89 protein-coding genes and 2 pseudogenes are annotated in these 104635 nt (G+C 68.7%); 41 read left to right on the top strand and 50 right to left on the bottom strand.

What is annotated here, in order from left to right; all coding sequences use genetic code 11:
• The 6 genes and pseudogenes from ACGFZ2_RS30715 to ACGFZ2_RS30740 all read right to left on the bottom strand — a co-directional run.
• Positions 1-884 (bottom strand): annotated as a pseudogene (locus ACGFZ2_RS30715) (hypothetical protein); the annotation flags it as partial.
• Positions 885-1360: 476 nt separating this feature from the next.
• The gene (locus ACGFZ2_RS30720) at positions 1361-3166 is read right to left on the bottom strand and encodes a proline-rich domain-containing protein (RefSeq protein WP_393459628.1); all 1806 of its coding nucleotides are present in this window, start codon (positions 3164-3166) and stop codon (positions 1361-1363) included.
• A complete protein-coding gene (locus ACGFZ2_RS30725; RefSeq protein ID WP_393459631.1) occupies positions 3156-3893 on the bottom strand; it encodes a hypothetical protein in 738 nt (245 codons plus the stop codon). The genes ACGFZ2_RS30720 and ACGFZ2_RS30725 overlap by 11 nt, the downstream gene beginning before the upstream one ends.
• Positions 3894-3903: 10 nt before the next feature.
• A complete protein-coding gene (locus tag ACGFZ2_RS30730) occupies positions 3904-4497 on the bottom strand; it encodes a hypothetical protein (RefSeq protein ID WP_393459876.1) in 594 nt (197 codons plus the stop codon).
• A gap of 174 nt (positions 4498-4671) precedes the next feature.
• Entirely contained in the window at positions 4672-4920 is a 249-nt protein-coding gene (locus ACGFZ2_RS30735) for a hypothetical protein (RefSeq protein ID WP_393459634.1), read from the bottom strand.
• Positions 4921-5024: 104 nt separating this feature from the next.
• Complete coding sequence (locus ACGFZ2_RS30740) at positions 5025-5834, bottom strand: MinD/ParA family protein (RefSeq protein WP_393459637.1); 810 nt, start codon at positions 5832-5834, stop codon at positions 5025-5027.
• Between the two features lie 598 nt (positions 5835-6432).
• Here ACGFZ2_RS30740 and ACGFZ2_RS30745 point away from each other — a divergent pair.
• The 6 genes from ACGFZ2_RS30745 (at position 6433) to ACGFZ2_RS30770 (ending at position 12689) form a co-directional block, all read left to right on the top strand.
• Positions 6433-7410: a hypothetical protein gene (locus ACGFZ2_RS30745; RefSeq protein WP_393459640.1), complete on the top strand. Its 978-nt coding sequence runs from the start codon at positions 6433-6435 to the stop codon at positions 7408-7410.
• A 109-nt stretch (positions 7411-7519) separates the two neighbouring features.
• Positions 7520-7801 carry a hypothetical protein gene (locus ACGFZ2_RS30750; protein WP_393459643.1) on the top strand — a complete coding sequence of 94 codons (282 nt, stop codon included), beginning with the start codon at positions 7520-7522 and terminating at the stop codon, positions 7799-7801.
• Positions 7802-8239: 438 nt separating this feature from the next.
• Entirely contained in the window at positions 8240-10075 is a 1836-nt protein-coding gene (locus ACGFZ2_RS30755; protein WP_393459646.1) for a helix-turn-helix domain-containing protein, read from the top strand.
• A gap of 233 nt (positions 10076-10308) precedes the next feature.
• The gene (locus ACGFZ2_RS30760; RefSeq protein WP_393459649.1) at positions 10309-11637 is read left to right on the top strand and encodes a hypothetical protein; all 1329 of its coding nucleotides are present in this window, start codon (positions 10309-10311) and stop codon (positions 11635-11637) included.
• Between the two features lie 126 nt (positions 11638-11763).
• Entirely contained in the window at positions 11764-12150 is a 387-nt protein-coding gene (locus ACGFZ2_RS30765) for a hypothetical protein (protein ID WP_393459652.1), read from the top strand.
• A gap of 317 nt (positions 12151-12467) precedes the next feature.
• Positions 12468-12689 (top strand): hypothetical protein, encoded by a 222-nt coding sequence (locus ACGFZ2_RS30770; RefSeq protein WP_393459655.1) that lies wholly within the window; start codon positions 12468-12470, stop codon positions 12687-12689.
• 426 nt (positions 12690-13115) lie between these two features.
• On the opposite strand, the gene ACGFZ2_RS30775 is transcribed toward ACGFZ2_RS30770, so the two are convergent.
• Positions 13116-13532, bottom strand: a complete 417-nt coding sequence (locus ACGFZ2_RS30775; RefSeq protein ID WP_393459658.1) for a helix-turn-helix domain-containing protein — start codon at positions 13530-13532, stop codon at positions 13116-13118.
• 452 nt (positions 13533-13984) lie between these two features.
• Here ACGFZ2_RS30775 and ACGFZ2_RS30780 point away from each other — a divergent pair, with 452 nt between their 5' ends.
• Entirely contained in the window at positions 13985-14479 is a 495-nt protein-coding gene (locus tag ACGFZ2_RS30780) for a hypothetical protein (RefSeq protein ID WP_393459661.1), read from the top strand.
• Between the two features lie 154 nt (positions 14480-14633).
• Positions 14634-15431 carry a hypothetical protein gene (locus ACGFZ2_RS30785; RefSeq protein WP_393459664.1) on the top strand — a complete coding sequence of 266 codons (798 nt, stop codon included), beginning with the start codon at positions 14634-14636 and terminating at the stop codon, positions 15429-15431.
• 128 nt (positions 15432-15559) lie between these two features.
• Here ACGFZ2_RS30785 and ACGFZ2_RS30790 read toward each other — a convergent pair whose 3' ends face one another.
• From ACGFZ2_RS30790 to ACGFZ2_RS30805, 4 genes are all read right to left on the bottom strand, one after another.
• Positions 15560-16750: an ImmA/IrrE family metallo-endopeptidase gene (locus ACGFZ2_RS30790; RefSeq protein WP_393459667.1), complete on the bottom strand. Its 1191-nt coding sequence runs from the start codon at positions 16748-16750 to the stop codon at positions 15560-15562.
• Positions 16734-17600 (bottom strand): hypothetical protein, encoded by an 867-nt coding sequence (locus ACGFZ2_RS30795; RefSeq protein WP_393459670.1) that lies wholly within the window; start codon positions 17598-17600, stop codon positions 16734-16736. Before ACGFZ2_RS30795 ends, ACGFZ2_RS30790 begins: the two co-directional genes overlap by 17 nt.
• 1137 nt (positions 17601-18737) lie before the next feature.
• A complete protein-coding gene (locus tag ACGFZ2_RS30800; protein WP_393459673.1) occupies positions 18738-19406 on the bottom strand; it encodes a hypothetical protein in 669 nt (222 codons plus the stop codon).
• 48 nt (positions 19407-19454) lie between these two features.
• Positions 19455-20303, bottom strand: a complete 849-nt coding sequence (locus ACGFZ2_RS30805; protein WP_393459676.1) for a hypothetical protein — start codon at positions 20301-20303, stop codon at positions 19455-19457.
• A gap of 562 nt (positions 20304-20865) precedes the next feature.
• On the opposite strand from ACGFZ2_RS30805, the gene ACGFZ2_RS30810 reads away from it, so the two are divergent.
• From ACGFZ2_RS30810 to ACGFZ2_RS30880, 15 genes are all read left to right on the top strand, one after another.
• Positions 20866-21258, top strand: a complete 393-nt coding sequence (locus ACGFZ2_RS30810) for a hypothetical protein (RefSeq protein ID WP_393459679.1) — start codon at positions 20866-20868, stop codon at positions 21256-21258.
• 205 nt (positions 21259-21463) lie between these two features.
• Complete coding sequence (locus ACGFZ2_RS30815) at positions 21464-22105, top strand: GGDEF domain-containing protein (protein WP_393459681.1); 642 nt, start codon at positions 21464-21466, stop codon at positions 22103-22105.
• A gap of 133 nt (positions 22106-22238) precedes the next feature.
• On the top strand, positions 22239-22703 hold the full coding sequence (locus ACGFZ2_RS30820) for a hypothetical protein (RefSeq protein WP_393459684.1): 465 nt from the start codon (positions 22239-22241) through the stop codon (positions 22701-22703).
• 139 nt (positions 22704-22842) lie between these two features.
• Positions 22843-23361, top strand: a complete 519-nt coding sequence (locus tag ACGFZ2_RS30825) for a hypothetical protein (RefSeq protein WP_393459687.1) — start codon at positions 22843-22845, stop codon at positions 23359-23361.
• A gap of 74 nt (positions 23362-23435) precedes the next feature.
• Positions 23436-24341, top strand: a complete 906-nt coding sequence (locus ACGFZ2_RS30830; RefSeq protein ID WP_393459690.1) for an ArdC family protein — start codon at positions 23436-23438, stop codon at positions 24339-24341.
• Between the two features lie 63 nt (positions 24342-24404).
• Positions 24405-25133 (top strand): DUF2786 domain-containing protein, encoded by a 729-nt coding sequence (locus tag ACGFZ2_RS30835; protein ID WP_393459692.1) that lies wholly within the window; start codon positions 24405-24407, stop codon positions 25131-25133.
• 143 nt (positions 25134-25276) lie between these two features.
• Positions 25277-25966 (top strand): hypothetical protein, encoded by a 690-nt coding sequence (locus ACGFZ2_RS30840; protein ID WP_393459694.1) that lies wholly within the window; start codon positions 25277-25279, stop codon positions 25964-25966.
• A gap of 69 nt (positions 25967-26035) precedes the next feature.
• Positions 26036-26842 carry a hypothetical protein gene (locus ACGFZ2_RS30845; RefSeq protein ID WP_393459697.1) on the top strand — a complete coding sequence of 269 codons (807 nt, stop codon included), beginning with the start codon at positions 26036-26038 and terminating at the stop codon, positions 26840-26842.
• 299 nt (positions 26843-27141) lie between these two features.
• Entirely contained in the window at positions 27142-27585 is a 444-nt protein-coding gene (locus tag ACGFZ2_RS30850) for a hypothetical protein (protein ID WP_393459700.1), read from the top strand.
• A 52-nt stretch (positions 27586-27637) separates the two neighbouring features.
• Positions 27638-28285 (top strand): hypothetical protein, encoded by a 648-nt coding sequence (locus ACGFZ2_RS30855; protein ID WP_393459703.1) that lies wholly within the window; start codon positions 27638-27640, stop codon positions 28283-28285.
• Positions 28282-29034 carry a hypothetical protein gene (locus ACGFZ2_RS30860; protein WP_393459706.1) on the top strand — a complete coding sequence of 251 codons (753 nt, stop codon included), beginning with the start codon at positions 28282-28284 and terminating at the stop codon, positions 29032-29034. Before ACGFZ2_RS30855 ends, ACGFZ2_RS30860 begins: the two co-directional genes overlap by 4 nt.
• Positions 29035-29807: 773 nt before the next feature.
• Positions 29808-31355: a hypothetical protein gene (locus tag ACGFZ2_RS30865; protein WP_393459709.1), complete on the top strand. Its 1548-nt coding sequence runs from the start codon at positions 29808-29810 to the stop codon at positions 31353-31355.
• A 443-nt stretch (positions 31356-31798) separates the two neighbouring features.
• Positions 31799-33439 (top strand): ParB/RepB/Spo0J family partition protein, encoded by a 1641-nt coding sequence (locus ACGFZ2_RS30870; RefSeq protein WP_393459712.1) that lies wholly within the window; start codon positions 31799-31801, stop codon positions 33437-33439.
• A gap of 89 nt (positions 33440-33528) precedes the next feature.
• Entirely contained in the window at positions 33529-34449 is a 921-nt protein-coding gene (locus ACGFZ2_RS30875; protein WP_393459715.1) for a ParA family protein, read from the top strand.
• Positions 34442-34768, top strand: coding sequence for a hypothetical protein (locus ACGFZ2_RS30880; protein ID WP_393459718.1), 327 nt, complete (start codon positions 34442-34444; stop codon positions 34766-34768). Before ACGFZ2_RS30875 ends, ACGFZ2_RS30880 begins: the two co-directional genes overlap by 8 nt.
• 762 nt (positions 34769-35530) lie before the next feature.
• Here ACGFZ2_RS30880 and ACGFZ2_RS30885 read toward each other — a convergent pair.
• Positions 35531-35794, bottom strand: coding sequence for a hypothetical protein (locus ACGFZ2_RS30885; RefSeq protein ID WP_393459721.1), 264 nt, complete (start codon positions 35792-35794; stop codon positions 35531-35533).
• 390 nt (positions 35795-36184) lie between these two features.
• Here ACGFZ2_RS30885 and mobF point away from each other — a divergent pair, with 390 nt between their 5' ends.
• The 3 genes from mobF to ACGFZ2_RS30900 all read left to right on the top strand — a co-directional run bounded on the left by mobF (position 36185) and on the right by ACGFZ2_RS30900 (position 43177).
• Positions 36185-40699 carry a MobF family relaxase gene (mobF, locus tag ACGFZ2_RS30890; protein WP_393459879.1) on the top strand — a complete coding sequence of 1505 codons (4515 nt, stop codon included), beginning with the start codon at positions 36185-36187 and terminating at the stop codon, positions 40697-40699.
• A 535-nt stretch (positions 40700-41234) separates the two neighbouring features.
• On the top strand, positions 41235-41639 hold the full coding sequence (locus ACGFZ2_RS30895) for a hypothetical protein (RefSeq protein ID WP_393459724.1): 405 nt from the start codon (positions 41235-41237) through the stop codon (positions 41637-41639).
• Positions 41636-43177: a hypothetical protein gene (locus ACGFZ2_RS30900; RefSeq protein ID WP_393459727.1), complete on the top strand. Its 1542-nt coding sequence runs from the start codon at positions 41636-41638 to the stop codon at positions 43175-43177. Before ACGFZ2_RS30895 ends, ACGFZ2_RS30900 begins: the two co-directional genes overlap by 4 nt.
• Positions 43178-43204: 27 nt before the next feature.
• Here ACGFZ2_RS30900 and ACGFZ2_RS30905 read toward each other — a convergent pair whose 3' ends face one another.
• The 5 genes from ACGFZ2_RS30905 to ACGFZ2_RS30925 form a co-directional block, all read right to left on the bottom strand.
• Entirely contained in the window at positions 43205-43525 is a 321-nt protein-coding gene (locus tag ACGFZ2_RS30905; protein WP_393459730.1) for a hypothetical protein, read from the bottom strand.
• Positions 43526-43599: 74 nt separating this feature from the next.
• Positions 43600-43791, bottom strand: a complete 192-nt coding sequence (locus ACGFZ2_RS30910) for a hypothetical protein (protein ID WP_393459733.1) — start codon at positions 43789-43791, stop codon at positions 43600-43602.
• A gap of 235 nt (positions 43792-44026) precedes the next feature.
• Positions 44027-45271, bottom strand: a complete 1245-nt coding sequence (locus tag ACGFZ2_RS30915) for a tyrosine-type recombinase/integrase (protein ID WP_393459736.1) — start codon at positions 45269-45271, stop codon at positions 44027-44029.
• Entirely contained in the window at positions 45268-46032 is a 765-nt protein-coding gene (locus ACGFZ2_RS30920; protein WP_393459739.1) for a hypothetical protein, read from the bottom strand. The genes ACGFZ2_RS30915 and ACGFZ2_RS30920 overlap by 4 nt, the downstream gene beginning before the upstream one ends.
• Positions 46022-46426: a DUF6283 family protein gene (locus tag ACGFZ2_RS30925; protein ID WP_393459742.1), complete on the bottom strand. Its 405-nt coding sequence runs from the start codon at positions 46424-46426 to the stop codon at positions 46022-46024. The genes ACGFZ2_RS30920 and ACGFZ2_RS30925 overlap by 11 nt, the downstream gene beginning before the upstream one ends.
• A gap of 495 nt (positions 46427-46921) precedes the next feature.
• Between ACGFZ2_RS30925 and ACGFZ2_RS30930 the strand changes: the two genes are divergently transcribed.
• From ACGFZ2_RS30930 to ACGFZ2_RS30940, 3 genes are all read left to right on the top strand, one after another.
• Positions 46922-48790 carry a hypothetical protein gene (locus ACGFZ2_RS30930; protein WP_393459745.1) on the top strand — a complete coding sequence of 623 codons (1869 nt, stop codon included), beginning with the start codon at positions 46922-46924 and terminating at the stop codon, positions 48788-48790.
• A gap of 524 nt (positions 48791-49314) precedes the next feature.
• Positions 49315-49866, top strand: a complete 552-nt coding sequence (locus ACGFZ2_RS30935) for an RNA polymerase sigma factor (protein WP_393459748.1) — start codon at positions 49315-49317, stop codon at positions 49864-49866.
• 1 nt (position 49867) lies between these two features.
• Entirely contained in the window at positions 49868-50902 is a 1035-nt protein-coding gene (locus ACGFZ2_RS30940) for a CU044_5270 family protein (RefSeq protein WP_393459750.1), read from the top strand.
• A gap of 75 nt (positions 50903-50977) precedes the next feature.
• On the opposite strand, the gene ACGFZ2_RS30945 is transcribed toward ACGFZ2_RS30940, so the two are convergent.
• Positions 50978-51571, bottom strand: coding sequence for a peptidase inhibitor family I36 protein (locus tag ACGFZ2_RS30945; protein WP_393459753.1), 594 nt, complete (start codon positions 51569-51571; stop codon positions 50978-50980).
• A gap of 771 nt (positions 51572-52342) precedes the next feature.
• Here ACGFZ2_RS30945 and ACGFZ2_RS30950 point away from each other — a divergent pair.
• Positions 52343-53218 carry a DUF6545 domain-containing protein gene (locus ACGFZ2_RS30950; protein WP_393459756.1) on the top strand — a complete coding sequence of 292 codons (876 nt, stop codon included), beginning with the start codon at positions 52343-52345 and terminating at the stop codon, positions 53216-53218.
• Here the strand turns inward: ACGFZ2_RS30950 and ACGFZ2_RS30955 are convergent.
• From ACGFZ2_RS30955 to ACGFZ2_RS30970, 4 genes are all read right to left on the bottom strand, one after another.
• Positions 53201-55498: an EAL domain-containing protein gene (locus ACGFZ2_RS30955; protein ID WP_393459759.1), complete on the bottom strand. Its 2298-nt coding sequence runs from the start codon at positions 55496-55498 to the stop codon at positions 53201-53203. The two genes, ACGFZ2_RS30950 and ACGFZ2_RS30955, sit on opposite strands and share 18 nt — an antisense overlap.
• Before the next feature lie 559 nt (positions 55499-56057).
• On the bottom strand, positions 56058-56885 hold the full coding sequence (locus ACGFZ2_RS30960) for an SAM-dependent methyltransferase (protein ID WP_393459762.1): 828 nt from the start codon (positions 56883-56885) through the stop codon (positions 56058-56060).
• Between the two features lie 353 nt (positions 56886-57238).
• On the bottom strand, positions 57239-58534 hold the full coding sequence (locus tag ACGFZ2_RS30965; protein ID WP_393459765.1) for a helix-turn-helix domain-containing protein: 1296 nt from the start codon (positions 58532-58534) through the stop codon (positions 57239-57241).
• A 46-nt stretch (positions 58535-58580) separates the two neighbouring features.
• Positions 58581-58853, bottom strand: a complete 273-nt coding sequence (locus ACGFZ2_RS30970) for a hypothetical protein (RefSeq protein ID WP_393459768.1) — start codon at positions 58851-58853, stop codon at positions 58581-58583.
• Positions 58854-59138: 285 nt separating this feature from the next.
• Between ACGFZ2_RS30970 and ACGFZ2_RS30975 the strand changes: the two genes are divergently transcribed.
• Positions 59139-59801, top strand: a complete 663-nt coding sequence (locus ACGFZ2_RS30975; RefSeq protein ID WP_393459771.1) for a hypothetical protein — start codon at positions 59139-59141, stop codon at positions 59799-59801.
• Between the two features lie 319 nt (positions 59802-60120).
• Here the strand turns inward: ACGFZ2_RS30975 and ACGFZ2_RS30980 are convergent, their stop codons facing one another.
• The 5 genes from ACGFZ2_RS30980 to fxlA form a co-directional block, all read right to left on the bottom strand.
• The gene (locus ACGFZ2_RS30980) at positions 60121-61212 is read right to left on the bottom strand and encodes a hypothetical protein (RefSeq protein ID WP_393459774.1); all 1092 of its coding nucleotides are present in this window, start codon (positions 61210-61212) and stop codon (positions 60121-60123) included.
• 57 nt (positions 61213-61269) lie between these two features.
• A complete protein-coding gene (gene fxlM, locus ACGFZ2_RS30985; protein WP_393459777.1) occupies positions 61270-63363 on the bottom strand; it encodes a methyltransferase, FxLD system in 2094 nt (697 codons plus the stop codon).
• Between the two features lie 33 nt (positions 63364-63396).
• Entirely contained in the window at positions 63397-64674 is a 1278-nt protein-coding gene (locus ACGFZ2_RS30990; RefSeq protein ID WP_393459780.1) for a lanthionine synthetase C family protein, read from the bottom strand.
• Positions 64671-67799 carry a lantibiotic dehydratase gene (locus tag ACGFZ2_RS30995; RefSeq protein ID WP_393459882.1) on the bottom strand — a complete coding sequence of 1043 codons (3129 nt, stop codon included), beginning with the start codon at positions 67797-67799 and terminating at the stop codon, positions 64671-64673. The genes ACGFZ2_RS30990 and ACGFZ2_RS30995 overlap by 4 nt, the downstream gene beginning before the upstream one ends.
• A 183-nt stretch (positions 67800-67982) precedes the next feature.
• Positions 67983-68162, bottom strand: a complete 180-nt coding sequence (gene fxlA, locus ACGFZ2_RS31000) for an FxLD family lanthipeptide (protein ID WP_393459787.1) — start codon at positions 68160-68162, stop codon at positions 67983-67985.
• 272 nt (positions 68163-68434) lie between these two features.
• Between fxlA and ACGFZ2_RS31005 the strand changes: the two genes are divergently transcribed.
• Positions 68435-69853, top strand: coding sequence for a hypothetical protein (locus ACGFZ2_RS31005; RefSeq protein ID WP_393459790.1), 1419 nt, complete (start codon positions 68435-68437; stop codon positions 69851-69853).
• 7 nt (positions 69854-69860) lie between these two features.
• Here the strand turns inward: ACGFZ2_RS31005 and ACGFZ2_RS31010 are convergent, their stop codons facing one another.
• Positions 69861-70802 carry a phosphotransferase family protein gene (locus ACGFZ2_RS31010; RefSeq protein ID WP_393459793.1) on the bottom strand — a complete coding sequence of 314 codons (942 nt, stop codon included), beginning with the start codon at positions 70800-70802 and terminating at the stop codon, positions 69861-69863.
• Between the two features lie 492 nt (positions 70803-71294).
• On the opposite strand from ACGFZ2_RS31010, the pseudogene thyX reads away from it, so the two are divergent.
• Positions 71295-71384 (top strand): annotated as a pseudogene (thyX, locus tag ACGFZ2_RS31015) (FAD-dependent thymidylate synthase); the annotation flags it as partial.
• A gap of 128 nt (positions 71385-71512) precedes the next feature.
• Complete coding sequence (locus ACGFZ2_RS31020; RefSeq protein WP_393459796.1) at positions 71513-71728, top strand: hypothetical protein; 216 nt, start codon at positions 71513-71515, stop codon at positions 71726-71728.
• Between the two features lie 543 nt (positions 71729-72271).
• On the opposite strand, the gene ACGFZ2_RS31025 is transcribed toward ACGFZ2_RS31020, so the two are convergent.
• The 3 genes from ACGFZ2_RS31025 to ACGFZ2_RS31035 are packed head-to-tail and all read right to left on the bottom strand — an operon-like array spanning position 72272 to position 75464.
• Positions 72272-72724: an NUDIX domain-containing protein gene (locus ACGFZ2_RS31025; protein ID WP_393459799.1), complete on the bottom strand. Its 453-nt coding sequence runs from the start codon at positions 72722-72724 to the stop codon at positions 72272-72274.
• Positions 72721-73812 (bottom strand): aldo/keto reductase, encoded by a 1092-nt coding sequence (locus tag ACGFZ2_RS31030; protein WP_393459802.1) that lies wholly within the window; start codon positions 73810-73812, stop codon positions 72721-72723. The genes ACGFZ2_RS31025 and ACGFZ2_RS31030 overlap by 4 nt, the downstream gene beginning before the upstream one ends.
• Complete coding sequence (locus ACGFZ2_RS31035) at positions 73809-75464, bottom strand: radical SAM protein (protein ID WP_393459885.1); 1656 nt, start codon at positions 75462-75464, stop codon at positions 73809-73811. The genes ACGFZ2_RS31030 and ACGFZ2_RS31035 overlap by 4 nt, the downstream gene beginning before the upstream one ends.
• A gap of 635 nt (positions 75465-76099) precedes the next feature.
• Between ACGFZ2_RS31035 and ACGFZ2_RS31040 the strand changes: the two genes are divergently transcribed.
• Complete coding sequence (locus tag ACGFZ2_RS31040) at positions 76100-77350, top strand: multiprotein-bridging factor 1 family protein (RefSeq protein ID WP_393459805.1); 1251 nt, start codon at positions 76100-76102, stop codon at positions 77348-77350.
• 217 nt (positions 77351-77567) lie between these two features.
• Here ACGFZ2_RS31040 and ACGFZ2_RS31045 read toward each other — a convergent pair whose 3' ends face one another.
• Positions 77568-78230: a DUF981 family protein gene (locus ACGFZ2_RS31045; protein ID WP_393459808.1), complete on the bottom strand. Its 663-nt coding sequence runs from the start codon at positions 78228-78230 to the stop codon at positions 77568-77570.
• 763 nt (positions 78231-78993) lie between these two features.
• Between ACGFZ2_RS31045 and ACGFZ2_RS31050 the strand changes: the two genes are divergently transcribed.
• The gene (locus tag ACGFZ2_RS31050; RefSeq protein WP_393459811.1) at positions 78994-80475 is read left to right on the top strand and encodes a hypothetical protein; all 1482 of its coding nucleotides are present in this window, start codon (positions 78994-78996) and stop codon (positions 80473-80475) included.
• Positions 80476-80626: 151 nt separating this feature from the next.
• Positions 80627-81091 (top strand): GNAT family N-acetyltransferase, encoded by a 465-nt coding sequence (locus ACGFZ2_RS31055; protein WP_393459814.1) that lies wholly within the window; start codon positions 80627-80629, stop codon positions 81089-81091.
• 1150 nt (positions 81092-82241) lie between these two features.
• Here the strand turns inward: ACGFZ2_RS31055 and ACGFZ2_RS31060 are convergent.
• The 7 genes from ACGFZ2_RS31060 to ACGFZ2_RS31090 form a co-directional block, all read right to left on the bottom strand.
• Positions 82242-83054 carry a class I SAM-dependent methyltransferase gene (locus tag ACGFZ2_RS31060; protein ID WP_393459817.1) on the bottom strand — a complete coding sequence of 271 codons (813 nt, stop codon included), beginning with the start codon at positions 83052-83054 and terminating at the stop codon, positions 82242-82244.
• A gap of 458 nt (positions 83055-83512) precedes the next feature.
• Entirely contained in the window at positions 83513-84715 is a 1203-nt protein-coding gene (locus tag ACGFZ2_RS31065; protein ID WP_393459819.1) for a histidine decarboxylase, read from the bottom strand.
• Positions 84712-85401 carry a hypothetical protein gene (locus tag ACGFZ2_RS31070; RefSeq protein WP_393459822.1) on the bottom strand — a complete coding sequence of 230 codons (690 nt, stop codon included), beginning with the start codon at positions 85399-85401 and terminating at the stop codon, positions 84712-84714. Before ACGFZ2_RS31070 ends, ACGFZ2_RS31065 begins: the two co-directional genes overlap by 4 nt.
• A gap of 319 nt (positions 85402-85720) precedes the next feature.
• On the bottom strand, positions 85721-87166 hold the full coding sequence (locus ACGFZ2_RS31075) for an APC family permease (protein WP_393459888.1): 1446 nt from the start codon (positions 87164-87166) through the stop codon (positions 85721-85723).
• 11 nt (positions 87167-87177) lie between these two features.
• Positions 87178-87489 (bottom strand): hypothetical protein, encoded by a 312-nt coding sequence (locus ACGFZ2_RS31080; RefSeq protein WP_393459825.1) that lies wholly within the window; start codon positions 87487-87489, stop codon positions 87178-87180.
• Between the two features lie 167 nt (positions 87490-87656).
• Complete coding sequence (locus ACGFZ2_RS31085; RefSeq protein ID WP_393459828.1) at positions 87657-88325, bottom strand: N-acetyltransferase; 669 nt, start codon at positions 88323-88325, stop codon at positions 87657-87659.
• 2 nt (positions 88326-88327) lie between these two features.
• Positions 88328-89482, bottom strand: coding sequence for an FAD-binding oxidoreductase (locus ACGFZ2_RS31090; protein ID WP_393459831.1), 1155 nt, complete (start codon positions 89480-89482; stop codon positions 88328-88330).
• A gap of 545 nt (positions 89483-90027) precedes the next feature.
• Between ACGFZ2_RS31090 and ACGFZ2_RS31095 the strand changes: the two genes are divergently transcribed.
• The 3 genes from ACGFZ2_RS31095 (at position 90028) to ACGFZ2_RS31105 (ending at position 91793) form a co-directional block, all read left to right on the top strand.
• Positions 90028-90918 carry a helix-turn-helix domain-containing protein gene (locus ACGFZ2_RS31095; RefSeq protein WP_393459891.1) on the top strand — a complete coding sequence of 297 codons (891 nt, stop codon included), beginning with the start codon at positions 90028-90030 and terminating at the stop codon, positions 90916-90918.
• Positions 90911-91096 carry a DUF397 domain-containing protein gene (locus tag ACGFZ2_RS31100; protein WP_393459834.1) on the top strand — a complete coding sequence of 62 codons (186 nt, stop codon included), beginning with the start codon at positions 90911-90913 and terminating at the stop codon, positions 91094-91096. Before ACGFZ2_RS31095 ends, ACGFZ2_RS31100 begins: the two co-directional genes overlap by 8 nt.
• 433 nt (positions 91097-91529) lie before the next feature.
• The gene (locus ACGFZ2_RS31105) at positions 91530-91793 is read left to right on the top strand and encodes a helix-turn-helix domain-containing protein (RefSeq protein WP_393459837.1); all 264 of its coding nucleotides are present in this window, start codon (positions 91530-91532) and stop codon (positions 91791-91793) included.
• On the opposite strand, the gene ACGFZ2_RS31110 is transcribed toward ACGFZ2_RS31105, so the two are convergent.
• Both ACGFZ2_RS31110 and ACGFZ2_RS31115 read right to left on the bottom strand, forming a co-directional pair.
• A complete protein-coding gene (locus tag ACGFZ2_RS31110) occupies positions 91771-92154 on the bottom strand; it encodes a hypothetical protein (protein ID WP_393459840.1) in 384 nt (127 codons plus the stop codon). The genes ACGFZ2_RS31105 and ACGFZ2_RS31110 overlap by 23 nt on opposite strands.
• A gap of 443 nt (positions 92155-92597) precedes the next feature.
• Positions 92598-93896 carry an IS110 family transposase gene (locus ACGFZ2_RS31115; protein WP_393459843.1) on the bottom strand — a complete coding sequence of 433 codons (1299 nt, stop codon included), beginning with the start codon at positions 93894-93896 and terminating at the stop codon, positions 92598-92600.
• Between the two features lie 225 nt (positions 93897-94121).
• Between ACGFZ2_RS31115 and ACGFZ2_RS31120 the strand changes: the two genes are divergently transcribed.
• Positions 94122-94439 carry a helix-turn-helix domain-containing protein gene (locus ACGFZ2_RS31120; RefSeq protein ID WP_393459846.1) on the top strand — a complete coding sequence of 106 codons (318 nt, stop codon included), beginning with the start codon at positions 94122-94124 and terminating at the stop codon, positions 94437-94439.
• A 215-nt stretch (positions 94440-94654) separates the two neighbouring features.
• On the opposite strand, the gene ACGFZ2_RS31125 is transcribed toward ACGFZ2_RS31120, so the two are convergent.
• The 9 genes from ACGFZ2_RS31125 to ACGFZ2_RS31165 form a co-directional block, all read right to left on the bottom strand.
• Positions 94655-95563 carry a helix-turn-helix transcriptional regulator gene (locus tag ACGFZ2_RS31125; protein ID WP_393459849.1) on the bottom strand — a complete coding sequence of 303 codons (909 nt, stop codon included), beginning with the start codon at positions 95561-95563 and terminating at the stop codon, positions 94655-94657.
• A gap of 423 nt (positions 95564-95986) precedes the next feature.
• Complete coding sequence (locus tag ACGFZ2_RS31130; protein ID WP_393459852.1) at positions 95987-97234, bottom strand: hypothetical protein; 1248 nt, start codon at positions 97232-97234, stop codon at positions 95987-95989.
• 248 nt (positions 97235-97482) lie between these two features.
• A complete protein-coding gene (locus ACGFZ2_RS31135) occupies positions 97483-97818 on the bottom strand; it encodes a hypothetical protein (RefSeq protein WP_393459855.1) in 336 nt (111 codons plus the stop codon).
• A gap of 412 nt (positions 97819-98230) precedes the next feature.
• Positions 98231-99412 (bottom strand): restriction endonuclease, encoded by a 1182-nt coding sequence (locus ACGFZ2_RS31140; RefSeq protein ID WP_393459858.1) that lies wholly within the window; start codon positions 99410-99412, stop codon positions 98231-98233.
• 286 nt (positions 99413-99698) lie between these two features.
• Positions 99699-100328, bottom strand: coding sequence for a hypothetical protein (locus tag ACGFZ2_RS31145; protein ID WP_393459861.1), 630 nt, complete (start codon positions 100326-100328; stop codon positions 99699-99701).
• Complete coding sequence (locus ACGFZ2_RS31150) at positions 100276-100959, bottom strand: hypothetical protein (protein ID WP_393459864.1); 684 nt, start codon at positions 100957-100959, stop codon at positions 100276-100278. Before ACGFZ2_RS31150 ends, ACGFZ2_RS31145 begins: the two co-directional genes overlap by 53 nt.
• Positions 100956-102551, bottom strand: coding sequence for a type IV secretory system conjugative DNA transfer family protein (locus tag ACGFZ2_RS31155; RefSeq protein WP_393459867.1), 1596 nt, complete (start codon positions 102549-102551; stop codon positions 100956-100958). Before ACGFZ2_RS31155 ends, ACGFZ2_RS31150 begins: the two co-directional genes overlap by 4 nt.
• 146 nt (positions 102552-102697) lie before the next feature.
• Positions 102698-103825 (bottom strand): hypothetical protein, encoded by a 1128-nt coding sequence (locus ACGFZ2_RS31160; RefSeq protein ID WP_393459870.1) that lies wholly within the window; start codon positions 103823-103825, stop codon positions 102698-102700.
• A gap of 443 nt (positions 103826-104268) precedes the next feature.
• Positions 104269-104430: a hypothetical protein gene (locus ACGFZ2_RS31165; RefSeq protein ID WP_393459873.1), complete on the bottom strand. Its 162-nt coding sequence runs from the start codon at positions 104428-104430 to the stop codon at positions 104269-104271.
• Between the last annotated feature and the right edge of the window lie 205 nt (positions 104431-104635).

Raw genomic sequence — 104635 nt, forward strand, 5'->3', positions numbered from 1 at the left:
GCCCACCGCGCGCCGTTTTTTCGGGCGCGGGGTTGCAGGTCTGATAGGCGCGGCGCCGAGGGGGATAGCTGCCGGGCGGTGGTGCCGTCGTCGACGGCACCACGGCGGAGCGCCGCGTCGCGTAGTCCGCGGTCGACGGTGACATCAGCGCGGGCGCGCTTGCGGGCCTGCGCCGCCGGCTGGACCTCCACCTGAAGACTGATGGTGCGGATCACCGGTTGGGTGATGCCGTGCAGCAGCGGTGCGATCCACCGCGTGTGCACTGGCTCGGGGGTGACCGCCGACGGCGGGATGGCGGCGACTCGATGCCACCACGAGTCATCCACGACCGTCGAGTGGCGGACTGCGCGCTGATGCCGCAGCCACGTCTCGGTCGTGACGTCGACCGTTTGGTCGAGCGGATACTCGGGCGACTGCATGTGACGCAGCACGGCCGCGAGCCGGTGTGTGGTGAGAAGCCGGGGGTTGCGTAGGTCCGCGCGCCGGGCGAGGGTGGCCACCCACTGCGCCTGGGCCGCCGCCAACCGCGCCCATCCTTGCTCACCGTCGCCGTGCGCCTCGGCGGCCCGCGCGAACGTCGCGGTCACCGGCAGACGCAGGACCAGGTAGTGCCGCACCATCTCCGTGGCACCTGCGGTCATCCGGACCAGCTCCGCGTACGACCGCGTCAGCGCCTCTGGCGCGCTGGGATCGACGTGGTCGGCCGCCCACCGTTCGTGGGCCGCCGAGTCCGTCGGCATGATGCGGGTGATGGACTGAATGCCAGTGACTAGGCCGTCGTCGCGGGCCAGGCGTGCCAGCAGGTGACCGTACGCCGCCGCCGCGCGATCGTAGTCGCCTGGGGCACGCAGACCGGGTGGCTGGCCGTCCACTTCCATCGCCACCGACAGGTAGGACTGTTCACCCGGACATTGATGTAGCAGGACCGCCGTCTCCCCCGGCGCTGACAACCACCGGATCCCCTCCAGACCCGGCGCCTCGTCTCGAACGCTGCGCGCCCAGCGTCCCGCAGCCTTCCGACTCGCCCGATCCGTCGGTGCGGGGAATGGGGTGGCCAGGTGCAGCGGGACGAGAGTCGTCTCACCACGTCGACGTCGCCGCGCCCACCAGCCCCGAATGATTAGCTCAGCACCCGGCGACCTGCCGGTTACCTGGCTCTGCCTGGTGAGCAAGTAGCCGGCCGCGAAGACGGCGCCACCGGTAAACAGCCCACCAAGACCCCCCATAGCGACCGCCAACAGTAGGCCCATGCCCAGGCACACAGTCACCACGATGTTGCCGGCGCGGCTGCGGCTGCCGCCGAGCAACCCTCGCGGCCGGATCTCCCCGCCGATGCGTGCGGTCCGGCCCGCAGTCTCGCTCACCCGCTGCCCTCCACCATGTCACCTGCCCGATGAGCGGACTCGTCGACCTTCTGCTTTGCTGCGGCCGCAGCCTGCGCTCCGATCACCGCCACGGCGGCGACACCGCCGGTGGCCGCCGTCGCGCCGGCACCCGCCGCCGCCCCAGCTCCACCGGCAGCCGTGCCCGCGCCGCCGGCCGAACCGCCTGCGCCGGCGCCCGCCGCCGCCCCGCCGGCCGAACCGCCAGCGGTGCCCCCCGACCCCGCGCCTGCCGGGTTGGTGCTTGCTGCCGACGCAGTAGTGCTCGGAGAGCCCGGTTGTGGGCTCCCTGACCCGTCGGGTGCCGGCGTCTCCTGCGACCTGCCGGCGTCGTGCTGGGGATCGTCGCCTCCGCGCTCCGGAGCACCTTCTGGGTTTGCAGACGCGTCGCGGGCGGCAGTTGGCGCGGCGTCGCCTTGCGGCTGGCCGCCGGCAGGAGGAGACCTGTCAGCGTCGGAGCTCGCTGCGCCCGACGACATCCGTCGATAGGCGAGGTGCGTCATCAGTGAGCCGGCCGTTCCCCCGAATGCCCCGCCGCTGGACTTCTGTGAGCGGGCAATCCGCTCCGCGCCGCCGGCCGGCAGCACTGGCGCGAACCGCAGCACCGCCCACGGCGCGATTCCCACAAAGAGCAGCATCAGCGCGGCCACTAGCGCGGACACCAGCGCGCGGAACCCCTCGTCTTGCACCGCCGAGACGCTGAACGAGCTGTCGCCGTACTTCGCCGTCACGCCGAGCATGAAGAAGACCAGCGGCCTACCGCCCAGCAGCGCCAGCCACAGCAGCGGCAGCTTCATCGCTTGCTGCCGCGTCGAGGGGTCGACTATGAGCACGAAGGCCACGGCCATCACTGCCCCGGTGAGATAGAGAGTCAGCAGCTGCATGAGCAGGCCCACCAGCAGGGCGAACGCACCCATCATCGCGACGAGGACGATGAGGATTGACACCAGCGGACCGCCAGGAATCATGCCCATGTTCGCGGGGACCGCCATCGCGTTCAGTTTCGAGGCCAGCGAAGCGACGTCGGTAGCGAAGTAGCGCATGATGCTCGCCGTAGCGCCGTTGGACAGCTCCACGAGCAGGTACCCGATCCCAGGCCCGAACAACACCAGGACCATCGCCCACGGCAACCGCCGGAACACCGAGTCGGCCAGCTCCTCACCGGTAATGTCGCCGCTGCCCGCTTTGTAGAAGGCTCTGGCGAGCGCGGCCACCAGTACGAACATGGCGATGCCTGCCCCGGCTGCGTAGGACTGGAGGAACGCCTGCGAGTCAACATCCGGAGAACTCAGGTGGGCGAGATGCGTCACCACCCTGGTCAACAGGTCATTCAGCGAGCCTCCCAGGCTGTCCGCCACCTTTGACAGCGTTTGTCCCCAGGGATCCTTGGCGAAATCCACTGCTCCTCGCAGCGCCGCCAAGCGCTGTTGATACTCCTGGGCGATGCCCGCCATCAGCCGCCGGACCCGGTCGCAGACATCGCCGACCAACGGCAGGTCGGGTAGCCACTCGCATACCCGCTCCACCTCCTCGGCGGTTGCTTCCGCGCCTTTTTGCAGCGCGTCGACAAGGCGGGACTCGCACACCTGGCCAAACGGGCGGGGGATCTTCAAATCCGCCCGTACCTTCGCGCACCGCGATGCTGCAACCTCGGAGGCCGCCTGATTCTGCGCCGCGTCCGCTGCGGCGGGTGATGCCGCCGGCATCACCGTCAGGAACGCGAGCACCACCAGGACGAGGCGCAGGGGCCACCGTCCGGCTGTACGCTGAATTTCAGCAGTCATCGGCGTACCTGCGGAAGGCGTTGGCGGTCAGCGCCGCACCGTACATCGAGAGATCCTGGCCAGTCACCGTCTTTCCTTGTAGTGCTCTGACCGGATCCGGCAGGCCGTTGCTGCTGCCTGCGGACACCACCGCCCAGCGGTCAGACAGCCGGTTGAGCCGCACGTCGATAGCCCGCCACTCATCGTGCACGGCCTCGCCCGTGGACCAGGTCACCGGCAACAGCACCGTCACCACGGTCGCCCCCGACTCCGACATCACCCTGAACAGCCCGTCGGACGGCCGCGGCTGGCTTACCGACATCCGCGCCAGGTACGGCGCCTGCCCCTGCTGAAGCTCGGCCAGCTCCGGGGAACCACTGTTGTCGGCAACCTGCCGCACCACTTCCGAGGCTGTCTCCAGACTGAACGACTTGCTCTCGGTCCAGCGCACAACCGCTGCCGCCGTCTCGGCGGCCCCCTCCGCCGTGTCCGGTGTGGTTAGGGTTGCCACCACCGCCAGCGCCGCGTCGGGCCCACCCGAGCAGGCGGGCACTCCCGAGCCGATTCCTGCATCGTCGGCCGACGACGACACTCCTGTCGTCGGCATGGACCGATCGCCGGCGTTCCGTGCGAGCGTTACGGCCGTAACGGCTCCGACGCCAGCGGTGACCGCGACCACCACCAGCGTCCGCCACCAGGACGACGGCTTGCCTCGGGATGCCTCTCCCAGACCGGGGTTGGTCGACACGCGCTCCTCCTCAGTCCTGCGCCGTGGCATAGAGCAGCCACTCCTTCCCCGTACCGGCGAGCGCGTCGGCCTTGTCTATCTGAGAGGGATCAGCAACCTGCGGATCCGGGCCATCCGCGAACGCGAAGTCCGATGGCAGCCTCCAGTCGCCCGCACGGCTGTCCCACCTCAGCTCCACGGTCGCCCGCCGCCAGCGCACACCGATGGGGCCGTCACCGCGTCCGCGCACCCCCAACACGTACGGGTACCACACCTCGACCGTCGCCGATGTCCCCGCGAACCGCGCCACCCGATACGCGCCCCTATCAACCTGCGCTACAGCCATCACGGTGCCCTGCGGCGACAGCCCAATGCTGTCCAGGCCGAGCACGAGCGCCCGAGCGGCGAGCCGCGTTTCGGCCGCCCGAACGAAGCCCGGGTCACCGACGGCGGTCAACAACGCAGCCCTGCGCGAGGAGTCCAGGACGGCCGTACCCTCGACCATCACTAACCAGGCAGTTGCCGCCGCAGCCGCACCGTCCTGCGACGGCGCGAACCCGGCAGGAACGGTTCCTGCCAGAGCGCGTGTGCCGCCGGCTCCGGGAGTCACCGTCGATCGGTGCATGACCTCCACTGGGGGATGCTCCACGCTGAGGCCCGGCGCCGACCCACGGGGCGACTCTGGAAGTGATGCCGCCGGCATCACCTCACCGGGCACCTGCACGCGCCACACCAGCAACCCGGCGGCGGCCGCGACCGCGACCATGACCGCAGCCGTTCGTCTACGTCCCACGGGGGCCTACCCGACGGCCGCGATTACGGCGCCCACGATCAGGGGCAGCAGCACCACGCCGGCCAAGGCCGCGAGCCGTAGCTTCACCGCCGACGTGGCCTCGCTCATCATGTGGTGGTTGTTCAGCTGCCGCGCCTGCGCCATCGAAACGAACGCCGCCCCCACGTACAGCGCGACGGCGGCCAGCATCAGCGCCCAGATGGCGCCGGCGACGCGGAGCCACGTTGCCTGAAACGGCCCGCCCAGGACACCCATGTCCGGGGTGACACCATCCAGCGGGTTCTTGATCCCTCCGCCACCTGACGTAGGCGACGGCTCCGGTGCCGCCAAGACAGCCTCTACTGCCGCACGTACCGCACTCATGACCGTCGCACTCCCTCATCTGTCCGCTGCGCCAACGACTCCACGACCGCCACGGCTGCCGCCAACAGCGACCGTCGAAGCGCCGGCCCTAGGTCCCGGTACGACACCCGATCGCCGGCGCTGAGCCGGTAGTCGAACGGGATCACCACCACCTCCCGCACGACCTCGCGGTACCGGTCGACGATTGCGGCGAGCAGGCCGGCGTCCACCTTCGGATCCGCGCAAGTCACTACCGCCACGGCGTTGCGCACCAGATCACCGCGCCCCAGTCGTGCGAGATGGTGCAGCATCCACAGCCCTGTCTCCGCCACGTCGGCGCGAACCGTCGTCGGTATCACCAAGCAGTCGGCCGCCGATGTCGCCGCCCACCAGCCCGGGGCCCGCACGTTGTTTCCTGTGTCGATAACAATGAGGCGGTAGAAGCGGCCGAGAACGTCAGCGAGTTTGTAGAAACTGTTCCCGTCGATAACGTCCATACGGCCCGGAACATCGTCACTGGCGAGAACGTCGAAATGGGCGCTCTGCGGGCGAACGAATCCGCCGAGACCCCCGACGCTCGCCCGGGCGCCGAGGAAAGCGTCAATCGAGGCGAGTAGATCGACCACGTTGCGATCGTGCGCCGCCTCCTCCGCACGCAACCCCAGCGTCCCGCGGGTCTCGTTGTTGTCCCATGCAAGCGTGTAGCCGCCCCGGTACCAGCCCAAGCTCGCGGCTAGGCCGAGCGTCATCGGTGTCTTGCCGGCCCCACCCTTCGGGTTGGCCACCACGACCCGCTGAGGCGCGTCGAACGTCCGCAGCACACGCACCCGCCCAGCCCGGTACCGCTGCTCCTCAGCAGTCGCTGGAAGGCGAGCAAGCTGCCGTGTCCACCGGTTGACCTGGCCTCGCCAACCCCATGTTGCTGGAGCGGCCCCGCCAGCCGGCACGTCAACGAGCCGGCCCCGCTCCCCGTCGCGCGTGCTCTGTCCAGCCTGGACGCCCTGTCTTTCCGTTGCTGACGGCACTGCGGGAGCAGGGACCACCGGGGGCGGCGGCAACGGTTTGGTGACGGCCGGAGCCCGGTCCGCAGGGGTAGGCGGAGGTTGCTCCGAAGGGGCAGGCGGCGGCCGCTCCTCCCCATAGGAGCGGGCTCGCTGTGCTCCAGGGAACAGCGAATCTCTGATCTGATCATCCGACAAGGTGTCTTCTCCCCGTTCAACATGGAGTACGGTACCAACTTATGCGGGGAACGACACGGGGTGATCTGAAGGCGGCTGGTACCGCGAGCCGTCTGCGCCGTTCACGGCCAAGGCTGAACGCCGGCGGGCTGGCTTCCACCATGGTGAGCCTGAGTCAACTTGACAAAACCGCCGGAACCTGCTATCTGGAACGGGCGGCACGTCCGTCGTCGTCGGAGTGCGCCCGGTGAGCCGGGTTGCCGTGGCTGGCGGCGCGCTGGTCATGCTGCTGCTCGGCGGCATCATCGCCGCCACTACCCTCGCCGTGCCCCGCGAAGCCGCAGCGGTCAGCGCCACCGACTGCCTGACCTCCACGGGCACCGCATGGCAGCTCGACGCCGAACAGCAGCGGCACGCCCGGCTCATCGTCACCATCGGGCAGCAACGCGAGTTGCCCCCTCGCGCATGGGCCGTCGCCGTCGCCACCGCTGCCCAGGAATCAAGCCTGCGCCTGGACCCCATCCCAGATGCCCATGGCAGCAGCGGCCTGTTCCAGCAGACGCCGCCTTGGTGGGGCACCCGCGAGCAGGTCAACGACCCGACCTACGCCACCACGGCGTTCTACGCAACCTTGGTCAAGGTTCCCGACTGGAGGACACTGCCGCTGACCGTCGCTGCCCAGGCAGTACAGCGCAGCGCCTTTCCCGACGCCTACGCCAAACACACGGCGACCGCCCTTACCGCCGTGCGCGAGTATGGCGGTATCGAACTCGATTGCGACCGCGCCACAGTCGCAGGCGCGGAGCCCGCGCCCCGCAACAATGACGGCACCTGGCCGCGCGAGGGGTGCACCGTCCGACCCGACCCCACTACCGGCAGAGGGTGCCTGACACCCCGCACTGCGCACGTGATCGCCCAAGCCAAACAGGCCGGCTACGGCAACCCCGGTTGCTACCGCCCGGCAGGCCCAGGCGAGCACCCGAAGGGCCGGGCCTGCGACTGGATGATGACCAGCGGCGGCCCGGCCACCGGCGCCCAGCGTCAGCGAGGCGACGCCATGGCGGCATGGGCCGTCGCCAACGCCGACCGCCTCGGGATCATGTACGTCATCTGGTACCGGCAGGTGTGGTCGCCCGCTCGTGGCTGGCGCCCCTACCGCAACCCGTTCGGCCAAACCGGACCCGGCGGTGAGCACACCAACCACGTCCACATTTCCGTCTACTAAGCACAGTCAGCCGACCACGAAAAGCGACCGAAACGAGCGAAGGAAAACGCCGAAAACACGCCGGGAGGAATTGTGGTACGTACCGCCTCAGGCATGGTTGGATCATCACATGCACGCACGACGAGGAGCCAAACTCGGCGTCCCTCAACGGGGCAACCCGCCCAGGTACGAGGTCTCGTCCGAGCGGCCGTGGCGACCCAACCCGACCTTGGAGCCGGCACAGGCCGCCAAGCTGTACCGCGCAATGGAGGCGATGGGAACCAGCGCCTCCGCCGTCATCAACGCACTGCTCGCCCGCATGCCCGTCGACGAGACCGGCCGGCCCACCTGGGCCACCGGGACCGACGAACAGGGCACCCTGCTCGACCTGTCGACCTCCAGCGCCGCCTGACCAGCAGCGCCGAGGCCCCCCGCGAGAGGAGCCCCACCCCTGACATGACGAACGCCCCGGTACGAGACCGGGGCGAACCAGCGAGGTAAGGCCGAGGGACCAGCTCGACCGCAACCTCATCAACTGAAGACCAGCACTCAGCCCGAGATCCGTGTGGTTGCCTGCCGCCGGTGGTCCCGAGCCGAGTTGCGCTATGCCTGTGGAGGCGTCGCTGCCATGACGGTAGCACCTGCCCCGCCGGCACGCACCAGCCTGTCCGAAATCGGCCCGGCGTGTCACAGCGTGCCCGCGGTCCAGACCCCTCTCCCCGGCCTCGCGCCGGCGGAAGCCGACCACGCGGCGATGCCCTCGGCATCATCGCCCCCGACCATTCCTCCTAGCATGCTAGGAAGCCCTCCCGGGAGTGACCCGCGCAAGATCGCGGAAGTCACCTGGCAAGTGATCACGCCCTACCTCACCCGCAGCCCCTACATGCGGTTGCGCCGCTACTCCCGCACGCAGCGCCGCCACATCTATCCCCATAACCAACGCCTCACCAGGGAACTGCCCGACCGGCCCGCCGCGCTGAGGCTCTACAGCGGGGGAGTGGCCTGGGTCCTCGGCCTCGACTTCGACCCCAAAGGTCGCCTGCACGACGCCGCCACCGTTGCCGCACACGCCGCCGACGCCGCACAGTTCTTCAAGCAACTCGGCGGCCGGCCCATCTGCGACGTCGCCGCCAGCGGCGGCCGCCACGTCTGGATTCCCCTCGCCGTTCCCATCACCCTCGACCAGGCTCGCCGGCTCGCCCACGCCTGCCGCCGCCTCTGGCCCACACTCGACATCAGTCCCACCGTCAACCCCGACGAAGGCTGCCTCACCGCCCCCGGATCCCGCTGCAAGGACGGCGGGTTCCGCCAGCTGACAACACCTCTGCCCGAGGCGTACCAGGCCGTCACCAGGCGATCAGCGGCCGACCTAGTCACCCGCGCCTTGGCCCGTCTTGCCGACTTGGCCCCCGATGACCAGCCCACCACCACGGCGCACGTTCTGCAGAGCGGTCGACCTCGGCCGCTGAGCCCTCTGCACACTCAAATCGCCGAGCACGGTGTGTGGCCCGCCATTCACACCACGCATGATGGCCGTCCATGGACCCGCTCAGAGGCCTGCTACGCCGTTCTCTGCGCCGCCGCCGCACGAGGCCACTCTCACGCCGACGTCCTCCACCAGATCGAAACTGGCCGGTGGTCCGGTCTTCTCACCCTCTACACCGGACGCTACGGCCACCGCTGGCGCCGCCGCCTGACAGCTGAGTGGCGCAAGGCGCAGCAGGCCGCCCTCGCGTCCACACATGCCCCACAAGCAACCCAAAACACCGGGGGGGGAGGGGGAGGGGTTACCGATGGTGATTTCGCCCGCCGTTGGCTTGCGGTGATCCTTGCGGTGGTCGACCAGCTGGTCACCGGGAAACAGAGGCACAACGCACGTGCTCTCCTATGGGGTATGGCCTGGCTGGGGTGGCGGTCAGGCCGTCGCTACGTTGAAGCGGGAACCCGGTCCTACTCCAGAGCCTGCGCCGGAATCATCGACCACACCACCGCAGCGGCCATTCTCCGCGAGCTACGCGACCAACCGCCAGAGCAGGCCGTGGTACGGCGAATCTCGGCCGGACGAGGGACACACGGAGACCTGTACGAGCTGGTCATCCCGAGCGCCTTTCGGCACCTGGCCACAGACCCCGAGACGTGGCCGCACCCCCGACCGATTTCCGCGGCCTTCGGAGTCCGCGACAGCGCACGGCGATCTCGACCGCTGCTCGGCGCAACTGGCTGGCGTATCCACCAGGCCCTCACCACCGGAGCGACCGGCACGGCGGCGCAAATCGCACAGGCGGCCGGCGTCAGCCGGTCCGAGACCTACAACATGCTGTCCAAACTCGTTCGACTTGGACTTGCGCGGACGCTGCCGGGAACCGCTAGCTCCGCTGCCCAGTGGGGGGCGGGGAGGTCCACGACCCGGCAGGCAGGAGACGCTCTCGACGCCACGGCGCACCTCGCGCGGCTGGACGCGCGGCACCGCCGCGAGCGCCAACTCTGGCGTGCGGCTCTGGACCGCTTCGCCGACCTGCGCCGAGCAGCGACGCCGACGCCGGACGAGCCCCTCTGGTGGCCACCCGACTGGGCCACGGAACCGCCGGGTGCTAGCGCCCTCACCGACTCCCACGCTGAGGCGAACGCACTAGCGGTTCTCACCACAGCTTTCGACATCGCCCTCATCTACCGCAGTAACGTTTAAGCGTTTGGGCGTTGCAACGACAGAACGTTTGGTAGAATAGGATTGTGAGCGAGGACAATGTGACAGCATCTGCCCCAGCACGGACATGTCGGGCTCCCGGATGCACCGACGAAGCCCAGGACGACGGGTTTTGCGCCAATCCGGACCACGCACCATGCCTCTTCCCAAACTGCGGAGATCCCGTCAAGCCTCGCGAGCCGGGGCAGTCGCGACCCAACAGCTACTGCTTTGAGGTGAAGACCGACAGCAGGGGAGAGCAGGTACAGCACAACCGCAATACCGCGTATGCGGAGCGCAACCGGCTAGCTCGTCGGGGGGATGCCGCCGGCATCACGGGCGACGCCACGGCCCGCCCGTTCAGCACGGCTACCGAGCGGGCCGACATGGTCCGGGAGCAGATGGCCAAGACCCTTGCGGACCTGCACTCTCAGGTCGCACGAGCGATCGCCGAACTGTCCACACTCGCCAACCCCAGCACCGCAGCCGAAGAGATCGCCGCCGTCCGCAGCGAAGCAGCCGAACTCATCGCGAGTGCCGAGCGACGAGCTGTCGACGCGGAGCGGGCCGCCCGCAAGGCCGACAGCCTCCGTGAGGAGGCAGACGGGGTCGCTGCCGATCTCCAAGCCGAGCGGGATGCCGCGTTGCGTCAGGCCGAGGACCAGCGGGTAATCGCGGAGGAGGCCACTGAACGCGCGGCACAGCAGGTTGCGGCGGCCGAGGAACAGCGCACAGCGGCCTTGCGACGAGCCGACGACAGCGACCAGCGCGCTGCGCGGGAGGAAGCAGCGCGGATAGCTGCCGAGACCGAACGGGACGAGGCCGTTACCGATGCGGGCAAGGCCCGCGCGGCGCGAGATGAGGCCCTAGAAGCAAAAAGGGCCGCCGAGGCTGGACGCAAGCAGGCAGAGCGCACCGCCGAGGACGCCAACCGACAGGCTGATGCTGCGAACTCCGCCAGGACCGTTGCTGAAGCCGCCAGGGACGCGGCGCTCGCGGCGCAGCGGGAAGCAGACACCGCCGCCGCCCGAGCCACGGAACGGGCCGAGCGGGCCCAGGCGGACCTGGCGGTCGCGGAACGGGCCCGAGACGAACGAGCCACCGAGGCAGCCCAACTCCGCGACCAGGTCGATGCTCTGCGCCGGGACCTCGCCGCCATGACAGCGACACGCGACGCCGCAGTCGAGGCACGGGATAGTGCCACCCGGAGGGCCGACGACCTCGCCGGCCGCCTCAATACGACCGAGACACGCCTCGCAACGGCTGAAGCCGATCGGGCCGCGGCTGACCAAGCCCGTACCTCAGCCGAACAGGCACTGGCCGACCTGCGCGCCGAATACGACCAGCTCACCCAGCAGCACAACACCACGATGCAGCAGCTCGCCACGGCCAACGCCAACCTCACCGCCGCCCAGGAACAACTCACCGCCGAACGTGCACACGGCGAACAGCGCATCCGTGACCTGCGCAGCCTGTACGACCAGCGGCTTGCCGAGCTGCGGGCTGAGCAGCCTCAAGGCCGGCGCCCACGAAAGAAGGCAGGCGGCACGGCCAGCACGGAGTAGCGCTTTAAGACGGAACAAGGCGCTGCCCGCACGGGGGAACGGGCAGCGCCTTGCCCGGCAACGATAACGCAAACCGCACGACAGGCTCGCCCGCGAACGCGACGCCGCACAACGACGGGAGGACATGTGACGCAGCCGGCACCGGTCAGGCTCACGGTGCAACTCGACCGACAAAGTCTTGCCCGGGTCCTGTTCATCAGCGACGTCATTGAACTGCGGCCTACCGTCTATCAGGTGCGTGCGGCGGTACGCGATGTTCTCAGCGAGCACGGCGTCCGCGGCTGCCGTCGCCGCTTCATGCTCGCCGAGCGGGACGCGTACCAACTCGACGAGATCGAGCCGAAAATGCGTCACCGCCATGTCCACGCCGAACGGCTGGGGTGGTGCCTGGAGCAGATCGACCGCGCATACCGACCTCGCGCACCGCGACCGCGCAAGGTCGAAGGGAAACCGTTGATCGAGGCTCTACAGGGTGAGCCCTTGATCGACGTGCTCACCGGCTCCGATGCCTGAATGCGAAGTGCGTTCGTTTTCTCGCGCGAGCTGACCCTGCGACAGGCAATGCGGGGGAGGGGGGTGATGCCGGCGGCATCACCCATGACGAGCCGTCCGTCGACACCGCCATGCACTCCGACGTCCGCCCGGCCACCCAGGCCGACGTCGACCGATTCGCGGCGGTGACTATTCGGCAACGCTCCGACCAAGTCGGACCCGCTAACCGTGCCGCTGACACGACTTTCCACGGCGTTAGGGTTTTCCACCGCTCCCAGCCGATAGGTAAAGAGGCGGCCAGGCAACGGGCCCGGCCGCCTCGAACAAGGAGGCTCAGGATGGAAAACGAAGACGACATCAAGGCGCACGCTGACGAGCTGATCGGTGAGCTGTCCCAGAGCCGGGAGGGACGCGACAAGCAGTACCGGCGCGCACGCAACATCGCCCTCGGCATGGCGCAGCCGAACCGGCCGCACCATGAAGCGCATACATTCGCGGAAACGCCGCTGCTCCGCGAGATCGACCGCCGATGGAACGAAGACCTGCGTGACGGCGAGTAGCTTGTTGACGAGCTTTCCGCAACTGGCCTGTCGGTAGCTTTCGGACCCAGAAACAACTCCAGCACTGGTAAAACGGGATGACGATCCCGGGCTCCAGGCGTTCGCAGGGCGCAATGACCAGCGCTGGGGTTGTTTCTTCGTTGGAAACTTCGGCGAGGCCTTCCGCAGCACGCGGCCCTGTTGGCGCTGTCTTACAGCAACCAGGCCGGGGTGGTGGTAAGAACCACGCCACCAGGTGCCAAAAGAGCGCCGTCCCGGCCACCCGCGCCTACGACTTGGCCGGGTAGTCACCTCGGGTGCCGGCAGGGTCTTCCAACCAGAGCCGGGGGCGTAGCACTTCCCCCGTCAACGCACAGCACGCCGATCGCCGTGGGCCTGCTCGTCGCGATCCCGGCGTTCGTTCTGCTGCGATGAGTCGGCCTGGCCCTACCCGTCCGCCCGGCCGCGGCGTCCCGCCTTGCTCTGCGCCTCTAACGCGGCCACCTGCTCGACGATCGCACGTAGGCTCGCCCGGGGCGCCCCCGCAGGCATCCGCCGTGCAAGCACCGTGATGGTTTCCAGGTCCGGGTCGACCTCCGCACCGACGGCGTTGGTCTCGGCAACCGGGTCAAAGAAGAAGTTCGGCTGGACCCGGAAGAAGTTCGCTAGCTGTTGGATCGCCGAACGCGAAGGGTTGTCCCTCTCACCGCTGAGCAGATAGTTGACGTAGCTGGTCGACAGCCCGGTCGCCTTGGCGACCTCGTCCGGCGAGTAGGGCTTATCCGTGCCGGGCTTGCGATGCGTGTCGAACAGGTGCCGCAACCGGGCGGCGAACGACGCAGCAGCGCTGCCAGAGTCGGCCATGACCACCCCCTCCTGATCAAACCAAGTCTGCCACCATTGTGGTGAACCAAATTGCCGCAGCCACAATAGTTGCAGAACGTGGCGGGGACGTGCTTGACTAGCTACACCCGACCACTGTTGTGGCAGTGACACCGTAGCCGACAACCATTGTGACGCAACAGGTGCACCCGACATCAACGCGTGTGTCGATGCCATAACGGCTGGTCGGGCGGCGACCGCCGGTCGCGGCAAGAGGGACGGAACGGGGGGATGTGCGGCCCGCCCAGAGCGAGCGTCACAGCCGCTACGGCAACCGGCACGAGGGGGCCCAGACAAGCCGGTACCGCGCATCAGGGGGGCCGTACCCGACGCGATTCGGTCCGGTGGCCCCGGGCATTCACGCCCGGGGCCACCGCAAACCAGCTCCAGCCCAGTGCCCAAGCCACAAGCCGATAACCACGGGGAGAACGGGGATGCCAACCGGCACAGAAACGCAGGCCCCGACCACAACAGGCCGCTACACATTCACCTGCCTAGACTGTCCGCACAACGCCGGCGAACACCGGTGGGACACCCTCGAAGACGCCACGGTCGCTGCTACTCTCGCTGGCCCGAGCCATCAGGCTGAATGCCGAGGACAAGGACGACTCCTAGCAATCAGTCTCAGTCCCGCCCCCCAGGAGGCACACCGCGCCGGCGGCATTGCCCCCTACAACCCCGACCAGCTCATCGCAGTGCCGGCCTGGACACTACTCATCGCCCGCGGCCTCGCCGCCACGGTGGCTCACCGTGCCAAACAACAGCGCAGCATCGACTTTGGACAGCAGGACCATGCGGCCCTCGTCGCTGAGGCCGCACTCGCCTTCGACCCGATCCCCGGCCAAGCCATCCCGGAAACCGCTGACGCACTCGCTGAAATCCTCTGGGAGACCGCGGACGTCCTTACCTCCTCGCTACAAAACCCCTGATCACCGATGCCGGCGGCATCACTCCTGTCGACAGCCGTGGTGAGGCTCGGCGAAGCCGGCCAGGACGACCGTCCGGCATCGCCAAGAAACGAGCCATTGGCAGAGCGGTGTGGCGTCGCCGGCTAGGTAGACGTGGTGGCTCACGCTGATGACCATGAGCGTCGTCACCACCCTCATCTCCGCCCTAACCCCCGCCGTGCCGCAGATCATCACTGGCGTGTTCACCGTGACCGGCGCCTTCGGCGCGGCGGCGCTGACCCAGCGCTTCAACCAGCGGCAACGCGCCCGTGAACGCGCCTCGGCGGCGAACGCGAAGATCGAGGAAGTGACGCAGGAGCTGTTCGAGGCGGTAGGCGCCCTGCACCTGAGCCTGAGCACGCATCAGCCCGCGCACAACGCATGGCAGCCGCGGCTGATGATGCTGGGGTCGGCGCTCCTGGAATTCATGGCGGCTAAGGACAGCGACGGTTTTGCTCTCGGTGCGGCCCGGGCAGGCCGTATCGCCGTCGAGGCGAACCAGCGCGAGCTCCTGGCGGCAGAGACGTTACGGGCCCCGCTGAACCGCGTCCTAGCGGCGGCGTCCCGGGCCGCGCTGCTGCCCGACGGGGCCGTCCGGGCTGCCGCGCTACATCTCGGCGAAGTCGCGGCCGAGTCCGCAACGGCGTACGGCCAGGACAACCTGTGGCAGCGCAAGAAGGCGACCGCCGCACGGGAAGAGGCCGACGCTGCCTTGTTCGCCGCCTTGCGCGGGCTCATCGACGCGGCAAGCGCGCATCTGTACCCGCAAGAGCAGCCACGCCGGTTGTGGCGGAGCAGGATCCTCCGCCGCCGAGACACCGGGGCCGCCAATGCAGTGATCGAGACGTCGGCGCCTGGCGACGGCCGAGACGAAGCCAGACCGGCCTCCATCGTGCCGCCATTGCCGCCCGGCCAGCCAAAGGTATCCCGGTAGTAAGCAGCGACGAACCAACGACAACGCTGGTCAAAGCCCGGTATCACGGAGCATCTGTGCCGCTCGTGCCGCCAACCGGTTGACCAGCGTTGTCGTTGATTCGGGCTGAGAACTACGGCTGGGCCTTGCTACGGCACCAGCCGCAGCACCGGACGTCGGTGTACCAGGCCCAGCAACTCCTCGGTTCGCGGCACCGACCAGCCCAGCTCGTGAGCCAGAGTCGGCACCGTCAGCCCGGTCTCCTTCGCAGCGAGCTCGAACGCCTGCCGCAGCATCACCGGCTGTTCGCCGGGGTACCGGCTCACTGACTCGGTGGCGAAGCCCGGCTGATGGCGCAGCTCGGCCAGCCGCCGCCAGGCACGCCCAGCAGCCTGGTCCGACAGCAGCCCGATCTCCCGACACCGGTACAGCAGCGAGTCCACCGAGACGCCCCAGACCTGTTGCAGCTCGGCCAACCGACGCAGGTCCACCCGGCCCGGCAGCTCCGGCAAGATGCTGTCGCGTGGCGTCAGGAACTCCGCAGCGAAGGCGTCGGCCTCGCGTTCGTGCTGAGTGTCGCCAGGAGCCGTGTCGCCGTGCAGGACCAGGTGGCCTAGCTCGTGCGCCGCAGTGAACCGGTACCGATACACGTCGTCGGTGCGGTTCGCGGTCAACACCATGATCGGGCGCAGGTGCGCGATGGAGAACGCGTCGACCTCCCGGTCGGCGCGGCTCGGCGGCGGTGCGTCGACCACGATGCCACGCGCCTCTAGGTGCCGCACCAGGTGCGGAATAGGCCCGGCACCCAACTGCCAGCACGCGCGCAGAGCACAGGCGGCTTCCACCGGCGAGCGCGGCAACTCCACCCCTGAATGCACCTCCCCGCCGGCGAAGCCGGGCAGGTCGACCGGCGGCAGCTGCACCCGCTTTTCGAGCGCTAACGTCAGCTCCCACACCTGCTTGACGTACGCGATCGCCTTGTCGCGCTGCCACGCGCGCGCCGAGCGCAGGCTGCGGAAGTGCGCCCCCGACGCGTCGAGGCGGGCGTGCGGGCGCCCGTACACGAAGAACGTCACCGGCACCCCGAGGACTTCGGCCAGCCGCGGAACCAGTTCCGGCCGCGGCTTGGTCACCCCAGACTCGTACTGTCCCACCGCCGCCGCTGTCACCCCGACGGCCGTCGCTAAGTCCTTCTTCGTCTTGCCCGCCAAGTGCCGCGCCTGCGTCAGCCTGGCTGCGTCGAAAGCCCGCGCCACAGCGCCCGGGGTGGGCGCCGTGTCCGCCGGGTCCGCGCCGACGGCTCCGGGCAGCAGCGACAGTTGGTTACCGGTCCTGGTCATCGGCGTTCGGCTCCTGCGGTGCCCGCTCCGTCTGCGGCGGGAATTGGTCGGTGTTCGCGCGCTCGACCGGCGCCCGCGCCGTCAGCGGGACCGTCGGCATGGCCCCGTCATCGAAGCGCGGCCCGGCGGCCGCCGACCCGGCGGGGCCGGTCGGGCCGCTGAGGCGGGGCCCAGGAACCGGGCCGAGCGGACCGGACGGGCCGTGGCCACGGCCCTCATCGCTGCGCGAGTCGGGCGCGGTGAGCGACAGTTGCTCAACCCGCAGCCACTGCACACGCCCCCGGTGGCCTAGTTCGCCCTCGCCCAGCCAGGCGTTGAGCACCCCGGACCGGTCGTCGCTTGCGTAGGCAAGTAGAGCCAGGCGGGTGCCCTGGGGCAGCCTGGTCAGCACCGGCGTGCGCTCCTCGGCGGCGTCGCCTTCGGCGTCGTCGTCGGTCGGGTCGAACAGCGACGCCTGCTGCGGTTCCGGCCCGTAGAACGTGAACAGCTCCGCGATCAGCCCACTGACCTTCTTCTCGGTCACGCGGGCGCGTTGGATCGGCCTGCTGCTGTCCGTGGCGTACCGGAACGGGTAGATCAGGTTGCCGTCGAGCACCACCAGCTCGTGCGGCGAACCCTTGGGCTTGATGGTCTGGACCCCGTCCATCTCTTTGAGCGCCTCCACGATGCACTCATAGCGGCGCGTCGCCTGCGCGCTGCCGAAGGTGAACAGCTTCTTGCTCTTGCCCTCTTTGTGCGCGTTCTGCGCATCCGTCAGTGCCTGTTGCAGCGCGCCCACCAAGGCCGCGCACACATGCCCCGCCCGCTCGCCGAACCGTTCGCGGGCCCAGGGGCCGACCGGATACTCCACGGTGCACTCCCTTAGTGCAGCTTGTTCGAGGAGCGCCATGGTAGCACTAGAACTTTAGTTGATCTTGAATTCTGTTCGCAGGCGTGTCGTCCGTGTCGCCACCCGGAACGAGCGGTGCGGTGCGGGTTTTCTGCCCGCCCCGCCGCTTCCCCCCACCCGCTTCCCTCAGTCGCTCCCCTTCCGCCACCCAGCCGTCGTACGCCGCTGAATCTCCCTAGATAAAGCGCCAGCGGCGCCAGCCGCCCGGCGGAGGATGTCCCCCGTCGTCAGAATCCGCCGCCGCAACTCCTCAGCCTTCCCCTGAGCGACCACGTAGCCGACCACCCACACAGGGCGGCGGCCCAGGGTTAGGAGCCGGATCGTGAGCGCTAACCGGTTGTCCGTGCTGAACCGTGCCGCAGTAGCGGCCCTGCTTGGGGCCTCAAACCGAAGACGATCTCCCAGTACCTGACCGAATCCCAGCCGGGCGGTCGGTACCAACAGCATCGCTTCCCCGCACCAGACGGGCACATCGGACCGGCGCCCTGAGGGCTGCCGGAACTCGCAAACGAGATCCGAGACTGGGCGGTGCAAAGCCCGAACCAGGCGCCGACGGAGGACGACCACCCGCTGACCCGCCGGCCTGATACCGGCGGCATCAGTGGCCGTATGCAAGGCTCGCCGTAGCTTTCAGACCGAACAACATCAGGTCAGGAGCTTCCAGCTGCGGCTGCCCGCTAGCGGTCACCGGCTAACGTAGTCCTCGGCGCCGGTCAACCGCAGGGCCCGCTTGTCATGCTCCCGGCACAAGTCGACGTCCTCGCCAGCGATCCATCGGTCGCCGAAGATGATCCCAGAGCGCGCCACCTGCCAAGTCACGACGGCGAGACAGATGCACCCGGCAACGTCGCAGACGGCTTCCGGGCCGGGCTCGCGGCTAGTGGCGGCAATGATGACCGGAACGGGTGGCATAGCGGGCGGAGCCTCCAGCACTCGATGATCCACGAACCACGACGATACGAGCCAGACTCGTGATCGCCCAGCTCGCCCTTTTCGCTGCTCAGGATCGGTATCGACCGCCCGCGATCGGCAGCCGCTCATGCCTGCCGCCCGAACGGCCAGGGCAGCACCGCTGATGAGTGCGCCGTCACCATCCCGCTAAATCTCCCTAGATAAAACGCCCCCCGCCGCACGGGCGGCACAGCGGAGAATGTCGCCCGTCGTCAACACACGACGCCTCAACTCCTCGCGGCGCCGCAACGCCTCCGCAGACGGGCCCATCCCCATCGCCTGCCGCATCTCCGCGACGAAGCCCTCAGCACCCCCGGCCGCTGGACCCCGTCCATACCGGTCCGCCCACGCCAGCAACTCTCGCACCGCCTCCGCCGACTCCCAGTACGCCGCCCGCCTCACCTGCTCGCCCACATCGCCCGGCAACTCCACATACATCCGCTCGGTCAACCCGACACCAGCCGCCAGGTCACTCAACGGCGACCGCCCCAACGGCCTACCCGGCATCCCCCGCTCCCCCACCGGAACCGGGCCGTACGCCCTGTCCCAGCCCCGATCCGTCAGCGTCCGGCGAACGAAGAACGTCAACAGATGCCGCTGAGTAGGCAGACACTCCCCCGCCTCGCGTCGACGCCATCGTTCCCGCCGCAACTCCGCCAACGCCTCCCTCCGGCGCGACCCACGCAACCACTGCACCCCGAGCTCACCCCGCCGCTGCCGCCACCACTCCTGCTCCAGCTCAACCTCCTGAGCCACCCGCGCACGAACAGCCAGCAGCACCTCCTCCTCCACTGCCACGACAAACTGCTGAGCCATCAAATCTCCCTAGATAAGACGCGCTGGCCGGCTGGCCGACCGAGCGACTCAGAACAGGCCGCGCGAAGTCTTCGCCGCCTTCACCACATCCTGTGCCCGCGCGACCAACTCGTCTCGCACCGTCGCCGGCGGACTGAAACCGTCCGCCTTGCTAACCAGGAACCGCTCCGCCACTTGCTTCCGCGCCCCCGACGTCCGAGCCTGCTGGTACTCCGGCACCGTCACCAACTCGGCGGCCAAGTCCCCCAGCCGCTCAGTGATCGGCTCATACGTCGTCTTGGTCAACTCATCCGCCCGGCTCACCGCCTCCCTAATCGCGTCCCACCGCACCCAGCGATGGGTATCGACGGGAATCGACTGATCGGCCAACCGCTGCCGCACACCGCCGGTCGGCTTCGCCGCCCGGAACTCCGGCATTGCCAGCAGCTTCCGCGCCAATTCGTCAGTCAACCTGACGCGCTCTTCGTCGCTCAGCCGCTCCGACTCCTCACCATCATCGTCACGCGGCAGCGGCACACCCGACGACGCCTGCTCCACCTGCTCCACCAGCGTCAACCACTCCGCGAACCACGACGCGGTGGCCTCCCAGAAGTGCACCACCCCATTGACAGCGAACGCGACGCTCAACCGACCGGCCTGGCCCCGCCACTGAACCAGGTGCGACGGCACCTCGTCGACCGCGCCGTCCGCGCCAGGGTCGAACCTCTCCGTCTCCAGATACAGCACCCCGCCGCCCAGCTTGTCCGCGAGGTCCAGGAAGCCAGGCAACCCCACCACCTCGGGCGTGAGGTTCACCTCCGGCCCGTAGCCCCGCTCCGGAACAACCGGCACGACCGTCACCGCGGCGCCGGCCGCGAACTTCTCGACGACCTCCACCAGATGCCCGACACTGTCCACCCAGGAACCGTACCCGGCGCCTACGACACCCTGTGCCCTACACGCCAGTGCCACGAAATGATGTCGTGGCGCCGTCGTGGTGTGGACCGTTGCTCCCGCCGTCACCGGGCGGGGGCCCACCAGTGGGCCCCCTCGCCCTGCCATCTGCGTGTGCAGTCACTACCGCGGGCCGCGGCCTCGCCGACGCCGGCGGGTCGTGGGGTGATGCCGCCGGCATCACTTGGGGTCCGGGCCGCCGGGCGCTCCCCGCCGCGGTGTCCGGGGCTATCGGCCCTGCGGGCCGATGGCCTTCAGCCGGACCAGCGTCCCGCCGCTGGACCGCGTCCCCTCGCCGGGGAGGCAGGCTCCAGGATGGCCCCTCCCCGATCCATCCCACCGGCCTGCCACAAGGGCAACCATGGCCGGGGCCGGGGCCGCAACCACACCCCGGTTGCACCCCCGACCCCGACCATGGTCGATCACAGATCAGGCCGCCGGGATGGATCTCCCCTCCGAACCTCACGCGCGAAAAAAGCCCAGGTCAGCACCCTTCCAACCCGGCATGTGTGCTAGAATTTTAAGTGTGAGGGAGGGGGACGGCGAACCCCCCGACCGCACAGAACACCAGACCAACGGCGGCCGTCGCGACGACGCCGCCACCAGCCGAAGGAGCAACATGCACATCTTCGACGCCGCGCGGGGTACCGACGCCGAGCGGGAGCGCTACGTGAAGCGCGAGGCGCTGCTGTACGCCCTGAACCTGCTCCCCGTCTGCACCTTCACTGGAACCCCGGTCCGACCGGACAACGCCGTCGTGATGATCCTCGCGGTCGACTCGTCCGCCGACGCCGTCAGCGTCTTCCACGCCTCCGTATGGGACCTCATCGCCACCCACGCCCAGGAGGTCGCCGCCCGGACCGGTGCGAAGGCCCTCATCCTCGACGGCCGCCAGCTTCGCACCCCCGCAACCAGCTAGCGCCGACAGGTGACGGGACCGCCGCTACCCGCCGGTCCCGTCACCTGCTCCGATGCCGCCGGCATCGCCCGAGTTCGGACCGCAGACACGAAAAGAGCAGGTCAGCCCACCGAAAACGCGTCAAGTGTGCTAGAATTTTAGGTATCGGCGGGGACGGCGAACCCCCACCGATCGACACACCAGACCAACCACTGAGGAGTGCCCAGTGCCCGGACTCACGGAAATCCTGCTCGGGACCACGTCCGCATCATGCTTCGCGCTGATCTGGGGGTACGTGCGCCTCCGCGCCGACCTGGCGACGGCGCAGCACGACGCGAACCACGACCCCCTGACCGGTTTGCCCAACCGTCGCGCCCTGCTCGCCCACCTCCGAGCCCTGCTGGCCGACCGCACCCGCCCCGTGACCGTCGCCCTGCTCGACCTCAACCGGTTCAAGGACATCAACGACGATCGCGGGCACGCCGCAGGCGACGCCGTACTACGGCGAGTCGCCGCCGCCCTCAAGGCGCTGGATCTCCCCGCAGCCTACGTAGGCCGACTCAGCGGCGATGAGTTCCTGATCATCACGGACGGCGGGTTTCTCCAAGGCGACGCCAACGCCCACGCCGCCGCCCGAGCGTTGGCCGCAGCCACAGTGACGCTCGACGGGACCGCCGTCGGATGCACCGCCAGCGTCGGTTTTGCCACCGCCGAGAACAACGACACCGCCGCCGAGCAGCTTCTATACCGCGCCGACGCCGCCATGTACTACGCGAAGCGCATGGGCGTCGATGTCATGCCGTACTTCCCCTACATGGAGGCCGCAGCCCTGACCGCCAGCGGATCCCAGCGCCGCCGCTACCGATAGCACGGCCGGTCGGGGGCGACCTGAGCAGGCCGCCCCCGACCACCGCACAGACCGAGAGGACCGGCGAACCCCTCTCGGCACCCACCAAACCCCAACCCCAGGAGAACCAGTGTCAATCTCCACTGTCCCCACGATGACCCTGCCGACCGTGCCCACCGACCGCCGCGCCCGACAGGTCTGCGAACTGCTCGACGCGACCCGTCACCGCATGATCCAGGTGAGGAGCTACCTGCACCTGTGCGAGCACGCCCCCGCATGGCCCACCGCAACCATCAGCGACACCAAGGCCGCCCTTGCCTTCCGCGCCGCCACCGTCGAACTGATCAAGTACGCCCGCCGCCACCACTGCCCCGCCACCAACCCCGGCCGAATGCGCGCCCTGCTCCGCCTCGCCGTGACGTGCCTGGACCTGTGGCAGACGGGCAAGCACTACGTCGAAAACCCCGACGTTTACCCCCTCGCCCTCGCCCGCCGCACCGAACGCCTGTTGCACGACACGGCGGGATGGGTCCTCACCGGCGACGCCCGATACCTGCTCGGTCTCCGTGGCCACGGTCCACACCAGGTAGAGCGCGCCGACGACCAGCAAACGGCCTAACCGCCCGTTGCCCGGCCGCCACCAGCGGCCGGGCAACACGGAGGGCAAACGTCGTCGACGCGCATCGAGCGCGCCGACGCCGGCTGCCGCTCCCGTCACTCACGCCCCCACCGCACATCAGCCGATCAGGAGAACGACTGTGGACAGCATCACCGACCTGTCTCCCGCAGACCGCGACCGCTACACCCGCATGGACACGCTCACCATCACCCCGTACCCCACCGGTCCGGAGTACGGCTGCGAGACCGCCGCCCGCCAGGTCGCCGAAGCGGTCTGCCGCCTGTACGGAGGCGACGCGTGGCGAGCCGAGCACAGGTCGCCCGCATGGCCGCACCCCGAAAACGAGCTCCACAGCGAGCTGACCATCACGGTCAACAACGTGCGGACCATCGTGCACCGGCACACCGTTCCCGCTCGCACGGGGCGCGACCTGTTCACCCTCACCGTGGACGGCCGCCCCGTACCCGCTCACCTACCGCCCCACGCACTGCCCCACCAGCCGGCCACCATCGTTGCCAACCTCTGGCGCGACCTGCACCGGGTCTCCCCCACCGACTGTGACAGCCTCGGATGCCTGACCGTGCCCACGGTCCTCACGTACGGGGCCGCCCTCTGCCCCACCCATGCCCAGCGGTACGCGGAAACCGGTCTGATCTGATTACCGCCAGACCAGCAAGTGTGCTAGAATTTTATATATCGGGCCGGATGGCCCACAGGACAGGAGTTCCCCCCATGCCCCGTAAGTCGACCGCCCGAAGCGCCGCCTCTCGCAAGGGCGCAACCCGCAGCCGGTACAGCGACGAGCAGATCAAGGAATTCCGTCAGCGTGACCGGCAGGTCATGAACCGCTCCACCGAGCACCTCGAAGACGCCGAAGGAATCCGCCGCTTCGCGCAACACGCCGCGACTGGCGGGGTGTCCCTGCGGATCCTCGCCTACAGCCTGCGAAACCAAGCCCTGCTCGCGCAGCAGGCCGACGAACGCGGCTTCGTCCTGTCCGACGTCGACAGCGTCAAGGGATGGCGGCAGCGCGGACGGTTCGTCAAGAAGGGCGAAACCGGGCTGCGCCTGATCAAGCCGGTCGGCAAGGACAAGAAGGACACCGACGCCGACGAGCCCGAGGCCTCAGGCGAGCACGAGGACGAGGACACCGGCGACGCTGACGAGACGGGAGAGGACACCGGCAAGCCCAAATTCCGCACCGGCGTTGTCTTCGACATCGCCCAGACCGCCGAGATCCCTCCCGAGGAACGCGGCCAGTGCGCCGCCTGCAACGCCGAAGCGGGCGAGCCGTGCAACCCCGGGTGCCTGTGCCCCACCTGCACCGACTATGAGCCGGTGGGCGACGCCGCAGAGATCCTGTGGAACAACCTTCTCGACCAGCTCACCGCGGCCGGGTACGCCCTGGACTGGCCCGCCCCGGCAGACGCCCTGCACGGCCACCGCGTGCACGTCGACCACGACGGCCGCACCGTCGCCGCCGCATTCGAGGTCACCGCCGAGCACCCCGCCGCCGTGGCCGACCTCGCCGCCGCAGTAGCGCAGATTATCGCCCGTAGCGACCGGGAGCGGGAGACCCGCCGGGAACAGCGCCGCACCGCCCGCGCCGCTCTCACCGCAACGCCCGCCACCGCATAGCGTGCTAGAATTTTAGGCACGGGGAGGGTGCTCCCCTCCCCGTGCCTCCCACCAGGAGGCACCATGACCAACCCCACCGACCGCCGCACGAAGATCGCCGCGCGCATCGCCGCCTGCCTCGCCCTCGCCCAAGACGAAGCAGCGCCACTCGGCGAACGCGAGGCCGCCGCCGCCAAGGCCGCCGAACTCATCGCACGACACGGCATCACCGCCGACCAAGCCGCCGCCGCCCGAGGCGACGCGCCCGAAGGCATCACCTGCGCACCCGTCGCCCTGCTCAACACCGATGGACACGGCGAAGCCCGCGCCGGCTTAGCCGCCGACATCGCCCGCGCCATGGGCTGCCGCGCCATCTTGAAGCCCACCCGCGCCCCACGCCCCTACACCGTGATTGTGGTCGGTGCGACGTCCGACGTTCACCACCTGCGGCAACTCCTCCCGCTGATCCTCGCCCAGGCCCAGACCGCCGCCGCGAACACCGACCCCGAGAAGCGCCGCGCCCGAGACTTCCTCTCCTCGTTCCTGTCCGGCTACGGCGACATCGTCGCAGCGCGGATCACCGCGCGCCGCCGCCCGCTGACCGACCCCGCCACCAACCCCGGCGCAGCGCTCATCCTCGCCGACCGCGCCAAGCGGATTGACGACTTCATCGCCGAGCGATTCGGCGAGCTCAACGAGCGCACCCACCAGGCCAGCCAGGACGGAAAGACCGCAGGCCGCGCCGCCGCCCGCCGCGCCGACATCGGAGACCCCGGCGTCAAGGCCACCAGCCGCCGCGCCCTGCCGACCTAACCGCCGGCCACGGGGGCGGGCGCATCGAGCGCCCGACCCCGCGCGGGGCGCTCACGCGCCGCCCCCTGCACCCCCGGCTACGCCGCCCCACTCCCCCCGCCAACCCGATGCCGCCGGCATCACCCCGAAAGGCAGACCCAACGATGACCACACCCACCCCCAATGCCATCGACTACGTCGCCGCACACCTCACCGTCGCAACGGACCCAACCGCCCCCACCGAACTACGCGAGACTGCACGCCGCGCCGCGGCTGACCTAATGTCCCGCCACGACATCGACCCCGCCGCAGCCCGCGCAGCCTGCGGCACCGGCCACTCACGACTCGCCATCGACACGCACCCCGTATCCGGCACCGGCGGTCACGGCCAGGCCCGCGCCAGCTTCCTCATCGGCATCGCCACCGCCCTGGGATGCAGGGGCGTCCACCAGCCTGCCCCCGCACCAAAGCCCTACGGCGTGGTGCTGCTCGGCCGCGTCGCGGAGGTCCGCGCCGCCCGCCGGCTCACCCAAGGGATCTTCGCAAGGATCCACAGCGCCATCGCACCCGACGACCCGAAGCTTCCCGAGCTCATCGGTGGCTACGGCCGCGAAGTCGCCGCAGCAATCGCCCGCCACTACGAATCCACCGAGCCGGACGCCGGCCACCACGCCCGACTTGACGCGCTGCTCACCGCCCGATTCCCACACCTCGAAACCCTCACCGTCGAGCCCTGCGGGTACGGCCCGATCGCCAGCCTGGCTGCCGCCCGCGACGTGGTCCACGAGCTGATCGACGCAAGCCACACCCCCACCAGCGCAGAACACGGCGACTCGGCAACCGACAACCGGTGAACCGGCGCCCGGCACCGCGCCAACCCCGCCGGCCGGGCAGCAGGCCTGATCAAACTATGGAGACGAACGATGCACGACGCCCCCACTGACAACGACTACCTCTCTTGGCGAGAGCACGACGAGCACGCAGGCGACGCCGCCGAGATCGACGCCGAGTACCGCGCCGAGGCACGCCAGGAGGCAGAGCAGCGCCACGCCACCGCCACCACGAGTTGCCCCACCTGCGCCGCCCCGCCCGGCCAGGAGTGCAACCACGACACCACCCACCCGGCCCGCATGCACGCCGCTAGCCTGCCCTGCGGCACCGACTGCCCAGCCTGCCCGATCACGCTGCGACTCAGCCCCGCCCGCAGCGACCGCGACGACACGCCCGGCCACTGGGTGAGTCACCACAAGATCCGCATGGGCGACAAGGTGTATCGGGTCGGATACGCCGACCACCTCGCGGTCGAGACTGCCGACCTACTCGCGGCCACCGGACCCTACGTGTGGTCCGACCTTGGACGGAGCCGCTACGAGCCAGACCACCTGATCACGGCCGCCGGGGCAACCCTGCTGATCAATGGCACCGCCTACACGATCACCACCCAGGATGGCAACGGCAGGCTCCGTCTACCCAAGGCCTCCACTCAGCCGCCCCGGCCGCACACGCTCACCAGCACCGCCGAGGAAATCGCGGCCGCCATCGACAAGGCCCTCGACCGCATCGACACCGCCACCAGCGCACTGGCCGATCTGACCAGCAGCGCCCCGGAGCCCGGCACCCCAATCGCCACCCTCGCCACCATGCGCCAGCGCCTGCGCGCCGCCATCGACGACCTGCGCGCCGTCCACCAGTGCGCCGAAGACCTCACCGATCCCCAGCCCCGAACCTGACCGCCGGCACCAGGGCCGGGCGCATCGAGCGCCCGGCCCTGGGCGGGGCGCTCACGCGCCGCCCCCGCACCCCCGGCTACGCCGCCCCACTCACCCACCGACGGACGCCGCCGGCATCACCAACACGAACGGACCCAGCCGTGACCACCTCGACCCGCACTCAGTGGAACCAGCACACCACCGCCACCGGCACCCCATGCCCATGGTCACAGTCACCCACCGACGTAGACCCCGTCACCGCCCCACGCTGCCCCGCCCGGTGCCTGACGAGCATCGTTGAGCAGCCCGGCCATGCCCACATGGACGCCGCCGGCACGATGGCCCTCGCAGTGCTCATCCACGCCGGCGAGACCCACCACATCATCCGCGGCGCCGACATCCCCACCGAGGTCCGCGACAGGCTCATCCGAACCAGGCACCTCACCCCCGATCCCGGTAACCCCGGCACCTACCGCGCCGCACTTCCGTGCAAGTGCCCTCCCGGAGAGCCCATCGCCGGCCAGCACCGGCGAGACTGCGCCGTCACCAGGACCTACGACCACCTCGCCGACGCCCTCGACGAACTGACCCACAAGGCCGCCCAGGCCAGCGAGGCGTACGACGACCTCGCCGTCCTGCTCTCCCCGGCCGACACCGCCCACCTGGCCGACCAGCTCGCCCTCCTCGACAAGGCCACCACCGCCCTGACCCAGCTGCGCGACCACGCCGACCGCATGACGAACCCCGCCACCGCACCCCGCTGACAGCCCGGGGCGCGGCCGGCGACGGCCGCGCCCCCAACCCGGAGCACACACCATGACCGACCGCCGCACCCTCGCCCTACCCAGCCCCTACACCGACCTCAACACCGCCGAACTCCTCGACACCCACACCGGTCGAGTCACCTACCGATTCCGCGCACCCCGCGCCGCCGGAACGATCGTCATCGGACCCGAGTTCCGAGGCGAAGACTCCCCCATCCCCACCCTCATCTACGTCCAATTCGGCGACGACGCCTACAACGACAACGACCGCGCCGAACGGCCCGTCATCAACGGCGTGACCATCACCGGCGGCGTCACCCTCAACCCCGCCGAGTACCTCGCACGCCCCGACGGCAGCTACCTCGGACTCCGCCGCAGCATCGACCGCTGGACAAACACCAGCGCACCCACCGCCACCAGCCGCTACGGATCCGCCATCATCCGCGCCCTGGTCACCGCCTGGCACGAACGCACTGACCGCGACGACCTCATCCAGGCCGCCGCCCGACATGCCGCGCCCCGACGCCTCGCCGAACTCCGCCGACACAAGATCGACCCGATCAAGGCGCAGATCGACAAGCTCTCGGAGCAGCTCGTCGACCACTACGCTCTCGCCGGCCAGCTGAGCCGCCTCGCCGCTGAATACGAAGCCACCCGCACCAACCCCGAGCACCCCGACGCGAAGCAGGCACCATCATGACGCCGTCCGACGCCCCCACCACCACCACCGCGCCCACCCGATACCCTGACCGGCGTACGGTCACCGCCCGCCGACCGCCCACCAGCGTCCGGCGGGCGGCCCGCCGTACGGCCGCCGCACCACCGCCGTATCCCCTCACCGGCCCAGGTCCGGCGACCACCGTCGCCCGCACCCGAGCCCGCGAGGACCCCGTGACTGCACCCGGCCAGCACGACCGCACCGACGACCCCGCCGTGCCCACCCGACTGGTCGACGGCCACCTCTGCACCAACCGCGCCGGCATCGCCCACCTCGCCGGCTGGACCCCCGGCAACTCCGTCAACGTCCGCGCCCGCACCGACCCCGACTTCCCCCACGGCACGAAAGACGGCCGCGAATACTGGTACCCCTTCGACGGCCCCCGCGGCGTCGACGCCTACATCGCGCTCCTCGCCGAACGGGCCACAGCCAAGAAGCCTCCGCCGGTCAAGGACGGCGACCCGGACGACGAGCTCGCCAGCGAGGACGCCGCAGACGCCCTGCACATCGCGCCCGCAACCCTGCGTTCCTACGTGCGGTACTCCATCCCCTACTGGCAAGGCGACAAGACCGGACGGCCTCTCCTGCCGCCACCCGACATCGAGGAAGAACGCGAGCACGAGCGCCTAGGTCCCTACACCCACCGGGCCTGGTACCGGCGCACCCTCGCCGCCCACCAGGCCACACGACCCGGGCCCGGTACGGGAGCCGGCCGCCCACGAGGACAGTAGGAAACACCCGGAGAAGAACAACGGCCGGAGGGTTAGTTTGGCGAACCCCCTCCGGCCGTCTGGCGTCGACGCCACACCGGCCCCAACAGGCCAAAACGCCAACCACCTAACCACCAGCATACGCACCCCTCCCCACCAATCGCCGCCCAGGGATTCGTCCGTTGCGGCTGCCCATGGCGGGTGGCCGCGCGGTTCGTAGGTGGTGAAGGGCGATGATGTCGTGCCGCCGTCGTGGTCCGGACCGTTGCTCCCGCCGTCACCGGGCGGGGGCCCACCAGTGGGCCCCTCGCCCTGCCATCTTCGCGTCCAGCACCACCGCGGCGGCCCGACAGCCGGCGCCGGCGGTCGGGGGTGATGCCGCCGGCATCATCCAGGTCCGGGCCCGTGGGGCTCTTTCCCTCCGCGGCGCCTGAGCTATCGGCCCTGCGGGCCGATGGCCTTCAGCCGGACCAGCGTCCCGCCGCTGGACCGCGTCCCCTCGCCGGGGAGGCAGGCTCCAGGATGGACCCTCCCCGATCCATCCCGACGGCCTGCCACAAGGGCAACCACGGCCGGGGCCGGGGCCGCAACCACACCCCGGTTGCACCCCCGACCCCAACCGTGGTCGGTCAGGACCAGGCCGCCGGGATGGATCTCCTCTCCGAGCCTCACGCACGAAAAACCCCAGGTCACACCCCACACAGGACATCATGTGTGCTAGAATTTTAAGTGTGAGGGAGGGGGACGGCGAACCCCCCGACCACACGACACACCAGACCAACCCGAGGAGACGCATGAGCGCCCACGACGACGGCAGCGTGCCAGACGTCGAGCGGCACGGCTGCGCAACCTGCCGCCGACCTCTCACCACGTTCAAGAGCCCTGGCAACCCGGTCGGGTTTCTCCACCCCGGCGGCACCATTGCCGATCACGAACCCGATCCGGTGCCACTGACCCAGCTGCCCACCGTGGAGACGGCGTGTGACTTCTGCTCCGCGCCCAACCCGGTAGCCTCATTCGCTTTCAGCAGCCTGGAGATCATCGCGGTCGATGGTGACCTTCCGACGATGACGCAGGACCTCGGCGGCGACTGGGCCGCGTGCGAAGGATGCGCCCGCCTGGTCGAGGTGCGTGACGTTGCAGGCCTGACGGACCGTGCGGTCCGGCGAGCCCTCCGACGCGGCAGCTCAGCACCCGTGGAATCGTTCGGGCCGCTCCACCAAGCCCTGTTCGCAGCCACGCCCACCACGCCCACGCGCCGCCCCCTGCACCTCACCACGCACCACGACGCCGCTCAAACGGCCCCGGTGACCGCAGTGCCCGCCACCATCCCGGCCGGCCAGGTAGACGCGCCCGAGGTTCGGTCGCTGCGGCCCCAGACGCTGCCGAAGGTGCGGGACCGCCTAGTCAAGTTCTGGCGGACCTCCGGCCATAGCTTTCTGCTCGCCGCGCTCGCGGACGGAGCGCGCTACAGCGTCCCCGGACACATGCTGCCCGGCGCGCCCCTCGACGCCCCGGCCGCCGACATCGATCTCAGCAACCCCGCGCCCCTCGGCCAGTACACGGCACTGATGGCTAACCACATCGAGAACGGCCGCATGTTCTGGGTTGACGCCGACTTCACGACGCTCGCCGCCCACGCCGCGCGTGACCTCTCAGACGTGCGGGTACTGCCCGCCGAGCTTCCCGCCCCTGACGGCCTGCTGATCTGGCAGACGCCGATTTGCCAGGTGATCGAACCCGAGACCCGCGCCGTCCTGCCGATCATCGCTGCACAGTGGGGACCCATCCCCGGCGGCGTGTGGGTCATCTTCTACAGCCCGGCCGAGACCATCGTGCACGGCCGCCGCCTTACCGACCGTGACTTGCAGGAACTACGCGAGCGCGTGGGGTGGCTCGCCCCCGTCAACACAGGAGCAGGACTGCACTACGGCAAGACCTACACTCCCGCCACCGAGCAGAGCCGCGCCATGCTGTGCGCCCTGATCGCCACATGGATCCTCACCACCCAGCCCGACGCCGAGATCACCGACGAGCCGGCCGACAAGGCCACCCGCAAGGCCTACCAGCGCAACAGCCGGCCCGCTCCCCTGGTTCGCCTCGTGCGGCTGCGCCGCAAACAGCACGCCCGCCCCGACGACCCGGCCGGCAAGACCACCCGTGTCTATACCCGGCGGTGGTGGGTGCGTGGATTCTTCCGGGAGCAGCCTTACGGCCCCCGTGGCACTCTGCGCCGCAGGACCTACGTACGCCCCCACCTCAGAGGACCCGCCGACGCGCCGCTCATCCTCACCGAGCAGGTCCGAGTCCTCGGAACCCCCTCCGGCCGCACCGAGGAGTAACCGACCGGGGGGAGTCGGTCAGGGGCCGACTCCCCCCGGGGCACCCCGGCCGTCGAGGGCGACGGCGTCGGCGTGCATCGAGCACGCCGACGCCGGCTGCCGCTCCCGTCGCTCACTGCTCCACGGGGGCCGGCTCTGGTGTCTGTCGAAACGCCACGGCCGAACCACCACCAACCTCGCAGCACTCAGCGGATACCCTGACCGCCTATGAGGGCAGGCATGCCGCACCCCATCGGGGAGACCCGTCTCCACGAGGGTCACGGAAAGTAGTCAAACTACTTCTCTAAAATGGCTTTGATGTCTAAGAAAGTTTAGATACCATAGACGTGTGAGTCGGAAGCCGGAAGGCGGAAGCTCGCAAAAAAAGTGGGGGCAGCTGACCGCCCAGGACAAGCCACCCCCACTGAATTTCACCCACCCAGAGTGTACCCAAGGAGCCCCACATGGCCCGCAGAGGTAGTGGCCTCGCATCCAACCCGCTCGCCCAGCTCCAGGACGACGAGAAGCAGGAACAGGCAATCGTCCAGGCCGCCCAGGCGGACGGCACGGCCGTCCGTGACCTGCCCATCAACACCGTCGCGCCCGACCCGGAAAACCCGGAGAGCCGACTCACGCCTAACGCCGAACTCGTCGCCTCGATGAAGGCCGAGGGCCAGTTGCAGCCCGGTGTGGTCGTGCCGGTCGAAGTCTGGGCCGGCTACGGTAACGACCCCACCGCTCTGCCCGACGGCACCGAGTACGTCATCAACTACGGCCACCGCCGCTGGGCCGCCGCCCGCGCGGCCGGGCTGGACACCTACCGCGCCATCGTGTCCGACACCCTGAAGGACAACACCACCAAGCGCGTCCACCGGCTGATCGAGAACGTGCAACGCGAAGACCTGACGCCGTTGGAGGAAGCCGCCGAGTACCAGCGGCTCATGGCGGAAGACAAGCTCAGCCAGCGGGAGATCAGCCGCCGAACCGGCATTCCGCAGCCGCACATCTCCAAGCGGATCAGCCTGCTCAACCTCCCCGAAGAAGCACGGGACGCCCTCAGCAAGGGAATCATTCCGGTCGAAGCCGCCGTGGAACTGGCGAAGGTCGCCAAGGAACCCGAGCGGATCAGGCGGGTAATCGACGCCGTTACCGCCATGTCGGCCACCGACGACACCGAGCGCACCAACCGCGCCCGCCTCGCCGTCGACTCCGCCCGCAAGGAGTACAACGCGTTCAAGGCCGCCAAGGACAAGACCGACAAGCGCAAGAAGCTCGCGGCTGAGGGAATCGTCATCATCGACAACCCTGCCAACTACTTCGCCGACAAGCCCGGCGGCCGGTGGGCATACGAAATCCGGGACGACGACAAGATCACCGCCGCCCGCGACGCCGGAACCCTCGCCGCCTACGTGGTCACTGGCGACCACGTTGAGTTCTACCTGACGGAACTGCCGCCGACCCCCGAGCCCGAGGTGCCGGAGCAGCCCGAGCAAGCCGAAGCGGCAGAGCAGCCCGGCGACGATGAGCCCCACGCCGCCGAGCCGGCCGCCACCGACGACGGAGAGGCCGCCCCGGCTGAGACGACCACCACCGTCAAGGTCGAGCGCACCACCACCGTCCCCGCACCGCGCGCCGAGCCGCAGGAGACGCCGGAACAGCGGGAACGCCGCCAGAAGCGCGAACAAGAGGAACGCGAGCGCGAGGCCGCCGCCAACGCCCGCGCCGCCGCCTGCGCCCGCATCGCCGCCAAGGCCCCCAGCCGGGAAACCCTCACCGCCCGGCTGGCGCGCCGAATCCTGCTGGTCGAGGAGGACCACAGCTTCGAGGCCCAGCAGCTTGCCGTGCGGTGGCTCAAGGCCGCTTCCGTCGTCGACGACAGCACCACCGTCTACACCCTGTTCGGCTACGACACGAACGTCGACGCCAAACTCGCCGCCCGCGCCGCGTACGTCTACGACCTAGCCCTGTCCGAGATCCGCGCACAGGAAAGCACGGACTACGACGCCGAGGACGCCCACCACATCAAGCGGCTCATCGAGGAAGCCGACTACGAACCGGCCGAATGGGAACAGCAAGCCCTACTCGTCGCCGCCAGCGACAACTGATCACCCCAGGTGGGCGCGTCGCATCACCCAGCGACGCGCCCACCAACCGCACCCCTGACGACCGCCCAGACTGGACCAGGAGCCCCATCATGTCCGCTGCCCCAACCGATGCCGCCGGCATCACCACGCCAGGCCAGCGCAGCCCCGACAACCGCGCAACGCGTCGCGCCGTAGGCCGCATCACTCGCAAGCTGACCCGAGCCAAGGTCATCGCGGTCGCGAACCAGAAGGGTGGCAGTGGAAAGACCACCACCATCCTCGCGCTAGCTGGCGAGCTCGCCCGCCGTGGCTTCCGTGTCCTCGTCATCGACTGCGACGAGCAGGGCAACGCGACCATCGGTCTCGGCGTCGCCGTGGCCGAGCAGGACACCGAAGGCACCTACTACCTCCTCATGGACGACGAGGCGAAGCCGGCCGCAGTTATCGCCCCCACGCCGCATGACAACATCTCCGTCATCGCCGGTGGCCCGAAGCTGTCCGAGGTTGCCGCAGCGCTCGCAAGCGAAATGGGTAACCACGCCTTCCTGTCCACGCACGTCGACGCACTGCGCGGTGAGTTCGACGTCATCCTGCTCGACACGCCGCCTGCTCTGTCGCTGCTGACGATCAATGCCCTGTACGCCGCAGACGAAATCACCACTCCGATCAACCCCGGCGTGTTCGACCTACGCGGCATCGCCGAGCTAACGAAGACCGTCAAGCGGATCAATTCGCGGCTGAACAAGGCTATTGCCATCGCGCACGTCTTCCTGATCAACTTCAACCCCCGCCGGAGGAACGACCAGGACGCCTACCGCTTCGTCAAGGAGGCATTCCCCGACGCGCTCATTGACACCGCCGACCCGCAGCCCGACAGGGAGTGGCACGGCAGCGGAGTCCCGCAGTCGGCGTCGGTGAACAGTTCGCAGAGCGCCGGGATTCCCCTGACTCTCTACGAGGCCCGGGCAGCGGTCAGCCGCGCCTACTGCCGAGTCACCGACGTCATCGAACAAAGGAGCCTCCGTGGCTAGGCGTAACGCCACACCGGAAGACCCTGAACCCACCGCCGGGCGTCGCGACAGCGACGCCCCGGCGTCTTCCGACGAAACGCCGAAGGAGCGAGCACTGAACGCCCGTGTCGACTACGACACCGCCGAACGCGCCATGAACGCCTTCCACAGCGCACCACACGGCCTGCCCCGTTGGCGCGACTACGTGGAGAAGGCACTGGAGGAGTACACCGAACGACTGGAGCGCGAGCACAACAACGGAGAGCCCTTCCCGCAACGTCCCACCGACACATTCACGCGGGGGCGCAAGGTCGGAATCTCCCCCCGCCGCGCGGGCTGACCGGCCGAATATCACCGTACTCGCGAACGCGTTAGCGGACGGGCGCGCATCGAGCACGCCCGCCCGCGCTGCCGCTCCCGTGCCGCACGGCCGCGAGCAGCAGCGCCGCAGCGCATCCCCGCATGGCGCCTTCCCCTGTGTTCGAGGGGCAGGCGCCATGCGGCATCTACGCCAGGTCAGAACAAACGAGCCTGCTCCGCCGGCTGTAACGCCGCCACCGCGGCCTCCATCCGGGCGACGTCCCACCCGTGCTCCCTGACCACGTCGCGCAGCGCCCGAGACCGAGCCGCCCGAGTCCGGCGGTCAAAGCCCCGCGCATGCCACGGCCGCGGCGTACCCCCACCCCGACCCCGGCGCCCCATCTGCGCAAGGTTCTCCGCCTGCGTACTCAGCACAACGTGCGCGAGCCCACCCGAGACCAACCCCTCATGCACACGCACGCAGATCGGCTCATCGCACACCTCGTGCGCGGCGACATCTGATGCCGTCAGCATCACCCCGTGTGTGGCCGCAAGGGCGTAGCGAGGCGCGCTGACGACGTGTTCCCGCATCACCAAGCGTCCCGACCGAACGAGCGGCTGACCGCCATCATCAAGCTCTGGCCGTCGGATTGAGAAACTGCCGTACCCGTCGTCGCCTACCGCCCCGGTCCAGATCCAACATCCCGACCCCGGCCCTCTCACCACCTTGCCCCAGAACCGGGCGACCTCATCACGGCTCGCCTCCGCGTCAACCACCAGCACGAAGCCGCCCACAGTGGTGTCACACTCCGCCGTCTGACCCGCTCAGCCCCACCTCACCGCTGCCCACTGCTGCCGACGCTGGCGCGGCTTCATCCGCAGCAGCCCGCACCCGCCGCCGCGCGGCACGGACCTCCGCCGGCGACAGGTCGAGCAACGTCGCCACCTCGTCCGGTCGCTCTCCCAGCTCCAGCAGTTCGCCGACGGTGCGATCCGCCCCGGCCCGGAGCTCCGCAATCTGCCTGTCCGCACGATCCTGGATCTCCTGCACCATCGCCAGGGCCACAGCATGAGCGTCGACAAGCTCACGGATGCGCCGGTCACGCGCTGCGCGCTTCTCCTGCGCCGCCGAAAACCGGGACCTCGCCGCAGCCCGCGCCTGGGCCGCCACCGTTGAAGATCGCCGTACCGCCATCTGAACCCCCGAAACTAGCGGTTGCCGGGCCGAGGTCAATGGATGATCGGCACCGGCCGATGCCGGCCACCCTACCCGTGCATCACAAGAGCCGCCAACGCTCATCCACAGGCGACCAGCGTGCTGGTCGCCTGTGGATGAGCGACGCGCCAGAGGCGCGTGCTGACCGGCGAAACCGGAGCCGCAAGCGGCACAGTTTTCACCAGCCCGATCAGCTACACACCTCTTGCACTATTGTGATCTTGTAGGCTAGAGAACGTGATGACCCTGCACCCGCTGCACGGCGGTGACGGTTACACCTACCTCACACGGGAGGTGGCCACCGCCGACGTGCACCGTGCTCGGGGACAGGCAATCACGGACTACTACCACGCCGAAGGCAACCCGCCCGGAGAGTGGATCGGCCGCGCCAGAGCTGAACTGGCGGTCGAGGGCACCGTCACCGAGGCACAGATGAAGGCGCTGTTCGGCGAAGGACTACACCCCAACGCCACCGCACTGATCGAGCAGCTCATCGATGACGGCATGTCGGCCAAGGCCGCAGAGCAACAGGTCCGACTCGGCCGCAAGCCACTCGCGTACGAACCCGTCGAGACGTACCGGGAACGCGTAGACGAGCGCTACGCCGCCTACGAGCGGATCACTGGCCACCCCCCTACCCAGGGCGAGAAGACCAGGCTCGCCCGTGCGGTCGGCGCGAAGATGTTTGCCGAGCAGCACGGCCGACGGCCCCGCGACAGCACCGAACTGCGCAAGTACATTGCCCAGGTCGCCAAGCCGAAGGCGCAGGCCGTCACGGGCTACGACCTGGTGTTCACACCACCCAAGAGCGTCAGCGTCCTCTGGGGACTCGGCGATGACGCCACTCGCCGCGCCATCGAGGAAGCGCACGAGCAGGCGTGGCGGTCAGTGATTTCCGACGCGGAGAGCACCGTCATCAAGACCCGCGCCGGCCGCGCCGGCGTCGCCCAACTCGACGCGCCCAGCGGCGTCATCGCCGCAGCCTTCCGACACCACGACAGCCGCACCGGCGACCCCAACCTGCACACCCACGTCGCCATCGCCAACAGGGTCAAGGCCGCCGATGGACGCTGGCGAACGATTGACGGTCGAGCGCTGTTCGCCGCCGCCGTGTCGATGAGCGAGAGCTACAACGCCCGGGTCGTGAGCGAAGTCGCCGCACGCCTCGGTGCCACCACAAACGCAGTCGACCCGGGCCGAGGCCGGCGCCCAGTGCACGAGATCGCTGGTGTGCACCAGGACCTGCTCACGCTGTTCAGCGGACGCTCCGCCACCATCGCCAGCCGCACCGCCGAGCTGGTCGACCAGTACGCCCGCGACCATGGGCATGAACCGACCGAGGAAGTACGGCACAAACTCGTCCAGCAAGCGACACTCGACAGCCGCCCCGCCAAACCCCATGCCCGAAGCCTCGGATCCATGCGTGCGGAGTGGCGAGCCCGCGCCGTCGAGACGATCGGAGCTCGCCGCGTCGACCGGCTGCTGAAGGATGTTATAGCCGCCGCGAGGAAGGCCGATGCCGCCAGCATCGGACCAGGCAGCGACAGCATCAGCGACGAGAAGAAGATGCAGCTGGCACACAACGCGGTGAACACCGTCGAACAGCAACGCGCGACGTGGACCCGTCACCACATCGAGGCCGAAGTGCGTCGCCAGCTATCCGGGGCAGGCCTCGGCGCCCGCGGCGACCTCGCACAGCAGGTCACCGACCTCGCGCTGCATCGACAGTCGATCCGCCTCACCATGCCCAGCACCGAACCCACCATGCCGGAGCTGACCCGGAGCGACGGTGAGTCCGTATTCACCCACAGCCAAACCATCCGATACTCCTCCCCTCGGATCCTCAACGCCGAGGACCGCGTCGTCAGCGCCGCTCGGACAGAGGTCATCGCACCGGTGTCCGGCGAGCTGTTCGACCGCACCCTCCAGCAGGTGCAGACCGCGCCAGGCGGCCGGCAACTCGACCCCGGACAGATCGCCGTCGCTCGCGCGTTCGCCACCGACGCTCGACTCGTTGTGGCCGGCATCGGACCAGCCGGGGCCGGCAAGACCACCACCATGAACGTCGTGGCCCGCGCCGTGGAAGCGTCCGGCGGTCGGGTCATCGGCCTGGCCCCCTCAGCCCGCGCCGCCGAGGTGCTGTCCAAGGACATCGCCGTGCCAGCCCATACGCTGCACCGATGGATCCATCACCGCGAGAAGGGCTCCAGGGCTCAGGCCTGGCAGCTACGCGCCGGGGACGTCCTCCTCGTCGACGAGGCTGGCATGGCCGGCACCCTCAACCTCGACGCCATCATCAGCGACGCCCACCGGGCCGGCGCCGTCGTGCGGCTGCTGGGCGACCCGCAACAACTCGGGGCGGTCGAGTCTGGCGGCATGCTGCGCCTGGTGCAGCAAGAGGCCGGCGCCGTCGAACTGGACCAGCTGCACCGTTTCGCTGACCCCGAAGAAGGTGCAGCCTCACTGAACCTCCGAGACGGCACCGACAGCGCCTGGCGGTGGTACTGGAGCAAGGACCGTATCCAGCACGGCGACCGCGACACCCTGCTCGACCGCGTCTACCAGGCGTGGCAAGCCGACACCAGCAGGGGCCACGTCTCGCTCATGGTCGCCCCGACGAACAACGACACGCGCCAGCTCAACGATCGAGCCCGCGCCGACCGCGTCGCCGCCGGCGAAGTGGAAGCAGCAGGGGTACTGCTGCACGACGGCACGCAGGCCGGCCGCGGCGATCTTATCGTTACACGACGAAACGAAAGCCGACTACGACTACGCCACGGCCGCGACATGGTGCTCAACGGCGCGCTGTGGACCGTCGACGAGCGCCACGACGACGGCAGTCTCACCGTGCGGCAGGCTGAACACGGCGGCCGCATCCGGCTACCTCACCGCTACGTCGCCGCCGACGTCGAACTCGCCTACGCCACCACCATCCACCGCACCCAGGGCATGACCGTGGACAAGGTCCACGCCCTCGTCGACGCCAGCGTCAGCCGCGTCCAGGCCTACGTGGCGCTAACCCGTGGCCGGGTCACCAACAGCCTCTACACCATCACCGAGGCCGGTCAGCGGGTCCACGACACCCTCGACAGCATCCGCCGCAACTTCGGGGCCGCAGTCTCGGCAACCGAGTTCACCCGAACCACCCTTGCCGAAGCCGAGCACCTGCCCAACCTCGCCGCCCGCTACCTGTACGCCGCCGACCAGGCAGCAGCGCAACGCCACCGCCGCGCCGTCGAAACCGCTCTCGGCGACCAGGCGAAGACGGTGCTCACCTCCCGGTCCTGGCCACGGCTCGCCGCGGCAATCAACCGAGCAGAACGGGCCGGATGGTCCCCGGCGGACATCCTCGATGCCGCCGGCATCAAGCGGCTCGACGGCGCCGCAGATCCTGCCGCGCTGCTCGCGCATCGTGTCCGCGTCAGCCAGCAACGCGCCGCGCAACGACTCACCACAGCGTCAGAGCGGCCCCTGGCCGGCGTGACCGACGTGGCCCTGGCCAGGCTGCGGGCACGCGCCTCTCAGCGCCTGGCCGACGCCGAAACCGCCCTCGCCTGGGCGCAGCACGACCACAGCGAACTCCCCGCGCCCATCCGCGCCCGAGGCCGCGATCACCCCGCCTGGCCTGAACGTCCATACGGGGCGCTGACGGACGCCGCTCTCGCTCAAGCGCACCGAGACAGCCGCACCGAACTCGACCAGATCGAGCGCCAGTTGGCCGCCGCTCGCCGCCAAGTACGCGAGGCCACTACGCCCAACCAAGCCACCGCTGCCTCGCGCCACCGCGCCCGGATCGAAGCCCATGCGAGGGCTGAACGGGACCAGGCCGAGCAGCTACGCAAGGAACAGCGGCTGCGCACCGCCATGCGACCCGACGATCGCGCCCGTGAAGCCGCCCAGCGGCTCTCCGCCGAGACACCCCGCACCTCCGCCGACCTGTCCGCTGCCCGCGCCAGCACCGACCTCAGCATCGCGACGACCGCGGCACGCGTGGAACGAGCGCGACTCATCATCAGCCGCATCGACGACGAAGCGACCTCGCGCCGGAGCCTGCCCACCGTGGTTCGCCAAGCCGAGCAGGCGCACCGCGACGGCCGCAACCCGAGCCGCTCCCCCGCTGAGGTGCCGGAATGGATTGCGGATGTCCGGCACAGAGTCAGCGCCGACACGTCCCGGTGGTCGGAACACCTGGAGGCGCGACGTGAACACCTCGCGGCGCGCCTTGCCGACCTCGCTCACGAGGTCGCCCGCCAGCAGCCGGCCTGGGCCGTGAACACGCTGGGCCAACGCCCCAGCGACGCTGACGCAGCGGCAGCCTGGGACCGGTCCGCCGCGCTTAGCGCCGCGTACCGGCAGAGCTTCGGCGTCGCTGACGACGATCCTCGCATCCTCGGACGCCAGCCACGCCCCACCGACGGCGTCCGCCGTCGCGCGTACGAGGAGACGACGGCCGCGATCGAACCCGTCCGCGCGGCGCGAGCACGGACCAACCGAGCGGCAGCCGCCGAACAGGCACGCGAGGAGCTACGCCGCAAGCTCCAACGTGTCAGCCAGCGAGAGCCCATCGCCGTCGATGCGGGCCGCCAGCCGGCTACCAGGGAGGAGAAGCAACGAGCGCGACGGGATGTTGAGGTCCAGCAGGCCAATCGCATCCGCGAAGACCGCGAGCGTGAGCAGCGCCGCGCCGAGCAGGAACGGCTCGCCGCCACCCAGCGCCGCGACGCTCCCGGCCCGCAACGAGGCGTCCAGATGTGAACTCAGCGCAGCGGCTAACCTGCACAGTCAGGACCAGCCGGTGGGTCCCAGCGGACATCACCGCAGCCCCGCCACCGGCACGAGAGAAGCACGTGACCGCCGCACGAGCAGGCCCGCCAACCACGCCCGGCTCGGGTAGCTGACCCTCCGTCGTAGGGATGCCCCCTGGCACAGGCCTGCGGCACGTCGCCGCTCAACTCGTAAACGACGCGGTGCCGCACCGCCGTTGAGTCAGGATGAGCCCGAGCCCAGGTCACCACGGCACGAAGCGCCGCCACGGTGTCCACTCGGCGGGCCGATGGCCGTCCGGCAGCTCGCCCCGGCCGCCACCGGATCTCCACCTCCCAGCGCCGTACCCACTCAGACACGCAAGAAGGCTATCGAACAAGCGTTCGATGAGCATCCCCTACCGGCTGGTGTCGCTGTCGCATCGGAACTGCGACGAGACTGCCGCCGGCCGTGGCCGGGGGCGGAGGTTGTCCACAGGCAGATTACTTCCCTTGATGAGACTTCTGTGCCGGCGGATAATATAGGAGTGGTAAATGACTTGATTGCGGAGAGTTTAAGCGCCATTGCTACGGTCAGCTCACCTGACGACGCGAAGTTCCAATCCGCTCTCCTGCTGTCGTACAACGTGTGCATGGAAGCTGCGGACCGCGATGAGGTCCACGGGGATAGGTGGACCTTCGCTGGCCTGGCTATTCACGACTCCTACGATCGTCTGACCCGCGAACTGTCAGGCGACCTGGTGACGGTCGGCAGTCCGATAACCGGTGCGCTCGAACCCGACGAGGCTCGCGCCCAAGCAGTGGACCTGGTCGCTGGCCTGGCGACGCTGGCCGCGACTGCTGCCACGTCGGAATCCCACTCCCCGTGGCGACGGATGGTGTGGTCCTCGGTCGCGACTTACCTGGACATAGCTTTACGGGAGCTGCGGTGACCTACGGCCAGCTCTTAGAGCAAACCGCTTCGGCCGTAGCGCGGGTTCAGGCGCTGCTTCGCGACCCGCCGAGAGCAACCACCGCAGATTGCCTCGCGGTCGCTATAGCCCGCACCAACCTTTACCGGGCGATCGAAAGGCAAGTCGATCGCCTCGGAGGGCCTGAGTACAGGGCGGAGTTTCCACAGCAACTACGAATGGCAACCGGTGAAAGCCGACTGGCCGCTCCCTTGCAGCAGCCCTCGGCACATCCCGTTGCTCAAGCTTACCAAGAAGCGGCGCACGCAATCAGGGCCGCAAGTGATGTCCTCAACTCGCATTTTCATGCCAACACGGGCGAGCCTATATCATCCGAAGGGTTTGCCATCAAGGCAGGCGTTGAACGCTACCAGAATATCGGGGCGCTAGCGCAGCTCGCCAAAGCGGCAAGTGAGTCGGACGGTCCGCTGGCCCAATGGCTGCGCAAATCGTCCGCAGAGGTAAGTCTGCCGATAGTTGAGAAGGCCGTCATCGACGCCGAGGGTTCATTCAGCGCACTGCAACACGCGGCCACCGCAGCAATACCACGGCCCAGCGCAGCGGCAACGTCCAGCCTTCAGCAAATGGGCCCCCCGCCTCTGGTGGATGACGCATCAGGGTGGAACACCATCCAAACCCCACGCGACTTCATCGCAACCCTTGACGCCGCCCGGACCTGGCTCGTGCAGAACCGCACCACCCTTACCGCAAGCGACTTACGATCGCTGGCTCGAACTGCCATGGCTCTCACCTATGAAGCCGACTACCTCATCGGGATCGGTTCAGACGCCGCAGGCGTCACACATGTCGTCCGGTCAACCACCACGACGCAACTCGCGGCCACATGGCGTCGCACCGCACGCGCCGCCGATCAGCTTCACAGCCTGGACAGGCCCGAGCCCGGGGCCGGGCCCGCCATCCTCGCGAGGGCCGAAGAGTGGCTGCGCGGTCACGTCCGGGATGACGGGAGTTGGCGGCGCTGGTCTGACCTGCGGCTGGGCATCGACGTCGCCGCCTGGAAGGGCATGGGACAGGACCTGACAGCCCGACTGCCTGACATCGCGACACTGGTCAACCGTGGTGCCCGTGTGGCACTTCACCGCGGCCAGATGTACGAACAGCTTCCGGCTGGTGCCGTTGAAATGATCCGACGAAGTGGTTGGTCCCGGGCAAGCGCCTACCAGGGAAAAGGCTTTGACCTTGCGCTGGCAGCTAGCCAGCTACGGCAACACTCGATGGCTTTTGCTGCGGAGGCCGGCGTAGCGCCAACGCCAGGACTGCATGAGGCGGATCCCAGCAATCAAGCTGGACGGAATGAGGTGAGGGCGAGACTGCGGCGCATTGCCGCTACGCCAGCTATCGGCCCCAAGGCGGATGATCAACCTGCTCGGCAGCGGAGAGAGGAAACCACACGTTCAGCCCGTTCTCGCGTAGAGAGTGAGGACCGCGTTGCTGAAAGACGTAAGCTCGAAGCCAGTAACAGGACCATCACTACCGAGGCAAGAACGCTCGGCGGCTAATCCGTCGGGGTGATTCCGGCAGCATACTTACTCTTCAATCGGCAGTATGGGACCGCCCTCGTCGAGCCCTGCGTACAAAGCAGGAACCGCCGTCAACACATCGCAGTCGTGCCACACCGCAGCCAACACCGCTGACGCCGCATCTGCTCGACCGATGACCTCATGGGTGGACGTGCCAAGGGAGCGCCACTCTTCCGCCGGCAGATCGAGCAGCACCGTCGCCGAATGGTTCGCCAGCAGAGTAAGGCGGGCCTCATCACGGGCCAGTCGGCTCGCCTCAGCCAGACACAGCACGGGCAGGCCGGTGAGCCCTTCCTCGTCATCCACCTCGGCGATCAGCTCGCCCACCGGAACCGAGCCAGCCGTGAAAGCAACGATCGCCGAGGTGTCCAGAACCAGGCGAACCGGACGGGATTGACCGCTCACGCAGCGCGCTGAGGATCGACGCCGAGCTGCTTACGCCACGTTGCCCGCAGCTCGGGCGTGCGACGAGCCGCAGCCTCAGAGAGCCGCCGCCGGGCACGCTCCTTGCCTTCCTCAGTCACCGGGATGCCGACCGAGGCGAGCTGCGCCGTCGTGTCGTCATGCACGCCGGAGGGCTCGGAGTTCGTCATGCAGTCATGATACAGCTCACCCTGCATACGGGTAGGCAGCACGGCGCCACCTCTGGCACCAGCAGGAGGTCAGCCCTGGCCTCCATGAGCTTCTCCAGACGGTGAGGTGTCGGGGTTGTTGTCGGGATGCAATGAACGGTTGTCGGGATCCATCCCGACAGCGCCAAGGCATGGCCCTGTGGTGATGCCGACGGCATCACCACAGGGCCATGCCTTGGCCACCCCCGATTCCTGTCTACGCCAGAACATGACCGGGCCATCGCACCGTCTCCAGCGCCAAGGCATAGACGGCCTGTTGCGCCGAACCGTCGAAGGCCCTGCGGATGTAGCGGCCGGTGGTGCCGGTGGTGTGACCGAGGACTCGGGCGGTAACCGGTTGTGGCACGCCGGCTTCGTCCGCCGCGGTGGCGAAGCCCGCGCGAAGACTGTGCCCGGCGAGGGCGTCGACGACCTCTGGTGGTTGGCCGGCGGCGGCTGCGGTGATTTTGACAGCGCGCGCGACGTGCCGGTCGGTCAGCGCGGTGGCACGGACCCGGGCGCCGGCGGTGATGCCGGACAGGAGCGGGATGTCGCCGGCGCGGCGGCGGCCAGGTCGGTGCAGGTGCTCGCGGCGCCCGGCGGCGTCGAGCCAGGTCAGGGTGGCGCGGACCGGGCACAGCCAGGCCACCTTGTCGGGGGCGTAGGGGATGTCGATGCGGCGGCCGCGGCCGGTCTGGTCGGCCTTGCTCTTGGCGACGAGTACCCGCAGCCCTTCGGGCACCAGCTCCAGGTGGTTGACGGGCAAGCCGGTCAGCTCCTCGCGGCGCAGGGCGGCGGCGAAGCCGAGAGTGAGTAGGCAGTAGTCGCGCAGGGCGGCGAGGTGGACGCGGCGCTCGTCCAGCGTCGGTTGTGCGCTGATGGCGGTGGTGGGCAGGGTGGCGAGCATGGCGGCTAGCAGCGGTAGCCGGACCGGGCTTTTCTCCTCGGTGGGCCGGCCGTGGACGCGGCGTAGGCCGTCGCGGATGCGGCGTAGCCGGGGGTCGTCTGTGGGCGGAAGGAAGCCGGCCTCGATGTGGCGGTCGCGGATCGCGGCGAGGCGGCCGTCGATGGTGGACACGGCAAGGCCGTCGCGGCCCATCTGCCCGAGGTACAGGGCGACGACCTCGACGGGGGTGGGCGGGCCGAGGGGAAAGCCGAACTCGCCGCACCAGCCGCCGAAGATTGCCCAGCCGGTGTCGTACTTGCGGATGGTCTCCGGGGCGCGGGAGGCCTCGCCGTAGCGGGCGACGTCGCGGGCCAGCTCCCGCAGCAGGTCGAGGTCTGCGTCGGCGCGGGGGCGGTGGGTGGCCAGCCAGCGCTCCAGGTCCAGCCGCCGCGCGCCGGGTTCGGCGGCCGTTGGGGTGGGCGGGTCGACCAGCTCGCCGTGCAGCACGACGTCCGCATCGTCGGCGTCGCCGGGCTGGCGGGGCACGGGCGGGGTGACGCGGGCGAGGTCGCTCACGCCTGCGCCGGGGTGTCGGCCAGCGCCAGGTCGCGGGCATCGACGGCGTGCACGGCGGCGTCGGGCGGTAGGTCGCCGGCTGGGCGGCCGATCAGCGCGGTCGCGCCGAGGTGGCGGGCGAGGGCAAGGGTGGACCGCTCCCCCGCGGCGGTGACGCCGGCCCGGGTCAGCGCGAAGCCGATGATGCGCAGCGGCGCCCACCCGCCGGACTCAAGTCGCGGAGATCGGACGCCGAGGGCCGCCAGGACGTCGCACACCCCGGCGTAGGAGCAGGGCTGCTCGACGCCCTCGATCGGCAGGCCGGCGGCGATCATCGTCTCCAGCAGTTCCTCAGCCACGGCGTCGGTGATGATGACCCGGGGCAGCAGCGCCACTAGGGCCTCGGCGGCTGGGTCGCCGTCGAGCAGGGCGAGCAGCGGCGCGGTGTCGCAGACCAGCGGGCCCTCGTCGGGCAGCTGCGGCGGCAGGTCGACCGGGGTTGGGGCCGGCGGGCGGCCGGCGGGCTGGCGGTGCAGCGCGGCCGTCAGCGACGGGTAGGTCGAGTGGGTGGCCAGCGCGGCGGCGAGGTTGGCGCGCAGCCGCTCAAGCGCGGCGGCCGGGGTGGCGAGCACCAGCTCGCCGGGCCGGTCCCCGCGCACGACAACGACTGGGCCGCCGGTGATGCCGGCGGCATCGGCCAGCGGCGTCGGCAGGGTCACCCGCCGCCGTGTGTCCACGGTGGAGGCGCGGGCGGCTTCGCCTCTGCTCAGCTCAGGCCTCATCGCGCACCACCAGTAGCGTGCCGGGGGGAACCGGGGAGTCCGGGCCGACCGCATCGATCATCTCGGCGTAGCTGTCCCACAGCGGCGGCCAGTCACCGCCGGGCTCCAGCGCCGCCGGGTCGATCAGTCCCCAGAGGATGCCGAGACGCACCAGCGGGTGGGTGGCGCCGACGACCGCGAGGTGCCCGGCGCACAGGTGCTGGCCGCCGGCCGCGGCGTGGCAGGCGAACAGGGTGCCCAGCGCCGCGAGGGGGTCGGCGTCGTCGGGCTTGCCGAAGCCCGGCTCGCGCGGCACGGTGCCCTCGGCGTATTCGGTCAGGTTGGCGTACCGGTACCGGTCGGCGTTGTCGCGTCGCCAGGGGCAGGGACGGCACGGGCGGGCGCAGTTCTGCACCGCGGGTGACTCCCCGTCTCTTACCCCCGCCGACGGGCCGGTGGGTGAATCGACGGGATCGGGGCCGCCATCTCGTGACGGGGCTTCAGGCGCGGCCGGGGGCTTGCTCAGGCGCGGGGGCATGGTCGGGACTCTAGCCCAGACAGGACTATCCGTGGGAGAGCCACCGAGCACGCCCCCGCTGCCATCCACTCCCCTGACCGGCATGCCCGGCCCCTCCCTTGTAGGGGGTGGGTGCGTTTCGGACCGTGGGGCACATACGTACCGCTGAGTAAGGTCCGGGAATGTTCCGTTCTCGGACCTAACTCGACGCCCGCCGCCCAGAGGGCTGGCACCCCTCACCGGTGGCACCGACGAGCGGCCTTGATGCACCCGCAGAGCGCCTTTCCGCACGTAATGAGCGAATAGCAGCCCTGCGAGGGTTGGAAAAGCGCTCGCCCTCGGATACGGTGTCCGTCTATAGGTCGACTGAGGACACATCCCTTGGGAGTGAACATGGCACGAGGCGGCGAACCCCGATACACCCTCGCCCAGTACGCGCGGCGGGTCGGCATCAGCGACAGCCGCGCCCGGGCGCTGCTGGGCGCCGGGCGGCTGGCCGAGCCCGACGGTCACGACCCGGACGGGCGGCCGTACTGGCACGCCCGCACCATCGACAGCTGGTGCCGACGCACCCAGCGGCCGGTGCCGGACGACGCTGACTGGCCGATCGGGTGGGAACCGGCCGACGCGCCCGTGCCGATCATCGAGCGGCGCGACCTGGTGGTGGACGAGCACGACCCGCAGACCGTGTCGGTGATCGTCTACGACACGCCTCACGGCCACGTGGTCTACGTCATGCGGCACAACGACTTCGGGCTGAGCGCCGAGGCGGCGGCGCGGGTAGCCGCCGAGGTGCTGCACCCGGTGTTCTGGGCCGACGCCGTGGTGCTCGTTCCCGAGGCGATCCTGTTCGGCACCGACGAGGAGCACCACAGCATCGAGGCGTTCCGGCTGCGGGCCCCGCACACCGAGGCGGCGGCCGTCAGCTGGCTGCCCCGGTTCCTCACCGGCCTGGCCCCGGCCGCGCACGAGCAGCCGGTACAGGTGGATCCCCGCCGGGTGCAGACCACCCACATCGGCTACGTCGACGCCAGTGAGATTCAGCAGGTCCTCGGTCGGCCGGTGCCGCTGTGGTACTACCGCACCTGCAACCCCGACGCGGTCCGGCTCATGCAGGCCTACGGCGAGTCCGGCACCATCACCGTCCCCGACACCACCACCGACTGGCCCGCCACCCGCGACCGGATGGCCGCCGCCGTCAACGCGGAGCTGCACCGGCGGTACCCGCACGCCGTCGGCCTCCTCGCCGCCGAGGCCATGCAGACCCTGCGTGAGGAGCAGACTCGCCACCGCACCAGCCGCGACCGCGGCAACGGCTGGTATATCGTCGCCCGCCCGGCCCGCCCCGACTGGCCCAGCATCGAGGTCGAGCACGCGGTGGCCACCGCCTTCGCCGCGTCCCGCGAGCCGGACGCTCTGGCTGCGGAGCTGCCCGCGCTGCGTGAGGAGGAGGCCGACCTGCCCTGGGACTCGCCGGTGGCCGACGCGCTGTGGCACACCGCCCGCCTCGCCGGGGTGACACTGCACCGCAGTCACCCCGAGGTCGTCTTCGCCGCGTTGACGCGGTGCACCGTCAGCGGCGCCGGGCCGGTGCTCGACCAGTGGCGCAAGACGCTCCAGCCGCTGAGCGACGCCGAACGCGACCAGCTGCTCGCCGCGCCGACGCGGCGGCTGGCCCGGCTGCTGGTGCTGGAAACCAACATCGACACCATCCGTGAGTACCGCATGATCGAGCGCGCGGTCGCCGAGGCGGCCGGGCTCTACCGGGACTCGGCCGGTCGACTCATCGTCGAGGACAGCGACCCCGCCCCCGGCGAGAAGTCCTACAGCGCCGAGTGGCCCACCAACCTGCCCGACGGATGGGGCGAGCAGACCGTCATCGCCAGCGACGGCGGCCGGCCGGCGGCCGTGTTCGCCCTGACCCCGCGCCCCGACGGTCGCATGCAGGTCGACCCGCTGCCCAACCCGGGCAGCGAGCCCGGCTACACCTGGGGCTACTCCGGCAGTGGCCCTCGCGCCCTGTATCGGGCCCTGGTCCGCTGCGCTCTGCGGGACTGGAACGCTGACCTCGACCAGGGCACCTGGCTGGTCTCCCTGACCAACGCCTGGCGACAGCCGGAGCGCAGCCCCCTGTGGGCCTTCATTCTCAAGCACCAAGGGGCGCTGCGGATGCCGTGGCCCCAGGTCATCGAGTGGGCACAGCAGGACCTTACGACTCTGACCAGCCGGGCGGCCGCGGCTCAAACACCCGAACAGCCGTAGGTGATGCCGGCGGCATCGACATCGGCGGACCGCTCCGGGCTTCAGCGTCTAGCCGCTGGTCGGCGCCACTAACGGTCCCGTTCTTGGGTCCGTAAGGGGCAGGCATGCAACTGGCGCTTACCGCTGCGGGGTTGGCTGAATTGATTCGGGCGGCCCGAAATGCCAGTCCGGGTAGACCTGGCCATCCGCCGTGCAGAGACGGTGCCATCGGTCACCTGTCGTTGGACCCGGACGCGACGCTGCGGGGCGGCAACGTCTGGGAAGCCATCGCAGCCGGTGGTGCCCAACTCGCGCCACCCCCGCTACCGGACATGCCCCTCGGGAGGGGCGCCGTAGTCGTGATGTGGTGCCGGACTCGACGTGTTCACGGCTCGTGGCAGCTGTATGCGGCAGGGGTGTCAGCATCGCAACGGCGCTGGTCAAACAGGTGCTCGGGATGTGGGCAGTGGCGTTCGCGGGTGATTCGCTCGTTGCTGTGTGTGATGTCTTGGCTGGTGCCGGACACAAGCACAGTAGGAGGTGCCATGGACGGCGCGGAGAATCGGTTCACCGAGTTGTACGAGCGTCATCACGGTGATGTGTGGCGGTACGTGGCTCGGCGGGTCGTCGGGTCTGACGTCGGCGATGTTGTTGCCGAGGTCTTTCTGGTCGCCTGGCGGCGTCTGGGCGATGTGCCGTCGGAGTCTGCGTTGCCATGGCTGTACGGGGTGGCTCGGCTGGTGCTGGCCAACGAGGCTAGAGGTCGCCGGCGGTGGCGGGAGTTAACGCTGCGGGTTGCGGCGGAGCCGGACCAGTCGATGGTGGTGGATCACGCGGATGAGGTGATCAGCCAGCGTGACGTCGCGGTGGCCTTCGGCCAGTTGGCCGGAGCGGATCAGGAAATTCTGCGGCTGGTGGCTTGGGAGCGCCTGACTGCCGCGGAGGCAGCGGTCGTTCTCGGATGCTCGCGGGCGACGTTCGCAATGCGGCTGATGCGCGCCCGCCGCCGGCTTCGGGCGCACCTGGATGGTGTGGTCAGCGTCGAGGCGGGACGGACGCCGAGGTCGGCGCCGTCGATGTCGAATTGGGGTGGATGAGATGAAGGCCGCCGATGAGGTGCGTCAACTGTTGGGCACCTTGGATCCCGCACGGGACAGCCTGCCCGTGGACGAGAAGCAACGGGCGCGGGATCTGGCGCAAATTCTGGTATCGGATCGAACCATGGGCACTGCCGGACGGGTGGTCCCGCGGCGTCGTCTCGTGTTGGCGGCTGGCGCGGTGGTGCTGGCGGTGGCTGCGGGCGCGGTTGCGCTTGAGACGGCTCGGGAGCCGCAGCCGGCCTACGCCGCCACCCCCGGGGTCCTCACCTACGGTCCGCCGGCGAGCACGGAACCGGCCAGTGTTCGGCTGCGGCGTCTGGCGGAGGTGGCAGCGGGACAGCCGGCACCAGAGCGGCCGGCGGGCACCGCGGAGCACCTCGCGTCGGCGAACTGGTTCCTGAATTCCTCGATTTCCGGCAGGCGGACGACGTCTGCTGTCGTGCCCGAGCAGTGGCGGTCCTGGCGGGTCGACAGCGGCGCCGTTCGGATGGTCAAGAAGGCGCTGCCCCCGACGTTCCGCTCTGAGGCTGACCGCCGGGAGTGGCAACGGCGGGGTGGCCGGACTGACTCTTCGGAGGAGGTGCACGATTACGCGCCGGGCGAGTTCTACAGCCGCTGGGGGGGCGCGGTACCTACGGACGCCGCCGCGCTCCGCGGCTGGCTAACCACCGGCGCGTCCGCGCACGAAGCGCCGGTGCAGTACTTGGAGGACATCGCCGAGCTTGCCGGCGTGCGGCTGCTGAACCCAGCGCAGCGCGCGGCGACGCTCAGGCTCTTGGCTGATCTACCGGGCATTACGGTGAGCGGGACCGTCACCGACCGCGCCGGGCGCATCGGGGAGGCGTTTTCGATCACGTCCGATGCCCACGGCCTGCCCGCCCAATACACCGTGATCGTCGATCCTGCGTCCGGCGCGTTGCTCGGGTACGAGGCGGTGTTGACCGAGAGGGCGGGCATGTTGAACGTAACAATCCCCGCGGTGATCACCTATCGGTCATACCTGGTCGCCGAGTACACCGCCATGCCCCGCTGAGACGAGTTCGGGTGGGTGGCGTCTCCAGGACGCCGCCCACCCGACGATCGAGATACTGCTGATCCGGTCAGCGCATCAGCCGTGGATGTCCTCGGCCCGGTCGTTGTAGCTGCCCAGGTTCCCTGACGCCGTGCAGTCGGTCATCTGGAGGTTGTTGCCCGCGCCGTCGCCGAGGGTGCCAGTATCGGTGCCCGAACACCCCCCTAGGATCTCGTTTCCGCCCTGGTTGTTCGTGTACGACGACGTCATGTCCACGAACCCCCAGTTGTCCAGGTCGTGCCAGTACTCGTCGTTGAAACTGAGCTTGCGACCCCCGAAGCTTGCGTGCTCGTAGATGCACAGCCAGTCCTCGTCACACCCGTTCCAATCGAGGGTGCCAATAGGACCGCCGGCACCTCGCGACGTGCTGGTCGACGTGGCGAGAGAAGCCAGGTCGGCCTTCTCCTCTTCGCGGGAGGCGTAGCAGCGCACCTCCGTGCGCGACAGGACGGCGCATGCCTGCGCCCCCTCCCAGCTCTTGGACAGGTCGATGGTGCGCCCCTGGAACGAGGCGAGCGATGTCTCGCCCGGTGCTTGACTGGACGGGCTGGCGTTAGCCGGGCTCGCGAGTCCGGTTACGCCGAGAGCGACGACTACCGTGCTGGCGAGTAGTCTGATACGTGTCCTCATGGAACCTCCTCTGGACAGGAAATGAGGGCGACAGCGGCTGCGGTGTGGCTGCACCACGGCTGCGAACTGTCCGTCTCTCCTGCGGCTCACCCGTTGGAGAGACGGACAACCTGTTTCCGAAGCTAGACCTTGGCGCGATGCCGACGCGACCCCGTCGCAGGGGTAGACGGGGTTTTGCTCCGAAGGTCGCAACTTGCACGTTTGGTAGTTTGTTGGCCCCGGAGCGTGAGCAGGAGCGCCTCTGTCGATTGCGTGGCATCACAAACGGTGGATCCGATCCCGTCAGGCGGAGCAGTGGCTCCGGCGTGCGGGCGACACCGGCGGTACCGAGGCGATGAACAACCTGGGTGCCCTGTAGGCGGGGCGACGACGAGCAGGCCGAGAGATAGCACTACCCGTGCCATAGCCGAACCGATGCCGAGCAGCATGCCAGCGGGGCCCATCGACGAGCTGCCCACATGTCCCGGACATCAGCCGCGCTGGCCAACCCGATTTGCCGGCGAGTTGATGCCGCCGGCATCACCCGCCCTATCGCGGCATGCCTGCCAGGATAGGGGAGCTGCTGTTGACCTGTCGGACGCTACACTCTGACCCTTAGTCCGGCACTGACTGTAGTGTCAGGAGGTGTGGATGCTCTGGGCTCGGGCGCGTCTCGCGCGGCGTCTCCGTGAGGCCGGTGTCCCGCCACCGCCTCCCCCCTACACGGTGGACGCCTGGTGTGAGGCCATCGGACGCGTCCGCAACCGCCCCCTGCGAATCCAGAGTCTGCGGTTGGGAGTAGATGTCCCGCCCGGCCTGCTCGTCAAGCTGGCTCTGGCCGATTACATCGTCATCGATTCCGCTCTGCCCGCGCTCGCTCGGACGCAGACCGTGCTGCATGAGGTCGCGCACCTCGTGCTCGACCACGATGGCGATGCGCTGCATGCCGATGCCGATCCCGCTGTCGAGGCTGAGGCCGAGTTGGCTGCGGACCTGCTGTACCGACAGATGGCCCACGCCGCAGCGGCTGCGGCGCCTGTGGCGTACGAGCCGGCAGCGTCCCGGCCATTCCGCCTGCCGTGCTGGCCGTCAGCCTGGTGGAAGGACCGGCGCATGGACTGGCACGTCAGCCAACTGTGGATGACGCTACGCGCCGTGTCCGACATCACGAGCGACAGCCCCAACACTGCGGTGCAGATGCCGGTGGAGGTGGGCGGCAGCCGTCAGCGTTACCGCAGAGTCATCGAGGTCCATGACGCGCTGCGGTCGCTACGCCCATGGTGCTGCCAACAGGTGCACATCAGCGCGACCAAACGCGCGCAGCGCTACCGGTTGGACCCTGCCGATGTGGCAGCCGTTGCGGAGGCTGCGACGATCGCTGTTGCGCTACGCCGCCGCCAAGCGGCACTGCCGCCTGTCCCCGGCGGTCCATACATGTCGGTCAAGCCTCACAGCCTGCAAGATGTGCGGGCAGAGGCCCGCCGCCTAGCCCGCGTGGCACGTGCGTTGCATGACTCGCCTCTGGTCGCCGCGGAGGTCGCCCGGTGGGTACCGGTGGTCCCTGTGCGCGATGCCAGCCGCAGCGCGCCTATAGTCCGCAGTGTGGCGATTGCGTCTCTATCTCGCGAGGGGGCACCGAGAGGCAGTCGATCAGCCAGCGCGGTGTAGCCGGACGACCCGCCCCCCGGTGCGCAACGCCGTCGGCTGCCAAAGCGCCGCATGGCGCCGGACCTGACTGGCGAACATCTCGCCACCAACCAGCGGACCGCTGCCCAGGGTGCAACCGAGCGAGGCCAGCTCCCGTCGCTCCTCCTCGGCTGCGATCCCTGGCGCAATAACCGAAAGGTCCAGATCGATGGCGACATCGACCGCCGCGCGGATGACCGAACGCGCCGGCCGCCAGCCCGCGTCCAGCGCATATGCGGCGTGCACGCGCAGGTAGCTCCAAGCCGCCGCGTTGAGCGAGTCGATGCTGCTTTGGGTGCTGCCGTAGTTCTCCAGCAACAGCCGAACTCCATACTGCCGGACCTTGTCGGTCGCTTCACGCGTGTGTAGGTCGGTGGGCTGATTGAGCGCGAGCACTAGCGACGAGCCCGGCACGGCATGCTCATGCAACAGGTCACGCAAGCCTTCGGCGAAGTTCGGCGTCAGGGCACGAGCTGGTACGGGCACGATCAAAGCCGCGTGTGGCAACACATCACGCCATGTCGATGCAGCAGACAAGGACCGTATGACCACCGCCCGCGCTAGGGTTTCTAGGTACTCCTGGTCATCGACGAGCTGGTATACGTACTCGTCCGCGGCAAGCACGTCGTGCCGCGAGTAAAGCCAGCGCGGCACGGACTGCACCATCGTGATCCTGCCGGATACCAGGTCGACGATCGGCTCAAACGATATCGACATCCGAGCGTCCGACAGCTCCTGCGCCAGCGACGATCCGCGTACGGGCCCCGCCTGGTACGACACCAGCCTGTCCTGGCCTCGCCGGATGGCCCTCCACATCACTCGTTCGGCTGCGTCGAGGAGACCGACGGCGTCTTCGTGGCCACTGGAGGCCATCCCTGCGCTGGCTCGAACCGCAACGGAGCCCCTATCGAGCCGAACGCCGCGACGGAGGGCCGCCACCGCCCAGCACGCCCGCTGGTATGCGGCATCCGCCGTGACGCCCCACATCACAAGGGCGAACTCCGCGTCACCGACGCGAGCAACGGCCGAGGCGGTATCCCTCGTCACGTTGTTCAGCCGCACCGCGAGCTCGTTGAGCAGTTCCAGAGACTGGTCTCGACCGATCGCGTCGACCAGGAAGTGGTAGTTCTCCAAGCGGATAGCCACGACGTGGGCCGGGCTGGCGGAGGTCTCGGCCATACGGCTCAGCAAGGCGGCTCGGTTCGGCAACGATGTGTCTGGGTCGTGAGTCGCTGCCGTCTCGTGTCGTCGTGCCTCCTCGGCAAGCAAACCGTATGCGTGGGCCGTGTCCAGGCTCGTTGAAAGGGTCGCGGCGAACGCTCGCAGCGTGGCACGTTCGTGAGCCGGCAGGACACGGCGCGGGCCGCTGAAATACAGCCTTAGCTCACCGTGCAGGCTAGACGTGTCGCTCCCGATCTCGTACCGCATTGTCAGCCGCACATCGGAGGCATGACTCGGGACGTCAGCCGCAGGACCGTCGTAGACCACCCTGGCATCGCCGGCGTCGCCGCTGGCGCGTACCAGTCGTCTACCATCAGAAACCTCGATCTCCGCCGACTGAGCGTTCACCAGGTCCACCGCGCCGGCGGCGGCGGTATGCAGCACTACATCGAGGTCTCGCGCCGATAGCGCGTCACTCAACGCGGCAAGATGCTCCCACGCACGCCGCTCCTGGCGGATCCGCAGCCGAAAGGTAACGGCAAGGTGCAACGCGAGCATGAGAGCCGGTAGCGCTATCATGGCCCGCTTATCGAGGCCCGTCACGACCGTAACCGCCGCCGCCATAATGATCTCCGCGACACCGACGATAAGTCGCGTACGCCAGAGATACCGCAGCACCGTCAGGAACGGATTCATTGTCGCCCACCGCACGGCCATGGTGGTGACGCACTCCTCGAACACCAGCACTGCGACTGCCGCGACGATCAACCCGAGCAAATGACGCGGCAGGTTCAGATCCTCTGGCGCAGCGTCAAAACTGAGGCGGATGCCGAAGGCATACATCACCAACCCGGCTAACCCGGCGGCGACAATGTCCATGCTGGTGTTGTGGATTGTCTTGTGAAAGCCCGACGATTGTGGATACCGCGTCACCAAGCGCGCTGCGGTGACGCCAACCGCGGTGCACAGAATGACCCATGGTGCCGGCAGTGCCGTTGCGCACACCAAGCATGCGGTCGGTGTTAAGGTGATTCGGATCGGCATCTGCGACGGCAGTGGCACGGAGAAGGCGGCGCCCACTGCCATGAGGGCAGTGCCCATCAGTGGATATGCAAGATCGCCGGGCGATGACGCGTGGATTGCAGCCCATGCTACGCAGGTTAGCGCCATCGCAGACACGGAGAGAGTTAGCAGAGCCAGCGCCCAACCGCCGCGCCGGTTTGACATGAATTAGTCCCCCATAGCTCACTCCGGGCTTCTTGCAAGTAGATCGACCACCCTAGCAGCCCAGAGGCAACTTTCATCCCCACTCGACGCCCTTGCGCACGGCGATCCCTCCCTCCGCTGAGCAACGCCCGGGAACGTATGACCGTGCATAGTCGGCTATCAACCATAAAGGGTCGTATCGGTCACCTTATGCACACTGCGGCACCTCGCTGTGACACAAAGTGGCCGACCGGCGCTATCTTGCGCTTACGAAGCGCTCGACGTTGAGCGGGGCTGGAGCATTCGCCCGGCGCGCTCACTGCGCCTGCCTGCCCCACTGGGCGGACAGCGCCGATGGCCTGCCCGCCCAGCTGTGACTGCTCAGGGCGGCGGTAGCCGGTGCCGGCCGCGAACTAACTTCGGCTGCTTCGGCTGTCTGGGAACTGCGCCTCCACTAGGGTTTGATAGCCACCCCACCGAGCATTGGCGACCGATCGGGCTGGTCGCAGTACGGATCACCATCGCCGGGGATCGGATGCCATGCTGAGGTGCGGGTTAGGCCGGGCTCCATTAGTTCAAAGCCATCAAAAAGTGGGAGTAGTTGTTCTGCTGATCGTAGCGTGACCTGAGTCGCAGCCTGTGTGCGGTATACGTCGATGCCAGTCTTAACAGGGCTGTCGCCGTGTCTCTCGGCGATAACAGGGCTGGCATGCGAGATCGCTAACGCGCTGCCCGCTGCGAGCTGGGCCTTCATTGGCTCGACAACGCCCAACAGCTGATCGTCTGGCACCTGATGTAGGACGCTGAAGTACAGCAGCGCTGTGGGTTGGTCCAGATCGATGATGTCCGCCAGGTCCGGCTCTTGTAGTGCGGTCAGCAACTGGTCCGGCCTATTGAAGTTGCCCTCTATCGCCCGGCAGTATGGATTACCGATCAGCATCTCGTTGGATACCATGACCGCAACTGGATCGATATCCACGTACAGAATTCTGCAATGCGGGTCGACGCTCTGAGCGATTTCATGCACGTTACCCTCAGTCGGGATACCCGACCCGATGTCAAGGAACTGTCGAAATCCTTGCGTTGCCAGCCTCCGCACAACGCGCCTGAGGAAGGTGCGGTTAGCGATAGCAATCGCCCGCGATTCCGGGACGGCCTGCAAAATGCGCTCGGCGGCCTCCCGGTCTGCCGGGAAGTTGTTCTTGCCTCCCAAAAAATAGTCATAGATCCGTGCGACAGTCGCACGGCCACTCATTGCATCGCTTTGGTTACGATCTGTCATTACTCCCCGACTCTGGCGTAGCGCTACGTGGCTCTCGACCTTTTTGGACAGTGAGGCTATCGCAGGCCCGATGCTTGAGGTGGGCGCAGCTTGGGGCCTCGGGGCTCCTCATGGCAGCATCAGCGAGCCGAGCAGCGTCTGGTGGCCCAGGCGGCGAACCGATCTCGATCCCTGAACGATGGCCTCGTCGTTGATGCCGGCGGCATCACTCGGGAACGAGTGTGAACTTCTCTGGTCGAGCCCGTGGGTTGGGTAACGGTGTTAGGCATCGGCCTCGCTCAAGACCGGGTCACGCCCGGGCGGCTGGGCTGAATGGCCGAGGGCTGTGCGGCGGCTGGACTGACCGAGTCAGCCTATGCGCGAAACAGGATCAGCCGCGCCACACCGAACTGGCTCAGGATGTCGCTGGCGAGATCCCGGCCGACGATACGCAGCACATCGGCATCGGCTGCCACCGGCGTCTCACCGACTACCGGCACGAATCGACGCACACGCTGGGAACCCCGAACCTGCTCGTACCGGCCATTATTGAACCCGCCCGCATACCGACCCAAGTCAACTGCCACCAGCGGCTTACTCGGGTCAGCTCTCCGCATCTCCGCCCGATACATCAACGGCGCCTGCCCGCCAAGGCTCCGCGCATACACCTCGGAAAGCGCCACGAAGTCCGCCGCGAAGGCCTCCACCATCGTGCACACCACCTGATGCTGGTCCTCAGGCAGCGCGCGTGCGCCCCAGCCCTCCGTCTCAAAGGCCATCACGAGCGACCCGTCGTGATGCAGCTCAGCATGCACGTACACCGACAGGTCGGGGTCTTCCTGCGCGGACGTCCTCCGCATGACCCAGCGGCGCAGCCCCACCCTCGGATTGAGGACCGCATCACCCAACTCGTGGATCGGAATCCAGCGATCGTCTGGCGACGCGCTCGGCAGCATGTCGAGGGTTCGCCCTAACGCGCTCTGCATTACCCCCTGTACGTCCTGACGGGTCGGCGGGCCGCTGACCAAACTCAACGGGGCCGTTGGAAGCGCTGCGGCTACAACCCACGACTTGGAGAGATCCAGCAGGTCGGCAGTCTCGTCCACCATCTCGGCGAGCCGCGTCGAGTCAGCCGCCCGCCGAGCGAAGCGGTCCGCGTACGCCCGTTCAAGATCCCGTTCCCGCATCCAGTGCGTTTCGGGGCCCGACCGGTAAGGCGCTCCAATCTGTTCCTTCTGGCCGATCAGGTGCGGGGCGTCCGCGCTTCGGGGCACCGACAACACCAGCACCGACAACGCCCCGTCCGCGCTCGTCAGGGGCACCAGGTCAAGGCCCGCGACGAGTGGATGGACCCGATTCGCCGCCAACGCCCTCAACCGCCGCTGCGCGCCCTCGGACGCGTCTACGCCGAGTACGGTTGTTGCGCGCCCCTTGCCGCGTTCCTCCGCGACGCCGTACACGATCAGACCGCCGCGGGTGTTCGCCATGGCCGCTACATCCTTGGCGAACTCCTCAAGCTGCTTCTCTTCCTTGCCGGGGAGGGTTTGCTTCCAGTCGAGGCTGTCTGTCTCGAACGCACCCTGTTCGACGGCTGCCTCGACGAGGTCGAAGTCCAGGTCGCGGGGCTGCTCGCCAAGCTGTTCGTGTATGGATGACCAACGTATCGCCACGATGGCAGAGGCTACTCGCCCAGGGCACAGCCAAGCCCCAGCCCATCTAATGCTCGGCCAGGTCGGGCCTCCACATCGCGATCTCGCCATCGAGGCCGCCCTCACGGATGTCGTTCAGCGCCGCCATGTAGCCGATCTCGCTGGCGTTCACCAGCAGCCGCAGCACCTCGACCGGGGCGTCTTGGTAGCCGTAAGCCGACCACACATTGGCCATCGCCTCGTACGCCCGCTGTACGTCGCTCGGGTCTTGGGCAGTGCCAGCGTGCAAGTTCGCGACCGCCTCGGACCAACCGTCGACGTCACGCTCCGAATAGGACATGACGGCAAGTATGCGTGACACCCAGCTGGATCTGGTGACACGACGGGACGGCAGGCAGCTTCCACGGTAGAACCCATCGCAGCGGGCGGTCAGGGGCGCTCGCCGGACCGTGCCGCTAAAGACGTCAAGCGCGGCGAGTGATGCTGCCAGCATCACCCACGCACCAGCCGATGCCCGACCTCGACGGCCGGGCATCGGCCCGTTATCGCCCCCGGCTGAGCCCAACGCCGGGCACGCGGTCGCGTAGCCTGCACCACCGAAGCGACGCGGCTTTGGAGGCGGCCGGTGGGCATCGACATCAACCTGGAAACATGGGGGCCGGGCGCCCTCGCGGTCGTGAGCGCCGCGGTGGCGGGCTGGGCGGCGTTCAGCGCCAGGAGCCAGGCCAAGAGCGCCAAGAGTCAGGCCAAGAGTGCCGAAGAACAAGCCGACGCCGCGCGGAACTCGGCCGCCACGGCAATGCGTCAGGCGGTGGCAGCCGAGGAGCATCTTGCGCTCGCGCGTCGCCAGCTTCAGAGCGAGCTGGACGCCCGCGACGAAGCTGAGGGACCTGAGTTCCAGGTTGACGACGGGGTGTGGCACATCATCGACGAGCAGTATGCCGAGGTGCCGGTCAAGCTCTTGTCAGGCAAGCCCTTGGCGATGGTCGTCATCAGCGTTGCTGGTTCGCCGGACGTACGCGGCTTCGTGAGCCGCGTCGGCGGCGGCTGGGATGGCATGCAGACATCGATTACGCGCAGGGATCTCGCGCCTGGCGAGGCCTTCAAGCTGGTCCTGATGCTGGAGTACAAAGCGTCGATCCCCTTGAACGTGCGCTTCTACTTTGAGTGCCACGAGGACGCGGGAGGTACCCGAACCTGGCGCCGCTGGTACTCGTCGCACGTCGCCAAACCACCCGAGCCGCCGGCAGGACCGCGGCGGCGGCGCCTGCCGTTCGAAGGCCGGTAGACGCTCGCGCCGTAGACCTCTACCGCAGCATCCCCGCCCGCATCCGCTCGACTCCGGCAGCACGGGACCTGCCGAAGTCCTCGCCGCATAGCCCGCGAAACCGCCGCCGCGCTCCGTGCTGCTGAACGCGGCGACAGGGACAGCATCTCTGGCCGAATGGAGAACCATGACGCCCGCTCTTTGCCGAGGTGATGTCGCCGGCATCAACGCACTGGCCGCGGCCTTACTGACGTAAGGAAGGCGCAGGAGCGGCACATGGCCCCCGGCACGGCGTGAACGTCCTGGTTGTACCGTGCCGCGTGATGCCGTCGGCATCAGGTCACCGGTGACTGAGACGCGCAGCGGGGCCAGCCGCTATTCGGATGGGTCCGGCTGAACCACCAGCAGCGTTAGAGATCGCCGCATCACACTGACCGAATGCGGCCGTCAGGAGCTCCATGAGTGGTGACGACAGCGGGCGGCCGAGTCCGCTCGCGGCGAGCACGTCGATCAGTGCCTGCCGCGTCTCAGCCCCTAGGGACGCTGTCCACGTCGAGGAAGCCAGGATTTCGCGGGCGGCATACCCGTCTGCGGCCCTGACTGCTGCTTGGGCCGTCTGGTATCCGATGGACTCCAGCTCAGGGGCAGAAGGGCTACCAGTTACTTCGATCATGGTGAGGGCGAGTCGCGTCTGGAACACGATCAGCGAAGGTTCATAGGCCACTTCGCGATAGCGCGTAGCCATCAGGTTGATGTGCTCGGATCGTAGCTGTCCGTCGGGCTGGCACATCGCCGCGAGACAAGCCGTCACCGCTGCTTCCCATGCCTCACCAGGATGGGTTTGGCTGATCAGATGTAGCGCGGCGGCGTGTTGGTCGCGCTGGATGCGGGCGATGATGGCGACCTGGCGGCCGTCGAGCATCCGGTGGCCGATGCCGTGATGTTGCTGAAGGTGGGCTTCGGCCTCGTCCCAGCGGCCAGCGCTGGTGAGCGCGCGGGTGCCGTCAGCCAGGTGAACACCCCATAGCCACCGGCTGAGGTCGCGATGGATCTCCTGCGTGGGGGTCAGCGCGGCGGCGGGTAATGGGATGCTGTCGATGGTGGTGTCGGTTCGGTGTGTTATGGCCTGGTAGAGGTTAGTGAGCAGCGTGAGGCCGTCGTCGTGGTCGCCGGCTCGGATGTGCAAGCGGGCGAGGTTGACCAGCGGTTCGAGGGCCTTACGACCGAGGGTGTTGTCGAGGTTTCCGCGGTCGAGCCATGCTCGGGCGTGGCGGTGACACCACTGGCGGGCAAGGTCCGGTTGGCCGCAGTCAGAGGCGATGAGTGCGGCCTGGTTGTAGACGCGTGCGGCGGCGGTCAGGTCGTTGTCCTGGTGCGCCCTGCCCGCGAGGTCGGCGAGGGCGCCGATCCTCGCGGGCAGAGCGGTGCACATCGGCCGTGACCGGGCGACGAGGGGAAAGCGGTGTGCTGTCGGCCCGGCGGACATCATCTACTCCCAGATGACGGTGACCGGGTGGTGCGGGCGGTCGATGACGAACCGGCCTTTGTCGGGGGCGTGCTCGCCGGTACGCGCCGTGGGGATCTCAAAGCGCACGCTGCGGGAGCGGTACTCGCGGTCCCACCGCGCCGCTTCCTCAGCGACGATGTCGGCCAGGGCGATGCCGTCGGGGCCGTGGCCGATGACGCCGATCTCGTAGCGCTTCTGCCCGTCGACGGGTTCGGCGGGTCGGAGGGTGAGGTAGGCCAGGCTGGGGCCTTCGACAGTGGCCATGGCTCCCCACTGCGGGTGCATCGGGGTGACCTGGCCCCGATCGATCGCGGCGCGGTCGGTGTTCATCCGCATGATCGAGTTCGGCAGGCGCAGGGCCAGCCACAGCTCGATCCACTCGTAGGGCACCATCGGCGGGAAGATCACGCCGGTCCACTGGGTGTGCGCGGGTGTGTCGAGCACTCCGGCGAGCTGGTTGCCGTCGACGATCTGGTCCTTGTTGACGGCCAGGGTGACGTCCTGCTGCTCGTTGATCGCGACGATGCGGCGGGCGTCGTCCAAGCTCCCCCGCAGGGGCATGAACACGGCGAGCTGGCTGTCGACGCTGACGAGGCCGTCGGGGCTGCGGGTGAAGGCGATCGAGCGGGACGTGGCGCCGCGCAAACGCAGCGGCACCACGATCCGGCCGTTGGGGGCGAGCTGTCCGAGCCAGGGAGCGGGGATGTCCCAGACGCCGACGGTGGCGATGATCCGGTCGTAGGGGGCGCGGGTGACGTGCCCGAGGGCGCCGTCGCCGAGGATCGCGGTCACGTTGTCGGCGCCGGCGGCGGCGAGGTGGGCGGTGGCGCCCTCGACAAGGTCCGCGTCGACGTCGATGGTGTAGACGCGCCCGGCGGGCCCGACGAGTTGGCCCATGAGTGCGGCGTTGTAGCCGGTGCCAGCGCCGGCCTCCAGAACCTTGTGGCCGGGTAGCAGGTCGAGTTGTTCGAGCATCATGGCGACGATGCGCGGCTGACTCGCCGCGCTGATCTTGGTGCCGTCAGCGGCGAACTTGGTGTAGACCGCGTCGTCGATATAGGCGGCCTTCGGGGTGACGCCTGGTACGAACAGGTGCCGGGGGACGGTGGCGAACGCGTCGCGGACGGCGGAGGTGCGGATGATCTTTTCGTCAACCAGCCGCTGGGTCATGATGGCGCGCAAGGCGTCGGGCGTGGCGGAGTCGTGATCGCTGACAGTAGTCACTTGGGCAACCCTAGTGGTCGGTGACGGGTCGGCGGCGAACGACACCACGGCGTTGAAACCGAGGGTGCCGGTCATCGCCAACGCCGCCATGGCGGACAAGTCGGGCACGGTGATTCCGGCCCGATTGGCGTGGAAGATGATGTGGTGGGCGAGCACTGCGCGCAGGCCGCGGTGCAGTCGGCCCTCCTGCGTGAGCGCCAAGAGTTCCTGGCCGGCCTTCTCGAACGCGCCGATCCAGGGCGCCCAGGCGGCGAGCGGGCCGTCCGGCGGCGCGCAGAGGCTGGTCGGGTTGACGGTGAGCAGCTTCGTCATGGCCTGCACCAGCGGTTCGCGGTGCTGGTCGTCGTGCAGTGCCGGGTCGGCGTAGCTGAGCGGTCGTTCTTCGGCGACCTTGGCCCAGGCGTCGGCCTGCTCGTAGCGGTCGAGGCCCGCGCTGCGCAGCAGGACCCCGCACAGCAGAGCAGTCATCTCTCGCTGGCCGAGGGCCGGCGGGGCTTGCGCGGCGGCCCGTTCCCACGCGAGCAGGTTGCTGCTGTCGCCGTGGAAGAGTCGGTGAGCGGTCGCCATGCCGTCCGGGCCGCCGAACGCGAGGGTTTCCGGTTCGTAAATGCCGCCATGCCAGCCGGTGATGCGCTCGTCGGCGGTCAGCTTGTCGAGCAGGTCGGTGACCTGTGTGTAGCCGGCGTCGTCGGTATGCAAGCGCAGCCGCCACTGTTGCTTGCGGATGTACCACCAGCCGGTTAGGGCGCCGAGCCGCACGAGGCGGTCCAGCTCGGGCGCGACGTGCACCGCGACAGCCCGCCGGTCGGTGTCGATGCGGATGGTTGCTTGGTGCCAGGTTGGCGCGGTCATGACGAAGGTCTCCCCGAGTGCGGACGGGCAGGGTCAGGTGATGAGCAGAGTGGAATCCCAGCGGGTGTGTGTGGGGACGCCGGCGGCGGTGAGGCTGGCCAGGGCGCTGCCGGCGGCGCCGTCAAGCAGGCCGGGGCCGCCGCCAGCCGGTCCGAGAAGCGTGGTGGCGGTGTCCTGCGGGTCGGTGGCGGGGTCGTGGATGGCGTCGAGGAGCTGTACTGCCGTCGCCCGTAGCGCGGGAGCGGTGTGGGGGGCGGCGTCGGCAGCCGCCCGTGCCGCGATGTGGGCCATGCCGGCCCAGCCGTGGCACAGGGACCGGTCCGTCACGGCGGCGCGGTGGCCAGGGTCGGTAAGCGCGTGTAGGAGGGCCTGCTCGGCGCTGTCCTGCCGGGTTGGGTCGCCGAGGGCGAAGGCGGCGAGTTGCTGTGCGCGGGCCAGACCTGCCGTGCCGTAGCACCACGACGGGCGGCGAGGATGTGGCGGCGGGATCGGGTGGCCATCGCGGTGTTCGTCCCAGGTAATCCAGTAGGGCCAGACCGGGCCGGCGTCGGTGTCAGTGCGCCACTGGTCCAGCCAGTCGCAGATGGTGGCGATGGCCTCGGTGTGGCCGGGCACGGTGACCCCGGCGCGGGCGGCCAACGCGAGCAGAGTGAGCGGGCCTGCGATGCCGTGGGCGACGCCGACGTTGGCGTGCCCGCCGGGGTACCGGTTATCGAGGTCACCGTGCGGGCCGACGAGCGTCCACCAGCCCGGCACTACCACCCCGCGATACCTGACGGGGCTGGTCAGCCGGACCAGGTAGGACAGGACCGCCGTCACGGCGGGGTGCTCCGGCCTGCGACGCAGCAGGTACGCGCCGACGCCGGTGACCCCGCGTACCACGTCGAAGTCGGCCAGCAGCGGTCGCTGGCCGGGCTCCAGCCGGCCGGTGATGACGGCGACGCGGCGTGCGGTGTCGTCGGCGATCGTGGCGTCTAGGGCCTTCAGGGCCGGTTGGTAGGCGCCAGGGATTTGCTCGGCGACCGTGGCCAGTGCCACCGCGACGGCTGGTGCCCCGTAGTTGAGGTGGCTATCGGCCCCGGACGTGACGGTGGTGCCGGCGGCGTAGCTGAGCCAGTCCTGTACCCGGCTCCACGGCGCGGTGCCGAGGGTGGCGAGTTCGGCGTGCAGCAGCACGATTCCGGGAGCGCCGTGGGCGAGGTGGTGCGGCCACCAGGCGCGCCCGCGCGCCAACGTCGGCGCGATGGCGGGGTCGGCCAGCTGTCGTGCGACCGCGTCGACGACGTGCAGGATCGGGTGCTCGCCGGTCATGGGCGCTCCCCCTGGTGTCGGGCCGACCAGGCGAGGGCGGCGGCGCGGGCCAGGTGCAGGCAGACCGGTTCGTCGTCGAAGTCGACGCCGTGTGCGCGGATGTAGTGGCCGTGCAGGACATGCCGTAGCGCATCGTCGGGGTTGACGCCGTCGGTGTTCGGGCCGGCTACGCTGAGCAGCCGCCGCCAGCTCGTGAGGGCGGCATCTCGGGCCAGCCACGTGCCGAGGATCGCCTGGCCGGCGGGTGTGGCGCGCAGCGCCGCCCAGTCGTCGTCCGGGTTGCCGAGGCGTACGGCCTCGCGGTAGATCGGCCGGGGCGTCGGCTCGCGCGGCGCGGTGGCGGGAAGGTGTTCGATTAACCACCGCATGCCGGCTGCGGTACCGCCGAGGTAGGCGATCGCGATGGCGACGGTGTGTGCGGCGATCAGCGCCTGGCGGTGTGGCCGGTCGGGCTGTTGGAGCTGGGCGACCACGGCTCGGGAGTCGGCGGTGAACACCTGCTCGGCCGCGCGGAAAACGGCTCCGGAGCCCCACCGGCCGGGTTCCGGGTACGACGTCGGATAGCGGATCTCGCGCAGCAGCCCATCGTGGTGCAGTTCGGCCGCCCACCCGCTGATCCTGGCCACGACATTCCCGAAGGCATCGGGGTGGGGCAGGAGGATCCGCAGGCGCAGATGCGGGTCGAAGCGGTCCGCGTCGCGGTATCGGATGAACCACCAGTCCGGCTCCGTGTCGAAGTCGGCCAGCAGTCGCGGTAGGTGTTCGGCGAGGATCACGTCCTGGCGGCGGAGCTCACCGAACAGTTGCGCGTACACGGTCGTGGAGAGGCCCGGAACGTCGCCGTGGTCGCGGCCGATGAGCCGCGCAGCCGTGGGAGCGGGAAGCCGTGGCCACGGTGGCGGTGCGCTGGCCCGCAGCGGGACGATGACCTCGTGCGGCCGGCCGCCGCACCAACCTGTTCCTGCCGGGTCCACCACCTCGGTGAGCACGGCGTGGCCCGCTACCTCCAGGTGCCGGCGCAGCAGCGACCGATGGCCAGGCTCAGTGAGGTTCAGCAGCAACCGCTTGTCGTCCACGACGAGCCGGACCTGTTCCGGCATCCGCCGTCGCTGCCGCCACGACGCCAGCCCGGCGTCCCACACCGCGCCCGCGCAGTGCGGGTCGGGTAGCTCGCCCGCGGTTACCCGCCAGGCCGCCGGCGCCAGCACGACGCGCCCGTAGCGCAGCCGAGGCCGGTACGGCAGCTTCGCCGCCGCCCCCCAGCGGACCCCGGTGACCTGAGCGCACTGCGACCGCGTCAGCTCGATCAGGAACCGGGCCAGCCCCGGCGTGTGGGTCCGCAGGTTCAGCGCGTGCAACGCGCTCACCTCGATACGGCGTCCCAGCCGGGGCACGGCCAGGAACAGCCGCCGCCCGTCACAACCGACCGCGATGTCCCGCACCGTCAGCGTTTGGTCCCCCACCGGCCGGTGCTCGGCGAGGCTGAGCACCATCGGAAGGGCCTGTGGTGCCCGAGTCACATGCGCCGTCGCCGGATCCAGCGGCGGGAACGACACCTGAACCAGTGCGGTGTCCGCGTCCGAGGCGGGCAGATCCGCCAGCGCCGCCAGGTGCGCCGCCGCATCGTCTGGTTCCAGCACTGGCAGGAACCGGCCGGTCAACCCGCCCACGTTCCGCGAGATCTGCACCGCCTCCAGGGTGTAGCGGCCCTGGCGAAGTTCCTGCGGACTGCCGGCGTTGACCCGCACCGCCACCTCTAGGTGTGACGGCAGCCGCGCCGGACTCGGACCGGCGTCGAGCTGATCGATCAGCGCCTCATCAAGCACGATCTCCTCACGGCCGTCGAGCACCGCGTCCTGGACCAGCGCCAGCAGCAGCTCGTCGCGAGGCTTCAGCTTTGCCGGCGGCGGGTCAACGAGGGTCCCCGGATAGCCGGCGGGGAAACCGATGCCGCTGTCCGGGTCGATGACGTCCAGCAGCGGAACCAAGGATCCGACCCCATAGCGCTCGTAGAACGCTCGGTGATAGTCACGCCAGGCCGGAGTGCCGTAGGGATACTCGCTCAGCCGCGCGAACGCGAGGGCCGCGCGCTGCACATCAACAGCCACGGACTTTGGCAGCACCACCTCGACGTCCAAGTGGAGGTCGAGCGCGAGGGGATGGCACACCGACGCGTGCACCCGCCGCATCGCCGCCGTGAGACGGTCGCGGACCGCGACCTGGTAGTTCGGCGTGCTGTCGTTGTGCTCGCTCAGCAGTGCGGCGATCTCGCGGAGCTGCCCAATCAGACCGACGAGCGGAGCCTCCTCCTCGGTGCCGTCGGTCGGGCTGATGCCGGCGGCATCGCCTGTCCGGCCTTCGCCTGCAACCGAGGACTCCGATAGGCAGCCGGGGGTGATGCTGGCGGCATCGGCCAGGGCCCGGATGAGGTGGCCGAGGGCGTCCAGGTCGGTGGAGGGCGCGTGCAGGTCGGTGATCAGCGCCCGCCGTATGACCAGGGTCGACAGCATCGCCACGATCGGTGCGACCGGCTCGCTCGGAAATTCGGCGTGCAGCTTCGCCACCAGGTCAGCGACGTGCACGGGCGTCTGCGCGGCGTCGAGGACCAGCCGCAGCGCAGGTGTCATCCGGATCGCGATCTCGGTGGGCACGACGCCCCGCTGGTCGGCCATCGGCTGGTGCGGAACGACAAGGTGATTCCCGCGTACCGTCAGCGCAGAGTTGACCACGATCCGGAGGCGGCGGAACACTGCGGGGTCGCGCTCAAGGTCCGTGATCACGGCAGCGAGCCATCCGGCTGCCGGTGCTGCCACGGCCCGGTGCATCGACGCCCACGTCGCGCCAGGCCAATCCCCGAAGGTCGCGGGAGCCACGCCGGCGAGGAGCCCGAATGGGGTCGGGCGGCCGGTCATGCGCAGCACGTACCGCAGCACCGCCAGCATGCTGCGTTGGACCTTCCGCGGGTCCAATCCGTCCGGATCGGCGTCGCAGCATGCGCGAACCGCCGCAGCCAAGCCAGGACTAGCGTGGCCGATGGCCTCGGCGACAGCCGGCAGTGCCCAGACCCGCCGCAGCCACCCCTGCCGAGCCGCCGCCGTGTCCTGGTCGGAGGCGTCACCACCCATCGGCCAGGCCGGCAGCGGGACCTGCGGATGGGCGCAGGCCCTCACCAGTGCAGGACCCGCAACCTTGTAGGACACGGGCGAGACTGAAGACTGCACGTACACCTCCAGAGACCGACCGGGTGCCGGCCAGAGCGACCACGGGGGACGTGATCGCCGGCCGGCACCCGGAGAACCAACGACAGGTCAGCCCGTGGTGCAGGCCGTGCAGGTGCTGCCGCACCCGTCGTCGGTCAGCTGGACGAGCCCGCCGAGGTCGCCCTGCTCGATCACCGTGACGTCCAGGGCGAAGGCCGTGGCCGGGCCACTGCCGGACCCGGTCCCGGAGCCCTCACTGACGTCGAGCGGCTGGGGTGAGGTGAGCATGCATCCACTCCTTCGGATGGTGGGTGGCGCCGGGAAAGCTGGCCCGGTGGCCATGCACCCGGCCGGAACGCCTTGCCAGGGCTCGCCGTTCGGGTCAGCGGCCCCGCAACGCGACGCCCATCGAGCCTGGCATGAACCTCGGAATCGACGGCAGACCGTCAGTGGAGCGCACTGAGGTGCGCGAAAGGTGCGTCCGCTCGCCCATCGAGCCTCACGCATGTACGCTGCCCCTTCGGACTCGTCACGCTGCGGCAGGCGCACTAGGGGTATCGATGAGACTGCCAGCGCGGATCGCCAACCCGGTCCTGGCCGTACTGATCCAGCACAGCGGCTACAACTCCCTCGACGAGTTCGCCGCAGCCGTTAACACCCTTGGCCATCGCACCCACGGGCTTCGGCTCAACTACGACCACGTCGCCGTCAAACGGTGGCTCACCGGCGGTACCTGTCAACAGCCACACGTCGTCGCCCAGGCCCTCAGCTACGCCTGGAACGTGCCCATCCCCGTGGGGGTGATCTGGCCGCAGCTCCGCAAGGGCAGTCCACCCCCGCCGCCCCACGCCACCCCCTGCGTGGCAGCTCGTACGCTGGATGAGCTAGCCGCATACATCGGGAGCGACATGCTGACCAGGCGCGCACTCCTCAACGACGCCACCGGCGTGGCTGTCGGCGTGGCACTGACCGGGCCATTGCTGCGCTGGCTCGACGCCCCGACCATCGGCCTGCCCGCACGCGCCGAGCCCACCACAAGCAGCCTCACCATGGCCACCGTCGCCGGCATCGAAGCCGCCACCGCCCACTTCGGCGCTCAAGACGCGCAAATCGGAGGTGGCCTCAGCCGCGAGGCCGCCGTCGGCCAGCTCAAGCACGCCGTCGACCTGCTGCGCGACGCCTCCTACACCGACGCGGTCGGCAACCGCATGCTCGCCGCCGTCGCCGAACTCGCCGGCATGGTTGGCTGGATGAGCCACGACGTCGGCATGGACGGCCCCGCCCAGCGCTACTTCACCCTCGGCCTACACGCCGCTCGTGAATCGACTGATCCTCGTGCCCTGCTACTTCAGGTCAACCTTCTTGCCGACATGGCCCGACAGATGCGCGCTCTGCACCAGCCCGACACCGGGCTACGCTTGGTCGACGCCGCGCTCGCCCTGCTTTCCCGGGGCCGTCACCCGGCTGCGGCCGCAATGTTGTGGAACCTCAAGGCCCGAATGCTCGCTCCGCTCGGAGCCACCGCCGTACCGGAGATCCGGCACGCTACTGCTCTCGCCGTCGATCTCCTCGCGCAGGCCGATGATGACGCGGCGGCCCTCGCCTTCATCGATCCTGCGGAGCTGGCCGGCAACGCCGCGCTCGCCTGGCAGGACGCCGCCGCCCACACCCCGGCCTTGGCGCGCCATGCCGAGGAACAGGCCCTACACGCCCTGGCATACCGACCCGGAGGCTACAGCCGATCCACCGTCTTCGACCAGATCAGCCTCACCGCCGCCCGCTTCACCCTCGCCGAAGCAGACCAGGCTGCCGCCGACGGACACAGCGCTCTTAACCTAGCGGAAGAGGTAACCACGTCCGTCCGGGTCCTCGAACGGCTCCGAACGCTCCTCAAACACTCCGCTCCGTACGCGGGCAGCCCGGACGTGCGTGACTTCCGTGATCGGCTCAACCAGACAGTGGCCGTGCTGACCACCTGATCCCCCCTCAACCCACCGCATACCAGCGGGCATCTCGGTCACCACGGCGCAGCGACGCGATCCGCCGCGCCGCCTCCCCCGCATGGGGCGGCGACACTGGCGCCCGTCGGATATGCGCCGCCACCGACCGCAACTCATAGATGTCTCGCAGCACGTGCCAGCCGTCCGTACCGGTCGGGTCAACGTCGTAGGCGTCCAGCAGCTCCGTGAGCAGGGACGGTGACCCACCGAACCGCTTCTCCACCGCGGTCGGCACCAGATCCCACTCGCGGGGAGCCCGAGCGACGCCATCCCAGTCAGCCAGCACCGGCCCGACACCTGTCACCCGCAGAGCGTTGGCAAGTTGGGCGTCGCCGTGCGCCATTGCCGCCGGACCAAGCATGAACGTTGACGAGGCCAAGGCTCGTTGCAGCTCGGCTGCGCGGTCGGCCAGCCACCGCCGATCTCCTTCGTCCAGCCAGGAGCTCACTCGCGTCTGCTCGACCAACCGGTCGAGAGGTCGGAACAGCGGCAGGTTCCACGTTGGCCTCGGAAGACCATGAAGGTGCCGCAGCAGTCGTCCCAGCTCCGCAGGGCTAACGGGAGTGGCGTCGATTTCGACCTCACGCCAGAAGGTGACCGCGACCTGCCCTCCGGCGGGGTCGTCGAGGAGCACCGGTTGCGCCAGGATGGCCGTCGGCAACACTGTCGGATACTCAAGCTCGCCCAACCAGCGGGCGACCGCGACTGCCCTACCCGCGCGAGCTCCCGCATCCGCCCCAGAACCGACCCGCACCACCACTCTCTGTCGCGGGAGCCGAAACACTCCATTGCTATGCAGCCGCACCGGCCGGAGGCCATCGGCGGAAAGGCCAACTCGGCGACACGCTTCGCGAGCCAGCATCGTGGTTGCCCACGCAAGCCCGCCCCGATCCTGGTGCGACGCCCCGGGCTGATCATCGGCGGGCATCAACGACTAATCCTCCCAACCCTCGTGGTTCGCCTCATCTGCGATGCAGCTCTGGGCCTGTTTAGTCATACTGCTAAGCCGCTCCTGCTCGAACGAGGTTCTGGTGGTGCTGGCTCTATTGAAGCGAGGCGTGCCGGAGATGGTCAGCGGAAGGCCGAGGAGGCGTCCTAGTGACGCGCCGTAACGCATAGGCGGGTCTGCGGCTGGGAGCTGGTCGCGCACGGAACCCCGCCGGGCCGTTTCGCCCACGGGCTGCGGCGGGCCCGACGGCCGTAGGCGTGTAAACGCAGAAAGCCCCCACCCGGAGCGGTCCGGGCGGGGGCGTCCATGTAGGTAGACGTTGACGAGGGTGGATCTGTAGAGATTATGGCCGCCTGGGAATAAGTCGAGTAGGGACAGTGGCGACTGTCCGCAGCTCAACGACCCGTTCGGCCCGTGAGCCCAACTTTCCCCCGCGACCGCCGGGCCACTACAGTCCGAGGCATGCCGGACATGGTGCAGCCCCAGGTAAGGCTCATCGCGTGGACCCACTTCGAGGCCCCGGACGACGTGCCGTGGTCGACCGACGCCGAGGGCGGCCGGACCTACCGGTAAACGACGACGGCACCCGCGCCAAACGGGTGCCGTCGAAAGTCGCACTCGCGCCAACGAGTGCAAACCGTAACGAGATCACCAGCACTTCCGCCAAGAAGAAACCAGGAGGCTCGTCTGTGAGCACTGTACGACGGAACCAGAGCCAGGGTAAGAACGGCCCTGGAAACCGTGATGTGTCGCCCAGAGGGCTCGCGCTGCTGGTCGCGGCCGGTTTCGCCGGCTACGTCGCCTTGGAGTACCCGCAGGCCGGGCCCCCAGCCCTCGTCGCGGTGGGCGTTCTCACGGTGCTGAACCAGCTCGTGCGGCGAGACCGGGACCCGGACCAGAAGTAGCAACGGCTGAAGCCCCCGGCTACCGGATCACTCTGGTAGCCGGGGGCTTCAGCACATGCACGACGTCGGCAACCTGCCGATTCCTCTGCCGCCGCCGAGGGTGCGAGCTGTGCAAGGAGTTCATCGCGAACCGTTGGCCGTCCGCTACGAGGCCACAATCCACCTCGCCGCCATCAACGAATGGCTATGACCGACTTCGACACAGACCCTAGGCGCACAGCACTGCCGAGGATGTCCCGGCCGCAACCGCTTGCAGCGGTCGCTGCGATGACCCCAACACTTCTCCGCCAGGGCGACCGCCGGTAACCGACTGAGCAACGGGGCGGCCCAGTTGCCATGGCCGCCCCGCGTATCCGTGGCCGGCTGCCGCCGCAGTCCGGCACCCCAGCCGGCGACGATGCCGCCGGCATCACCCCGCCGCCGGTCCGGCACTCACTCGGCCGCTACCCCCTCTGTGGTGATGCCGCAGGCATCACCACAGATATAGGGACGTAACGGGATGCGTCCACCGCGGATGCTCCACCTCCCGACGCCGGTGGTGTACTAGCTCGTCCAGCCGTGCACGGAGAAGGCCTCTTTCTCTCGATGAAGACGGACGATCTCAGCGGTGTACGGCATCGTCGGCTGCGGTAGCTCATCCGGAAGGAACCAGCCGAGCTGGGAGCATTTGTCGGGTTCGACGTTGCGGGGCTCGCCGGTCCAGCCGGTGGCGAGAAAGCCGAAACCGATCCGGGAGTCGCGGTGCGGCGGGCAGTGGTGGGTCACTCCGATGAAAGCGAGTTCGCTGCGGGTGAGAATGATGCCGGTCTCCTCGTAGACCTCCCGGGCGGCGGCCTTCACGACGTCTTCGCCAGCGTCGACCTTGCCTCCAGGGACGGCCCACATGCCGGCTAGGTAGATCCCGCCGGCTCGTTCGGTCAGCAGGATCTGCCCGTCTGGGCGTTGTAGGAGGACGAGGACGTCGACCGGGAAGCGGTGGGGTGCGGGTTCGGTCACGTGAGCCTTCCAATCGAGTTGAGCGCCGGTTGCGGGACGCGGAATACCTCATCGAGGGTGGCACGGATCCGGGCACCGATGGCGGCCAGATCGGCGACCTCCTCGGGGGTCAACGGCGAGGAGATGTGTGCGGTGGCGGTGATCTGCGCGGCGGTGCGGAAGCCGACGAGCGCGACGGAGGCCGGGGCGGTGGCCAGCGCGTACTGGATAGCTACGCGGACGAGGTCGGCCGGTGTCTGACCGTAGCGGTCGCGGACCGGGTGTAGGCCGTCCCAGATCAGGCGCCGACCGAGCGGGCTGAACCAGGCGTGGCGGCGACGATGATCGCCGACGGCGAACACTGGTGGCGGATCGTGGTGGACGAGTAGGCCCTGTCCGAGGACCTGCTTGAGGAGAACGTCAACTCCGCGTCGACGGGCCAGGTCGAGCACGGTGGTCTCGTTTGGCCCGTAGGCTGGGCTCAGGAGGTTGTGGCGCACGCTCACGATGTCCGGCTGGATCTGGTCGAACAAGTGGAGGAACCGCTTCGCGCGCTGGCCACGTGGGGTGTCTTCGGTCGCCCACTCGGCAGCGAACTCGTGGGGGGCGCGCATGGCAATGGCCCGGATCATGCCTTCGCGCTTGAACTCGCGTATTTGGGCGACGGCCTCGGCGAGGTGTTGGTCGTCGGTGCCGAAGTCGCCGCTGTGGAAGGCGTAAATGTCCAGGTAGTCGGTGCCGAGCCTGGCCAGGGATCGACCTAGGCGGCGGGTCATCTGAAGCGCCTGGTAGGGGTGTCCGCCCTGTCGGTCGTAGCCGGTCTTGGTGATGACCAGCATCTGCTCGCGGGGGACTTCCGCCAGCAGTTGGCCCACGCGTTGCTCGCCGAGGCCGTGGCCGTAGATGTCGGCGGTGTCGAACAGCCGCAGGCCGGTCGCCCAGGCCGCGCGCAGCGCGTGCAGGGCGGTGGCGTCGTTGATGGGTGCCCATCCGACGTCCGCCCCGCCGTTGACGCAGGGCCCGGCCAGGGGCCAGCAGCCGGCGGCCAGGGCCGGCACGGTGCGGCCGAGCCGGGTCAGCGTGCGCGCCGGTAACTCGGCGGCGCTCATGTTCCGCACGGGTCCGCCGCATTGATCAGTTCCCAGCCCGTCTGGTCGACCCAGCGGGAGTGAGCGGTGTAAAGAATGGCGCCGTGGTCGGGGGGAAGGGCAGCGACGACGGCGATGACAGTCGGCTCCATGGCTTCCCGCAGTTCGTCGAGCCCCCGGTTCAGCAGGCCGATCAGGGCCGCGTCGAGGCCGGCCGTGGCGGGGGTGCCCAGGGTCTGTTCATCGATGACGTCGAGCATACGGCCGAGCAGGGCCGCAGCGGCATCCTTGAGGACCACCCGCGCGGCGCGGACTTGCCTGCGCGGCCGGCCGTCGAGGATCTTTTCCAGGCTCTTGAGGGTGTAGTCGAAGGCGAAGTTCCGGTCGATCCAGAGCTGCGCGTGGTGGGAGGCACGGCCGATGCGCCAGTCGGCGTACTCAGCGTCGACGCGGCCCATCGACGGGCGCACTGTGCGGGTCAGGCCTGCCTGTTCGGCGCGGCGGGTGTAGGCGGCGCCGATCAGGCACTCCATGGACACGAGCATGTATGAAATGCCGGAGTGCAGGGCCCGGCCCGTGGTGTGCGCGGCGACGAACGTCTCGTCACGGACCCCGTCCACGATTGCCTCGACGGGCAAGTGCGGCATGGGCCGCAGCAAGAGATCGGTGCGGGACTGGAAGGCGTAGCTCGCGGCCAACTCGTCACGGGTCATCAGCGGGTCGAAGGTGATGTACGTGAACCGGGTCGGCACGCCGAGCGCGGTCAGTGTCCGGATGGCCAGCGCATTCTGCTCGGCGGTGGTCTCCTTGTTGAACCGCTCCAGGACCGAGGTCACCCCGGACTCTACGCCGAACAGCATGCGGCGGAGTCCCCGATCGAGCAGCCCCCGCCACATGCGGGCCCGTTCGATGTGCCACTCCCGGTCCTGGCGTGGGTTGACCACCTGGTCGACCCGGCACGACGACTCCCACCGGAACCCCGCCTCGTGCACGGTGCCCGCTACGGCGAGCGCCCGGGTCACCGCGTCGGCGTCGCCGCCGATGAACTCTTCATCCACCAGATACAGCGTTCGGGAGGTCTGAGGGTGCCGGTCGTAGACCTCGGACATGGCGGCCAGGATCTGCGTCAGCCCCGGCGGCGTCGCACCGGACCAGGTGCCCTTGTGCCCGCGCGGGCAGAACGAGCAGAAGTTGGTGCAGCCTCGCGAGGTTTCCAGCTGCGCGACGCCTTGGTGCGAGAACGTGGCATCGAGCAGATCCAGCTCCGGAAGTGTGTCCGTCTGCACGCGATTGGCGATCGTCGCGGTTCGCCGATGGCGGCTTACCTGCAACAGGGCGGTTCCCTTCGTTTCGGTCCCTCCCGCGTAGCCGATGCCGCGGATGTCGGGCAGCGTGAGGTCGCCGTGCCAGTAGCTGATCGCGTCCTGCATGGTCGGCTCGCCGGCGCCACGTGCGACGAGAAGCTGCGGATAACGGTCTAGCAGCAGGCGCTCGTTGCGGGCGGTGAGGCTTCCACCGGCCAGGACCAGTGGAGGCGTGTCGAGACCGAACACCTCGTCCAGCAGGCGGGTCATCAGGTCGTGTTGCCCGAACGTCGCCGACACGCCGAGAATGTCTGGCTGGTTCTGCGTGATTTCGGCGAGGACGTTATCGAGGCTGACACCGAGCTGCATGTCCAGCAGCCGAACCTGACCACTTAACGCCGAGCGTGCCGCCCGCGCCAGATCCGAGATCGCGAGGGGGAACCGGGGCAGTGGGAAGATCTCGGGCCGGTACAAGGCGGTCAGCAGCACGCGGGGCCGGCACAGGCGGTGGACGCCCTCCTCGTCGATCGTCGCCACGGACAGCCAAGCTTCCGGCGTTTCCAGCGTTAGTTGCCGCGCCGCCCAGGCCGGCCACCGGCGGCTGGCGTGCGGCTGCCCGGACAGGTCCGCGATCATCCACTGCGCGCCATGTTCGATGAACACAAGGCGCCGCTCGACCGTTCCCGTCACCACGACCCGGCCCGGCACCAGGTCGGTGAGCACCTGGCGCACCCGCTCCGGCTGCTCCAACGGCACCAGCCCCAAGAACGCTGGCGCGGGTTCGGCTGTGCAGCGCTCGACGGCCTCGGCGAGCCGGTCATACGGGGTCGCGGTGTCCATCCTCGCCATAACGCTCTGATCCGACATCCTGGGTGCACCCCTCCATCTGTGGGCGTCTAAAGGTCGGCGAGTCGGTCACCGGCCGTAGGATCAGCGTCGGAGGCGGGACGAAGCCGGTCTATGCGTTTCCTGTCGCTAGGACAAGGCAACACTCGGAGGATGCGGTGAACATCGCGAGGAGCTTCGGCGAGGAACTGCGACACCGCAGGACGGCCGCGAAGCTCAGCCTGCGAACCCTTGCCGGCAAGGTTCCCTGCTCGGTGGGATGGCTGAGCAAGATGGAAAACGGCGTCGGACAGCCGACCCCAACCATGGCGGCGCAACTCGACACCGCCCTGCACGCCAACGGCGCGCTGCTCGCACTCGTCAACGACCAGGAAGAAGGAGCCGACATGCAGCGACGAGCCGTGCTGCGAGCCCTGGGCGCCGCCGGATTGGTCGTGACGGGCTGGGGTACAGCCAGCCACACTGACCTACCCCGCCGGGTTGGCCCCGAGCACGTTGCCGACGTGGTAGAAACCACAGCTATCTACCGGGCCTGGGTCACCCGCCACGGCGGCGCAGCCGTTCGCCAGCCGGCCGCCCAGCTCCTCGAACGCGCGGCCGGCCTGCACACCGCCGCCACTGACTCGAAGATCCGGCACGACCTGCTCATCGCCATTGCGGACCTCGCGGGCCTCGGCGCGTACATCGCCAGAGACCTCGGCGCACATTCCAGTGCCACCGAACACGCCCACCTAGCTCTGTCCGCCGCCGCAGCAGCCGGCAGCACGGACATCGGCGCGCACACCATCGTTCGCATGGCCGGGCACAGCTTAGAGCTGCGCCAACCCCATCAGACCTTGAGCCTCCTCGACGCCGCTCACCAGCGCGCCCACCATCTCCTCACCCCAGGAGACTGGGCAAACCAAGCCTGTATTCGTGCCTGGGCGCACGCACAGCTCGGCACCATCGAGCAGGTCAAACGCTCAGTCGAAGCCGCGGAAAACGCCTTCGCCTCCACGCCGAGCAAGCCATCGGCGACGTGGGCCGCACAGCACGCTACCGAGGCCGAGCTCTACAGCCTCACCGGTGCTGCCTTCGTCGACCTCGCCCGGCGCGAACCCCAGCACGCGAAAGCCGCCATCGACCGGCTTACCCGCGCGATCGAGCTGCGCCGCGAGTCGGCAGCCCGCAACCGCGTGCTCGACCAGATCAGCCTCGCCCAGGCCCTGCTTCATGCCGCCGAACCCGCCGAAGCCGGCAGGGTTGCTTTACAGGCCCAACAAGACCGCACCGGAATCACGTCCCGCCGCCTCGACAAGCGCTTCAGCGAACTCGCCGCCGAACTACGACCGCACCGCCGCCGTCACGACTCGATCGGTGAATTTCTCAGCAACGTCAGGCCACGGCCCGATAGGACCCAGCGAGCATGACATCTGTGCGGATGGTCGACGCCGCGACGTGTGCGCCTACTGATCGTCGGTGTGTTCGGGGATCATGGCGTGCACTGTCACCTGCTGCCGCCACGGACCGCCCTGCGCGCTCACCGGCTGACGGCCCAGAGTCAACCGGGTCCCCCACCGCTCCGCTCCCGCAGTAGCGTCGGATTCCGGTCCCGCCGCGATGTTGCCGCCGGCATCACACCACCGATTAGCCTCCCATGAAGTTGAAGGCCATTCCGATGTGGGTATAGAAGACCGTCGCGCCGGTGAGCATCCAGCCGGCCCCGGCGGCGGCGAGCGCCACCCCGGAGGCGGCCATCAACGAGCGGTTGCGCAGCCATACCCCGATCGGCGCTAGGGTCGCCCCGAGGGCGGGCAGGCCGAACAGGCTGCTGAGGCCAGCATTGACCAGCCACTTGGGGGCGGTACCGAAGATCGGCTCCTGGACCGGCGCACTGGCGAAGATCTCGTACCGGAAGGCGGCGACCGTGACCGCGATCAGGCTCAGTCCCAAACCGAAGACCAGGACGGCCGGCGGGCCGGCTACGGCGTACAAACGGCCGACCGGATCGGGTCCGGCCAGCAGCCCCCCGCCGCGCCGCCACAGGTAGATCGCTGCGGCGATCAGGAGGACACCGAACGGCCCCACCAACCCGCCGAAGAACTCGTTTTTAAACTTCTCGCCCTCAAGCTGGATGGGCTGGGTGAGGACCATGTGTAGGCCGCTGACAGCCAGCAGGACGCCGGTGCTGCCCAACGTGAGCGCCCACCCGTCAAGGTTGGCGACCTTGCCGCGGTGTAGTTCCCTTCCGAGCAGCACTACCAGGATGAGTGCAGCCCCCGTAGCCACACCCATCATCGTCGTGTACATATACACACCCATCTCTCTGGGGACAGTCGGCAGGAGGTGGAACGGAGGAGCATCCCTTGCCTCATATTTCTGGGCACCGCACGGGCGCTCGTGCTCGTACGGCCTTGATGCGACGATGACGGCAGAACCCAAGACGGCGGGTAACGCGCAATCGGTAGCGACTCGCTCGCGCCTTCGACGCTCGCGGCACGGGCGTCAGTCTCATGACCTCGCTGCGGGATCGCCAGCAACGGCATGTTGCACTGCGAGCAATTGACCAAGCGCCAGTTGAGGTGGCAGCTCGCGAAGCCGTTGCCAGAGCTCGGAGCGGCCTGCGTCTTCGCTCTTGGTGCCCCACCGTCGCCGATGCCGGCGGCATCATTCTCACCGGCACGTCGATCCCGCCCAGGTGTGTACCCGCTCTAGAGAGATGTCCGTGCCACGTCGTAGGCTCTCCATACGGGCCGGCTGGCGGCCCAGCCGCGACGCCCACTTGCTACCCGGCAGCCCGCGTCGACCCGGCGAAGGAGCACAGCTCGCCCTGACCGCTCGACCACGCAACCCGTCACGGCCTAATCTCGATCACCCCCTGACCTGTCGTGGTGCGCCAGCGCCGGGTCCGCGCGCACTGCGGAAAGGCTCAGTGATGGCCCAGCATCGAGAGACCCGCCTTGCCCGGTCCCGGGCCCGATACACAGGCGAACTTCACAGCGAGGCCCTAGCCGGGATCCGCGAGCACGGCCGCCGGTATGGTGCCGTACCCGCAGCGATCGACCCCGAGCAGATGCTCCTCGACGCCCGCGTGGTCCACACCCTGGCCGCAGAGTTCGGCTCCCACTCCCCCGCCGATGCCGGCGGCCCCCTCGGGCTCGCCTCCGTCACCCCAGAACCCACGCGCCTGACCCTTCGCCCGGCACCGGCCTCCCTCGACCGGGTGGTCACGGCGCTGCTGCGATGGGACGAAGGCGACGGCGACCTGTACGGGCGGCTCGGGCTACGGGCCCGGCTCGACCCCACCGGCCGTCGCCTGGTTATCCGACACCCTCAGCTCGACGGCGAGGTGATCCTGACCCCGGCCACCGGGCCCGGCGAGGACCCCGGCATTGCGGCCGGCCGGCTCCGCACGGTGCTCGACCGGCTCCCGAAACCGCCCTCGCTGTTCGGGCCTGACCCTTCGGCACTGTTCGAGGATCCCCTGCCTGGCCCGGTTGACCGGGCCATTCGGGCGTCCGCGGCTGACTGGAGCACTATCGCGCGTCGAATCGCGCTCCTGGCCGATTTGCCGGTCATTGACCTCAGCGCTGGCCCGCCCCCGGCCGAAACGCTGACCGGCCCCCATCCAGACGCTCTGACGGCGGCGTCATCGCCCCGACCAGACCCCACCGGCCGCCGCTATCTGCTGACTCCTGAGATCGAGGCTGTGCTCGACGGACACGACCTCCGCGGTGTGGTGTTTGACCCGGACCTGTGGACCTGGCTCTACCAAGAACGCACACCCACCGGGTACTGCGACTCATGCGATGAACCGATCGACGCGCGCCGCGAGGACACCAACATCCAACTCATCCTGGCCGCGTACGACCCGGACATGAACCCGATGACAAAGATGCTGTCCAGCAAGCTGCACCACCCCGGCTGCCACCCGTCCGAGGTGATTTGGGCCCGCCCCGTGCTCCTTGAATCGACCGACGCGTTCTACCTCGCGGTGCCTGGGTACGAGGAAAAGCCCGGCGAGTACCGATGGAGCGTGCGACCGGTGGTGCTGTGGGAAGACGGCGCCCCCGTGGGCGACGACCAGGACGACGAGGAGGTCTCCGCGTGGGCCGCCTTCGTCCTGATCGGACAAGTCATGGAGACCCACGGGGAGCCAGTACGCGCCTGGCAGGATGCCCTGACCGAATATCTGCGCAGCCTCGGGTTTTCCCCCGTCGACAGCATCAGCGGCGCGGACGGATGGGCTATCCGGATCGCTACAGCCGACGAGCGGCCATGGCTCGCGGTACGCCAACCCGTCGACGCCAACGGCCCGCGTGACCACCTGTGGCTTGGACCCGTCGAGCCGTCGGCGCGATGGCTCGAACTCGCCCGCCACCGGCAGCGCGTGCTGCTAGTTGCTGGTCCCGACCAACTCAACCCGCATGACTTGTTTGCGCTGAGCGGCCCAGCCGACGCGGCCGAACGGGTCGACGTCGTCCACGAAGCGCTCGACGACCTGTTGGAGGGCGAGGTTCTCCTTACTGCGGTGGCTGGGGTCGTACCCGAGTAGCCGCGAACTGATCCGTCAGTAGCGCTCGTTGAGCAGGGGCTCATGCGCGGGCATCTGCCCGACGAGCGGTACAGGCGGTACCGAAGCGCCTCAGCTACGAGACGGCTCCCTGCCTGAGCATCGGCAGCTCTTCCTGAGGCAGAATCACGGTATGAGCCTCACTCTGGTTGAACTCGATCGTCCAGTGGGCGAGCGGTTTTGGTTCCCGTTCACGTACGAGGAAGCAGGCCTCGGATTCAACAACCAATGGTGGTACGGAGACCCCGTCGATCCCCATTCCAAAAGCGTCTTTCTGCGAGTCCTAGAGAACAACAACGAGGTCGCGCGGGTTCATCTGGACAACGAGGTCGAAATCGATCACTACGCCGACGCTCCGCCACTTGGAGCCACCGCACTTGAGATCCAGTTCATTGAGGTGCACGACGATCACCGCGGCCGCGGCATCGGCCACGCTGTCATCGACCTCCTCCACAACCGCTACCCAGACCGTCGGCTCGTGGCCTTCTCCGAGGGCGCCGACGGCTTCTGGTCATCTCTCGGTTGGCGTCGGCACCTTCACGCCGATCCCGAAGAGGCGTCGTTCTGCCGACCACTCTTCATCCAGCCACAGGCGTAACACACTGCCGCCGCGCGGACGAGCCTCCCGGGACCCTACCGGGCCCCATCGGCTCGTGATGAGCCTGGCGGGGCGGTGCCGCTGCCCCTGCCGGGTGCGCGCTCATCGGCAAGAAGCCAGATACGCCATACGGTCGATGCCGGCTCGCACGTAACGGGACGTCACGATGGCCGCCCGTCCGTTCCTGTGGGTCTCGCTGAATCCGGTGGCCGGCTCGCTGACGGTTGAAGGCTCGGACGTGGCTCCGCCATCTGCGCGAGGCTGTGCACGTTCAGCTGTACCTCCCTGTGCACGTTGCCCGTACGCCGACACCCGTCGCCCACGCGCGATCCCCGGCGGGCCCTGATCACCCGCTCGTGGAACGGTGCCGGCGACATCGCATCCCGATAACAGCGTGATGCCGCCGGCATCATCTTCCGGGGATGGCACGGTGAGGTGGGCGGAGTTATCTACGATCGCGCAGGGCACGCGCGTCGTCGCAGCGGAGCATTAGGTCCAACGCTCGTCGGCCGTGGTCGGTCAATGCAGTCGTAAGAACACGCCGATGTGGCACCTGACGCAGAAGCCCCGCGGCCAGGAGCAGGTTGACGGTGTCCCGGACGGAACCCTCCGGGACCGTCGCCACGGTGTCGTACAGCTCCCGCACCGTCCAAGCCTGCGCCGGGTCCCCCAGCAACGCCTTGTAGACGCGACGTCGGTTGTCAGGCACAGGCTGAGGAGAAATGCTCACCGGCCGCGCCGACACGGCCACGACGAACGCCGAACAAGAAAGGACGACGATATCCGCAGCTTCGGCCCTCCGCGAGGAACCAGACGGGCCTTTGCCATTCGACGCTCCCGAAGTAGATCGACGATTGTTGACAGACGAGCGGCTGCGAGCGGGATGGTGGACGGGGGGTCATGCGTTCCCGGTTCGGGCACGAGTGCTGGCAGTTAGGCGGCTGGCGCGGCCGGCGTCGGGGAGTGGAGGAAGTGCCCGCCGCCGGCCGCTGGCCGGTGGTATCCCTGCGCGCGTGGGACCGCTGACAGGGCAGGCCAGGCAGTCATTCGGGTTGACTGCCGCCGTTCCGAACCTCGGCACCTGGGTGCGAACCACTGCCGGGTCTGGGGCATTCACCAGTGGGCGGAAGCGTCCGCACCCACTGATGGGTCAGGTATCTGCTCTCCGGGCATGGACCGCCCCAAATTGGAGGGAGCGCAGAAGCAGGTTGGGGCTGGTCATGAGGTCGGCGAACTGGTCCAGCTGCGCGTCGGTGAACCCTTCCTGCAACAGGGCGTCGCGGAGGTCCCGGGCGGCGCCGGCCAGAAGCGCACACCCCGGTCCGCCGCCGGTCCACGTCTCGGTGCGCTGGACCGTGCAGACGTGGTCCATGCCGCCATCGAGCAACCAGGGAGGGGCGTCGTTGACCCAGTTCAGGTGCCCGTCGAAGCCGATGATGGTGGCGATCATGTCGTGCATGACGTTGTTGACCAAGGCGGCGTCAGCTTCGTCGTTGGCCCGGTAGACCATCGGCGGCGCATAGGTGAGCTCGCCGAGGACCAACCACCCGCCGGGCCGCAGCAGGCTGATCAACTGCTTCAGGACGTCCGCCGGACGGGGCAGCTGCTGTAGGCATCGAGCGTTGATGACGTCGAAGCTGCCAGGGTCACCCGGCAGTCTCTCCCCTGCCAGGTTACGTTGATATACGTCAATGATGTGGGTGGGGTTGAGTAGCCGTGTATCCGTGTCCACTGCGGCGACCGAACCGCCGGGGCCGACCAACTCGGCTAGGTGGGCCGTGATTGTGCCGTCGCCAGCGCCTACATCTAACACCCGCTGGCCCGGCTGGACTCCGACGGCGGCCAACTCCCGGCGAATGATCGGGTCGAACGATGCGCGTAGCCGCATCAGCCACGGCTGCTCAGCTCGGGCTCGTTCAGGCTGAGCGGCGGTGCCGGGCGGGGCGGTGGCGGGGTTGGTCATGGAGCATCTCCTGTCGAACGAAAGCGGCAGTCATGCCTGCTAGTGAGGGCTCGTGCAGCAGAGGATGGGTGTTAGCCGGGTTATCGGCTGGGATGCCGTTTGGCTACAGCGGTCTGCTGCTTCGGGGCTCTCCGTACTGGGCTGGCAGCTGGTGAGTGAGGATGTCGAGGGCGTCTCGCGCCTTTGGGCAGGGCGTCAAGGCGAACTGCCCGAGGTCTTCGCAGCCGTGGCATAAGCCGTCATCGCCGCCCCGGTGGACTGTGAACGTGGTTCGGGCCCGCTCGATGACGGTGTGGTCTACCAGCGGCGGCTGAGGGCCAGAGCGTGCGAGGAGAATGCGGGCAGCAGGCCGGCGCTGGTGTTGGTGCCGTACCACAGGTACTCCGGGTAGAAGACGTAGCCGGGTAGTCATGGTGATCGCCTTCGTGAAGCGGTAGACGGTGCCGGAAGAAGAACGGTCAGTGCCCAGCGGTACTGACGTCTGTTTCGGGTGAGAGCCGGGGCTGCGGGATCCACCTCGGCGGTGCGGCGGCGGCCACGTCGGCGACGAACGCGTCGATCTGGCCGCGAGTGATGCCAGGCATGCAGATGATGTGGCTGGTGTCGCCGTCGGTGGCCAGCAGCCACTTCTTTCGTACCGGCTCTGGTGGGGTGGGAAGGACAACGGTGAACGCGTGGGGATGCCGCCAGGCGGGCCAACCGGCGGCGGTGAGCTGGTAGACGGCGTAGGCAGCGAGGGTGCGTGCTTCGCTGGCACGCCACCGGTGTCCCTCGCGGCCGTGGGTGGCGATGGCGTGCCACAGCAGCGCGGCGGCCAGGCCGCACCGGGAACCGGTGATCGTGGTGTCGACGGTGTCGGTGTAGGCGACGTGGCTGCCGTGGCGGCGCGCACTGTCGCGGATGAGCACGACCCCGCACGGGGTCGGCGTGCCGAGGAACTTGTGGCCGCTGATCGCGATGCTGGCGGCATCATCGAAGCGCAGCTGGCCGTCGAGGGCGAGGGGGATACCGGACAGGGCCGCGTCGATGTGTAGGTGCCCGGCAACGCCGTACTCGTCGAGGACGGCACGGATGCGGGTGCTGTCGTCCACTGCCTCGGTGAGGGTGGTGCCGGCGGTGGCCACCACAATGGCGGGCCACCGCCGACGCTTGCGGACCTGCGCGGCCAGATGCGCGTAGTCCATCTCACCGTCCGGGCGGGCGCTGATGACCACGCCGCGCGCCCCGAGTATCTCCACCGATTTGGGGATCGAGTAGTGCGCGGCGGTGGAGTAGTAGATCCGCGCGGTGGGATAGCGGCGGTGGGCGGCGTGCAGGGCGGACAGGTTGCCTTCGGTGCCGCCTGTGGTTACGTAGCCCCACCGGTCGTCGGTTGGCATGGCCAGGATGTCGGCGACCCAGGCGATGACGGCCCGCTCCAGCGCGCGCGTGTGAGCAACGCCGCCCGGGTCCCCCGGGTCGCCGATGTTGTTCCACAGCCGGCCACCGAGGCGGGCCATGATCTCGGTCTGGTCGAGGTCCACGGCCCCGGGGAAGCCGATGCTTGTCGCTGTGGCGGCGTCGGCCTCGCATACCAGGTGGTCGAGGACGGCGGTGATGTCGAGCGGCGAGTGGTTGAGGTCCGCGGCAGCGGTGAGGCTGAGGGCCGGAGTGTGGGTCACGCCGGCCGCCTGGCGAGCAGGTGCGTGGCGAGGATGTTGTTCAGCGCGATGAGCTGCCGCCACATCAAGCGGGTCTCGTCGTCACCCTGCTCTGGGAGGTTGGAGTAGGGATTGTGGTAGGTGATTCGATCGGGGTCGAGGGTCTTGTTGCAGCGGATCCCGTTGTCGCCGATGCGGGCCTCGGGATCGCGGTCGATGTGCATGGCGGTGCCGTCGACCATCGCCGCGTAGCACTGGCCCTTGAGGTTGAAGGCCGACATGTAGCGGCCGGCGGCGGCCGCGTCGCGTAGCGTTGCGGCGACCTGGTACCAGCGTCCCCGGTCCGAGTCGAGGGTGCTGACGCCCACGCCGACGTACGTGGCGCCTGCGGGCAGGGTCATGTCCCCGCCGTTGACCATGGAGCCTTGCGGCCCGAGAGGACTCCAGGCACGCCCGAGGGTGGCGATGTTGTCCGCTGCCACCTCCCTCAGGTCGCCCAGCAGGCTGGGTAGGTTGTCGGAGTCCGGTGACTGCGGCCAGGTTCGGGTGGCGGTGTACAGCTTGTAGCCATGTGGCTCGGCCAAGGCGTCGCAGGTGAAGAACAGCATTACGGCGTGTGGGCTGACCGCGTCGCGCCGGCCGAACGCCTGGTCAGCCGCGATCATGTGGCTGGCGTTGGCCCGCTTGCACCGGTACGCGATCTGCATCCGCAGATCAGCCTGGCGGCGGGCCCCAGCCGACGGCTCGTCATCGAAGTGCCTCGGCCCGTCTGGGGACAGGGGCGGACTCGGGGGCTGGGGCTGGGGCGGGGGCGGGGGAACGGCGGCGGCCGGGGGCCGCTGGTGCTCGGCAGGAACCCGGGCGGCCCCGTATCCCGGCGGCGGGACGTGAGCCACAGGCCCCTGCTGGCCGGCGGGCGGCACCGCCGGCGGGTGAGCCGGCCGCCAGGTGGGGTCCAGGGGATCGACGCCATAGTGCCCACCATGTGAGGGCATGGCAGCGTACGTTCTGGTCATCGCTTCCCCCTCAGATCGAGATGCTCATGGCATCGGGCACGGCGTGGGTTTTCGGGGTGCCACGGCCGATGCCGGCGTAGACCTCGGGTCGCGACTGCCGCAGACTCGCCGCCCAGATCCCACCGATGACAGCGGTGGCGGCGAGGATCGCGGGCAGCAGGAACGGATACAACGACCCGGGCGCGGCACCGAGCAGCGAGCCGACGTTGCCGACCATCAGGGCCAGCACCACCACCCCACCGAGCACACCCAGCATGGGCGCGAGCCGCCACTCCCACATCCCGGGCCGCTGCCCGCGCACGCTGGCCGGTGCCCGCAACGCGGCCACCGAGGCGGCCAGCAGCAGGCACAGCAGCCCCATGGCACCCAACGTCGACGCCCAGGTGAACATCACCGTGACGGGGTCAGTGCCGCTGAGCGCGAACGCGCCCACCACCACGGTGGCGATACCGGTCTGCGTCAGCGACCCGCCGCGCGGTGCGCTGACGCGAGTGCCGCCGCTGGCCCGGGCGAGGCCGGCGGGCAGGACGCCTTCGCGGGCCATCGCGAACACATACCGCGCAATTACGGCGTGAAACGCGAGCATGCAGGTGATGGCGGCGCCGATCAGCATCAGCTGACCGAGGAAACTCCACCCACCGCCGAGACGGTCCAGGACCGAGAACGGCAGTCCTGCCGCCGGATCAGCGGCCACCTCGGCGACGGACCGCGGGCCGACCGCCACTCCCATCGCCCACGCGGCGACCGCATACACCCCGCCGAGCACCAGTACGCCGCCGACGGTGGCGCGGCTGACCGACCTGCGGTCGATGGCCTCCTCGACGAACGACCCCACACCGTCGACGCCCATGAACGCGGCCACGCAGAAGGCGACCGCGCCGCCGATGCCGCTGACCGCCAACCCCGAGGCGTTGAAGCCCTCCCAGGACAGCCCACCGTCGGCCGGCTGTGCGACACCGGCTAGCACGAACGCGGTCACGATCAGCAGGGACACCGCCAGCACGGCGACCAGGACCCGGGTGGACAGCAGGATCGCCCGTACGCCCAGCACCCCGACCACCGCTAGGGCGATTCCCGCCCACACCCACCAGGCGCCGCCGAGATGCGCGGCGATCGTCGCCCCGAACAGCCCGTACAGGCTGGTCTGAATGGCGTTGTAGGCCACCAGGGCGACCAGGCCGGCGGCGACGCCCCACCCACGACCCAGGCCTCTTGCCAGGATGCCGTAGTAGGCCGCCGGATGCCCGACCTGACGTGCCATCGTCGCGTACCCGGTCGCCAACAGCGCCACCACCCCCGCGACCAGCAGGAACGTCAGCGGCAGCGCGACGACCTCCGTGGTCGCGTAGATCGCCACGATGCCACCGGCCAGCACCACCATCGGCGCTGACGCCGCCGCCCCGAACACCGACAGCCCGAACGGAGTCACCGTCCGCCGAGCGAGGCCCACCTGCACATGCGTCGACTTCACCGCCACTCCCCCTGGTTCGGTGAGTTCGGGCACGACGTCGTCCGGCAGCCGTCCACCGGGTGCTGGTTGACGTCTGCGGCGTTGGCGGCCACGAGGTACACGGCCGTCGGCCGTACCGGACCGCTACGCCAGTAGCCTCCGTCGCGGTCGAGCTGGCGCTGCGCGGTGTCGGCGTCGGGCGTAAACCCGAACAGGTCGTGAGTGCCGTCCGGCCACTCCCGCCGGATCGCGTACCCCCACGCGTAGGCGTCCGACGTCACGTCTCCCGCGTCCGTGACGGCGGCACCGATGCGTGCGGTGGTCAGCAAGGCCGGCAACCACCGCCCGGCCCTGAGCCTTCGAGGTGGAGACGTGATGACGGATGCGGTGGCTGTGGACAGCATGAGAGGTGCCTCCTTTGATCGGCGCAAAAGGGTGGCCCGCTGGCCGCGAGGTCATGGCCAGCAGGGTGAATGAACTGGTGTGCCCGGTGCGGTCAGGGAGAACGTGGTGATGCCGCCGGCATCACCCCACCGAGAAACGGTGTCGCGATGCGGCGCAGCCGTACCCGACGCGGTAACCCGCCGAGCTGCGCACCGTCGGGCTGGGACCGCCACATCCGCCACAGGACGGGGCCGCCAGGCTCTAACAGGACTGGCGACCGCGGCTGATAACCGAGTTGAGCAAGCACACTGTCCCGGGGCTGATCACTGCTGATCTCCGAGTACGCCGGCAGCCCCTCGGAGTCCAAGACCCGGTGATAGCTGGACAGCAACGCCCTGCTGGCCCCGTCCTGCCCAGGGCGAGCCGCGAGATGGGCGAGGTAGTGATGCGGCGTGTGCGGAAGGACGCCGTTGGCACAGGCGCGGAGCAGGCCAAACCGAGCACCGAACAGCTCAACTGAGGATCGCGACGGGCTGATGCGCGGGTACCAGACAGCGACGGCCGACAGGTTGTCGGTCGTATCAACCTGGCCGTGTTCCAGCCCGTGCAGCAGGACGAACAGGAAGTAACGCAGCAAGACTGACCGGCGTCGAGCCGGATCGGGTACCAGCCATGCGGCGACCGTTCCGTCCACGAGTGCATCAGTGAGCACTGCGGCGAGCACTCGGGCGTCGCCGCTACCAGCCCGACGAACTGCCAACCCGGCCTCTGCGACCTGCACAGTCAGCTCCCCAGCGTTCGATGATTCGGCTTCCGATGGCCGCCGACGGCGCTACGGCGCAGGAATGTGGGAGCGAGATGTAACCGGTCCGAAGCAACACCCGCAGCGGGCAAACGGAATCGTGCTGCCTCAATCAAGCCCGGAGGGCCGCAGACGTAAACGGCCTGTCCCGGCCTGTGGTGATTCAGCGTCATGGTGAGCAGGTCAGCTTGACTGGCCGCGTCGACTTCGCTGTCGTGCGAGAACGCGAGCACCACTTCGAGCCAGCCGTGGTGTGCCTCCCGCAGCTTGTCGAGCGCCACCGCGTCGTAGAGATCAGCCACGGTCCGCGCCCCGACGACAAGCGTCACCCGCCGCCACCACCCACCGGCTGCCTCTTCCACCAGCGCCCGGAGCGGTGCCAGCCCCGTCCCTCCTGCGGCAAGTAACAGATCGGCCTCGCCGGCTGCATCCAAGGACAGGCCCGTGTCGAGCGCTGGGCCAAGCCACAGCATCTCTCCTGGCAGGACCTGCTCTACCAGCACAGGCGAGACGACGCCTTGGGCGACAGCGCGGACGTGCAGCTCGACGGTTCCATCCGGCCGAGGTGCATTCGCCGGCGAATACCAGCGCCACACTCCCGGCCGTCGCGGCGTGCAGACGGCGATGGCCTGCCCCGGGAGATAGCGCAGGCGCTTCTGTGGCCTAACCGTCAGCGTCGTCACACCGTCGGCTGCCTTGTCGCGCGACTCCACCTCCGCAAACGTGAATGGTGGGCCGCTTCCCATATGCCCGGCTGCCCGATTCGCGAGGCGCAGCGCCCGACGGCACCCTAGCTGCCATGCTGCGGCGAACTGCGGGTCCCACAACGATCCAGCGAGGTGCCTGATCGTGCCGACCATCGCCGCCGCGATGACAGTGTCGTGATAGGACTGCAATCCGTAACGTTGGTACGCCCGACCGAGAACGGCGAGCAGCGCCCGTCGACCGGCCGGATCATCTCTCCGCGCGATCAGCTGGCCAAGACTTGCAAGAAACACCGGAGCCGCCGCTTGCGGAAGGAACCGGATGCTGCGGTCCTCCAGATGAGCCCAGAAGTAGTCCGAGGCCCAGTCAAGCGTCGCTTGAGTCAACCCCCACGACAGGCCAGGCTCGCCGCTGCTGCGTACGCCCTTCACCTGGAGGTCCTTGTCGCAGCCGAGGTCGGCGCGTTGGAGCCTCCACAGCCCGGACACCACTGGCTGACCCGCTTTCGGCTGACCCACCCGGTGACCATCCCGGCTACCAAGCCGAGCACCAGCGCGCCGACTGTTAAGGCGTAGCTCATGCTTCCTCCCAAGCCTCGGCATCAGCAGCTCCCGTCGAGATGGCTGTAAGGCCAGCTAGACGGGGTCGTGATCGCAGTGGCATGCGAGACCGCTGCACCCCAGCCTGCCGATTGGGCGCTACGGCCTGCTCCCTTGCTGGGAGCACCGACATGGACCAAGAGCGGTCTGTCTTCGTCAGCTGCCACTCACTTACCGTGCCTAGCCATCGTCCGATGCTTAGTAGCAAAATGCAATACGTCCAACTGCACGAATCAAAGAGGTACCCTCACTCTTCTAAGATTTAGTCTGCCCAACGTCAGAGACAACCAGGCAGTTTGCATAATCCAGGAGGGCGCGATTTACTTTTGATGCCTGCGTCCACCAAAGTTGTGACAGGGAGGCCTTCAGTGACGGACATGGTCGGCTCAGCTCTGCTGAGAAGGCACATTGGACGGTTGCTCGCCGCGCTCCGACTCGAAGCTGGCTACAGCCAGGAGCGGGCCGCAGCGGAGTTGCAGCGGAGCAACACGACGATCCACCGCATGGAGGCAGGAGATCCGCGGGTCAAGTTCAGAGACATCGAGATCGCGGCGATGTGCGACCTCTACAAGGCAAGCCCCGAGGATCGCGAGCAGCTCCTCGCGCTCACGACCGAGACGCGCAACGGGGCCAAGAAGTCTTGGTGGCAGGACTACACCGATACAGCCTTGCCAGGCGGGTTCGGGCTCTACGTCAGCCTGGAGAACGATGCGGAGCAGATCCGACAGTACGAGCCGGAGCTGGTACCGGCGCTGCTTCAGACCCAGGCGTACGCGCAAGCGGTGATCAGCGCGCCCACCGGGCTTCTCACCACAGACGAGATTGCCCGGCGAGTCAAGGTACGCCTGGAGCGGCAGATGCTGCTGTCCAATCCAAGGCCACCCCACCTCGTCGCGATCCTGAACGAGGCCGTACTGCGTCGCCAGGTCGGCGGCCCGGTGGTGATGGCTGAGCAGCTGCGTCATCTCCTCGACATGTCTAAAACGCTGGGAGTGACGATCCGAGTGGTGCCATTCTCCGTAGGTGTGCACGGCGGCATGACCTCAGCGTTCACAATCCTCAACTTCCCCACAGCCCCACGCAGCAGGGAGCCGCTGGAGCCTCCGCTGGTGTACGTCGACAGCCTCACTGCGGCGTTGCACCTCAACAAGCCCACCGAGGTCAGGGCCTACGAGCTCGCCTGGGACGATCTGGGCAGCCAAGCACTCGACGAGGAGAAGTCGAGGACGATGATCACTACTGCATTGGAGGCAGCCACCCATGGCTGATCTGACTTCCGCCGCCTTCCGCAAGAGCACCCGCAGTGCCAACGGCGGCGGAAACTGTGTCGAGGTGGCCGACAACCTCTCGGGCATCGTCGCTGTCCGGGACAGCAAAGACCCCGCCGGCCCGACGCTGGTGTTTCCTGACCGCGCGTGGAAGGAGTTCATCGATTCGGTGCGATGACTAGACGTTCCGTACCTCGGTACGACTCCGCCATGTCGTCCTACGCCTAGCCCTCTACCAGCTATCGATCATCTGTCAGGCACGTGGTGCTTGGACGAGACTCCCGGCAGCGCATCCCCAGCTCCGTCGGGAGTCTCCCTGGCCTTCTCCGTCCGAGCCAACAGCGATGTGGCTGTTTGCCAGCTACGCGACTGATGCCGCCGGCATCCCCCGATCGGAGCGGGTTCCATGTTGATGCCGGCCGGCTTCTGCACCTTGGGGTTCGGATCGCCGCCTACCCGTTGTCGGCCGCGACATCGGTAGGACTCCTCGTTTGAATCGGGGTGGTGACAGGACATCCCGGCGCATCGGTAATTGTCAGAGGGGAGCCGGGAGCGCCTTACCCGCGCGAGGGCGCGCGGCCCGGTTTCGTCGACCGGCTCTGTCGGACGTCGTGGGCTCGGCGCCGCTACGTTGGTACATCGGACACCGCCTGGAGGCGCTGAGGCGGAAGACCGGCCTGACGCAGGAGCAAGCGGCGGGACGCCTCCAGACGGGACGCGCCACCATCGCCTGGGTGGAGGAAGGCCATGAGGGCGTCGCAAGCTCAGGACGTGTCTGCTCAGTAGCCGGCGCCTACGCGCCGGCTACTGAGCGGCTAGGTCAGCGACGACGTCTGTCGGCTGGTATCCCCGTCAGAGGTTGTTGTCGATGCTGATGGTGTCCCTCCAGCAGGCGTCCGTGAACTTCGCCCGGTAGGAGCTCCCGTAGAGGCCGTAGATCCGGCGGTTGGCGTCGTCCCTTCCGCTTGCCACCGTCACGCCGGTCCGGGTGTCCCACACCTTCCAGGGCGACCCTGAGCAGGCGTTGACGTATACGTCGACGAAGTGCCGGCTTGAGTTGGCCGGGATGGAGCCGGTGGTGCACGTCCGGTACCAACCCGAGTAGAAGTAGGGGGTGGTGCAGCTTGAGTACGCCGCCTGGGCGGGAGCGGTCGTGGCGCCGAGGGTCGCGGCGACCGCCGCCCCAGTGAGCAGCAGGGCCTGTGCCGGTTTGGACTTGCGGATCATTCCGCGCATGAATACCTCTCTTGGCAGATGACCTTTAGAGGGACCCGGCCGCAGGCGCGGAACGGGGTAAAGGACGGGCCCCACCGAATTGACGTGCCCCGAATGAAACGCTTGCGGCCACCGCCAGCCTCATTGCCGCCGCCAGCGCTTGCCAGCCACTGTGTCTAGAGCTCAGCGCCCTTGGTCCACTCCACAGAGCTGCACGGACAGTAGGCCAACTAGCAGTAGGGCTAAATGCCGACGGCGATTGCGGCGTCTTGATCCAGAAACTGGCCCGATGGCGATTGCGGGACACTTTCGCGATCGAAAGAGGTATGTGTCCGGAGACAAGAGCAGCCACCTGGAAGTTAGCGTTCGGTGGTGGCGGCTCCGCGCCGGTAGCCAGGGCCGCCCCTGGCTCACCCGGTGGCGCGTACTCGTTCGGCCGTCGTCAAGAGGGAGCCGGGAGCGCCTTACCCGCGCGAGGGCTCATGGCCCGGGGTGATCCTAGGCGTTGTCCCGGCTCCCGGCTCATTGGCCGCCCCGCTCAGGTCGCGGTCGGGTGAGGCGGTGAAGGCACGGCCCTCGTCGTAGAGGGCGCGGGTCCGCAAGCAGTGGTGCAGGCCGCCGAGGAAGTGGGCATAAAGGCGCCGTAGCGCCGCGGCGTGGCGGTCGCCAGCGGCGCGCCGGCGGTCGTAGAGGGCTCGGGCGCCCGGGGATCGGGTGAGCGCGGAGAACGCCCACAGGTGGCCGGCCTCGGCGAGGATCGGGTTGGCCTTGCGGCGGTGACTGACCTTTTGGGAGGTGCCGCTGGCCCACGTGATCGGTGTCGCGGCGCAGAAGGCGCGAAGGTTCCGTGCGTTGGGAAACCGATCCGGGTCGTCGCCAAGTTCGGCGAGGATCCGGGCGGCCAGCAGTGGCCCTAGGCCCGGGAAGCTCCGGTAGATCGGCGTATGCGGGTGCTGCTCGGCCAGGCTGTCGATATGCGTCCACAGGGCCTGTGCGCTGGCGAGGGTTGCGTCGAGTTGAGTGAGCAGCGCGGCCGCGTGCCGGCCCATCGCGTCTTCGACCTCGAAGGGCTGGCGCAGGGCGCGGGTGCGGAACAGGGCGTGCAAGCGGGCGGCCTCAACAGCAATGAGGCGGGTGCGGCCGGCAGTGGTGAGTAGCGCTTCCAGGCGGCGGGGGGTCAGCCGGGCAGCCCGGGCCGGCGTGGGCGCGGCGGCTAGGACGAGGCGGGCATCCGGGCGGGTGATCCCGCCGGGGAGGTGCGCCCACGCTGTCACGGCGGCCGGGTAGTAGTCGCGCAGCACCGACCGCAGCCGTCCGGCCACCAGGCTGCTGGCGCGCAGGGCCCGTCGGTGCGCGCGGGTTAGTTCCCGCAGCGCCGCGACCTGTGGTGACACCGCCGGCACGGGACGGTGGGCGTCACCGTCGACCCGCAGAATGTGCGCCAATAGGCGGGCGTCGCCCCTGTCCGACTTCTTCCGCTGTGACGTGAGCCGGCTGCGGTAGTTGGCGACCTGGGTAGGGTTGAGCACCACGACGGGTTGGCCCGCCTTGCGTAGCCCGGCGACCATCAGACCCCGGCCGGTTTCGATCCCAACCGGGATCACCCGCCGGTTGCGTCTCACCTCGCGGAGCGCCGCCAGCACCTGGGACAGCCCGTTGGCGTCGTCGGTCACGCGCACATGGCTGACGAGGTGACCACTGCCGTCGACCACGGCCAAGTCATGATGGCTCTCACCCCAGTCAAGGCCTGCGTAGTACCTCATGCTCCCCCGTGCCCGGCTGCGTCGCTGTTTGGTGCTGGCCGGGAGCACGATCTCGCCCGAGGGCTCGCAGGCCCAGGATCACAAGGGGCATGGCCCGGCCAGCCGGCGTCCGGAGATCACCAAGACCCATGGTAAATAAATTTACCAAGCGTGTCGAGTGGCCCACCTGCGATTCGATCAACACCCTGGCGAGGGCAGAGGCGACGGCATGATGAAGGGGTAGCAGTGGCGCGCAGCCACGGCGAGACAGCGCCCAACACCTACGTCCAGGACGGCGACTGGCCCGAGGCGATCTTGCGGCCCGAGGCGCCAGCCAGCGCCCACTACGCCCAGGAGCTTGCGCGCCGGCTTGCTGCGGAAATGCGTCGTCGCCCGATCAGCAACCGAGAACTGGCCAGGGTCGCCGGCGTGAGCCACCCGACCATCGGCTCGGTTCTCAACGGCGACCGCTACGCCGACCTACGGACCCTTGCCAGCCTTGAAGTCGCCCTCGGCGCCGAGCTGTACCCCGCGGGCATGTTCCAGCGCCTACGAGCAACCTGATCAGCCACCCCCGTCTCACCTGCGGACGTTCTACACCGCATGAAACCTCGAACACCCGGACCGTCGTCAACAACCAACGAACGGCTGGTGCCGCCGGCATCACCCACAAGGCCCTCGCGTCGCTTCACATACGTCCGACGGTGATGCCGGCGGCATCACCAGCCGGGGTCGCGCTACCCAGGAAACGGCGCCCTCCGTTCTTTGCCTCTACCGAATTAGGCGGCGCAGTCACGGGCGGTTGCAGGTGCCGCCAGTGCCGCGGCAGTTAGGACCCCTTCGGGTGCATAGTCCGGCTCCACCGGTACGAGGATCACCATCTTGATGCCGGGATACCCAAGCGGCGAGCAGGTGATGACCTCGACCTTGATCGGTGTGCTGCGGCCCAGAATCCTGATGCCGCGCACAGCCTTCCCCGTGTCCACGACGCTGGGCTCGTTCTCCCAAAACCATCGAGCATGCTCGTTGCCCGCAGTGACCTCACGGATGAGCTGGGCCAGCGCCCCGTGATTGGGCTCGCGCGCATGTGCCATGCGTAGTTGTGCCAGCAGTGACGGTGCCCAGTCCTCCTCCCAACTGGCGAGCTGCCGCCGAGCCTCGGGGTGCGTGAAAGCCCACCGCATTAGGTTGGCGTCGTCCAGGATCAGCCCCGGGAACCAGCTTCCTGCCTGCGTGTTCCATGCACGGACGGTGAAGGTGCTGTCGACAATGAAGGCAGGGCACCGCTGGACGCTTACGAGCCGCTGCACTGTCTGGGTCACCTCTTCTGCGTCGGCGGGCCGCGGCCGACGCACCGGCTGACGTCCGACGGCGAGGCGGTAGAGAACTTCCCGCTCGGGTTCGGAGAGGCGCAGCGCCTCGGCGACGCGGTCGAGGAAGTCGTCGGAGTATCGGCCGAGCCGGCCTCGTTCCAGCTCGCCGTACCAGAAACTGGTGCTTCCCACGACCCGGGCGATGTCGTCCTGGCTGACGGTTTGTCTGCGCCGATGCGGATACCGGACGAAGTTCGGTAGGTCGTCCAGAGTCAGCCGCCGGCGCCAGGCTCGCAGCAACGCGGAAAGCTCCGCTTCGGAACTGCCAATCGGCGAGGGCCGGGTGAGCAGCCCCGAAAATTTGCCGTCCGGCATCGCTACCACCTCCATTGACTCGAAACCGCAGACCAACCACCGGCGCTGGATCGCTTCGCCACACGTCGCCGGTCCGCGACATGAACACCTGAACAGGGGTCTGTCGCAGCAGCAGCGAACCAAGGCAACACCAGAACCCGAGAAGCGTTCCGTGTGCAACAGCGACCTGGGCGATCACCGAGCTGCTCACGGCTGACCTCGGCTGGACCTGGCCCGTCGAAACGGTCAAGGGCACCTCTGCTTGTTTGTGGGCCCGGCCTCCGGGGCGGTTCGGAGGCCGGGCCGAGTCGGCGCGGTGACCCCCCACCCCCACGCCGACCCAGTTGGGCCCGAAGGCCTAAGTTCTGCGGAGGTTGCGAAGGGTTTCCCGCCGCATCACCGTCCGGCCCCGGGTGATGCCGGCGGCATTGCTTGTATGGCCCATCACCCGACACCGTCGGCGCGATCATCGACGGCCGCGCGCCCGCGGTTGAAGCCGGGTATGTCCTTAACGTCCTTCAGGTAGGCGGTGCGAGCGGGTGAGCGGCTGGCCGCACGATTGCCCAACATCCGCACCGCGAGTGAGTGATGAGTGTCGCCCCACACGGCCAGCGCTGTGGCAAAGGCGTCCATCCCGATTGCCAACTGGCCATCGACCGAGCTTGGCAACCTGGCCGACACAGCCTCCCGTACCCGCGACTCCGTGGACTCGGCGGAGACCGCTCGCGCCTGCATGGTGCGTACGGCCTGGTTGGTGATTGAGTTCAGCTGGGACAGCGCCGGCCGGCGGCAAAGTGACTTGACGAGTCTGTAGCTGTAGCTCTGGACACCGCTGGTGCCCCCAGTCCACCTGCTGAAGCTCCAGGCCGCCTCAACCTGCAATGTGGCGAGCAGACCGAGCAGCGGCGACGACTCTCGCAAGATGCTGGTAGCCGCGTCCAGCCGCACCCCACCGTGCAGCGAATGGCCGCTGCTGAGCAGTTTGATGACGCCGCACAAATCCACCGCCACCAACGCGACCGTCGCCTCGCAGGCTTGGAGCACCCGCAAGAACAGGTACTCGTCGTGAACCCGGGATACCGGCAGCATCGACAGGGCTATCGCTCGGCGTTCCTCCCCATCGAGGGAGTCCTCGACAACCTTCCACAACCGCTGCGCGCTCAGCCCATCGATGACTTCCGCCTCGCACATCCCTAGGCGGAGCAGTGCGGGCCGAAGCAGGCGTGTGCCGAGCCGCAGACGCTTACGCGTCACCACGGGGGCGGGCCGCATCTCGGGCAAGGGCTGTTGCTCGTTGCGTTCGGCATCCTGCTCGAATCTCATCGCATCTGCGATCAGGGCCACGACCAGTCGGTCCCGGCATCGCAACGCTGCTGCGGCGTCAGCGACGAGATCACCGTCGGCCACGTCAGGCATTGGCAGCAGATCCATAGCGAGATACGTGCGGTAGTCGTATCGGCCGTCGGCCTTATCAAGCACCACGTTCAGCCAGGAGCGCAGCAGCCGGTTGCTAGCTTGAGTTCCCACCGATGCGGTGGCCACCATCCGCGCTTCGTGCAGGGCCGCTAGCAGCGGCGCTGCCACGAAATGCTTCCCCGACTCCTGGAAGGCGGAGACAACCTCCCGGAACGGAAAGTCGGCGCTGTGCCGGTCCCCTTCCAGCCATTGCTCCACGGCCCCGATGGCGTTCATGCCGCACCCACTCGTCGACGGGCAAGGGCCTTGCCAGCCGTCGCCGCAGCGGGGGCGACGGCGATCTGGCCCATTGCAGGCCCTCCCGAAGCGGGCCTTCCCTGGGTGCGGACCGCCCACAGGCCGGGGAAGTACCTGTGGGCGGTCAGCTCGGCGAGCACTTCCACCCGTGTGCCCTGAGTACCGCGTGCCAATATCTTTCCCCCGTCTTGTCACCGGCCGGACCGTCGCGGTGCGGCCTGCCCGAGTTAGAACCAAGGCGCCTGTGCCAATTGCCAGAGCTCCCGCTGGTCGCGGCGCGCAGAGGCCAACTGCTGCTGAGCAAGCCACGCGCGGGCCTGCTTGCTTCCCAGCAGCCACAGCAGAAGTAGGCCCTGCACCGCCAGGCCCCCGCAGACGACGAGCCGGACCGCGACAGGCAGACCATCGGTAGCCAGTGCCAGAGCGATGCCTGCGGCTGCCAGCCCGACGGCCGCCAACCGCGCGGTCGTGACGTAGCCGGTCTGGAGCGTGGACAAGGCGGCAGTGGCCACCGTGACACTGAGCCCAATCAGGACGACGACGACTCCGATGTCAACGACCATCGCCGAAGGCGAGGTTGAGGCATCCCAGGCGCTGACCAACGCGACCGCTGCCCCAACGGCGGTGCCTGCCGCCATCCAGCACAGCACCGCCACCGCCTGTACCGCCGTCGGAGCGGACGCGACGACCGCTTCTCCCCGACGTCGGACATGCCCCCCCTGCCGACCATGCATCTCTGCCCCCGCAGCTCTAGCGCACTGGTGCTGCCATTCAAGCGCGAGTTAGGCCCCTTAATCAAGTCTGAACGTCTAGTAAATGCCTAGCTGAGGGTGTTGTGTGTGTGGGAAGTCAGGGTGAGTGATGCCGGCGGCATCACTTCATGCCGGCCATGACGGCACCGCAGCGACGACGCTGAGCTGGCCAGGCTCTGCGGTCAGCATCGCCGGCTGCCGCTGGATGGATGCGCTCAAGCGCTCAGTCGGCGTGGTTGAAGCGCCGGGGCGTCCCGTCCCAGGCGTGGTAGAAGCTGCCGTCGTCGGCCACATACACATCGCCCTTGCGTCGGGCAGTGAAGGACTGGTCTGCCGCAGGCAGGGGGCGGGAGAGATCGGGGGATTCCGTGCCCAGCATGGGATCAGAGGGCAGTGGGATGGCAACACCGCTGAGTGGGACCAAGCGGGCAGCCAGGGGAGTTTCTGCGACCACAGCCGCCCAGGCTGAGTAGGTCATCCCGACGCCAGCGTCAGCGACGATGATCTTCGCGCTGCCGAGATTCCAGGATGCTGCCTGTTGCACGAGCCAGTCAGGATTGGGCAGCAGTCCACGACACCATTCGGCAATGTCCTGTCCGTCGGCAAGGTGAAGCGGGATCGCGCTTTGGTTGGTCTGGGCGAACTTTCGGGCTGAAGGCAGGAAGGTGCTTGAGGTAATGAAGAGGCTTCGATCGGCGCTTTGAGCATGAGCCACGCCGAGGATAGAGGCGACCAGTTCGAGGTCGATCTTTTCCCGGTAGCGCTTCACGGACACGACGGTGAGTTGCTGGCCGTATACGGGATGCTCGGTGAGGCGGATGTCGACTCCGCCGTCGTTTGCTCCCGGGCCGAGGACGGTGGTGTAGCCCTGGGCCTCGAACACGGAGGCGCACAGCTCCTCGAACCTGCGCCAGTGGAGATTGGCGAGATGCTCGGGGTGGCGGCCGAAGTGCTCAAAGACAGTGCGGTAGATCGTCGCGTAGTCGGGCGCCACCAGGTGAGCGTGCCACTCGAACGCTTGAAGCGAGGCCAGCCGGGCGTGCAGTTGCAGGCTCAGCGGTGAGTCGTCAGGAACGCAGATTTCGTGTAGGCCAGGGGACGTCGTCGAGAAGAACAGGCCAAGCGAGCCGAACCACTCCCAGAAGTCGTCCTCCCCTTCCGTGCAAAGGCGGTCTTCCACCTGCTGGCTGTTGTTGTACATGATTGCGGCGACCGGCCAGTCGCGCGGAGGCAGGCTGAAATGATCTTGATAGGTCTTGAACCCGATCTGGTCAAGGCTGTCCACCCATCCATGCCGGATGAACCAGTTGCGCACCCGGTCGCCGATGGCGTCGGCCAATGCCTGCTGGCCGCCTGCGTTCAAGACTGCTAACAGTTGCGACGGGGCGGCCGTCTCCTCAGACATGCAGCGAACCTTACCTACCCGCGCTCTGGGGCGAGGACGAGCTTCGCGGTGGCGTCAGCGGAGACCGGACACGCCTGAACTCGTACCCAGGCCACCCCAGCATCCGAGTTGGGACGTTTCTACGTCATGTCTGGCTCAGCGGATCCCGGCCTTCACCTTTCGGCCACGGCAGCCGGGGAGACCGTGGGCCCCGCCGCCCGGCTGCCGTGGGTAGTCACCGAGTCGCCGGTCCCACCGCCATTCACCCTGCGCCTGACAGATCCGCGAGCCAGCAACGACGATGTGGTCAGTCCTCGCTGTCAAACCAGCGCAGCACCTCAAGACTGATCAGTTCGACGCTCGGCCGCCGGGCGAGGCCCCGGCGCCCCCCAGCGCGCTGCCCAGGCGTCATCACGCGATAGGTGATCATCACCGCGTGGAACCCGTCGACGTCGAACGCGGCATACCTCACCCCCTCGCCGGCGGCGGAATTCTGATACGCCGCCCGGTCCAATACGATGTCGCTCAGGCCCCGCAGCAGTGCAGCGACCGTCTGTCGACCCCGACGGGCAATGGCTTTCAGGTCGGATAGAGCCGGAGTCCATGCCACTAGGTCAGCGCTTCCGCGCGGCATCCCGTTCACCTGAAGCACTTGCACCGGGGCCTCAGACAGCCGAGCAAGCCGGGTTAGCTCCAGAATCGTTGTGGGCTGCGGACCGGCGCCGTGCCTCAGCCGTTCGTGGATCTTCGCTACGCCCCACCGATCCACTTCCCTGGCGAGCCGCTGAATCAAAGCAATCCACACGGGCAGCGGGGACAGCACAGCCTCATGTGTGCCGTAGAGGCCGAGGTAGACGACGTCGGCAGCTCCGGAACGCCATGTGTCAAGGTACTTGTTGAGGCCGTCCCTGACGGCCTTCACCGTGGCGGTGATCATGCTTCCCATCCGTGATCAAGCGTTCGATCTCGCGACCGAAACCGTCGTCCGTCCTCAGCGATTCCCCGACCGTCCGCGGGGTGTGCCCCGACGAAATGCACTCTCGCAGCCCATGCTCCTCACGCAGGCGCCGCAGCGCGGGCCATAGGAGGCGATCATGCCAGTATGCGGGCCCGTCCCGGCTCCGCTGCGGTGAACCCCGCTGTGTCCCGAACTCAGACTCATAGGACCCGAGTAGGGCCCACAGCTCGCGGACGACCCCGGGATGGCGGTACCAGCAGGAGGCGATTGCGAACGTCGATGTCGGCAGCTCGTACGCCTCATTGAGCCAGTCGGTGAAGTCCCGGATCCTAATCAGGGCGGCCACCTGGTCACGGCGGGCAAGGCGGTCGAAGGCCCACACCGACCAGGTGATGCCGCCGGCATCACCCTGAGCGGCCCGGCTTCCCCGCCGCAGCCCGACGGGAGCCAGCATGGTGGGAGCCCTCGACGCCCGTAACGGGGCGCGACGGCGGGCGGGCTGGGTCAACGCCGACTCGACATTGAACAGCCTGGTGTCCATGGCCGCGACAGCGTTGCCGATCTCCAGCAGGAGACCGCCGTCCTCGGTGAGGTCGTCGTCCGCGGTCACTCAAGCCGCCCCGTCAGCCGGGCGACCGTTTCCGCGCTCCGCTGCGCTTCATCGGCCCACGGGCTGTCCCAGTACGGCTCGAACTCGGCGACGACTGGCGGCGCCTGACGGTAGATCAACAGGCCGTGTGACGGGGGCAGCTCGCGGATCTGGTGCGGATGCAGGATCGGACGTTCCCGGTCGCTCGCGGTGGCGGAGACGACCTGACCGTGGGCGACCGTGGTAGAGGTGGCAGGGACCTCGACCACCCCGGCGAGGGCACTCATCATGCTCAACAATTCGGGTTCACTCGTGCCACCCATGACGATCTTTGCGGTTGCCGAGCCGAACACTTCAGCCGCTCCCGCCTCCCCCCACCGGTCACGCGCCTGGCCGAGCCCCTGGCCACCGATGGCCAGGGTGATGCCCTGACCGCCCAGCCGTGACATCAAGCTGCCGAGTCGAGGCACCGGGGCAACGTTGCCGACCTCGTCGATGACGCATCGCAGGGGCGGATCCAGCCGGGCCGGCCACCTCCGCTCGGCCGCCGCACGGGCTTGTCTCAGGACCTCGTTGACGAAGGCTGTGATCAGCGGCGCCACAGTGTCGTGGTCGCCGCTGATGACATAGACGGTATCGGTCGAGGTGAGGAGCCGGCTGATGTCGAACGCTTCGCCGGCTGGCGGGCAGCAAGAGTCCAAGACTGTTGGGTCGGCGAACATCGTCAGCATGTCCGCCAAGGTCTTCTTCGTAGAGTCCAGCGGCCCGGTGCCGCGATCCCCCGACGTCGCCTCCTCCAGGGCGGTAGCCCACGACGGGGCCGCCCGGGGATGACTCCGCAGGATCTCCCGCGCCGGCAGAGTCGGGCTGTCCATCCGCAGCGCCCACTGCACCACGCTGCCCATGTCGCGACCGTCGAGTGCGGCGGCATGCAGGAGGCAGCGCAGCACGTCTCGCGCCTGCTTGCGAAAGAACTTGGCATTCGAGGTGTGGGCATCGTCAGGGCTGGCGGCGGCGAACGCCTCGGCGGTGGAAATCGCCACCTGTGGCTGATCGCAACCTGCTACCGGTGACCACCGTAGCGGGTTGGGCCACCCGACGACGTTGCCCGGGTCGAGCACGTGCACCGTACCCTTGGCGCTGCGGGCGAGGTACGTGATGGACAGCAGGTCTCCCTTAGTGGATCCGGCGACGACCGGGCCGGGCGCGCTGCGGACGAGCCCCGCCAGGACAGCTGCGGTTTTGAACGCACGGGGCGGGGCCATGACCGCGATCGAGTCCTCGTGTCGAAGGTAGAGGCGGTGTCCCTCCCCTGCGGCCTTTGCCAGCGGTATCGCCAGCTCCTCCAGAGGTGCCCGGCGTCGGGCGAGGTTCGGACGAGTCTGGGCGGCTGACCGTCGGGCCACTCGCTTACCGAGGTACCGCGCCCACTGCCGGTGCCCTGCCAACCCTTGGCGTCGTCGGCGCTCCCGCCGCGTGCGCCACCAGCCCACGGCTGCTGCCACGCACAGCAGCTCGCCGCCGAACAGCGTCCAGATCAGCGGGGCGGGGGCGACGACCTGGTTGACGTACCCGGCGGCCGGATTGGTCGGCGAGGCCACGAACGCCGCCATCGTCTCACCGATCCCCGGGTGACCAGACGCGCCGGCGAGGAGCCCGGCCAGCAGTACCGCAGCGTGCCAAGCGGCGAACGCCCCGGCCAGAGCAGCTAGCACCCCGAACCCCGACCGAGGCCCGTGCGGAGGTGATGCCGCCGGCATCACTGCCCACCCGTCAGCCGAGGGCCGGTCATGGCCGTGTCCGTATCGGTCAACGCGATCTCGGTCGACGAGCGAAGGTGCTGCATCAGGATCGGCGCGTTGGCCCCGATCCTGAGCAGGCAAACCCCCTGCTGGAGCTGCATTAGGTCATCGAGCAGATGCGGTGGAAGCGAGTACAGACGCACGCACCGGGCTGCATCGTCATGGCGGGCCTGGGCGTACATGTAGACGGTCTCGGCCTCCTTGAGCATGCTCACTGCGGGCGACTCTTCCGGGATGTCGGCGAGGTGGTGCAGCGCCACCACGTTGGCCAAGCCGATGCCTCGTGCCAGCTTGGAGTTGCGCTGGAACAACCTCGCCCCGACGCCCTCGGCCAGGTGCCATCCTTCCTCGGCGATGAAGGTGGTCTGCCATCCGCGGTGACGCCGCAACAGGTTGGTCAACCACGTGTTGAGCACCGTCATGACCAGCGGGATCGCTGGTCCCTCCGTAGGCAGCTGCGATAGGTCGAAGCTGGTGAGGCGGTCAGCGAGGCGGACGTCAGGGCTCGTCGGACCGTCGAACAGGCCCGCGAGGTCATCACCGCAGACCCGCTCTAGGTCGAAGGCCAAACTCAGTGCGGCCTCGGCGAAACGGTCGCGGGTCGCGCTCGTAGCCGGCACCTCACCGAACAGGTCTGCTGGAGGCGCGAGCCGTAGCGCGTCGATCACGTCATCGAGCACGGGCGTTTTCTCGGCGGCTTCGGCCTTGGCCAGAGCACGCAGATGCGCGATGCGCAGGGCCGCTCCCTGCCAGGAGTCAGGCTCGGCGCCGGAGGCGGCGTGCACCACGGCCCGGAGCAGTTGCAGCTGTCCGGCCACCTGAGTGGAGCTTTCCGCCGAGATGCCGATCACGGGGTCGAGCAGATTGATCCGGCTGCCGCCGCGGCCTACCTCAAACCGGATGGGGCTGCCGCCGAGCTGTCGGCACAACTCGCTGTACTCGCCCTCACCGCCCTGATCCTTGCGGTCGGCCACCACGGTGCGCCGGTTGCGGAAGGCCAACGGTCGGTAGACGTAGACCGTCTTGATCAGCGCCGACTTGCCCTTCCCGACGTCGCCGAGCACCACGACGTTCGGCGACGACACCGTCTTGCGTTGATAGGCGCTGAAGGGGTCGTGGTGTACCGGTTGGCCGGTGACTAAGTCGATACCGTTGAGGATCCCGTCGGTGTGGGTTGGAGGCGCGGAGATGGCGGTGCACAGGACCTCGCTTTGCCTCGTGGTGCTCAGGATTCCTGGTACCCGGGGCGCATAGAGGCCGAGGCGGCCCAGTACCGGAGACCTGCGCCACCGCCACGGGGATGGAGCGAGGGAATGCGGCTGCGCTTCTTGCCCTGCGAGGGCGTCCGGTGGCGGTGATGCCGGCGGCATCACCGGGGCCGGGATAGAACCGTCAGCGGTCGGTGACAGCAGGCGGGGTGATGCCGCCGGCATCACCCGCGGGTTCGCGCCCACGGTGGAGGGCGGAGCTGCGATCCGCGGCGGCGGGGGCAGGGTCGGGGGGGCGGGCACGGGTCGGCCAGGTTGTGTCACCGTTGAGCCTCCAGTCCACGCCACACCGGCCACGTGGTGGGCAGCGCGGTGTCGTGGCGCATATCGAGCCAGTCCACGTTGCTGATCCCGCATTCGCCGGCCGCGTCAGTGAGTGCCGTGCACGCGCGGTTCAGCTCGGTCTCGCTGGCGGCCGTCACCGCGAGGTACCCGGCCCACCGAGCGCCGTGGATTCCGGAGCCGGGTTGCAGGTCTGCTAGGCGCTGCGCCGAGGCGGATAGCTGCACGGCCGTGGGGGGGGGGGGGGGGGCCCCCCCGCGGCCGCCCCCCCCCCCCCCCCCGCCCGCGCACGGGTCATCAGCGCGGGCCCGGGTGGGGGGCCGCGCCCGCCGCCGGCGCGACAAC

The organism is Micromonospora sp. NPDC048063 (genome assembly GCF_043202855.1).
GTDB lineage: Bacteria > Actinomycetota > Actinomycetes > Mycobacteriales > Micromonosporaceae > Micromonospora.

What these genes read in the sequence shown, in the direction of transcription:
- ACGFZ2_RS30865 (WP_393459709.1), top strand. Translation starts at nt 29,808, where the DNA reads ATGAGCGCCCACGACGACGGCAGCGTGCCAGACGTCGAGCGGCACGGC.
- ACGFZ2_RS30860 (WP_393459706.1), top strand. Translation starts at nt 28,282, where the DNA reads ATGACGCCGTCCGACGCCCCCACCACCACCACCGCGCCCACCCGATAC.
- ACGFZ2_RS30995 (WP_393459882.1), bottom strand. Translation starts at nt 67,799, where the DNA reads ATGGGTGGTGACGCCTCCGACCAGGACACGGCGGCGGCTCGGCAGGGG.
- ACGFZ2_RS31135 (WP_393459855.1), bottom strand. Translation starts at nt 97,818, where the DNA reads ATGGTCGTTGACATCGGAGTCGTCGTCGTCCTGATTGGGCTCAGTGTC.
- ACGFZ2_RS31045 (WP_393459808.1), bottom strand. Translation starts at nt 78,230, where the DNA reads ATGTACACGACGATGATGGGTGTGGCTACGGGGGCTGCACTCATCCTG.
- ACGFZ2_RS31115 (WP_393459843.1), bottom strand. Translation starts at nt 93,896, where the DNA reads ATGAGGTACTACGCAGGCCTTGACTGGGGTGAGAGCCATCATGACTTG.
- ACGFZ2_RS30920 (WP_393459739.1), bottom strand. Translation starts at nt 46,032, where the DNA reads ATGAGGCCTGAGCTGAGCAGAGGCGAAGCCGCCCGCGCCTCCACCGTG.
- ACGFZ2_RS30910 (WP_393459733.1), bottom strand. Translation starts at nt 43,791, where the DNA reads ATGACGAACTCCGAGCCCTCCGGCGTGCATGACGACACGACGGCGCAG.
- ACGFZ2_RS30820 (WP_393459684.1), top strand. Translation starts at nt 22,239, where the DNA reads ATGACCCTGCCGACCGTGCCCACCGACCGCCGCGCCCGACAGGTCTGC.
- ACGFZ2_RS30750 (WP_393459643.1), top strand. Translation starts at nt 7,520, where the DNA reads ATGCACGCACGACGAGGAGCCAAACTCGGCGTCCCTCAACGGGGCAAC.
- ACGFZ2_RS30735 (WP_393459634.1), bottom strand. Translation starts at nt 4,920, where the DNA reads ATGGGTGTCCTGGGCGGGCCGTTTCAGGCAACGTGGCTCCGCGTCGCC.
- ACGFZ2_RS31060 (WP_393459817.1), bottom strand. Translation starts at nt 83,054, where the DNA reads ATGACCAACCCCGCCACCGCCCCGCCCGGCACCGCCGCTCAGCCTGAA.
- ACGFZ2_RS30970 (WP_393459768.1), bottom strand. Translation starts at nt 58,853, where the DNA reads ATGTCCTATTCGGAGCGTGACGTCGACGGTTGGTCCGAGGCGGTCGCG.
- ACGFZ2_RS30935 (WP_393459748.1), top strand. Translation starts at nt 49,315, where the DNA reads ATGGACGGCGCGGAGAATCGGTTCACCGAGTTGTACGAGCGTCATCAC.
- ACGFZ2_RS31050 (WP_393459811.1), top strand. Translation starts at nt 78,994, where the DNA reads ATGCTCCTCGACGCCCGCGTGGTCCACACCCTGGCCGCAGAGTTCGGC.
- ACGFZ2_RS31145 (WP_393459861.1), bottom strand. Translation starts at nt 100,328, where the DNA reads ATGATCACCGCCACGGTGAAGGCCGTCAGGGACGGCCTCAACAAGTAC.
- ACGFZ2_RS30980 (WP_393459774.1), bottom strand. Translation starts at nt 61,212, where the DNA reads ATGTGCACCGCTCTGCCCGCGAGGATCGGCGCCCTCGCCGACCTCGCG.
- ACGFZ2_RS31100 (WP_393459834.1), top strand. Translation starts at nt 90,911, where the DNA reads ATGGCTGATCTGACTTCCGCCGCCTTCCGCAAGAGCACCCGCAGTGCC.
- ACGFZ2_RS31035 (WP_393459885.1), bottom strand. Translation starts at nt 75,464, where the DNA reads ATGCAGCTCGGTGTCAGCCTCGATAACGTCCTCGCCGAAATCACGCAG.
- ACGFZ2_RS31130 (WP_393459852.1), bottom strand. Translation starts at nt 97,234, where the DNA reads ATGAACGCCATCGGGGCCGTGGAGCAATGGCTGGAAGGGGACCGGCAC.
- ACGFZ2_RS30780 (WP_393459661.1), top strand. Translation starts at nt 13,985, where the DNA reads ATGCCAACCGGCACAGAAACGCAGGCCCCGACCACAACAGGCCGCTAC.
- ACGFZ2_RS30720 (WP_393459628.1), bottom strand. Translation starts at nt 3,166, where the DNA reads ATGACTGCTGAAATTCAGCGTACAGCCGGACGGTGGCCCCTGCGCCTC.
- ACGFZ2_RS31005 (WP_393459790.1), top strand. Translation starts at nt 68,435, where the DNA reads ATGAGACTGCCAGCGCGGATCGCCAACCCGGTCCTGGCCGTACTGATC.
- ACGFZ2_RS30930 (WP_393459745.1), top strand. Translation starts at nt 46,922, where the DNA reads ATGGCACGAGGCGGCGAACCCCGATACACCCTCGCCCAGTACGCGCGG.
- ACGFZ2_RS30855 (WP_393459703.1), top strand. Translation starts at nt 27,638, where the DNA reads ATGACCGACCGCCGCACCCTCGCCCTACCCAGCCCCTACACCGACCTC.
- ACGFZ2_RS30830 (WP_393459690.1), top strand. Translation starts at nt 23,436, where the DNA reads ATGCCCCGTAAGTCGACCGCCCGAAGCGCCGCCTCTCGCAAGGGCGCA.
- ACGFZ2_RS30990 (WP_393459780.1), bottom strand. Translation starts at nt 64,674, where the DNA reads ATGACCGGCGAGCACCCGATCCTGCACGTCGTCGACGCGGTCGCACGA.
- ACGFZ2_RS30875 (WP_393459715.1), top strand. Translation starts at nt 33,529, where the DNA reads ATGTCCGCTGCCCCAACCGATGCCGCCGGCATCACCACGCCAGGCCAG.
- ACGFZ2_RS31030 (WP_393459802.1), bottom strand. Translation starts at nt 73,812, where the DNA reads ATGAGCGCCGCCGAGTTACCGGCGCGCACGCTGACCCGGCTCGGCCGC.
- ACGFZ2_RS30800 (WP_393459673.1), bottom strand. Translation starts at nt 19,406, where the DNA reads ATGGCTCAGCAGTTTGTCGTGGCAGTGGAGGAGGAGGTGCTGCTGGCT.
- ACGFZ2_RS30940 (WP_393459750.1), top strand. Translation starts at nt 49,868, where the DNA reads ATGAAGGCCGCCGATGAGGTGCGTCAACTGTTGGGCACCTTGGATCCC.
- ACGFZ2_RS30850 (WP_393459700.1), top strand. Translation starts at nt 27,142, where the DNA reads ATGGACGCCGCCGGCACGATGGCCCTCGCAGTGCTCATCCACGCCGGC.
- ACGFZ2_RS30775 (WP_393459658.1), bottom strand. Translation starts at nt 13,532, where the DNA reads ATGGCCGACTCTGGCAGCGCTGCTGCGTCGTTCGCCGCCCGGTTGCGG.
- ACGFZ2_RS31095 (WP_393459891.1), top strand. Translation starts at nt 90,028, where the DNA reads ATGGTCGGCTCAGCTCTGCTGAGAAGGCACATTGGACGGTTGCTCGCC.
- ACGFZ2_RS30845 (WP_393459697.1), top strand. Translation starts at nt 26,036, where the DNA reads ATGCACGACGCCCCCACTGACAACGACTACCTCTCTTGGCGAGAGCAC.
- ACGFZ2_RS30945 (WP_393459753.1), bottom strand. Translation starts at nt 51,571, where the DNA reads ATGAGGACACGTATCAGACTACTCGCCAGCACGGTAGTCGTCGCTCTC.
- mobF (WP_393459879.1), top strand. Translation starts at nt 36,185, where the DNA reads ATGACCCTGCACCCGCTGCACGGCGGTGACGGTTACACCTACCTCACA.
- ACGFZ2_RS31155 (WP_393459867.1), bottom strand. Translation starts at nt 102,551, where the DNA reads ATGGCGGCGTTCGTGGCCTCGCCGACCAATCCGGCCGCCGGGTACGTC.
- ACGFZ2_RS31110 (WP_393459840.1), bottom strand. Translation starts at nt 92,154, where the DNA reads ATGCGCGGAATGATCCGCAAGTCCAAACCGGCACAGGCCCTGCTGCTC.
- ACGFZ2_RS30870 (WP_393459712.1), top strand. Translation starts at nt 31,799, where the DNA reads ATGGCCCGCAGAGGTAGTGGCCTCGCATCCAACCCGCTCGCCCAGCTC.
- ACGFZ2_RS30785 (WP_393459664.1), top strand. Translation starts at nt 14,634, where the DNA reads ATGAGCGTCGTCACCACCCTCATCTCCGCCCTAACCCCCGCCGTGCCG.
- fxlM (WP_393459777.1), bottom strand. Translation starts at nt 63,363, where the DNA reads ATGACCGCGCCAACCTGGCACCAAGCAACCATCCGCATCGACACCGAC.
- ACGFZ2_RS30960 (WP_393459762.1), bottom strand. Translation starts at nt 56,885, where the DNA reads ATGACAGATCGTAACCAAAGCGATGCAATGAGTGGCCGTGCGACTGTC.
- ACGFZ2_RS30840 (WP_393459694.1), top strand. Translation starts at nt 25,277, where the DNA reads ATGACCACACCCACCCCCAATGCCATCGACTACGTCGCCGCACACCTC.
- ACGFZ2_RS31055 (WP_393459814.1), top strand. Translation starts at nt 80,627, where the DNA reads ATGAGCCTCACTCTGGTTGAACTCGATCGTCCAGTGGGCGAGCGGTTT.
- ACGFZ2_RS30770 (WP_393459655.1), top strand. Translation starts at nt 12,468, where the DNA reads ATGGAAAACGAAGACGACATCAAGGCGCACGCTGACGAGCTGATCGGT.
- ACGFZ2_RS31125 (WP_393459849.1), bottom strand. Translation starts at nt 95,563, where the DNA reads ATGCCGGACGGCAAATTTTCGGGGCTGCTCACCCGGCCCTCGCCGATT.
- ACGFZ2_RS30730 (WP_393459876.1), bottom strand. Translation starts at nt 4,497, where the DNA reads ATGCACCGATCGACGGTGACTCCCGGAGCCGGCGGCACACGCGCTCTG.
- ACGFZ2_RS31140 (WP_393459858.1), bottom strand. Translation starts at nt 99,412, where the DNA reads ATGTCTGAGGAGACGGCCGCCCCGTCGCAACTGTTAGCAGTCTTGAAC.
- ACGFZ2_RS31070 (WP_393459822.1), bottom strand. Translation starts at nt 85,401, where the DNA reads ATGCAGATCGCGTACCGGTGCAAGCGGGCCAACGCCAGCCACATGATC.
- fxlA (WP_393459787.1), bottom strand. Translation starts at nt 68,162, where the DNA reads ATGCTCACCTCACCCCAGCCGCTCGACGTCAGTGAGGGCTCCGGGACC.
- ACGFZ2_RS30835 (WP_393459692.1), top strand. Translation starts at nt 24,405, where the DNA reads ATGACCAACCCCACCGACCGCCGCACGAAGATCGCCGCGCGCATCGCC.
- ACGFZ2_RS30955 (WP_393459759.1), bottom strand. Translation starts at nt 55,498, where the DNA reads ATGGGCACTGCCCTCATGGCAGTGGGCGCCGCCTTCTCCGTGCCACTG.
- ACGFZ2_RS31010 (WP_393459793.1), bottom strand. Translation starts at nt 70,802, where the DNA reads ATGCCCGCCGATGATCAGCCCGGGGCGTCGCACCAGGATCGGGGCGGG.
- ACGFZ2_RS30790 (WP_393459667.1), bottom strand. Translation starts at nt 16,750, where the DNA reads ATGACCAGGACCGGTAACCAACTGTCGCTGCTGCCCGGAGCCGTCGGC.